This window comes from Arcicella sp. LKC2W (assembly GCF_034931005.1).
Classification (GTDB): Bacteria; Bacteroidota; Bacteroidia; order Cytophagales; family Spirosomataceae; genus Arcicella.
The window spans coordinates 403,699-495,746 of record NZ_JAYGIN010000001.1 but is presented as its reverse complement, the minus strand read 5'-3'; the positions used below and the strand labels follow the sequence as shown (position 1 = coordinate 495,746).

56 protein-coding genes and 1 other RNA gene (1 of these 57 running past the window's edge) are annotated in these 92,048 nt (G+C 35.5%); 33 read left to right on the top strand and 24 right to left on the bottom strand.

Annotated features, from left to right (window positions below):
- Positions 1-425 precede the first annotated feature (425 nt).
- The 3 genes from fabG to VB796_RS01740 all read left to right on the top strand — a co-directional run bounded on the left by fabG (position 426) and on the right by VB796_RS01740 (position 3,806).
- Positions 426-1,172 (top strand): 3-oxoacyl-[acyl-carrier-protein] reductase, encoded by a 747-nt coding sequence (gene fabG / locus VB796_RS01750; protein WP_323344785.1) that lies wholly within the window; start codon positions 426-428, stop codon positions 1,170-1,172.
- A 104-nt stretch (positions 1,173-1,276) separates the two neighbouring features.
- A complete protein-coding gene (locus VB796_RS01745; protein WP_323344784.1) occupies positions 1,277-3,358 on the top strand; it encodes a VWA domain-containing protein in 2,082 nt (693 codons plus the stop codon).
- 22 nt (positions 3,359-3,380) lie between these two features.
- Positions 3,381-3,806 (top strand): SMI1/KNR4 family protein, encoded by a 426-nt coding sequence (locus VB796_RS01740; protein ID WP_323344783.1) that lies wholly within the window; start codon positions 3,381-3,383, stop codon positions 3,804-3,806.
- A 118-nt stretch (positions 3,807-3,924) separates the two neighbouring features.
- On the opposite strand, the gene VB796_RS01735 is transcribed toward VB796_RS01740, so the two are convergent.
- Positions 3,925-4,818 (bottom strand): Rpn family recombination-promoting nuclease/putative transposase, encoded by an 894-nt coding sequence (locus VB796_RS01735; protein WP_323344782.1) that lies wholly within the window; start codon positions 4,816-4,818, stop codon positions 3,925-3,927.
- 79 nt (positions 4,819-4,897) lie between these two features.
- Between VB796_RS01735 and VB796_RS01730 the strand changes: the two genes are divergently transcribed.
- The 12 genes from VB796_RS01730 to VB796_RS01675 all read left to right on the top strand — a co-directional run bounded on the left by VB796_RS01730 (position 4,898) and on the right by VB796_RS01675 (position 43,711).
- Positions 4,898-5,881, top strand: a complete 984-nt coding sequence (locus tag VB796_RS01730) for a DUF2027 domain-containing protein (RefSeq protein WP_323344781.1) — start codon at positions 4,898-4,900, stop codon at positions 5,879-5,881.
- A 137-nt stretch (positions 5,882-6,018) separates the two neighbouring features.
- A complete protein-coding gene (locus VB796_RS01725; protein ID WP_323344780.1) occupies positions 6,019-7,458 on the top strand; it encodes a DUF4403 family protein in 1,440 nt (479 codons plus the stop codon).
- An 89-nt stretch (positions 7,459-7,547) separates the two neighbouring features.
- Positions 7,548-7,927, top strand: an RNA gene (gene rnpB, locus VB796_RS01720) — RNase P RNA component class A.
- Positions 7,928-8,188: 261 nt separating this feature from the next.
- A complete protein-coding gene (locus VB796_RS01715) occupies positions 8,189-8,728 on the top strand; it encodes a 30S ribosomal protein S16 (RefSeq protein ID WP_323344779.1) in 540 nt (179 codons plus the stop codon).
- A gap of 140 nt (positions 8,729-8,868) precedes the next feature.
- The gene (gene rimM / locus VB796_RS01710; RefSeq protein ID WP_323344778.1) at positions 8,869-9,396 is read left to right on the top strand and encodes a ribosome maturation factor RimM; all 528 of its coding nucleotides are present in this window, start codon (positions 8,869-8,871) and stop codon (positions 9,394-9,396) included.
- Between the two features lie 112 nt (positions 9,397-9,508).
- A complete protein-coding gene (gene trmD, locus VB796_RS01705; protein ID WP_323344777.1) occupies positions 9,509-10,198 on the top strand; it encodes a tRNA (guanosine(37)-N1)-methyltransferase TrmD in 690 nt (229 codons plus the stop codon).
- A 716-nt stretch (positions 10,199-10,914) separates the two neighbouring features.
- Complete coding sequence (locus tag VB796_RS01700) at positions 10,915-13,833, top strand: hypothetical protein (RefSeq protein WP_323344776.1); 2,919 nt, start codon at positions 10,915-10,917, stop codon at positions 13,831-13,833.
- Between the two features lie 199 nt (positions 13,834-14,032).
- Complete coding sequence (locus VB796_RS01695; RefSeq protein WP_323344775.1) at positions 14,033-15,367, top strand: proprotein convertase P-domain-containing protein; 1,335 nt, start codon at positions 14,033-14,035, stop codon at positions 15,365-15,367.
- 332 nt (positions 15,368-15,699) lie between these two features.
- Positions 15,700-18,819: a choice-of-anchor E domain-containing protein gene (locus VB796_RS01690; RefSeq protein WP_323344774.1), complete on the top strand. Its 3,120-nt coding sequence runs from the start codon at positions 15,700-15,702 to the stop codon at positions 18,817-18,819.
- Between the two features lie 593 nt (positions 18,820-19,412).
- Entirely contained in the window at positions 19,413-34,943 is a 15,531-nt protein-coding gene (locus tag VB796_RS01685) for an SdrD B-like domain-containing protein (protein WP_323344773.1), read from the top strand.
- A 391-nt stretch (positions 34,944-35,334) separates the two neighbouring features.
- Positions 35,335-42,354 carry an SdrD B-like domain-containing protein gene (locus tag VB796_RS01680; RefSeq protein WP_323344772.1) on the top strand — a complete coding sequence of 2,340 codons (7,020 nt, stop codon included), beginning with the start codon at positions 35,335-35,337 and terminating at the stop codon, positions 42,352-42,354.
- 361 nt (positions 42,355-42,715) lie between these two features.
- A complete protein-coding gene (locus tag VB796_RS01675; protein WP_323344771.1) occupies positions 42,716-43,711 on the top strand; it encodes a glycosyltransferase family 2 protein in 996 nt (331 codons plus the stop codon).
- 229 nt (positions 43,712-43,940) lie between these two features.
- Here VB796_RS01675 and madM read toward each other — a convergent pair whose 3' ends face one another.
- The 4 genes from madM to VB796_RS01655 form a co-directional block, all read right to left on the bottom strand.
- On the bottom strand, positions 43,941-44,702 hold the full coding sequence (gene madM, locus VB796_RS01670) for a malonate transporter subunit MadM (protein ID WP_323344770.1): 762 nt from the start codon (positions 44,700-44,702) through the stop codon (positions 43,941-43,943).
- Positions 44,702-45,067, bottom strand: coding sequence for a malonate transporter subunit MadL (madL, locus tag VB796_RS01665; protein ID WP_323344769.1), 366 nt, complete (start codon positions 45,065-45,067; stop codon positions 44,702-44,704). Before madL ends, madM begins: the two co-directional genes overlap by 1 nt.
- Before the next feature lie 25 nt (positions 45,068-45,092).
- Positions 45,093-46,577, bottom strand: coding sequence for an acyl-CoA synthetase (locus VB796_RS01660; protein ID WP_323344768.1), 1,485 nt, complete (start codon positions 46,575-46,577; stop codon positions 45,093-45,095).
- 155 nt (positions 46,578-46,732) lie between these two features.
- The gene (locus tag VB796_RS01655) at positions 46,733-47,647 is read right to left on the bottom strand and encodes an alpha/beta hydrolase (RefSeq protein WP_323344767.1); all 915 of its coding nucleotides are present in this window, start codon (positions 47,645-47,647) and stop codon (positions 46,733-46,735) included.
- Positions 47,648-47,801: 154 nt separating this feature from the next.
- Between VB796_RS01655 and hslV the strand changes: the two genes are divergently transcribed.
- The 3 genes from hslV to VB796_RS01640 all read left to right on the top strand — a co-directional run bounded on the left by hslV (position 47,802) and on the right by VB796_RS01640 (position 50,230).
- On the top strand, positions 47,802-48,341 hold the full coding sequence (hslV, locus tag VB796_RS01650; protein ID WP_323344766.1) for an ATP-dependent protease subunit HslV: 540 nt from the start codon (positions 47,802-47,804) through the stop codon (positions 48,339-48,341).
- Positions 48,342-48,724: 383 nt separating this feature from the next.
- On the top strand, positions 48,725-49,360 hold the full coding sequence (locus VB796_RS01645; protein ID WP_323344765.1) for a peroxiredoxin: 636 nt from the start codon (positions 48,725-48,727) through the stop codon (positions 49,358-49,360).
- Between the two features lie 81 nt (positions 49,361-49,441).
- A complete protein-coding gene (locus tag VB796_RS01640) occupies positions 49,442-50,230 on the top strand; it encodes a glycoside hydrolase family 25 protein (RefSeq protein ID WP_323344764.1) in 789 nt (262 codons plus the stop codon).
- Positions 50,231-50,277: 47 nt separating this feature from the next.
- On the opposite strand, the gene VB796_RS01635 is transcribed toward VB796_RS01640, so the two are convergent.
- The 6 genes from VB796_RS01635 to VB796_RS01610 form a co-directional block, all read right to left on the bottom strand.
- Positions 50,278-51,456: a glycosyltransferase gene (locus VB796_RS01635; protein ID WP_323344763.1), complete on the bottom strand. Its 1,179-nt coding sequence runs from the start codon at positions 51,454-51,456 to the stop codon at positions 50,278-50,280.
- Positions 51,457-51,461: 5 nt separating this feature from the next.
- Positions 51,462-52,034, bottom strand: coding sequence for a pentapeptide repeat-containing protein (locus VB796_RS01630; protein WP_323344762.1), 573 nt, complete (start codon positions 52,032-52,034; stop codon positions 51,462-51,464).
- 25 nt (positions 52,035-52,059) lie between these two features.
- Positions 52,060-53,160 carry a glycosyltransferase family 1 protein gene (locus tag VB796_RS01625; protein WP_323344761.1) on the bottom strand — a complete coding sequence of 367 codons (1,101 nt, stop codon included), beginning with the start codon at positions 53,158-53,160 and terminating at the stop codon, positions 52,060-52,062.
- 87 nt (positions 53,161-53,247) lie between these two features.
- Entirely contained in the window at positions 53,248-54,537 is a 1,290-nt protein-coding gene (locus VB796_RS01620) for an aminopeptidase P family protein (protein ID WP_323344760.1), read from the bottom strand.
- A gap of 202 nt (positions 54,538-54,739) precedes the next feature.
- Positions 54,740-55,507: a class I SAM-dependent methyltransferase gene (locus VB796_RS01615; RefSeq protein ID WP_323344792.1), complete on the bottom strand. Its 768-nt coding sequence runs from the start codon at positions 55,505-55,507 to the stop codon at positions 54,740-54,742.
- A gap of 214 nt (positions 55,508-55,721) precedes the next feature.
- Positions 55,722-56,480 (bottom strand): DUF1080 domain-containing protein, encoded by a 759-nt coding sequence (locus VB796_RS01610; RefSeq protein ID WP_323344759.1) that lies wholly within the window; start codon positions 56,478-56,480, stop codon positions 55,722-55,724.
- A gap of 43 nt (positions 56,481-56,523) precedes the next feature.
- Here VB796_RS01610 and VB796_RS01605 point away from each other — a divergent pair, with 43 nt between their 5' ends.
- Both VB796_RS01605 and VB796_RS01600 read left to right on the top strand, forming a co-directional pair.
- Complete coding sequence (locus tag VB796_RS01605) at positions 56,524-57,057, top strand: hypothetical protein (protein WP_323344758.1); 534 nt, start codon at positions 56,524-56,526, stop codon at positions 57,055-57,057.
- Between the two features lie 50 nt (positions 57,058-57,107).
- Positions 57,108-57,485 (top strand): hypothetical protein, encoded by a 378-nt coding sequence (locus tag VB796_RS01600; RefSeq protein WP_323344757.1) that lies wholly within the window; start codon positions 57,108-57,110, stop codon positions 57,483-57,485.
- 109 nt (positions 57,486-57,594) lie between these two features.
- On the opposite strand, the gene VB796_RS01595 is transcribed toward VB796_RS01600, so the two are convergent.
- Positions 57,595-57,750 (bottom strand): hypothetical protein, encoded by a 156-nt coding sequence (locus tag VB796_RS01595; protein WP_323344756.1) that lies wholly within the window; start codon positions 57,748-57,750, stop codon positions 57,595-57,597.
- A 318-nt stretch (positions 57,751-58,068) separates the two neighbouring features.
- Here VB796_RS01595 and hisS point away from each other — a divergent pair, with 318 nt between their 5' ends.
- The 3 genes from hisS to VB796_RS01580 all read left to right on the top strand — a co-directional run bounded on the left by hisS (position 58,069) and on the right by VB796_RS01580 (position 62,647).
- Positions 58,069-59,427: a histidine--tRNA ligase gene (gene hisS / locus VB796_RS01590; protein ID WP_323344755.1), complete on the top strand. Its 1,359-nt coding sequence runs from the start codon at positions 58,069-58,071 to the stop codon at positions 59,425-59,427.
- Between the two features lie 246 nt (positions 59,428-59,673).
- On the top strand, positions 59,674-61,074 hold the full coding sequence (locus tag VB796_RS01585) for a TonB family protein (protein WP_323344754.1): 1,401 nt from the start codon (positions 59,674-59,676) through the stop codon (positions 61,072-61,074).
- Between the two features lie 124 nt (positions 61,075-61,198).
- Positions 61,199-62,647, top strand: a complete 1,449-nt coding sequence (locus tag VB796_RS01580; protein ID WP_323344753.1) for an energy transducer TonB — start codon at positions 61,199-61,201, stop codon at positions 62,645-62,647.
- 186 nt (positions 62,648-62,833) lie between these two features.
- Here the strand turns inward: VB796_RS01580 and pgi are convergent, their stop codons facing one another.
- Both pgi and VB796_RS01570 read right to left on the bottom strand, forming a co-directional pair.
- Positions 62,834-64,480 (bottom strand): glucose-6-phosphate isomerase, encoded by a 1,647-nt coding sequence (gene pgi / locus VB796_RS01575; protein ID WP_323344752.1) that lies wholly within the window; start codon positions 64,478-64,480, stop codon positions 62,834-62,836.
- 91 nt (positions 64,481-64,571) lie between these two features.
- Positions 64,572-64,976 (bottom strand): hypothetical protein, encoded by a 405-nt coding sequence (locus tag VB796_RS01570; RefSeq protein ID WP_323344751.1) that lies wholly within the window; start codon positions 64,974-64,976, stop codon positions 64,572-64,574.
- Between the two features lie 612 nt (positions 64,977-65,588).
- Between VB796_RS01570 and VB796_RS01565 the strand changes: the two genes are divergently transcribed.
- Both VB796_RS01565 and VB796_RS01560 read left to right on the top strand, forming a co-directional pair.
- Positions 65,589-65,801, top strand: coding sequence for a helix-turn-helix transcriptional regulator (locus VB796_RS01565; RefSeq protein WP_323344750.1), 213 nt, complete (start codon positions 65,589-65,591; stop codon positions 65,799-65,801).
- 207 nt (positions 65,802-66,008) lie between these two features.
- Positions 66,009-66,224: a helix-turn-helix transcriptional regulator gene (locus tag VB796_RS01560; protein ID WP_323344749.1), complete on the top strand. Its 216-nt coding sequence runs from the start codon at positions 66,009-66,011 to the stop codon at positions 66,222-66,224.
- Positions 66,225-66,314: 90 nt separating this feature from the next.
- On the opposite strand, the gene rfaD is transcribed toward VB796_RS01560, so the two are convergent.
- A complete protein-coding gene (gene rfaD, locus VB796_RS01555) occupies positions 66,315-67,280 on the bottom strand; it encodes an ADP-glyceromanno-heptose 6-epimerase (RefSeq protein WP_323344791.1) in 966 nt (321 codons plus the stop codon).
- Between the two features lie 398 nt (positions 67,281-67,678).
- Here rfaD and VB796_RS01550 point away from each other — a divergent pair, with 398 nt between their 5' ends.
- Positions 67,679-68,101: a 6-carboxytetrahydropterin synthase gene (locus VB796_RS01550; protein WP_323344748.1), complete on the top strand. Its 423-nt coding sequence runs from the start codon at positions 67,679-67,681 to the stop codon at positions 68,099-68,101.
- A gap of 105 nt (positions 68,102-68,206) precedes the next feature.
- Positions 68,207-69,319: a lipid-A-disaccharide synthase gene (gene lpxB / locus VB796_RS01545; RefSeq protein WP_323344747.1), complete on the top strand. Its 1,113-nt coding sequence runs from the start codon at positions 68,207-68,209 to the stop codon at positions 69,317-69,319.
- Between the two features lie 312 nt (positions 69,320-69,631).
- On the opposite strand, the gene VB796_RS01540 is transcribed toward lpxB, so the two are convergent.
- From VB796_RS01540 to VB796_RS01530, 3 genes are all read right to left on the bottom strand, one after another.
- A complete protein-coding gene (locus VB796_RS01540) occupies positions 69,632-70,198 on the bottom strand; it encodes a 1-acyl-sn-glycerol-3-phosphate acyltransferase (RefSeq protein ID WP_323344746.1) in 567 nt (188 codons plus the stop codon).
- 56 nt (positions 70,199-70,254) lie between these two features.
- Complete coding sequence (locus tag VB796_RS01535) at positions 70,255-71,442, bottom strand: site-2 protease family protein (RefSeq protein ID WP_323344745.1); 1,188 nt, start codon at positions 71,440-71,442, stop codon at positions 70,255-70,257.
- Positions 71,443-71,549: 107 nt separating this feature from the next.
- Positions 71,550-72,500, bottom strand: a complete 951-nt coding sequence (locus tag VB796_RS01530) for an acetyl-CoA carboxylase carboxyltransferase subunit alpha (protein WP_323344744.1) — start codon at positions 72,498-72,500, stop codon at positions 71,550-71,552.
- A 397-nt stretch (positions 72,501-72,897) separates the two neighbouring features.
- Here VB796_RS01530 and VB796_RS01525 point away from each other — a divergent pair, with 397 nt between their 5' ends.
- Together VB796_RS01525 and VB796_RS01520 are read left to right on the top strand one after the other, a co-directional pair.
- Positions 72,898-75,675, top strand: a complete 2,778-nt coding sequence (locus tag VB796_RS01525; RefSeq protein ID WP_323344743.1) for an ATP-binding protein — start codon at positions 72,898-72,900, stop codon at positions 75,673-75,675.
- 40 nt (positions 75,676-75,715) lie between these two features.
- The gene (locus VB796_RS01520) at positions 75,716-76,858 is read left to right on the top strand and encodes a glycerate kinase (RefSeq protein ID WP_323344742.1); all 1,143 of its coding nucleotides are present in this window, start codon (positions 75,716-75,718) and stop codon (positions 76,856-76,858) included.
- 37 nt (positions 76,859-76,895) lie between these two features.
- Here the strand turns inward: VB796_RS01520 and VB796_RS01515 are convergent, their stop codons facing one another.
- Complete coding sequence (locus VB796_RS01515) at positions 76,896-77,393, bottom strand: DUF2059 domain-containing protein (protein WP_323344741.1); 498 nt, start codon at positions 77,391-77,393, stop codon at positions 76,896-76,898.
- Positions 77,394-77,569: 176 nt separating this feature from the next.
- Between VB796_RS01515 and VB796_RS01510 the strand changes: the two genes are divergently transcribed.
- On the top strand, positions 77,570-80,833 hold the full coding sequence (locus VB796_RS01510; protein ID WP_323344740.1) for a UvrD-helicase domain-containing protein: 3,264 nt from the start codon (positions 77,570-77,572) through the stop codon (positions 80,831-80,833).
- 183 nt (positions 80,834-81,016) lie between these two features.
- Here the strand turns inward: VB796_RS01510 and yidC are convergent, their stop codons facing one another.
- Positions 81,017-82,876 carry a membrane protein insertase YidC gene (gene yidC / locus VB796_RS01505; protein ID WP_323344738.1) on the bottom strand — a complete coding sequence of 620 codons (1,860 nt, stop codon included), beginning with the start codon at positions 82,874-82,876 and terminating at the stop codon, positions 81,017-81,019.
- A 332-nt stretch (positions 82,877-83,208) separates the two neighbouring features.
- Here yidC and VB796_RS01500 point away from each other — a divergent pair, with 332 nt between their 5' ends.
- Positions 83,209-85,347 (top strand): GEVED domain-containing protein, encoded by a 2,139-nt coding sequence (locus tag VB796_RS01500; protein WP_323344737.1) that lies wholly within the window; start codon positions 83,209-83,211, stop codon positions 85,345-85,347.
- Positions 85,348-85,406: 59 nt separating this feature from the next.
- Positions 85,407-85,748, top strand: a complete 342-nt coding sequence (locus tag VB796_RS01495; RefSeq protein ID WP_323344736.1) for a cupin domain-containing protein — start codon at positions 85,407-85,409, stop codon at positions 85,746-85,748.
- 429 nt (positions 85,749-86,177) lie between these two features.
- Here VB796_RS01495 and VB796_RS01490 read toward each other — a convergent pair whose 3' ends face one another.
- From VB796_RS01490 to VB796_RS01475, 4 genes are all read right to left on the bottom strand, one after another.
- A complete protein-coding gene (locus tag VB796_RS01490) occupies positions 86,178-87,827 on the bottom strand; it encodes a CTP synthase (protein ID WP_323344735.1) in 1,650 nt (549 codons plus the stop codon).
- A gap of 655 nt (positions 87,828-88,482) precedes the next feature.
- Positions 88,483-89,496, bottom strand: a complete 1,014-nt coding sequence (locus VB796_RS01485; RefSeq protein WP_323344734.1) for a glycosyltransferase — start codon at positions 89,494-89,496, stop codon at positions 88,483-88,485.
- A 318-nt stretch (positions 89,497-89,814) separates the two neighbouring features.
- Positions 89,815-90,465 carry a lysoplasmalogenase gene (locus tag VB796_RS01480; protein ID WP_323344733.1) on the bottom strand — a complete coding sequence of 217 codons (651 nt, stop codon included), beginning with the start codon at positions 90,463-90,465 and terminating at the stop codon, positions 89,815-89,817.
- A gap of 100 nt (positions 90,466-90,565) precedes the next feature.
- Positions 90,566-91,435, bottom strand: coding sequence for an inositol oxygenase family protein (locus VB796_RS01475; protein WP_323344732.1), 870 nt, complete (start codon positions 91,433-91,435; stop codon positions 90,566-90,568).
- A gap of 327 nt (positions 91,436-91,762) precedes the next feature.
- Between VB796_RS01475 and VB796_RS01470 the strand changes: the two genes are divergently transcribed.
- On the top strand, positions 91,763-92,048 hold the 5' portion of the coding sequence (locus tag VB796_RS01470; RefSeq protein ID WP_323344731.1) for a hypothetical protein. Its footprint extends 680 nt past the window's final position; the window shows 286 of its 966 coding nt (coding positions 1-286); its start codon is at positions 91,763-91,765; its stop codon lies beyond the right edge, outside the window.

Sequence of the window (92,048 nt, the reverse complement as noted above, 5' to 3'; positions counted from 1 at the left end):
GGTGAAAAACCGCCGTCAGGGTTACGGAAGAAGACCCTGACGGCGGTTTTTCACCCCGTCAGCGGTTAATTTGGGTCAAATTTGCATTTGCATTTTTAAGTACATAATTCCGAAAAAATTTTCTAACAGATGAGTTGTCATTTCTGGAAGAAATCGAAATGTATGATGAGTATAATAAAGTGTGAAAATGATTTTGGATTTTAGGTTGAATAAACGAGTCGTAATTTTATCCAAAAATTACTTTTTACTGGAAAATGGGTATTTATAATTGCAAGTTATTGATTTGTAGGTGATTATAGGAATAGTTCGTTCACTTGTCTAAACGCTAACCTCTAAACTGCATCCTCTAATTTTGCCGTCTTACACGGTTCTGCTAAATTTGAGTTCTGAAAGAAATTTTAACCAACGAAATAATAAACAAATCTATGGCATTATTACAGAATAAGGTCGTTTTAGTAACTGGGGCTTCAAGAGGAATAGGAAGGTCAATTGCTTTCAAAATGGCTCAACAAGGTGCAAATGTAGCCTTCACGTACCTTTCTTCGGTTGAAAAAGGACAGGCTCTTGAATCAGAATTGGCAGCTTTGGGCGTTAAAGCAAAGGGCTATCGTTCTGATGCGTCAGATTATAAGCAAGCCGAAGAATTGATGAATTCGGTGATTGCTGATTTTGGCACAATAGATGTATTGATAAATAATGCAGGAATCACGAAAGATGGTTTGTTGATGCGTATGTCCGAAGAACAATGGGATACCGTTATTCAAGTAAATCTAAAATCAGTATTTAACCTGACAAAAGCGGCTACAAAGCCAATGATGAAAGCCAAATCTGGTTCAATTATCAATTTAACTTCCGTTGTTGGTATTCGTGGTAATGCTGGGCAAGCTAATTATGCGGCTTCAAAAGCAGGTATTATTGGTTTTACCAAATCTGTCGCTTTAGAATTAGGCTCAAGAAATATTCGTTCAAATGCCATTGCACCAGGTTTTATTGAAACCGAAATGACTGGCGAACTTAATCACGCTGCTACGGAAGAATGGACAAAATCTATTCCTTTGAAGCGTGGAGGACAACCAGAAGAAGTAGCAGACGCTTGCGTTTTCTTAGCTTCTGATATGTCTCGTTACATCACTGGGCAAGTGCTTCAAGTTGATGGCGGAATGCTTACTTAGCAGTTGTCAGTTATCAGTAAACAGTTGTCAGATTCTCTAACGACTGTTTATTGACTACTTTTGTTTTACTGATAACTGATAATTGTTTACTGATAACTGTAACTATGAAATTCGATTTTCTTTTTCAATCTTCTCCTTGGTTTATTCCTCTTTGTTTATTGGCGGGTGGCTTGTATGCTTTTGCACTTTATCAAAAAAACACAAATTGGTCAAAGACACAAAACTATCTGATGAGTGCCTTTCGGTTCGTATCGGTAAGTTTGCTTTGTCTTTTACTATTGAACTTTTTGATTCGTCAAATCACGCAGACTGTTCAGAAGAAAACAGTCGTGATTGCTTTAGATAATTCGCAATCTATGTTGGTTTCGGGGCAAAAAAATCTTACTGATTTAGTGGCTAATTTGAATAAATTGAAAGAAGATTTAAAATCAGAAGAATATAATATTGCATTTGCTTCTTTAGATGACGAAACGAATCAAAGTCTTGAAAATCTGAAATTTAATAAAAAGACAACAGACCTTTCTGGGTTACTGTCGGGCGTAAAAAATGCCTTTGAAGGAGAAAACTTAACGGACGTTCTGTTAATTTCCGATGGTATTGCCAATCAAGGTGTTTCACCTGCTTCAAATAGTTTCAATTTTGCCGTTCATACTGTTGGTTTAGGTGATACCATTCCTAAAAAAGATATTGCAGTTAAATCCGTTTATGCCAATAAAGTGGCTTACTTAGGGAATAAATTTCCTGTACAAGCTGATGTTTCGGCTTTTGGCTTTTCTGGTAAAAGTACAAATGTGTATTTGAAACAGGGTGGTAAGGTTTTGGATAAACAAACGCTTGTTTTCAAGCAGAATGACGATTTAAAAACGGTTACTTTTAACACAACTGCTAATCAAATTGGCGTACAACATTTGGTTGTCGAAACCGATGTTTTAGGAGGTGAATTTTCGAGCAGAAACAATCGTCAAGACCTCTACGTGGAGGTTATTGATGGAAAAGAGAAAATTCTTTTGCTTGCTCTCGCTCCGCACCCTGACATAAAAGCATTGAAAAGTATCATTGAAAAAAATGAGAATTACGAATTAGATATTAAAGTTTTGACGGAAAATCCAAATCCCGACGTTGCGTCAAAACCGTATGATTTGTTGATTCTTCATCAACTCCCTGATTATTTCAACTCTTATTCAAATATTTTCAAGCCAATTATCGACAAAGGAACGCCAACAATGTTTGTTTTGGGCAATCAGTCGGGTACAAGTTATTTGAATCAACTGAACCAAGTAATGCAAATAAGTTCACAGGCTGGACAAAGCGATAAAGTTACAGGAGCTTATAATCAGGCTTTTAAATCTTTGAATTTTGAAACAGAAAAAATGCAGTTAATCAATAAATTACCGCAGATTTCTGTCCCATTTGGAGAGTTTAAACTTTTGCCAAATTCCGAAGTAATTCTTTATCAAAAAGTAGGTTCAGTACAAACGCAAAAGCCACTTTTTGTAGTAAATACAGGAGCGAAGAAATCGGCAATATTTACGGGTGAAGGACTTTGGGCTTGGCGTTTAGAAGAATATCAATTGACTGATAAACAGGAAGTTGTCGATGACGTAGTATTGAAGGTTTTACAATTTATTTCTGCCAAAGACGATAAACGAAAATTACGAGTTTATCCAATCAATACCGAGTTTTTATTAGGAGAAAAAGTAGTTTTTGAAACAGAAATTTACAATGCCATTTACGAGAAATTGTATAATTTACCTATCAAATTAGAAATCAAAGACGAAAAAGGTGTCGCTCGTAATTTTAGTTATTCGACTTCTCCTGATAATACCAAATTTGAAATTAGTTCACTTCCTGCGGGCGTATATCGCTACCGTGCGAGTACGACTGTTTTGGGTAAAGCAGAACTTTCGGCAGGTGAATTTGTTATTAAAGATGTTCAATTAGAAAACTTAAATCTAACGGCAGATTTTGATGGTTTACGTCAACTTTCTACCAAAACAGGAGGGAAGTTTTTCAAGAATAATCAATTTGAAGAAATCAAAAAGACCATTTTAAATCATAAAGTTCCTGAGAAAATAGATGCCACCGAAGACTTGAAAGAAATGATAAACTTACGTTGGATTTTCTTTGTAATTCTGGCACTTTTAACGGCAGAATGGGTGATGCGGAAGTATTTGGGAGGGTATTGATTTTTTGAAACTGTTATTGAATATGAAAAAAATACAAGACTTCTTTGAAAGGTATAATACTATCAAAAGGACTAATATTCCCCGAAATGCAATTTTACAAATAGAAAATATCATAGGGTTTCAAATTCCGAATGACTATAAATTTTTCATTGAAAATTATACGGTATTTGAAAACTCAGTAGGACAAGAATGTCTCCAACTATGGGGGTTGGAAGAAGTAGTTGACAATAACTTACAGTATGAAATTTTTGAATACCTACCGAAAATATTAGGTATTGGTACAAATTTGGGAGGTGAATTTATTGCTATCGAAAAATTAAATGAGGATACATTTAGAATTGTACTTTCCCCGTTAATTGATTTAGATAAACAGTATCATATAAAAATTGGAGACTCATTTACTGATTTCATCGAAAGAGTAGAGGATGGAAAGGAATGGTTTGTATAGTTAATGATAAAAGACTCAAACATTATTTGTTTGAGTCTTTTTATGCTCTTTTGAATTTCATTTACAGTACAATTTTTAGATTTTGTAATATATTTCGTCTGCAATCATGATGACAATATCAATTAGAAGTTGATTTGATTCGTTTTATATAATCCTCAATTTTTTGAACAGGCAACTTAAAGGCATCAGCAATGAAATTTGCATCTAAACCTTTTTCAATTAATCCTTTTACGTGATTAAAAGTATTATCTTCCCTAATCTGATCTGCAATCGTCATGGCAATTTTGTTTACGTTTGTTGAAACTTCTGTAAATATAGGAGTTAAATTGGCTTGTGTCAAGTTCAAAGCCGTTTCGATATAGTAGAAAACGGTTTTGATAAATTCTAATTGTTTGTCGGCATCCAAACGATTGAGTTTTTCTGCCCAAAAGGACGATAATCTCAAAAACTCATCTTCTTTATCATGACTATGTTTGAGTAGCATGGTTGTCATACTTAGCAATAAATTCTGGAAATTAGCAATTTGACTATCTTCAATTTTGTCGAGTGTAAACAGTAAATAATCAAAATCTGGAATGAATTTCTCCAAAGAAGGATGCAAACCTTTGAAGTAACTTTTCATAGATTTATATTTCCAAGTACCTTCTCCATGATGAATAATGATGGGAATAACTACCGATAACTTCTTTTTCTGCTTTCGTTCTTCTTTCCAAATATTGAGAATATACTGCAATAATTGCAGATGTGGATATTTGTGAACGTAAGATTTATGTTCAAATAAGAGTGTTACCAAGGTCTTTTGTCCTGCAAAATCTGTTTGATAAACGATGTCAGCTAAATGTTCTTCTAATTCATTATCTGTAAAGGAATCGTTGACTCTTTTAAGAGCGGAAATGTTTAGTCTTTCTCGTAGTTCAAGCGGAAAAACTTCTTCTATAAAACTTTGGGCGACTTCTAAACGAGAGAAGGTTTCTCTGAAAAACTTATCGTGGGGATTATTAATTTGATTCATAGGATGTATATTATTCCGAGAATTAATAAAAAATCTACAAACTGTCTTAATTTCGCTGTCCAATTACACATATAACATTATGAATATAGGAGATAGAGTACGTCTCATGCGAGGTCGTGAGGAAGGAATTGTTACAAAAATATTAGCCAATGGGCTTTTAGAAATAGAAATTGAAGATGGTTTTACGATTCCCGTAAAGACTTCTGACGTGGTGATTATCAGTGAAATGGAGCAGAAGGTTTTTAATCCTACTCCTGTTGCCAGATTTGAACCACAACAAAATATTGACCGTCGTTTACCGACCAATGAAATTTTGGCAAATCGTGGGGTTTATATGGCTTTTGTGCCTGTAAACGACCGTGAATTGTCGCAACATCTTATCAATAATACAGACTGGGATATTCCATTTATGCTTTCGGTTGGTTCAGACCCACATCATAAAGGTTTGGCGGCTGGCGTTTTGAAACCTAAAACTTTCATTAAAGTACAAAATGTTTTGGTGAAGGATTTTGAAGACTGGGGAACGTTTGTTTTTCAAGCCTTTTATTTCCGTTTGGCATTCATGAAATTGCCCGACCCGATTATTAAACGATTGAAATTTAGAGTCAATACTTTTTTCAAGAACAAATCTAAAGCTCCCTTGTTGAATCAAGATGCTCATCTTTTTCAATTAGATGCAGAGGATTCTGTAAATCCAGTAAGTTTTAAAATTGACCCTGATAAAATCATTGAACAGATGTTTGAAAAAGAAGCACCTGAACCGATGAAATTACCTTCAAAGCCTTCATTGTCGATTGATTTACACATTGAAGTTTTGACGAAGGACTCATGGGCGATGACCAATGCAGAAATGCTTACTTTGCAAATGGGTACTTTTGAACGTCAGTTTGAAGCGGCAATAGCCAATGGAATGGACGAAATTACATTCATTCATGGGGTCGGGAATGGCGTTTTGCGTGATGCTATTCATAAAAGACTTTCAGGCAATAAAAATGTTCAATATTTTGAAGATGCCCAAAAAGACAAATTTGGATATGGAGCAACGAAAGTAAAAATAAAGTAATTTGACCATTAAACATCCCGAAAATTTCAAATTTTTGGGATGTTTTTTTATAGACCATTCCGTATTTATCATTCATATTTATACCTAATTTTACGGTTAATCGTTACTTAAAAGAAAGATTATTTATTATCACAACAATGAAACATACCCTAATTGCTCTAATCTCGGTCATAATTTTACAAGGCTGTGCCAGTTCTTCAAGCCCAAGTACAACTTCTTCCAGTGGAGGTGCAACAAACGGCACTAATGCCAATCCAGAAGCCCCAAAAGAATCATATATTTATAAAGGAAAACAAGTGGAAAAAAATGTTTCAACCATCGGAATCCCCTTTGAAATTACGATGGCAGACGTTGAACGTCAAATCAATGTTAATGTGAAAGATTTAGTTTTTGAAGATAACAGCATGGAGGATAATAATTATGACAACTTCATGTGCAAAGTATTTAAGAAAGAAGCTATTTCGGTAACTGCTCAAAATGAAACATTTACTTTTACCGTTCCATTAAAAGTTTGGGCAAAAGTGGGATATAAAGTAATGGGAATATCAATTCCTCCGCAGGAATTAAACTTTGATTTTAAAGTAAAATTTGGAACAAAATTCGCAATTGCTCCCAACTGGGAAGCCTCAGTACAGAGTTTTCCAATCGGTTATGAATGGGTCAAAAAACCAACGGTTCGTTTAGCAGGCGTAGAAATTCCTGTGACAGGTTTAGTTGAAAAGGCTCTAAATTCAAAGCAAGATGCTATTTTGAAAGCTTTGGATGATGCCGTTCGTAAAAATGTAGAAATAAAAAAGTACATCGTTCAAGCTTGGAATACCGCCATGCAACCGTATTTACTTTCTGAAAAATACAAGACATGGTTGAAAGTTACACCAACAGAATTACAAATGACCCCGCTGACGACGGTTAATAATAAGATAAAAGCAACCATTGGTATTAAAGCGTTTACCGAAACAATAACAGGGGTAAAACCGACTTATTTACCCGTAACAACTGTTCCTGATTTGAAATTAGTTTCGCAGATTCCTGATGATTTTCAAGTGGGAATTATTGCTGAGATTCCTCTTTCAGAAGCAGCAAAGCTCACAGGAGATACTTTGGTAGGACAAAATTTTTCCTTTAAAGATGGAAAATATAATGTTAAAGTAACTGACATTGATATTTATGGAGACGGTGATAAAATGGTTATTAAATCTGGACTCTCGGGAAGTATTAATGGGAAAATCTACTTCAAAGGAACGCCCGCTTACGACCCTGCCACTAAATCCGTTTTCTTAGACAATTTTGATTATGACTTGAAAACTAAAAACGTTTTAGTGAGTACCGCAAACTGGTTTTTTCAAGGAAAATTCGCCAAAAATATGAAAGAATCCATGACTTTTAATATCGGAGGACAAATTGACGAAATGAAAAAACAAGTACAAGCAAACTTGAATAAACCCGTTTCAAAAGGAGTTACACTTAATGGAAGTGTTGTTGATTTAACGCCAGATAAAGTCTATTTAACACCTAATTCTATTATTGCCGTAATTAATGCGAAGGGTAAATTAGACATTAAAATTGATGGATTGTGAGTTAGAGATTGTGAGATTGATGCTTCAAATTATCGAATTTTTGAAAATAATGACGCTTTACTCATAACTCATGACTACTTTTGCAGTAGAAAATAAATCATCTTATCGCCTTTGAGCAATCAAGGGAGGAAAGTCTGGACAACGTAGAGCAGCGTGCTTCCTAACGGGAAGGTATTAATTTGGAGACGAATTGATAACAGCAAGTGCAACAGAAAATTACCGCCAAACTTCGGTTTGGTAAGGGTGAAAAGGTAGAGTAAGAGACTACCGCTTGTTTGGTGACAAACAGGGCGTATGTAAACCTCACGTGTTGAAAGACCAAATAGGCTGACAGTTGTAGGGCTGCTCGCCTGATGTCAGTGGGTAGGTCGATAGAGCGTATCGGTGACGGTGCGTCGAGATAAATGATAAGACTTTTTAGTGAAATATCTAAAAATGACAGAATCCGGCTTATAGATTTGTTTTCTAAATATTCAGACTTGGAGTTGTGTAAAAGTCCAAAGTATGAAGTCTTCAGTCCTAAGTACGATGCTAAGTTATAGCGTAAAATTTGGAGGCTTTTCATAAGACTTAATACTTAATACTTTTTACGCAATCTCAAGTCTTTTGTTTTTTAATTAAATAATTATTGGAACGTCTTGCCAACTCCTTATTTTTCACTATCTTTGCACTCCAATTTACAATTACCATAACCGAAGGACGGGTTCCTTCACTAAAACGTAAATAACAGATGGCTGTTAAAATTAGATTAGCACGTCGTGGACGTAAAAAATTAGCGATGTATGACATCGTAGTAGCTGACGCAAGAGCTCCACGTGACGGTAAATTCATCGAAAAAATCGGTACTTATAATCCAAACACAAACCCAGCTTCAATCAATTTGAATGAAGAAACTGCTTTGAGATGGATTATGAATGGTGCGCAACCTACTGATACTACTCGTGCAATTTTGTCATATAAAGGTGTTTTATTGAAAAAACACTTACAAGTTGGTGTTAACAAAGGTGCAATCTCTCAAGAAATTGCTGACACTAAATTTGCTGACTGGAAAGTAACTAAAGACGCTAAGATTACAGGTAAAACTGATTCATTGGATGCAGCTAAAGGTGCTGAAAAAGCAGCTCGTATGGCAAGAGAAACAGAAATTAACGCTGCTCGTGCTGCCGCAATTGCTAAGAAAAACACTGTAGAAGAGCCAGTTGCAGAGGTTGAGGCTGAAGTTGAAGCACCAGTTGCAGATGCAGAAGCTCCAGCAGAATCGGCTGAATAGTTTTTCTAAAAAATAAGATTTTAAGAAATGATACAAGACTCTTTTAAAGTGGTTTTGTATCATTTTTTTTTGAATATTAATGTAGAACAGGTTTTTTGCCTGTCAATGCCCAACAGGTTGGAAACCTGTGCTACTATAAAATGACGAAAGAAAATTGTTTTGAATTAGGGAAAATTACAAAAACTCACGGAGTAAGAGGTGAGCTTGTGTTATGGCTTGACGTAGATTTTCCAGAAGATTACGAAGATTTAGAAAGTATATTTTTGGAAGTAAGAGGTGAATTAGTGCCATTTTTTATGGAATCATTTCGTCTTTCTGGAAATAGAGCTATTGTTCAATTTGAAGATATTGATACCTTTGAAAAAGCAGAAGGAATGATAAATCTTCAAGCTTTTTTACCTTTAGAAGAATTGCCAGAATTGGACAAAGACCAATTTTATTATCATGAAATTATTGATTTTAAGGTAATTGACAAGAATTTGGGTGAATTAGGTACAGTACAAACTGTCCATTCTATGCAAGCTCAAGATTTATTAGTAATGGATTATAAAGGAAAAGAAGTGTTTGTTCCTGTAATTCCTGAAATTGTCTTGAATGCAGAAAAAGATAAAAAAATATTAAATGTTAATTTACCAGAAGGTTTATTAGAAGTTTATTTAGAAGATTAATGAATGATAAAAGAACGAGGGAATTATAGAATTGAGAATTAAATCATTAAATAGAGAAATTTAAACGCTTCATTTAATCACTCATTCACGCATTCACTCATTCACTCTTTTCATGAGAATAGATATTATTTCAGTAGTGCCAAAATTGATGGAAAGTTTTTTTGGACATTCTATCCTAAAACGTGGACAAGAAGCAGGTCATGCAGAAGTTGTTTTACATGATTTGCGTGATTATACTACCACAAAAAGCCGCCAAGTTGATGATTATGCTTTTGGTGGTGGGGCAGGAATGGTGATGCTTGCAGAGCCAATTGCCAAGTGTATCCGTCAGTTGCAAAGTGAGCGTGAGTATGATGAAGTTATTTATATGACTCCTGATGGAGAAACTTTCAATCAACAAACAGCCAATAGTTTGTCTTTAGGCGGAAATTTGATTTTTCTTTGTGGACATTATAAAGGAGTTGACCAACGGGTGAGAGATATGTTTATTACTAAAGAAATTTCTATTGGTGATTATGTGCTTTCTGGAGGAGAGTTGGCGGCTGCTGTTTGTGCTGATGCCATTATTCGCTTGATTCCTGGTGTTTTGAATGATGAAACCTCTGCTTTGACAGACTCTTTTCAAGATAATCTTTTAGCTCCACCTGTTTATACTCGTCCTGCTGAATTTGAAGGAAATAAAATTCCAGAGGTACTTTTGTCGGGGCATGAAGCTAAAATTAACGAATGGCGTTTTGAACAATCCATAGAACGTACCAAAATTAGAAGACCTGATTTATTAGGAAAAACGGGTTTGTTTTAAAAATGAAATATGATACTTTTTGATGAAATTCTCAATAAATTGATAAAATCTATATTAATTAAACAAGAAATTTATTAATCTGATATTTTTTTTTCAAACAAATATATTATATTGCACTCCCAATTGATTATGTAATATATTCAAGAAGGGCACCCAAATAAATAATGATTTAGTGTTGTTGATGACGTGTTGAGAATGTGTAAACACAAATCATTTTGAATGACGAAAAAACAAAGTAAGGATTATAATTCGGAAAGCTCGACGTTGATAACGTTGGGCTTTTTTGTTTTACCATACTTCAATGGAAGAATATTGATATTTACTATTGTTGGAACTTGTGCTTTATTTTGTCTTATTATTTAAAACAAGATATTCGAACATACTGATTTTTTAATGGTTGTTTAATAAAATTATAATCACATTATTCGCTTTATTGTAAGGTAAAAAGGCTTTTTGGCATATTAATTGAGGTTTTATTAGTTTAATTTTTTTATTTAGACACTTCATTTTACCAATCATAATTCTTTCAAACCGCCATGAAGAAAGAGGAGAAACGGGATATTGCTTTTTGCAATTTTATAATATTTTGCAAACCCCTTCATTTTAAGAAATTAAAGAATTGTGTCTTTAATTTGAGACTAATTTATGTATTCTTCATAAAACCAATTCGCTGGTTAATTCTTTTTAGACAGAAATTTGACTCAATATTTTTAAGGTTGACATTCTACCTTCCCAAGCGTTATCTCTCCGTATTATTTAGTTTATTATTTGTATTGATTACCAATTCTTCATTTGGACAAGGGGGAACTTTCGCTTGGTTTAATGGAACTTCTGGAAATACATGGGCAGCAACCGATGTTAGTAAAACTTATACAATTAGTTGTGGAACAGGTTGTAGCGTAAATGTTACCATGACAATTATTGACCCTAATAATAGAAATTGCGATCCTGATACTTATACCACCAATCCATTTGATACAGGAAATGGCTGTTTGCCTTATCCGAATGGAGCAAATGTGGAAGTTGATAATGTAACTGGCAATGGAAATATTTTAGACCCTTGGGATTCTGACTGTAATCCGTTTTTTACCCAGACAAATGGTGCGTATGGCGTGAATTATTTGACTTTTGCCATGAATTCCTTTACCCATTTAGAGGATGTTACCATTAGATTTACTTTTTCTAAGCCAGTATTCTTAGATAATTTTACAATTGGAGATATTGACGGAAGGACACTTCAACAAGATAGAACTCAAACTTTGACTGGTTCTCCTCAACCATTATCTCAGTATGAATCACCTGGTAATTCATATCAAGATGAAGTTACGGTGACCGCCATTGGAATGACTGGTAATGTAGCCGTCAATTATTCGGCTTTAGGTTCTTTAACAACTCAGGTAGGACAAACGGTACGGTCTGTTTATAATAATAATTCGGTCAATCTTACACCAGATGATGTTAAGGGAACTATCACCGTTAATACCGCTGATGCTATTACTCAATTAGATATTACTTATTCTAACGGTCCAGATGATGGAGCTGCTGAACAAGCAAATCCAAGTTTTTACAGTTGGTGGGCTAATGGAGGAACATATATGCTCTCGGATGGAAGAACAATAACACAACCTGCAAAGGGGGCAACTAACGGAACAAGTGATAATCATGCTATCCGTATTTCTGGTTTTAATTTTACCGCTTGTCCCGATTTTGCTTTTACCAGAACAAATGCAATAGTTTGTGCAGGCAAAACGGCTAACATCGGTATCACACCTGCCAATGGAACTGCTCCTTATTCTTATACTTGGACTGGTCCAAATGGGTTTACTTCAACAAGCCAAAATCCTGTGATTCCTGCTATTACGGCATCGCAAGCAGGTGTTTATAGTGTAACGGCAGTTGATGCTAATGGTTGTATAGGTACTTCTACGGCTTCGGTTATGGTTAATCCTTTACCAACGCCAACAATTATGGCTAATGCGACAACTTGTGTTGGTTTGAATCTAATTTTAACTTCTGGTGGCGGAGGCACATACGTATGGAATGGCCCTAATTCATTTACATCAAATGTTCAAAATCCAACAATCACTAATCTTTCTACCAATGCAACAGGAACTTATACGGTAACGATAACTGGAGCGAATGGATGTACTGCTTCTGCTACTACTCTCATTACGGTCAATCCCAATCCTGTTCCAACGGTGAATAGTCCCGAAATATGTGCTGGAGCAAGTACGACTTTAACGGTAGGTAATTGTTCAGGTACAGTTACTTGGGATAATGGTTTATCCGCAGGAGCGAGTGTAACGGTTAGTCCGAGTGCCACCAAAATTTACACGGCAACTTGTACGGTAGGCAGTTGTACAGGCACTGTGGCTTCAACAGTTACGGTCAATCCCAATCCTGTTCCAACGGTGAATAGTCCCGAAATATGTGTTGGAGCAAGTACCACTTTGACGGTAAGTAATTGTTCAGGTACAGTTACTTGGGATAATGGTTTATCCGCAGGAGCGAGTGTAACAGTTAGTCCGAGTGCCACCAAAATTTACACGGCAACTTGTACGGTAGGCAGTTGTACAGGCACTGTGGCTTCAACGGTTACGGTCAATCCCAATCCTGTTCCAACGGTGAATAGTCCCGAAATATGTGTTGGAGCAAGTACCACTTTGACGGTAAGTAATTGCTCAGGTACAGTTACTTGGGATAATGGTTTATCCGCAGGAGCGAGTGTAACAGTTAGTCCGAGTGCCACCAAAATTTACACGGCAACTTGTACGGTAGGCAGTTGTACAGGCACTGTGGCTTCAACAGTTACGGTAAAACTAAAGCCAACGCTAAGTATTTCAAGCGTAGTATGTTCGGCAGATTTAACTACATATACCATAACTTTTAGTAGTGACGGTATCGTTTCGTCAAGCTCAGGTAGTGTTGATAATACCGCCAAAACAGTTTCAAATATAGCCGTAGGTACCAATGTGGTATTAACAGCTACTTTAAATGGTTGTATTCTTGATGTTCCTGTTACGAGTCCAAGCTGTCCTTGTCCAAATGTACCCGCACCTGTTAGTGGAGGTAATAAAGTAGTTTGTTCAAATACAAGCATACCACCTTTGACCGTTACCGTTGGAAACAATGAAAGTGCCAATTGGTATAATAGTAATGGAGTATTGGTTGCCAGTAATACATTGTCATACACGCCCACAACAGCAGGAATTTATACTGTTGAATCTTATAATTTGACAAATAATTGCAAATCATCAACCAGCGTAAATATTTCACTTGTAATATCGCCAGCACCTACAATAACCCCAAAAGTTAAGCAGGCTACTTGTTTTATTAATACTGCAAATAATGATGCTTCAATTAGTTTTACTACATCGGTAGGTGACAAATATGGTATCGTACAAGGGGCATCTTATAGTGGTGCTTCGTATGGAACTGCGGCTGCATTAGTCGTAAATGCAGGTAGTTTGACGGGTATTTCCAATCCATCTGTAGCTACACAATATACCATTAGAGTATTTAATGGAAGTAATACTTGTTTTACTGACGCAACAGTGGTGCTTAACACAACCATTTGTTCAATTGTTTGTGAGCCATTAAAATGTTTACCTTTAAAAATAGAGATTAAAAAATAAGAAAATTATCTGTTTGCAAATACAAAATATCGGGAAAGGAAAGGGGGATTGATTCTAAAAAATAATTCCTGTATCACTAAAACCTAAAACGCTCAAATGTTAATTTGAGCTTTTTAGGTTTTAGTGATAGGCATTTTAATAGATTTGTCAATATCTTCGTAACTGTTTTGGCAACCCTGTAAATCTAAAATTGGTAGTAATGATAAAAATTTGTAGAATTTGTTTATGGATTAGCATCTTGTTTTGTACCCAAATAAATGCTCAACAATTTATTGGAAATGGGGGAAGTATAAGAGATTTCAAAAATTTTGTTAGACCTGATACCTTTAATATTAAGATAAATGGGCTTCCCAAATTGATAAATTCAGCTTTTGGACTTTCAAAAGTTTGTTTTAATATCACTCATTCCAGAGCTTCTGATTTGAAAATTGAGTTAATATCTCCAAGCGGAATAAGCATTTGGTTGACCAATAGAAATGGGCGTGACAATGGACGTGATTATATGAATACGTGCTTTCGTTCTAATGGTTTTTCGGGATATATACACCAAGCCAATGCTCCTTTTGAGGGCGAATTTATACCAGATGGAAGGTTTAGTTTTTTGAATAACGGACAAAATCCAAATGGTACTTGGAAGTTATTAATCAGCGATTTGAGAGAAGAGGAGGTTGGTACGTTAAATTATATTTCCTTAGAATTTACCGAAAATCCAATGCCCAATCAAGAAGCAAGTCCTTGTTCATTTGAGAATCCAGAAGGATGTAAATGTGATACCAAAAGTAAAGATTGTGAGTTATTGCCTGATTTGATAATTCTGAAAAAGTTTACCGAACAACAAATAAAAGAATATCCCAAAGATGACCCTTATTATGGTGGACAGCTTCATTTTGCAGCCTCAATTTGTAATATTGGCGACGGACCGATGGAAACAAATGGTATGAGTGAGTGGTTGTGTGGAGATGAAAAAGTAGATTCATTGACCAAATGTGCTGATGGAAAGTATGCAAGACAAAAAGTATATCAACGTATTTACTCAAAAAAGGGAAATAAACTAACTTTTAAAGACCGACTGGCTGGCACTAATTATTTTGATGATAAACCTGGACATAATCATTTCCATGTGGATGATTGGGTAGAATTTAGGTTGGTTAAAGAAACAATCACTAAGAGAAAGAAAACGAAAACGTTGGTCGCCAAAGGTAGAAAAGTTAGTTATTGTTTGTTCGATTCTGGAGTTTGTAGCAATCGAGATAATTTGTGCGAGGAGAAAGGGAAAGTTTACGGGGAAAAGAATTTAAGCAATTATGGTTTAGGAAATTATACAGAATGCAAATCTAAAAAACAGGGCATAAGCGTTGGAGGATATGATACTTATGGAATGCTTTACGAAGGACAATTTATTCAACTTCCCAAAGGCTTAAAATCAGGTGAATATATACTCGAAATTGAAATAGACCCTAATCACATTTATAAAGAAAAAGATAGCACTAATAACACTTTTAAAATGAAAGTGCAGATTTCAAAGCAAGAATAACTACTTTAAAAGTCCTCCCTAAACTCCACTTTATGATTAGAGTTTAGGGGTTTTCTTTTGTCAACGAATTGAAACTTATAAAACAGTCTGTCAAACCATATTCATTAAATTTTCTTTGGCACTTTTTTTGAAAAAAGCATTTCCTTTTCAGTGAAACCATTTTTTAGTTATTGGTTTAAATATTTGATATTACATTAATTGCCTGTTGGTCAGTGTGTTAGGTGCGTATAGTTGGCTGGTACGATATTTTGGTATGCTATTTGTATAAGTAGTCTATGGGTTATAGTTTTTAATGATCTGTCATATTTAAAATACAATTCTTTCCAACCGCCATGAAGAAAGATTATACAAATCAATCCCTAACCAAAGGGTCATTTGCAGCTTACTGCTTATTACTTATTTTTAAAATCCTATCTATTCAGACTAAGGATTCCTTCCTCTTTGATTTTTATGTAAGAAAAACGAAATGGATTCACCATTCTGTATTCGTGATGGTTGTCATGTTACTGAGCAATGGAGTAGTTTTTCAATCCTATGCTCAATGTACAAGTTGTACTTATACAGCACCTTCAGGAGGGACAAATTTTAACTTTAACGGGAATGAAACACTTTGTATTACTGCCAATACGTCTAATTTGGGCTGGAATATGAATGGAAGTGGTAATAAAATTTGCCTTGCAACTGGTGTTGTTTGGGACCAACCATTTGGAGGAAACCTTCAAGCAGGTACAGTAATAGAACTTTATGGAACACTAAATTTGGGGAACGGATTTAACGTGAATGGAACACCGCCCAATGCTATCATTAATATACATCCAGGAGCAGTGCTTAATCATACAGGTGGTTTTGGCAATGGGATTACCATTAATAATGAAGGCACTATAAATTTTACAAGTACCTCTAATATTGGTGTCAACGGAAGTTTCATTTTGAATAATACATCAACAGGTATTGTAAACGCTCTTGCTACAACCAATTTTATGTTGGGAAGCAACGCTACCATCAATAATGACGGTTCAATTCACTTTGCCAATTTTGAAAATGAAGAAGGGTATTTGAATAATAATGCAACAGGTGTTTTTATTGTGGATAGAAGTATGAACAATCACGGAGCATTTATTAACAATGGTGATTTTCAACTTCCATGTAACACTTTAGCAGGTGCGGCAGGAGCAACCACTTGTAGCTTTAGAGTTGGTGATAAAGGAGTTGGTAAAGAGTTTATAACGAACACTTGTATTAAAGTGTTGAATGGTAATGTAACTTTTGATGGGCCTGGAACTTTGAATAGTGGTTTTGAAATTGGTGATGGCTATAATTTAATACTCAATAAAACAGTCTCAGGAACGGATGGCTCTTTCTTGGTAAAAGGTGGAACAAGTACCATTAATTTATCGGGAAGTTACATTGGTACTAATATGAAGTTCTATGATGTAAATACAGCAGGAAATAGTTTTGATTCAAATTTTGGAAATAATGCTTCAAGTTTTACGGTAAGTTCTTCGGCGGGTTGTAGTACAACACCTCCGCCTCCAGTCTGTTCAATATCAGGAGCTGTAAGTGATATATCTTGTCATGATAATGCAACATTAAGTTTAGCGACAGACGATTATATGACATTTTTTTTAACACCATCAGGTGGAAGTATTGGGACAAAATTTATTTTAACTGCAACTCAGGCTGGAAATCCGATAAATGTTACACTTCAAAATGGAAATCCCACGGATAGTTTGAGTTACGCCTATCCAACTCCACTTAGAACGCCTAATGGCTCTGCTGGTAATGGAAATATAATATTGACATTAACGGATAAAAATAATTCAACTTGTACTACCACTGTTACTATTACTGATTCTGGTTCTTGTGCCGTTGCAACTTGTTCAGGTACACCTCAAACAGTAAGTTATTCATTCCAAACACCATTTCAATTAACAGATTTAAATGCAGAACCTCTTATAATTCCACAATTTGATACTGGAGGTGGTACTCGTACTTTAACAAAAGTTGAATTGAAATATGGAATGCTTCAAGCAACCAATAGCCTCACAGAGAATACTGCGGCAACAGCTGCAAGTTTTAGACTTAGCCTAAATACGAATTCTATTATAGATTTTGGTTCAAGTATAATATTAGATGAAATCAATAATTATTCAACAGGAACAACTTCTATTACTTTGCCTGCTGGAATTACTGTTGGAGCGTCAGGTTCTTATGGTGGAGATATGACAGAACCTCCATCTTTAGTATTATCCACTTTAGCAGGTATGCAAAGTTGGTTAAGCCCATACATGGCAGATATTTATGGTGTATCTCCAATAACTGATGCTCGCTGGGTAACGCTTGCCACAGGAGTTGCCACAAATGATGATGACATATTTTACATCCCAACAAAGACGTTCTTTAATAAAGATAGCGTTACTTATACAACTCCAACTGATTTGGCTCAATTTATAGGAACAGGAAATTTACCATTATCTGCAACTACTATGAATGGAATAACAACAACTGGTGGAGGAGGTAATTTACGTACAAAACAGAATACCAAAGCTTATGCTTATGCAAGTGTTGAATATACTTATACTTGTAGTGCAACTTGTACTCCCCCAACTGCCGTTACTGCCAGCAGTAATTCACCCGTTATCGAAGGAGGTTCAATTACTTTAACATCCAGTTCAACAGGTGGTACAAGTTATGCTTGGACAGGTCCAAATAGTTTTAGCTCAACTTTACAAAACCCTACGATAAATTCATCAACGAGTTTAATGACAGGTATTTATACAGTAACTGTTACAAGTACAGGGACTTGTATGGCAACCGCTACGACTTCAGTTTCAGTGACAGCAAGTACACCAACTTGTACTCCTCCAACTGCCGTTACCGCCAGCAGTAATTCACCCGTTATCGAAGGAGGTTCAATTACTTTAACATCCAGTTCAACAGGTGGTACAAGTTATGCTTGGACAGGCCCAAATAGTTTTAGTTCAACTTTACAAAATCCTACGATAAATTCATCAACGAGTTTAATGACAGGTGTTTATACAGTAACTGTTACAAGTACAGGGACTTGTATGGCAACCGCTACCGTTAATGTAGTGGTAGAATGTGTAAAACCTACAATTACCGCAACCGTAACACAAGCAACTTGTAATGGAACAACAGCTAATAACAATGGCAAGATAAATTTTAGTGTAGTTAATGGTGATAAGTATGAAATAGTAGAAGGCTCAACTTTTTCTGGCACAGGAACATACTCATCTGCTATGTCAGTAAGTGGAGGAGGAGGTAGCCTATTAAATCTGGCAAATCCAACTGCTGCTAAACAATACACCATCAGAGTTTATAACGGAAATAATTCTTGTTTCACTGATAGGATGGTTACATTAAATCCAAAGAGTTGTGTTTTTGAATGTGAACCATTCAAGTGTTTAGATTTAAAAGTGAAAATTAATTAAGCTATCATTTGAAATTTAAAAAGACTTAACGCTAATGGTTGAGTCTTTTTTGATTTTAAAATTGTATTGAAGGAGGAGGATAATTTTATCAACTCCAAACAGATTTAGTTCATATTTATCCAGAAGCAACAAGTCGGAAAATTGTTTCTTAGGTTTCCTCCAAAAGTGAAAATCTGATTTGGCACTTTTTTTGAAAAGCCCAATATCTTATTTTTTGCACGTTATATGATTTTTATAAAGTTTTGATACGATTTATTTTGATTGTAAATGCTTTAAAATAAAGTATTTGCAGATTTTTTGATTTCATCGAGTAGTATATGGAAAATTTTGGTATGCTATTTGTCTATTAACAAAAGAGTCACAATTTTAACTGACTTATCATTTTTTAAATACAATTCTTTCCAACCGCCATGAAGAAAGATTATACGAATCAAACCCTAACCAAAGGGTCGTTTGCAGTTTCCTGCTTATTACTCATCTTTAAAATCCTATCTAATCAGATTAAGGATTTATTCCACTTTTATTTTTACAATAGAAAAAATAAATTAATTCACTATGTGAGTTCAATTTTGATTCTCGTATTGCTCAATTTGATGAGTAATACCGTACACGCACAAGTAGCAGGAAAGGTCTTTAAAGACTTTAATGCCAATGCGACTCAAGAAACATCTGCCGCTTTTACTGAACCAGGAATTGCAGGGGTTATTGTTACGGCTTATAATGCAGCAGGTGCATCAGTCGGAACGGCCACTACTGCTGCTGATGGTTCATATACTATCGCAGGGGCAAGCGGAAGTTTAAGAGTTGAATTTACTAATTTTCCTGTGGGTATCTATGAAGGGCCAGCTGGAACAAATAGTAAAACTTCAGTACAGTTTGTGACAGCACCAACTACTACTGCATCCTTAGGAATAAATTGTCCTGAAGATTATTGTAATACAGCCAATCCAAAATTGGTAACTGTTTGTTATGATAATGGTTCAGGTGCTGGAAATACAAATCCAGTTGTTGTTGGTATAAACTATACAGCTACTGGCTCTGGAACAAATACTTACCCAACCAGTAGCACTGCCGATAATATGGGGTCTATTTGGGGGGTAGCTTATGACAAAAAAACAAAGCTAAGTTACTTCAGTGCATTTCTAAAAAGACAAGCAGGTTTAGGAGATAGAGGCTTGGATGGTATATATGTTGTTAATTATTCAACTGCAACTCCTTCATTAGTTGGAGGTTTTGATTTAGAAGGTGTTGTTCCATCTAATGGTGGTTCAGCAATTTCATTTGGAAGTGTTACCAGAAACCTAATCGCTTCTGGTAGTGGAACGGGTGTTAATGATTTGTCAGCAGATAGAACGCAGGCTTCAAGAGATGCCGATGCTTATGCTAAAGTGGGTAAAGTTGGTTATGGTGATATTGATATTGACCAACTGAGAAATACCCTTTGGGCGGTAAACTTAAATGAGCGTTCTCTAATATCTATTGATATTTCTTCAAATGTTCATACCGCAACGATTCCAACAACTTTAGCTTCTGCTAAAATTAAAAGATTTTTTATCAATGGCACAACCGCTCCATTTATATCTGGAATCGGTACTTGTCCAAATGGAACAATGCGTCCTTTTGGATTGAAAATTTATAAAGACAAAGGTTATTTAGGAACTGTTTGTGATGGTGCAGGTTTGTCAACTGTTGATATGAGTGTAAATCAGAAGGCTTACGTTTATTCTTTTGACCTTGCCAATCCTACTACTTTTACTGAAGTAACAAGTGTTCCTTTAAATTATAATAGAGAACAGTCATGGGTGCCTTTTACACCTGCTCCTACCTTTGATGCCCTCGAATCAGATAACTGGCAAAGATGGATTGACACTTACACAGACCCAACAACTTTTGGCGATGCAGTAAACTCTACTAATGTAGATTTCAAAACAGGTATAAATGGTCTCTTCACTGGAGCTCCTCAGCCTATATTATCCGACATAGAGTTTTTACCAAATGGCGATATGGTATTAGGTTTTATAGATAGATTTGCTCATCAACAAGGCTGGTCAAATTATATTCCTACTTCATCAACCGTTTTGCGTAGTGCAGTAAGTCATGGAGATATTTTGTTGGCTTCAAAAACACCAACAGGTTTTGTTTTTGAAGGACCAAACGAAAATGACAATTTTACAACTCCAGCAGTTTCTGCGGCAGCACAATCAGGACAAGAATTAAATGATGGCCCTGCTGGTGGAGGTGAGTTTTTTTATAAAGATTATTATATCGGTTCAGATGCAACTCACCCAGAAACAGCTTTAGGTGGTTTAGCGGTTTTACCAGGTAGTAATGAAATTACTGCAATCTCTTTTGACCCTAATGCTTTCAACTCAATGGGAGTCAGATGGTTGAACTATAACACAGGTAATGAAACTCGTAATTATACAATTGTTGCTAATACGGGTGTTTCTAACTTTGGGAAAGGTTCGGCTTTAGGAGACGTTGAATTATTATGTAATCTTGCTCCAATCGAAATTGGAAATAGAGTTTGGAAAGATACTGATAAAGATGGTATTCAAGACCCAGGCGAATCTGCTTTGGTGGGTGTAACTTTGGTATTATACAATAGTTCAGGTGTTGCAGTTGATACAACGGTAACAGATGCGAACGGAAATTATATTTTCTCTTCTACCACAGACCCAGACGTTTTACCAAATACTTCATATCGAATTAGATTGGTAAACTTAGGTACAAATGCTTCGGTTAGTGGGTTATCATTAACAGATATTACGGTTGCACCAGGTGAAACATCAGGAACAAATACGGGTTCGAGTTTAGCCAATAATGATGCTTTTTTGTCAAGTAATATTCCTACAATCAACATTGTTACAGGTACTTGGGGAGAAAATAATCATACTTATGACTTTGGACTTGTTGCTTGTACAAAACCAAGTTTAACGTTCAGTTTTACTAAAGCAACTTGTACAAACGGAGTGATTAATAATAATGCTTCACTTACTGTATCGCCAGTAGGAGCAGATAAAATAGGCTTGTCATTTGGTGGTACGTCTTATGGAGGACCTTCTTATGCTTATGCCGCTACTAATTTTACATTGCCATTACCTAATAAAAATACAGATTCTACCAAAGTTTGGATTCGTGTTTTTGCAGGATTAGATAGAAGTGGTTGCTTTAAAGATACTTCTTTTGTATTGCCTCCAACAATTTGTCCAATTCCAAAACCATGTAATGCAGCAGCTGGAGAAATAGGTGGTAATGTATTTAGAGATTTTAATAATACAGGTACGAAAGATACCCTTGAGGTTGGTTTAGCAGGTATTCCTGTAAAAGTGTTTGATTGTAATGGTGTATTGTTAGGAACAACTGTTACTGATGCCTTCGGTAATTATTCTTTTGCAGGAATGCCATCAGGTAAAGTAAGAGTTGAATTTGGAGCTATTCCAGCACCTTACAAACCTTCACAAAGTGGTACTGATAATGCAACAACTACTCAGTTTGTGACTGCACCTGATTGTAGTGTGGATTTAGGAGTTAATAACCCTAATGAATACTGTCAGCAAAATCCAAATTTAGCCACAGTTTGTTATGTTGTCGGAAATCCATTAGCAGTAGGTTTTCCAACAAATGGAGGAGCTAATGATGCTTTGGTTACTACAAAATACGATTTTGTATCTGGTGTTAATCACGATGTAAAATATAGTGATATGGGTTCTACTTGGGGTATCTCATACAACAAATTGACTCAAAAACTATTTACTTCTGCTTGGGTTAAACGCCATACAGGACTTGGTACATTGGGTGCAGGAGGAATTTATGTTATTGATTACTCAGGTGGTGATCCATCAGTAACGCCACCAACTAAAAGCGATTTCCTTGATTTAGCAGCTTTAGGTGTAAATGTCGGAACGGTTGCCTCAAATACTACTCGTGGATTGACAGGTGCATCTAATATAGCAACGATGGACTCAATCGGTTGGTATGCCACTGGAAAGGTTGGTTTAGGTGATATTGATATTTCAGATGATTATAATTCATTGTTTACAGTAAGTTTGGCAACTAAGAAAATCGTTAAAATTGATTTAACAGCTTATAATACAACTGGAGTAAAACCAACGGCAGGCAATATTGTAACTCTTCCAGACTTTCCAAATACTGGCTGTACAGGTGGAGAAAGTCGTCCATTCGGATTGAAATATCATGAAGGGAAACTATTTGTAGGCGTGGTTTGCGATGGTTCGGTAAGTGGTTTATTATCAGATGTTAAGGCAACTGTTTATGCTTATGATTTTACAAGTTCGAGTTGGTCAACAGCCGTAAATACTTTCCCTTTAGATTATCGTAGAGGTGCAGTCCATAATTCTGGGTGTCAGTTTTGGATTCCTTGGAGTGATGACCCAGCCAAAGTAGCAGTCACACAAGGACCTTCATTCAATGGTCGTTGTTTTCCACAACCTTTACTTTCAGATATTGAATTCGATGTAGATGGTTCAATGGTTTTAGGCTTTGCTGATAGAGGGGCTCACATGATGGGTGGGAAACAACCAATTATAGATAATCCTTCAGTATTAGTTACGGGAGTAAATGGTGGAGATGTTTTAAGAGTATATAATAATAATGGAACATTTGTACTTGAAAATCAAGGCTCAACACTTGATGGAGGTGGTGCAGGTTATAATTTTCAAGGTCCAGGAAATGGAGAATATTATGCGGATAACTTCCCAAGTCACCAAAATACTTCTTTAGGAGGTTTAGCTATCTTGGCAGGTTCAAATGAAGTAGTTTATACGAGTATTGACCCATCAAGATTTGAGTCGGCAGGTTATAGACGTGCCAGCAACACAACTGGTCAAACGCTAAAAGCTTTTGAACTTTATTACACACCTGCAACAGGAAGTGAAGGTACATTTAATAAAGGAGCTGGTTTAGGTGATGTTGAGTTATTATGTAATATTCAGCCTATTGAAATTGGAAATAGATTATGGCTTGATTTAGATAATGATGGCGTTCAAGACCCATGTGAAAATCCATTGGCGAATGTTTCGGTAAGTTTATATGATAAATTAGGAAATTTGGTTGCTCAGACAACTACTGATGCTAATGGAACCTATTATTTCAATGCAGCAAATGTAGTTGATACCTTAGGTACAACGAAACCAAATATTTTAGGGCCACAAGCCAATACAGATTATTTTGTAGTGGTTGGAAAAGAGGATAGTAGTTTTGATAAAACAAAATCTATGCTTTCTTCTGGTTCGGCTAAGTTAAATTTAACAGTAGCCAATAGCACACAAAGTAATGGAAACGACCAAAATGATAGCGATGGACAAACTTCTGGAGTTGTAGGTATTCCTTCTGCTCTGAATGGTTATCCAGTAATTGCAGTGACAACTCCTTTAAGTGGTTCAAATCATACTTATGACTTTGGATTCACTTGTAAACCTGTCATCACTGCCACGCCTAAAAAACAAACAGTTTGTGGTACAGGTACAGCAAGTGCATTTACCAGAAAAACGGTGATAGGATATGTTTCATCTCAACAATGGTATGGACCACTAACGGATACAACTTCTGCTTTCACAACAAAAATTGCAGGTGCGGTTGATTCAACCTATACGCCATCAACTTTACCAGCAGCAGGTCAAACAAGATACTACGCAGTGATTGCTCGTAATGGAGATTCACTATGTGCTGATACTGCTTTTGTTGCTCTGACAGTTTCGTCAAAAATCGTATTGCAAGCAACTCCAACAAATGCTTTATGTAGCAATGGCGGAGGCTCTATTTCAACAGCAGTATCTGGTGGTACTTCTCCTTATACTTATTTGTGGAGTAATGGAGCAACAACCTCTTCCATTTCAAATGTTGCAGCAGGTTCTTATCAAATTACGGTAACTGATGCAGGCGGATGTACAGCAGATACAACATTAGTATTAACGCAACCAGATTCATTGAATTTGTCATTATCAACCATGAATGTTACCTGTAATGCAGGAACTGACGGTGGTTTAAGCAGTATGTTGTCGGGCGGGAAAGCACCTTATACCTATGAATGGTATAATGGCTCAAGCACTTCAGGATTGTTCTTTTCAAATAATCCATCTGTAACAGGTTTAACCGCAGGTACATATACCTTAAAAGTGATTGATGCAAATGGATGTTTTAAAGCACAAACAATTAGTGTAACGCAACCGATAAAAATAAATGTAGCTCAATCTCAAAAAGACAACATTTGTTTCGACCAAAGTAAAGGCGAAGTTTATGTTAAAATTGGTGGAGGAACTCCTCCAATAAACATCAAATGGAATGTTGATGGAGTTCATAATCCAGCTTATGATGGACTTGATACTTTGAGAAACTTAAGAGCAGGTATTTATGAATTGGTTTTAACTGATGCAAACGGATGTGTTACAACGGTAAAAGATACACTTGTTCAACCAGATTCATTACACATTGCCTTTACTAAAACGGATGGTTTATGTTCAAATGGTAATAAAGGAAGCATCAATACAAACGTAACAGGTGGTGTTGCTCCATATTCATATAGTTGGTCAAACTCAGAAGCAACCGCCAATGTAACTAATTTAGTAACTGGCAATTACAAATTAGTAGTGACAGATGCTAAAGGTTGTAAAGATTCAATTACCGTATTTATTGATGAAGAAGATTGTAGAGTTGACGTTGCCTTGAAAAAGACGGTCGTTGGTGTTTGTGAACGAAAAGTTGGCGATAGCATAACCTTTAATGTAGTTGTTTCTCGGAAAGATACAACATCACAAACCACCACAGTAATTGTAAAAGACCAAATTTCGTCATCGTTTTTAATTACGGCATCAACTTCAACAAAAGGTAGTTTTGATGTTTCAACTGGACTTTGGTCGGGTATTGCCTTAGCCAAAGGTGATTCTGCAACTTTAACGGTAACAGCCACAATTAAGGCAGGAGCAACAGGTTTATTATGTAATCAGGCATACGTAGATTACATGGACAAATTAGATATTGATTCTCAAGCAGGAAATTTACACCCCGCAGAAGATGACATTTCGTATGCCTGTGTAACTGTACCAATTGATTTATGTAAAGCTGACGGTCATTCAGTTACCTTAACAACGCCAGATTCTTTATCAAGTATTAAATGGTTTAAAGATGGTGTTGAATTAACAGCTGAGGCTGGTAATGCTTCAATAACTGTTTCAGATGCAGGTTCTTATACTTATACAGGAACAACAAATGGTACCAATTGTCAAGTAGGAAATTGTTGTCCAGTAATTATTAAAGATGCTTGTTATGGTTCAATCGGTGATTATGTTTGGAACGATAATAATATCAACGGAAAACAAGATGGTGGGGAAACGCCAGTAGCAGGAGTTAAAGTTTATTTATTAGACGGAACAACAGGAGCAAAATTAGATTCAGCAATTACTGATATTAATGGTAAATATTTGTTCGACAGTTTATTAACAGGTACTTATAAAGTTCAATTTGTTGAGCCAATAGGGAAGGACTTTACCCCGCCAAATACAGGTGGAGATGCCACAATAGATAGCGATGCAGGAACAAATGGAACGAGTGGTTTAGTTACGATTGATACGACTAAGCCTTCAACAGATTTGCTAAGAAATAATTTAACGATTGATGCAGGTATTATTCCACAATACGGTTCAATCGGTGATTATGTTTGGACAGACCAAAACAATGACGGACAACAATCGGCAGGAGAATTACCAATTGCAGGTGTAACAGTTTATTTATATGATGGTACTGGTAGTACAAAATTGGATAGTGCAGTGACAGATACCAACGGTAAATATTTATTTGATAGTCTATTAGATGGAAGTTACCTTGTTCAATTTGTAGCACCAACAGGAACAATAGCCTCGAAACAAAATACAGGAGCAGACGTAACAGATTCAGATGCGAATAAATTAGGATTTAGTCAGGTTGTCAATATTGATACGACAAAACCAACGACTGATACACTACGTAACAATCCACAAATAGATGCAGGATTTGTACCAGTAGGAAGTTTAGGAGATTATGTATTTGCAGATAAGAATGGCAATGGTACACAAGAAGCAACCGACACGCCAATAGCAGGAATTAAAGTTTACTTGACTGATAATGCAGGCGTAAAATTAGACTCAACGATAACGGATGCGACAGGTAAATACTTATTTGATAGCTTATTAGCAGGAACATACAAAGTACAATTTGTAATTCCATCGGGCAGTGAAGCAACGGCTAAAACCGCAGGAGCAGATACCGCAAAAGATAGCAATATCAACCCTGATGGCACAACGGATGCCGTAACAATCGACACGACTTTACCATTAGGCAACGTTGGAAGAGATAATACGACAGTTGATGCAGGTATCGTTCCAGCTTATGGCTCAATCGGTGATTATGTTTGGACAGACCAAAACAATGACGGACAACAATCGGCAGGAGAGTTACCAATTGCAGGTGTAAAAGTTTACTTATACGATGCAACGGGAACAACGAAGTTAGACAGTACGGTAACTGATGCAACAGGAAAGTATTCATTCGATAGTTTATTGACAGGTGGATACAAAGTACAATTTGTAGCACCAACAGGAACAATTCCATCGAAACAAAATACAGGAGCAGACGTAACAGATTCAGATGCGAATAAATTAGGATTCAGTCAAGTAGTGAATATCAACACAGCTTTATTAGCGACTGATACTTTAAGAAATAATCCACAAATAGATGCAGGTTTCGTACCAGTAGGAAGTTTAGGCGATTATGTATTTGCAGATAAAAATGGAAACGGTACACAAGAAGCAACCGATACGCCAATAGCAGGAATTAAAGTTTACTTGACCGACAATGCAGGAGTTAAATTAGATTCAACATTAACGGATGCAACAGGTAAATACTTATTTGATAGCTTATTAGCAGGAACATACAAAGTACAATTTGTAATTCCATCGGGCAGTGAAGCAACGACCAAAACCGCAGGAGGTGATATTACAAAAGATAGCAATATCAATCCTGACGGAACGACGGATGCGGTAGTAATTGATACAACTTTACCATTAGGCAACGTTGGCAGAGATAACCCAACAGTTGATGCAGGTATCGTTCCTGCTTACGGTTCAATCGGTGATTATGTTTGGACAGACCAAAACAATGACGGACAACAATCGGCAGGAGAATTGCCAATTGCAGGCGTAAAAGTTTACTTATACGATGCCACAGGCACCACGAAGTTAGACAGTACGGTAACAGATGCGACAGGAAAGTATTTATTCGATAGTTTATTGACAGGTGGATACAAAGTACAATTTGTAGCACCAACAGGAACAATTCCATCGAAACAAAATACAGGAGCAGATGTAACAGATTCAGATGCAAATAAATTAGGATTCAGTCAAGTTATCAACATTGATACAACAAAACCAACGACTGATACTTTAAGAAACAATCCGCAAATAGATGCAGGTTTCGTACCAGTAGGAAGTTTAGGCGATTATGTATTTGCAGATAAAAATGGAAACGGTACACAAGAAGCGACCGATACGCCAATAGCAGGAATTAAAGTTTACTTGACCGACAATGCAGGAGTTAAATTAGATTCAACATTAACGGATGCGACAGGTAAATACTTATTTGATAGCTTATTAGCAGGAACATACAAAGTACAATTTGTGATTCCATCGGGCAGTGAAGCGACGACCAAAACCGCAGGAGGTGATACCACAAAAGATAGCAATATCAACCCTGATGGCACAACGGATGCCGTAACAATCGACACTACCTTACCATTAGGCAATGTAGGTAGAGATAATCCAACGATAGATGCAGGTATCGTTCCAGCTTACGGTTCAATCGGTGATTATGTTTGGACAGACCAAAACAATGACGGACAACAATCAGCAGGAGAATTACCAATTGCAGGTGTAAAAGTTTACTTATACGATGCCACAGGCACCACGAAGTTAGACAGTACGGTAACAGATGCAACAGGTAAATATTTATTCGATAGTTTATTGACAGGTGGATACAAAGTACAATTTGTAGCTCCAACAGGAACAATTCCATCGAAACAAAATACAGGAGCAGACGTAACAGATTCAGATGCCAACAAGTTAGGATTCAGTCAAAATATTATCATTGATACGACAAAACCAACGACTGATACACTACGTAACAATCCACAAATAGATGCAGGATTTGTACCAGTAGGAAGTTTAGGCGATTATGTATTTGCAGATAAAAATGGAAACGGTACACAAGAAGTAACCGATACGCCAATAGCAGGAATTAAAGTTTACTTGACCGACAATGCAGGAGTTAAATTAGATTCAACATTAACGGATGCGATAGGTAAATACTTATTTGATAGCTTATTAGCAGGCACTTACAAAGTACAATTTGTGATTCCAGCGGGTAGCGAAGCAACGGCTAAAACAGCAGGAGCAGATACCGCAAAAGATAGCAATATCAACCCTGATGGCACAACGGATGCCGTAACAATCGACACGACTTTACCATTAGGCAATGTAGGTAGAGATAATCCAACGATAGATGCAGGTATCGTTCCAGCTTACGGTTCAATTGGTGATTATGTTTGGACAGACCAAAACAATGACGGACAACAATCAGCAGGAGAATTACCAATAGCAGGTGTAAAAGTTTACTTATACGATGCCACGGGAACAACGAAGTTAGACAGTACAGTAACAGATGCAACAGGAAAGTATTTATTCGATAGTTTATTGACAGGTGGATACAAAGTACAATTTGTAGCCCCAACAGGTACAATTCCATCGAAACAAAATACAGGAGCAGACGTAACAGATTCAGATGCGAATAAATTAGGATTCAGTCAAGTTATCAACATTGATACAACAAAACCAACGACTGATACACTACGTAACAATCCACAAATAGATGCAGGTTTCGTACCAGTAGGAAGTTTAGGAGATTATGTATTTGCAGATAAAAATGGCAATGGCACGCAAGAAGCAACCGATACGCCAATAGCAGGAATTAAAGTTTACTTGACCGACAATGCAGGAGTTAAATTAGACTCAACATTAACGGATGCGACAGGTAAATACTTATTTGATAGCTTATTAGCAGGCACTTACAAAGTACAATTTGTAATTCCATCGGGCAGTGAAGCAACGGCTAAAACAGCAGGAGCAGATACCGCAAAAGATAGCAATATCAACCCTGATGGCACAACGGATGCCGTAACAATCGACACGACTTTACCATTAGGCAACGTTGGCAGAGATAACCCAACAGTTGATGCGGGTATTGTACCAGCTTACGGTTCAATCGGTGATTATGTTTGGACAGACCAAAACAATGACGGACAACAAACCGCAGGAGAAAACCCAATTGCAGGTGTAAAAGTTTACTTATACGATGCCACAGGCACCACGAAATTAGACAGTACAGTAACAGATGCGACAGGTAAATATTTATTCGATAGTTTATTGACAGGTGGATATAAAGTACAATTTGTAGCTCCAACAGGAACAATTCCATCGAAACAAAATACAGGAGCAGACGTAACAGATTCAGATGCCAACAAGTTAGGATTCAGTCAAAATATTATCATTGATACGACAAAACCAACGACTGATACTTTAAGAAACAATCCACAAATAGATGCAGGTTTCGTACCAGTAGGAAGTTTAGGAGATTATGTATTTGCAGATAAAAATGGAAACGGTACACAAGAAGCAACCGATACGCCAATAGCAGGAATTAAAGTTTACTTGACCGATAATGCAGGAGTTAAATTAGATTCAACATTAACGGATGCGACAGGTAAATATCTATTTGATAGCTTATTAGCAGGCACTTACAAAGTACAATTTGTAATTCCATCGGGTAGCGAAGCAACGACCAAAACCGCAGGCGGTGATATTACAAAAGATAGCAATATCAACCCTGATGGCACAACGGATGCCGTAACAATCGACACAACTTTACCATTAGGCAACGTTGGCAGAGATAATACGACAGTTGATGCAGGTATCGTTCCTGCTTACGGTTCAATCGGTGATTATGTTTGGACAGACCAAAATAATGACGGACAACAATCGGCAGGAGAATTACCGATAGCAGGTGTAAAAGTTTACTTATACGATGCAACAGGCACCACGAAATTAGACAGTACGGTAACTGATGCAACAGGAAAGTATTTATTCGATAGTTTATTGACAGGTGGATACAAAGTACAATTTGTAGCTCCAACAGGAACAATTCCTGCTAAACAAAATACAGGAGCAGATGTAACAGATTCAGATGCGAATAAATTAGGATTCAGTCAAGTGGTGAATATCAACACAGCTTTATTAGCGACTGATACATTACGTAACAATCCACAAATAGATGCAGGATTTGTACCAGTAGGTTCAATTGGAGATTATGTATTCAATGATAAAGACAACTCAAATACTCAGACCGCAGGAGATACTCCAGTAGCAGGTGTTAAAGTTTACTTATTGAACGGAGCAGGAGTTAAAATTGATTCAACAGTAACTGATGCAAGTGGTAAATATTTGTTTGACAGTTTAGTAGCAGGAACTTATAGTGTTCAATTTGTGAAACCAACAGGTATGAATTTCGTAACACCAACACAAGGCGGTGACCCAACGAAAGACAGTGATGTGAATGCAACAACAGGCACATCATCGCCAGTAGTAATTGACACGACACAACCATTAGGTAATGTAGGCAGAGATAACACAACGGTAGATGCAGGCTTGAAAGGAATTCCACAATACGGTTCAATTGGTGATTATGTTTGGACAGACCAAAACAATGACGGACAACAAACCGCAGGAGAATTACCAATAGCAGGTGTAAAAGTTTACTTATACGATGCAACGGGAACTACGAAATTAGACAGTACGGTAACTGATGCAACAGGAAAGTATTTATTCGATAGTTTGTTAACAGGTGGATACAAAGTACAATTTGTAGCACCAACAGGAACAATAGCCTCGAAACAAAATACAGGAGCAGATGTAACAGATTCAGATGCTAATAAATTAGGATTTAGTCAGGTTGTCAATATTGATACGACAAAACCAACGACTGATACACTACGTAACAATCCACAAATAGATGCAGGTTTCGTACCAGTAGGAAGTTTAGGCGATTATGTATTTGCAGATAAGAATGGCAATGGTACACAAGAAGCAACCGATACGCCAATAGCAGGAATTAAAGTTTACTTGACTGACAATGCAGGAGTTAAATTAGATTCAACATTAACGGATGCGACAGGTAAATATCTATTTGATAGCTTATTAGCAGGCACTTATAAAGTCCAATTTGTAATTCCATCGGGTAGCGAAGCGACGACTAAAACAGCAGGAGCAGATACCGCAAAAGATAGCAATATCAACCCTGATGGCACAACGGATGCCGTAACAATCGACACGACTTTACCATTAGGCAACGTTGGCAGAGATAACCCAACAGTTGATGCAGGTATCGTCCCAGCTTACGGTTCAATCGGTGATTATGTTTGGACAGACCAAAACAATGACGGACAACAATCGGCAGGAGAATTGCCAATAGCAGGTGTAAAAGTTTACTTATACGATGCCACGGGAACAACGAAATTAGACAGTACGGTAACTGATGCAACAGGTAAATATTTATTCGATAGTTTATTGACAGGTGGATACAAAGTACAATTTGTAGCACCAACAGGAACAATTCCATCGAAACAAAATACAGGAGCAGATGTAACAGATTCAGATGCGAATAAATTAGGATTCAGTCAAGTTATCAACATTGATACAACAAAACCAACGACTGATACACTACGTAACAATCCACAAATAGATGCAGGTTTCGTACCAGTAGGAAGTTTAGGAGATTATGTATTTGCAGATAAGAATGGAAACGGCACACAAGAAGCAACCGACACGCCAATAGCAGGAATTAAAGTTTACTTGACCGACAATGCAGGCGTAAAATTAGATTCAACATTAACGGATGCGACAGGTAAATACTTATTTGATAGCTTATTAGCAGGCACTTACAAAGTACAATTTGTAATTCCATCGGGCAGTGAAGCAACGGCTAAAACAGCAGGTGCAGATACCGTAAAAGATAGCAATATCAACCCTGATGGCACAACGGATGCCGTAACAATCGACACGACTTTACCATTAGGCAACGTTGGCAGAGATAATACGACAGTTGATGCAGGTATTGTTCCAGCTTACGGTTCAATCGGTGATTATGTTTGGACAGACCAAAATAATGACGGACAACAAACCGCAGGAGAATTGCCAATTGCAGGTGTAAAAGTTTACTTATACGATGCCACAGGCACCACGAAGTTAGACAGTACGGTAACGGATGCGACAGGTAAATATTTGTTCGATAGCTTATTGACAGGCGGATACAAAGTACAATTTGTAGCTCCAACAGGAACAATTCCATCGAAACAAAATACAGGAGCAGACGTAACAGATTCAGATGCCAACAAGTTAGGATTTAGTCAAGTGGTGAATATCAACACGGCTTTATTAGCAACTGATACTTTGAGAAACAATCCACAAATAGATGCAGGTTTTGTACCAGTAGGTTCAATTGGAGATTATGTATTCAACGATAAAGACAACTCAAATACTCAGACCGCAGGAGACACTCCAGTAGCAGGTGTTAAAGTTTACTTATTGAATGGAGCAGGAGTTAAAATTGATTCAACAGTAACGGATGCAAGTGGTAAATATTTGTTTGACAGTTTAGTCGCAGGAACTTATAGTGTTCAATTTGTGAAGCCAGCGGGTGTTGATTTTGTAACACAAAATGTAGGTGTTGAATCGACGGACAGTGATGTAAATACAACAACTGGAAAATCTGACCCTGTTGTGATTGATACAACCAAACCAATTGGTGACCCTGCAAGAAATAACAGAGATGTTGATGCAGGAGTTAAACCACAGTACGGTTCAATTGGAGATTTTGTTTGGACTGATGTAAATAATGACGGTATCCAAGTACCAAGTGAGTTGCCAATTCCAGGTGTGAAAGTTTATCTATACAACGGAGCAGGAACGGTTAAACTTGATTCAGCAATAACGGATGCCAACGGTAAGTATTTATTCGATAGTTTATTAACGGGTTCTTATAAAGTGAAATTTGTTGCTCCAGTAGGAACAATTCCAGCGAAACAGAATATCGGAAATGACTTGATGGATAGCGATGCAAATAAATTAGGATGGAGTCAGGTTGTGAATATCAATACAGCATTATTGCCAAGTGATACGTTACGCAACAATCCAAATGTTGATGCAGGTTTCGTACCAGTAGGTTCGCTCGGAGATTATGTATGGTTTGATGTGAACAAAGATGGTTTACAAACAACTGGCGAGCCAGCCGTGAAAGGGGTAAAAGTTTATTTGATAAATGGAACAACAGGAGCTAAATTAGATTCGACTGTAACTGATGCAAATGGTAAATACTTATTTGATAGTTTATTATCAGGTTCGTATAAAGTTCAATTTGTAGCACCAAAAGATACCAACTTCACAGTGAAAGGAGCAACGCCAACCTCAGGGTTGGATAGCAATCCTAATGCAACTACTGGTTTGACTGATGCAGTTACAATTGATACGTCATTCCCATTAGGAAATGCAGCGAGAGATAATCGTTCGGTAGATGCAGGTTTGACTATCAATTTAGGCTCAATTGCAGGTAAAACATTTGATGATAACGATAAGAGTGGAACTCAAAATACAGGTGATGTTGACCGTTCAGGCGTGAAGGTTTACTTGTACAAAGAGACAACCCCAGGTGTTTATGTGAAAGCTGATTCAGTAGTGACGGATTCTCAAGGAAATTATAAGTTCAATAACTTGACATCTGCTAACTACCAAGTTCAGTTTAATAAACCAACTGGAACAACTTATACAACACCAAATGTAGGTGACGATACGAAAGACAGCGATGCAAATCCAGCGGACGGTAGAACAGGTATTATCAATATTAATACGAATTTACCAGAAACAGATTTAGGACGTAATAGCAAATACAATGATGCAGGATTTACACCAATTCCTGATAATTGTAAAGATGAGATTTGTGTTCCTTTTGAAATTAAAAAGGTTAGAAAATAGAAAACTTGATTGTTAATAAAATAACCTCAGCTCGAAAGGGCTGAGGTTTATTTTTTTATGCCCCAAACAACGAACTACTCCTTACTTATTTTCACTAAACATCAATTTTGGCATACCTTTTGTGAATATATACTTATCAAATAGTTTCGATAGCGTGCCAAAAATAAAGAACCGCAAAAATTCTTTTATCGAAACAAAAAATCTCATCTTTTTCCCGCCAGAAGTAAGGTGTTTTCATAGAACTATTGTGCCTTTAGAGTACAATCTCTGTGAAAATATGAATAAGTATTTCCTTACATAATCATTGAATTGTCAAAGTATTCAAAAAATACTACTGAAAGGTAGATTTTGATTACCTCAATAATTCAGCTCATAAAAACCCATAAAATCAATGAAAAAATCCTTACGTCTTCGGATAGTAAAGGCTTTAATTCCTTGCTTTTCCCTACTGTTAATTGCTTCGGTATTTACAGAAATTGACGCTCAAAACGTTACAGGTAAAGTTTTCCGTGATTTCGACGCTAATGGTCAGCAAACAACAACGAACCCAATTGAACCTGGTGTTGGTGGTGTTACTGTGAAAGCGTTTAAAGCTGATGGAACACAAGCTGGCTCTACATCGGTGACTGCCGCTGACGGTAGTTATTCGGTTACTGTTGGAACAAATTCTCAGGTTAGAATTGAATTTTCAAACTTTCCATCGGCATTTTTTGTAGGACCTAAAGGTACTGGCAGTGGTACTTCTATTCAATTTGTGAATGGAGGAAATACGGCAAGTCTTGGTATAAATTATCCTTCTGACTTTTGTGGAACTACCAATCCAAATTTAGTAACACCTTGTTACGAAAACGGAACACCTTTGAATGGTGGTACTTCTGGAAATGACCCTTTTGTAGTCTCTGTACCTTACGCTCCAACGGGTGATGGAACAACAACTTCTGAGAACACTTATTTATCGAAAGGTTCAGAGGTTGGGGCAATTTGGGGTATGGCATATCAGAGAAAAACAAAATTCCTTTTTGCAAGTGCATTATTGAAAAGACACTCAGGTTTTGGTAATGGAGGGCCTGGTGCTATTTATAAAATTGATAATTCGGGAGCTACTTCAGTAACTACACTTTTTGTGGACTTGAATGCTGATTTAGGAATTCCTGTTGGAACAGACTCACGAAATCAAGCTATTCCAGCAGAAAGATTAAGTACCGATAAAACACTCCCAAATCACGATTCAACGGCATTCGGTTGGGTGGGTAAAATGTCTTTAGGTGATATTGACATTGCAGATGATGAGAAATCTTTATGGGTAGTCAATACATTTGATAGAAAATTGTATGAATTGCCAATTGGTTCTCCTGCGGTAAAACCAACGACTAAAATTGCTCATACACTTCCAAATCCAGGTTGTACAAACGGTGTTTTTAGACCTTGGGCTGTAAAATTTTGGAGAGGTAAAGTTTACGTAGGAGGTGTTTGTACGGCTGAAAATGGAGGTACCGCCGCAGATTTGAAAGCATATATTTATTCATTTACTCCGGGAGATGCAAACCCAGATAATTTTACGGAAGTTTATAATTTTCCTTTAAATTATGCTCGTGGTTTTACAAGTATTTCAAGTGCAACAGATAAAACTTCAGCCGCTTGGAAACCTTGGATAGCACAATGGAGTCAAATAACTAATCCTTTACCTGGAGCAGGAACTTACGGTCAGACTATCTGTCCACAGCCAATGTTATCTGATATTGAATTTGATGTTGATGGTTCAATTATCGTGGGTTTTATGGATAGAGCTGGACATCAATTGGGGAATAGTAATTTTAGTCCAACCGTAACAGACCTAAATACGTATGAAGGTACATCGGCGGGCGATATTTTAAGAATTGGTTTAAATGCAGATGGAACTTACGCCTTAGAAAGCAATGGTACTGTCAATGGTGTTGTTTCGGGTGGGACAAATCAAACGCCTGCTCAGGGACCAAATGGTGGTGAATTTTATTGGCAAGATATGTACACCAAAAATGCTAATAAAAACTTTCCTGATGGTGTAGCTGGTGGTGGACACCAAGAGATTTCTTTGGGTGGTTTAGCTCTATTAGCAGGTAAAAATGAAGTAGCAGAAACAGTTTTTGATCCAGTTGCAGCGTTTAGAGCAGGTGGTGTTCGTTGGTTTGATAATACAACAGGACAAGCTCCACGTGGTTATCAAGTTTTTGGAACTGATGCAGGTGGTGGCTCAACAACTTTTGGTAAAGCAAATGGTTTAGGAGATTTAGAATTACTCTGTGCCAATCAGCCCATTGAAGTTGGTAACAGACTTTGGAATGATATTAATAAAGATGGTATTCAAGATGCTGGTGAACCTTCACTAACTGATGTAACTGTTGAATTATGGAAAGCAGGTATTAAAGTGGGAACAACTACCACTGATGCAACCACAGGAGAATATTATTTTACAGGTTTAGATGCTAATACGGCTTACGAAATTCGTATTCCAAATACAAATGGAGGCTCTAAACAAACAAAATTATTAGGACTTGAACCAACACAAACTGATGTAAGTACAAACGCAAAAGATGTCATCGACTCAGATGCAAGTGTTTCTGGTTCAAATACTTATGCTTCAATCGCTTTTACAACAGGAAATGCAGGTGAAAATAATCACACGTTAGATGCAGGTTTTAAATGTATTGCACCAGTGGCAAAACCGAATGGAACAAACGTAACTATTTGTGAACCAACGGCAACATTTGATTTACCAGATGCCAAAACAGGCACAGAGCCAGAAACTTGGTCAGTATTTACATCTCCTGCTAACCCTGCTGCAATTATCAATGTAACGTCGGGTGTAGTAACAGGAATGACTACCAACGGGAAATATGTTTTCTTATTGACTTCTACTAAAACAGGTTGTGTTGATACCGTTTCAATTACTCGTAGTTCATTACCAGTGGCAGGTGCAGACCAAACGCTATGTTCGCCATTAACTACGGCAACAGTTAATGTAGCATCTGCGGGGCAAATTTGGACGATAATTTCAAAACCTTCTGGAGCAACGCCTTTAGTTGCAGCAGATGGAAAAGTAACAGGTTTAACCGTTGACGGAGTTTATACTTTAAGATTAACACAAGGAGATTGCTTTGAAGAAATGCAGATTTTGCGAAAAGCAAAACCAAATGCAGGAATTGACCAAACGATATGTGCGCCTGCCACAACGGCTTCTTTAGGTTTTCCGTCAGGAAATGATGTTTGGGGAGTTGTTACAAACCCTGCCAATCCATCGCCAGCCAATGTTTTAGCCGATTTTGGTGACATCTCAGGTATGACTAATTCAGGCGTTTATCAATTTACTTTAACTTCAAATGGTTGTACTGATACGGTGAAAGTAACAAAAAACGCAGGAGTAACCGTAACAACTGCTGATGTAAGCACGTGTATAGGAGGAAATATTAACCTTTCAGCAACGTCGTCAAATACAGGTGTGACTTATTTATGGGCTGGGCCTTCAAACTTTACATCGAATCAACAAAATCCATCAATTGCCAATGTTACTGATGCTAATAAAGGTAAATATGTAGTAACCGTAACGGATGGAATTTGTAGTGCAAGTGCGACATCAACGGTAACGTTCAATACAATTTCAACGTCATTAATTGCCGGAAAATTGAATTATTGTGTTGGTGAAACAATCGTTTTGAGAACATTCTCGCCAGAAGTTGGATATACTTATGACTGGACAGGACCAAATGGTTTTTCATCAATGAATACTTTGAATATCAGCATTCCAACAACGCCTGATAAAGTACAGCAAGGTATTTATACCATGAAGATTAATGACCCTAACGGATGTTCGGCAATAACAACTTTAAATATTACAGTAACTGAATGTTTGAGTATTGGTAATTTAGTTTGGAATGATGCCAATAACGATGGCTTAAGTAATAATGGAGAAACTGGCGTAGCGAGTGTTCCTGTAAAATTATACAAAGCACAATTGGCAGGTAGTGTACCAACAGATTTACCAGACGGAACTGCTATTCAAACTACAACTACTGATGCCAACGGAAAATATTTATTCTCAGGATTAATTCCAGGATATTATATCGTAGAAATAGAAGCACCAACAGGCTTTAAGTCAAGTACAGGGACAATTGGCTCGGCTACGGGTGCTTATGAACCAATCGTTGGAACGCCAAATAATGACATCAATAATGATGATGATGGAACAACTGTTTCAGGGCAAACGATTAGAACTAAAGCAATTGAACTTGGAAATTATACCGAACCAACTGATGATGGAGATGTAACCGTAAATACAGATGCTGATAAAAATTCCAACTTAACGATTGACTTTGGGGTCTTTAAACCTGCTCAATTAGGAGATTTTGTTTGGTCGGATACCAATAGAAATGGTGTTCAAGATACAGGGGAATTAGGCGTTGCGAATATCCAAGTAAAATTATATTCAGGAACAAATACAACACCAGTTGCAACAACCACAACCGATGCTAACGGAAAATATTTATTCGATAATTTACCAGCAGGAACTTACACAGTTGAATTTGTAAAATCATCAATTGGTGCAGGAAATAATTTTTCTCCATTGGCAGGAACAACAGATGTTACAAAAGACAGTAACGCTGACCCAGCAACAGGAAAATCAAGTCCTGTAACTTTAGTAGCTGGAGATTCAAATTTGACCATTGATGCAGGTATTAGCGGAGATTGTCCAGGTTCAACCGTTGGAACGATTACTGTACCAAGTTTATGTGTTGGTCAAACTTTAACAATGAAGGCAATAAGTTCTGACCCGAATGCCACTTATGCTTGGAGTTCAACTAATAGCTTTACGGCAACAACGCAAGAGGTTATTTTGCCAAATTTAGCAACGACAAACTCAGGAACTTATACCGTTTTAATTACCAATTCTAACGCTTGTACATCGGCTTTAACGGCAAATGTTGTAGTAAATCCTAAACCAACGATAAGCGTTTCGAGTATTGAAATTTGTGAAGGAACAACAGGAAAGTTAACAGCAACAGGAGCAACAAATTATACTTGGTCGGGACCAAATTCATTTACAGGAACAACTTCTGAGGTTTCAGTAACAAATGCAGGAATTTATACCGTAACAGGTAATTCAAATGGTTGTACGGCAAATGCTACGGCAAGCGTAACGGTGAGTCCAATTCCAGTACCAACGGCAACGGGTGCAGCGATTTGTTTGGGTGGCAGTGGTACAATATCGGTACTTCCTGAGGGAATGACTTACGCTTGGGCAGGTGCAAGTGGCTTTACAAGTACACAACAAACGGTTTCGATAAGCAATGCAACTGTCAGTAATCAAGGAGTTTATACGGTTACTTTAACAAATGCAAAAGGCTGTACGGCTGCAACAACGGTAAATGTAACGGTTGGAAGTGCCTTAACGGTAACACCAACGAGTAACAGTCCAGTTTGTGCGGGTTCACGATTAGAATTATCAATTACAGGAGGAACAGGAGCGAAATATTTATGGACGAGTCCATCAGGATTTACGACAACGATGCAAAATCCATTTACTCAAAATTCTACTTCGGCAGAAAATGGAATTTGGACTGTCGCAGTTGAAAATGCCGATGGTTGCCGAGGAACTGGCTCGGTAAATGTAACGATAAACCCTGCTCTAACTGGTGTAATGGCTACGGCTTCTGCTCCAACTTGTGCAGGTGGAAATATCAGCTTGACTTCAACGCCAAGCGGTGCTAAATCTTACGAATGGTCTGGTTCGCCAACGTTTACCTCAACGGTTCAAAATCCAACGATTACTTCACCAACAGCAGGAGATTATACTTATACTGTAAAGGTGACAGACGCAAATGGATGTACCGCTCAGGCGACGGCTTCGACGACTATTTTTGCAACCCCAACGGCAACGGCAAGTTCAAATTCGCCAGTTTGTTTTGGACAAGATATTCAATTAGGAGTTACAACAAATGGAACAAAATTTGCTTGGTCTGGACCAAACGGATTTGCTTCAACATCGCAATCGCCAATTATTACAGTAGCCAATACCGTAAAAGCAGGCGTTTATACAGTAGTGGTAATGAATGAAAATTCATGTTCAGTAACGGCAACAACTTCGGTAAGTGTGAATGCTCAATTGAATGGTGGAAACGATTTATCAATCTGCTCACCAATTTCAACGGCACAGTTGACCCTAATTTCGGGAGCAACTTGGACAGCTGATGCCACTAACCCTGCAACTGTTACCATCAATAATACAAGTGGTATTGCATCAGGATTAATCAATGTTGGTACGTATGTATTCTATATAACAAATACAGGTGGTTGTAAAGACACCGTAAATGTTTACATCAACGAAAAATTAGATGCAGGAAACGATAAAGTGATTTGTTCTCCAAAATCGACTGCTAAATTATTAGCCTTGAATACTGGACAAACTTGGAAATACTTTGCCAATGGTTCAGCCTTGCCAACGCCAACGATTGATAATCAAGGAAACGTATCGGGAATGACCCAAGACGGAACTTATTTATTCATTTTGGAACAAGAAGGCGATAATTATTGTGGAGATACCGTAGCCGTAATCCGTAAGCCATCACCAAATGCAGGAAGTGATTTATTAGGTAATAACGGAGGTATTTGTGAACCAAAAACGACGGCTAAATTGTCAGCAACAGGAACAAATCAAACTTGGTCAGTGGCGGCAAATAGTTTAGGTGCAGGAATTGTAACCATTGATGCAACAGGTGCAATTGCCAACATGAACACAAATGGTATTTATCAATTCGTATTGACACAAGGCGAATGTACAGATACGGTAAAAGTAGAACGTTCTGCTAAGCCAAATGCGGGAATTGACCAAGTATTCTGTGGCGATTCAACAAACTATAAATTACCGAATGCACTACAAGGTACAGCATGGTCAAGTATTGCGACCAACCCTGGTAGCGTACAAATCACCCCAATTACTGGTGAAATTATCGGAATGACGGTTGCAGGAGATTATACATTCGTTTTAATGAATACGGCAGGATGTTCAGATACAATTAAAATAACTCGCAAAGCAATTCCTGCTTTTGATGTACAAACGCAACAAGCAACTTGTACGGTGGGAACGCCAAATAGTGATGCTAAATTGATTGTATCGGGTTTTGACTCTGCTAATAAATATGATTATTCGGAAGGGACAACTTATTCAGGAACAAAAACATTTGCTACCGCTACCGTGATTCCAAACGATGGAATTTTAGCTAATAATTTAGTAAATCCAACAACTGATAAGAGTTATACCGTGAGAATTTTTAATAGTAATGGCTGTTTTACTGATAAAACAGTTGTATTAAAAACAAGAGTATGTGAATGTAAACCAGACGTTTGTATTCCATACACGATGAAAAAAGTATCAAAATAATAGACTGATTCAGTCCAAAAATATTAATAAAACAAAGTAAGGAATAGAGTGCGGAAAGCATAGGCTCATTGGGTCTATGCTTTTTTTTGTTCATGTTTTGATTGTTTTTGTATATGTTCGAATATCATTTCAATGTTATCAATTTAGATTTTTAATTGTCCCAAAATTTAGATAATTCCAGTTTTAACGCTGACAGGGTTTAAAACCCTGTCAGCGTTAAGTGGGCAAATCTCTTAAATTGACAGCTTTGTAATAGTATCCTACCATCCAGATATGTTATTCAGTAGATATTATTCGATTAGAATTCAGTAATTTTACTTTCCCTAACATCAAATATCCAACAACAAACATCGAATTTTTAATGAACGTTTCCATTATCATTGTCAATTATAAATCAGCCGAATTAGCGGTTAATTGTATTTCTTCAATCAAACAATTTACTCACGGGATTGATTATGAAGTTATTGTAGTTGATAATAATTCAGAAGATAATTCGGAGCAGATTTTAAAAGGAAATCATCCAGATATTGTGTGGGTTCAAACGGGTTATAATGCAGGGTTTAGTCGTGGAAATAATGCAGGTTTCAGAGTAGCTAAAGGTGATTATTTATTGTTGCTCAATGCCGATACGTTACTTTTTGAAAACACCATTGCCTTGACTTTTAACCGACTCCAAGAAAGAAAAGACATAGCAGTCATTGCAGGTTTACAAGTAAATCCCGATTTGAGTTTGATGCCGTATTTCAGAAATCGGAATGAGTTTAGGAAATTTTTGTATGTTGTTCCGAATCGTTTTAATAAATATTTAGATAAATTCTTTTCTGAACCTCATTTTTCCGACCCAAATCAGGCAGAATTACCCTGCGGAGCTTTTATGATGATGAGCCGTGAAACGATTGAGAAAGTAGGGGCAATGGACGAAGATTTCTTCATGTATGCCGAAGATTTTGAATGGGCAGGCAGACTTCGTAAAGCAGGAAAACTTTGTTATTTTGATGATATTCGTTTTATTCACTTAGAAAAACCATCGCCATTCCGAAGAACAAATATTACGCCTATCAATAAATTTGGCACACAAATGCAAGTTTCCAATCTCCTTTGGATTCGGAAAGAATATGGTATTTCGCCATATTTATTCTTGATTTTTCATTACGTAACCTTAGCCATTGCCTTTTACGCTTGGAAAATTACCGTGAACATAATCAACTTCCGAAATCCTTTTTTTCAATTAAGAAGTCAAAAGATTTTTGGGCTAAAAGTATTGGTATTTCTAAAATTCTTCTGGAAAACCCTCTTCAAAATAAAAGGCTTCTACAAAATTGCAGAAGCCGATAATATTGATGTTCGGTTTAAGTAAAGATAAAACGTCGGCAAGGTTCAAACCTTACCGACGTTATTTTTGTTTTTAAATTCTCGTTTGCACTGATTTACAATCAGTGCATTCATGGTTTTGCGACTGAGTCGTTTACTCGCTCGCTTGCCCTGATTTACACTCAGGGCATCAATGGTTTTGCGACTGAGTCGCTTACTCTTATTTGCGTTAGAAACGCAAGACCATTCAACGCCCGATTGCAAATCGGGGTTAGCTACGCAAAAAACAAATTTATCAAAACATACAAAACCGAAGGACACAATAAACAGCCCAAACCTGTATAAAATGTGGCAGTCATTGCTCCGTAAGGTACAAGTTTTGGGTCGGTAGCGGCTAAACCTGCCGCCACACCACTCGTTGTTCCCATTAAACCTCCATAAATCATAGCCGTTGAAGGATTGTTTAAACCGATAGAACGAGCAATTAAAGGAGTTCCAATAGTTACTAAGATTGACTTAACCAATCCTGTGGCGATACTGATGGCAATTACGTCTGATGACGCTCCAACGGCTGCTCCCGTAACAGGTCCAACCACAAATGTACAAGCACCTGCCCCAATCGTAGTGATACTTTTTGCATCGGTATATCCCAAACTTACTGCAATAATTGACCCGCACAAAAATGTCAATACAACTCCAATAAAAAGTGAGACAATTCCTGCCAAGCCCGTTTTTTTGACAACACTAAAACTCACGCCCATTGCGGTTGAAACAATGGTAAAATCCCGAAACATAGCTCCTCCCATGACTTCAAAGCCAGAAAATTCTTTGATGTCAGCAATGCCCTTATTTCCTCCAGTAACTATTCCACCAAAATAGGCGATAACTAAGCCTAAAAAAATGGCAATTGCTGAACCTGGAATTTTGTTATTTGTTAGTTTTTTTGATAAAAAATCGGCAATAAAAATGATGATTCCTGTGATGAGAAAGGCGAATATTAATCCGTTTTTTGAGAGTAAAGTGGTTATGTATTCCATTATTGAGGGTTGTTTTTGGCTAATTTTGAAACAAGAGGTAATAAGGAAATACAAATAACTACGGGAATAATACCAGCCAAAAGAGCAATTGCCCCACTTGATAAAGCCACTCGCACATTTTGCACTGCCGACATTTCCACGATGACAGGAATGTACATTTTGCTCCAAAACATAATGCCACTTTCCATTTCAGCATTGAATTTCCCTTGTTTTTCTAACCAGTTTTGAGAAAAAATTAAAAGAATCATCGCAAAACCAACCCCACCAACATTTGCATCAACATGAAGTAACTTTCCTAAAGTTTCTCCTAATAATTGACCTAAAATATAACAGCCCGCCAAGAGGGCAACTCCTTTAATTAACATAGTTTATAGTGGTTTTAGATTGATGTTAAAATAACTTCTTCAAATCGTTTTTGGTAACTTTTCCCATCGCATTTCGTGGAAGTTCGTCAACAATTTTATATTTTCTTGGCACTTTGTAAGACGGCATTTTTTCTCGAATCCATTTGTTTAACTCATCTGTATTCAAGTTTTTATCGTCAGAAATAATGGCAGCGACCACCAACTCTCCCCATTCTTCATCGTCAATTCCAACTACACTACAATCGTTAATATTCGGGTGAGCTCTCAACACTTCTTCAATTTCAAGGGCTGAGATTTTATATCCTCCAGATTTAATAATGTCAATGGAACTCCTCCCTAAAATTTTATAATAACCTTCATTCAAAACGGCAACATCACCCGTTTTAAACCAACCATCTTTTGTAAATGTGTTTTCGGTAGCTTCTGATTTTAGCCAATATTCTTGAAAAACATTATCACCTTTTACCTGAATTTCTCCTGCTTCTCCAATGGCAACTTCTTGATTTTGTTCGTCCACCAATCTAATATTTACGTTTGGTAAAGCCTGACCGATGTGTCCAGCACGTCTTTCTCCATGATAAGGATTACTAATTGCCATGCCTATTTCAGTCATTCCGTAGCGTTCCAAAAGGCGATGTCCGCTGATAATTTCCCATTTTTCCATAACAGAAACAGGTAAGGCTGCCGAGCCAGAAACCATCAAGCGAAATGTTTTCATATTTTCCGTCAAGGCTTTTTGCGTTGATTCTTCAAGTGTTTCAAAGTGAGCAATCAATTTAAAATAAATGGTTGGCACAGCCATGAAAACGCCATTTATACCTGATTCTGCCATTCTTTTCATCCAATTAAAAACTCCATCGGCTGAAAAATTGGGTAGAAATTCTACCGTGCCACCCGCCCAAAGGGTACATGAAATCACGTTGATAATACCATGCACATGATGCAAAGGTAAAATGCACAGAATATGGTCGTTTTCAGAATACTCCCAAGCATCTACGAGCGTACTGACTTGAGCCTCGATATTGGCATGAGTTGTTACGACACCTTTGGGTAAATTAGTCGTACCGCTTGTGTAAAGAATCATGGCTTTTCTATCTGCCAATAATTGAGGTAATTCCTTACTAATTTCCTCATATTTTTGCCCTAAAACGATGAATTTGATATTTTTCTGAGAAGCTAAATCTTTTAAAATAGACTCAAATTCAGGAGAAACGATAATGACTTCAGCTTGCGTATCTTCAATAACATATTGCAATGACGATAATGGGTGAGTTGTACAAAGAGGAACGGCTATACCACCCGCTTGCCAAATAGCCCATTGCGTTTTTACATAATCAAAACCTGCTGTAACCATAAATGCCACCCGAGATTCGGCTAAGTCTGTATCATCGTCTAATAAAAAACTGGCAAATTCTTTGGAAGCTATTTGTAAATCATCATACGAATATGAATTCCCATTTGAAATAATGGCGGTTTTATGCTGATTGCTTTTGTTAATAATTTGAAGCATTTAATTTTTATTTATAATGGATAAATGGATTTGGTTATACTACGAAAATTGAGAGAGATTTAGAAAAGATAAAAATAGAAATCAAAAATATAATTTGAAAAATTGAGAAGGAACTCCCCCAAAAGATTTTTCTTAAATCACTAAATCAAAAATCACTAAATTTTTAGCCAACCCATTGAATCCATCCAGCTTTTTACGCTATTCATCCATTTATCTTTCGTTGTTTTATTATTTAAGCCAAAACCATGTCCACCTTTTGGATAAATTAGTATTCCAGCTGGTACTCCGTTTTTCTGACAAGCCTCATAATATGAAAGCGAATTTTTCACAGGAACGGCATTATCATCTCCCGCATGAACCAAAAATACTGGAGGTGTATCTTTCGTAATTTGTAGTTCGTTTGAGTATAATTCTATTAAATCTTGCGAAGGTGTTTTTCCTATTAATTGCTCCATTGAACCACGATGCCCAAATTCTTTCATGGTAATTACTGGATAAACTAAAATTGAAAAATCTGGACGTACATTGGTTACATCGGCATTATCGCCAACGGGTTTTGCAAAATGGGTTGAAGTTGTTGCCGCTAAATGTCCACCTGCCGAAAAACCCATAATTCCGATTTTATTAGGGTTTATACCGTATTTGATAGCATCCGTTCTGACCATTCTAATGGCTTGTTGAGCGTCTTGTAAAGGTGCAATTGTTCTGTCAATTTGGGCATTTTCATTGGGTAATCTGTATTTTACCACAAAAGCAGTTACGCCCATTTTATTAAATTCTTTGGCTACGTCTGAGCCTTCGTGTGAAGCAGCCAAGATTCTATAACCGCCTCCTGGACAAATAATTACGGCTGTTCCGTTAGATGTACCTTTTGCAGGAGAATAAACCGTAATGGTTGGGACTGTAACTTCTGAAATACGCAAAACACCATTTTTATCAGTTTCAGATTTTTGAGTGTTTGGAACAGGTTTTGAATTAGGAACTTCTTTAGGATATAAAGGCATTTCTTGTTGAGCTTGTGCGTAAGTCATTGTTAATAAGAGACTTAAAGTAAAGAGTGATTTTTTCATGGAGATTATTTGAAAATTTTGATAAAAATGAGTTTAAATAACGTTTATAAAATATTAAGAATGAGGGTATTAACGATTCAATCTAATAACTGATTTCAGAAAGGAAGTCAAATGTAATATTTACCTAATATCTTTGCAAAAATTCAAGAATCTTATGGAAAAAATAAAATCAACAACCGTTTTGGCGGTAGTACATAATGGCGAAGTAGCTATCGGAGCAGACGGACAAGCAACTATGGGGGCAACCGTTGCCAAAAACCACGTGAAGAAAATTCGTAAAATGTTGGATGGCAAAATCGTAACGGGTTTTGCAGGTTCTACGGCTGATGCTTTTACACTTTTAGAACGTTTTGAAGAGAAATTGAACGCTTATGGGGGTAATATGAAACGTGCCAGTATTGAGTTAGCGAAAGATTGGAGAACTGACCGTTATCTTAGAAAATTAGAGGCAATGATGATTGTTGCCAATAAAGAAGAAACATTAATCATTTCAGGAACGGGTGATGTACTTGAACCAGAAAATGGTATCGCAGCAATCGGTTCGGGAAGTAATTATGCTCTCTCGGCAGCTTTGGCAATGAAAAAACACGCACCTCATCTTTCAGCAGAGGAAATTGTCAGAGAAGGTTTAACCATTGCAGCAGATATTTGTATTTACACAAATCACAATTTTATCATTGAAAAACCTGTGTAAAAAGTAGCACAGGTTTTAACCTGTTTATAAAGTAGCACAGGTTTTCAACCTGTTTGTAAAGTAGCACAGGTTTTCAACCTGTTTGTAAAGTAGCACAGGTTTTCAACCTGTTTGTAAAGTAGCACAGTATTTAACCTGTTTGTAAAGTAGCACAGTATTTAACCTGTTTGTAAAGTAGCACAGGTTTTCAACCTGTTTGTAAAGTAGCACAGGTTTTCAACCTGTTTATAAAGTAGCACAGGTTTTCAACCTGTTGTTCATGAAGTTTTACAGGTTGAAAACCTGTGCTACAAACAGAAAAAACGATAGATATTGAACTAATTATTGTTTAATCTTGTAACTTAGTAGAGTATTAATTCCAATAACAATAAATCAGTAAAACTATGTCATTAAGATTAGGAGATATTGCCCCCGACTTTACTGCGGAGACAACACAAGGAACAATAAATTTTCATGAGTGGATTGGCGACTCTTGGGCGATGCTTTTCAGTCACCCTGCTGACTTTACACCAGTTTGTACTACTGAATTAGGAAAAACAGCTCTTTTGAAAGGTGAGTTTGAAGCAAAAGGCGTAAAGGTTATCGCAGTTTCTGTTGATGATTTAGATTCACACAACAAATGGGTTCCAGACATTGAGGAGGTTAATAATGTAAAAATGAACTTCCCAATTATTGCAGATTCTGACCGTAACGTGGCAACACTTTATGACATGATTCACCCAAATGCTTCTGAAAAAGCAACGGTTCGTTCGGTATTTATTATTGGGCCAGACAAAAAAGTTAAATTGACATTAACGTATCCTGCTTCAACGGGACGTAATTTTCAAGAACTTTTGCGTGTAATTGATTCATTACAATTAACGGCAGTTTATCAAGTAGCAACGCCTGCTGACTGGAAAGATGGTGAAGATGTTATCATCACACCAGCCGTAAAAACAGAAGATGCCGCTGCTAAATTCCCGAAAGGATTTACCGTTGTGAAACCATATTTACGTACAACGCCTCAACCAAATAAATAGGCTTTATACGTTTAAAATTAAAGGATTAGGAAATTGTTTGTAAATTTGTACAGACTATTTTCCTAATCCTTTTCTGCTTTTATGAATTATCTAAAATTATTACAAGTAAAATTCTTATTATTACCCTCAAGAGTTAGGCTTGTTTTAGTAGCTTCTGTTATCTTTTTGATTGCTCTTTTTGCTTATTATAGTCTCCGTCCAAATCCAAATGGATGGGAGAAAATTTCTAAAATTGGCATAACCCTTCCGCTTCGTTATAAGTTACATGGCATTGATGTATCGCACCATAATGGTAAAATAGAATGGAGAAAAGTGAAAAAAATGCAGTTTTCAGATGAAGATTTACATCTTGAATTTTGCTTTTTGAAAGCGACTGAGGGCATGACGCATTCCGACCGAGAATTTGAAAGAAATTGGGAACAGTTAGGTAAATTAGGCATTAAAAGAGGTGCTTATCATTTTTTTATTCCTTGGCGTGAACCCATTGGACAAGCTAAAAATTTTATTAATTCTGTTAAACTAAAGAAAGGTGATTTTGCCCCCGTTTTAGATATTGAACAAAACTCATTAAAGGCTGATAGTCAGATAATTGCAGAGATTGAAACATGGCTAAATATCGTTGAAAAACATTATGGAGTAAAGCCAATTATCTATACAAATCCCAATTTTTATCGAAAATTTATCAAAGGAAATTTTGATGGTTATCCACTTTGGATTGCCGATTATTCAAAGGAGACTTTGAAAGGTTACGGCTCAAATTTATGGTTTTGGCAACATAACCAAAAAGGCTGGTGCGAAGGTGTAAAAGGAACTGTTGATTACAATGTTTTTTTGGGTAGTGAGAGCGATTTAGAAGACTTATGCTTGTAAACGATGCTTCCGCATCGGACTGTTATATTCGATGCGGAAGCATCGAGCTACAAATTATCCAAAATCACTTTTGCGTAATTTTCTGCTCGATTCAATTCGGCATATTGTTTCATTTTATGCTTATTTCCTACGTTGATATTTTGGGTTAACAACATTTCAAGCTTTTCAGTTAAATCATTATTTACGATTAATCCTAATTCGTTTTCAGTCACTATTTTTCCCATCAATCCGAAATTATAAGTCAACAGTGGCTTTTGAGCTGCCGCAGCTCTGACCGTAATGGCACTCATTCCGATATGTTTATCGTACAAAGCCAAAATGTAATCCGAAACCTCAAAATATGGCTGAATATCATGGTCGGCAATGAAGGTGTTTTTTGTAATGATTTGAAAATCAGAAGTTCCCTTTATTTCCTTTAACTTTTTGTCAAACTTGATTTTTTCTGATTCTTCCCAAGGTCCAACAATTAAAAGCGTTCCTTTCTGAGATTTTTCCTTTGAGATTTTCCCAACCGCTTCCATTACTTCCGAAATTCCTTTGCGAGAATCCAAAAAGCCAAAAATCAAAAATACTTTTCTATTCTCTTCAATGCCCAATTCCTTTTTTATTTCCTCAACTGATTTTGTAGAAGAATAAACTTGCACAGGGTCAGGCAAGAAAATGACTTTATTTGTTTCCCAATTTTGTTTGATATAGTCCGTTGCAAATGGGTCGAGATTGAAAAGGGAGTCTAATTTTTTACTTTTTACAAATAATTTTAAGGTCAAATTTTTACGGAAAGTATTCAGTCGCTCTTTCAGTGAATGAGCAGGATAATTGACTAAAGTCGGACGAAATAAAATACCCGAAACTGGACACGGAAGGGCTTTTTGCGTCAATAATGCAATTTGCAAATAATCAATGTACATCGAAAATGCGTAAGAAGCATTGGTTTCAGTGATGTATTTTCGCAATAAATCCCATTCAAAAAATGCACGTTTAGTTACATTTTGAGATTTCGTAATTTTCCATGCTGAAAATTCTGAATCTGAAAAGGCAATCCATTTTACTTTCGGAGAAGTTGTTTCTTCAATGATTTGTGGGTGTTGTTCAAAGAAATCAGGGGCAACTAAAACCGTTAAGTTATAGGGGTAATTTGCCGATAAGAAGTTGATAATCAGGTGATACAAATAACCAGAGTGGTGTCCACTTGCGTCGGGTTCAAATATTAAAATATTTTTGGTCATGTAAATTATTCAATCACAATATTGTATTGCTCCAGTAACCCAACGATTCCCGTTAATGAAAACTTAGCTTTCTTTATTCGATTTTTTTCTGGATTGATGGTATAATGTTCGGCAGTTCTGAAATCAGTTTTTTCTAAATTTGTTCCATCAAATTTAGCTCCTAAAAGATTACAATTGCTTAAATCTAAGGCAGTTAAGTCTGCTTCTGTGAAATCTACTTCTTGCAAGCTACAGTTTTTGATTTTAGAAGTTTTGAAACTCATTTTGTAAAATGATGATAAATTTAAGAGGCATTCTTGAAAAATCACTGAAAACCCAAATTTATTACAATCTTCAAAATGCACGCCTAAAATTTTACAACCAATAAATTTAATATCTCTAAAAGCGGTATTGGATACTTTTGCCAGGCTGAAATCACACTCTTTAAATTCACAATCCATAAAGTTGACACCCGAAAGACTAACGTTTGAGAAAATACAATTGGTGAATTTACAGTTTTCATAATCTCCCAAAACCAGTATTTCTTCTACAAAAGAAATTCCCTGAAAGTGTTGGTCTTCGATAAGTTGTTTACTCATTTTGATGTCTTCTGATGTAGAAGTGTTAAATAATACTTTTATAAACGGCTAAAGTTTGCTTGGCTTTTTTTTCTGTTGAAAAATCGTTTTGTCTCAGAAATCCTTTGTCAATCAGCGAGTTACGTAAACTTGAATCATTGATAATCGTTAATAATTTGTCAGTCAAGTCATCCTCACTATTTGGTTCAAAATACAAAGCTGCTTCTTGAGCAACTTCTGGAAAACATGAACTATTACTCAAAACTACTGGACAACCGCAAGCAAATGCTTCTAATATCGGAATTCCAAAGCCCTCATAAACAGAAGGATACACAAAGGCAATGGCTCTGGTATACAATTCAAAAAGGGTATTGTCGCTATGAAAATTGAGATGAATTACATTATCTTTCAAACCTAACTGATTAATTAATTGCAATTCACTTTCGTTGAAATTTCCGCCTCCCGCACACAAAAGTTGTACTTCTGTGTGCTTTTTAACAACTGATTTGAAGGATTTTAATAAACCATCAAAATTCTTATAGTCATTTCTTGCTCCAACGTAAAGTAGAAATTTTTCGGGCGTTTTGAGGTAATAATTATGTGGTTGTTTATGATTAATGAAAGAAGTTGAATGATGAACCACATCAATTTTATCCGCTTTTATGTCATAAAATTCCAGCAAATCTGCTTTGGTATTTTCTGAAACTGCAATTATTTTTGATGCTCTACTGAGAATTTCTTGCTTTTGTTCTCTCGTAGAATTATCAATATGTTGAAGGTTGAAACGCTCTTTTATACAGTCATGATACGTAAATACAAATGGCTTATTATCAAGATGTTTAAGGAAATAATTGTGAAAAAAAGTAGGGTGGAAAATATCAAAATTACCTCTTTGAAGTTGAAAAACACTGTTCATTCTGTTGGTTCGAGAAACCAACATATTGGTTGGCATAAAACCGAAAATATTTTTGAACTGTTTTGGTTTTCTAACTGAACTACTTTTTAAATATTCATTATTTGAAAACTGAATAGACAACGCAATATCAACACCCATTTTGGATAGCGATTCTATCAAATCATGATAATAACGAGCCACACCGCCGTAACGTTGTCCCGTAAATGCTTGATGGTCGTAAAGGATTTTCATGGGTTGTTTTAAAATATTTATCGGAATGAACTATCCTTAAAATTTAACCGCTGACGGAGTTTTAAGTGCCGTCAGGGTTATTATATCTTATTTATTCATCAAAGTTTCAATCTCATCGGCATCCATAGGAATGCTTTCCATGAGGTCAATACTGCCTGTTTCGGTAATTAGAATATTATTTTCTAAACGTATTCCAATACCTTCTTCTCGAATATAAATGCCAGGTTCAATCGTGAAAACCATGCCAGCTTCCACTTTACGGTATTTATTCCAAACATCGTGTACGTCAAGTCCTAAATGATGAGATGTACCGTGCATGAAATATTTTTTCAATAAAGGTGAATCTGGATTTTGCTTTTCGATGTCTGCACGACTGAATAATCCTAAATCTACTAATTCGCTTTCAATAAATGTCTCGACTTCTTTTTGGTAATCTTCCCACAAAACACCCACCTTTAAAATTGATTTGGCAAATTTAAAAGCACGATGAACGGCATCATAAACAGCTCTTTGACGTTTTGTAAATCGACCATTTACAGGAATAGTACGGGTTAAATCAGAATTGTAGTTGGCATATTCAGCCGCAACGTCCAATAAAATCAAATCTCCGTCCTTGCATGGGCGACTGTTCTCAATATAATGCAATACACAGGCACTCGCCCCCGAAGCAATAATAGGTGTATAAGCAAAGCCTTTTGAACGATTACGGACGAACTCATGGATTAATTCCGCTTCAATTTCGTATTCCGTTACGTCTGGTTTGACGAAATTTAAAAGCCGTCTAAAACCTAATTCTGTAATGCGACAAGCTTCTGAAATTTGAGCAATTTCATAATCACTTTTAATAACTCGTAATTGGTGCATCAAAGGGGCAATACGCTCAAATTTATGCAAAGGAAAATGTTCTTTTGCCCAAATAATGAATTTAGCATCACGAGTTTGAACCGTAGAATGATTACGAATATGCTCGTTTGAATTCAAGTAAATATGTTCCGCTTCAAAAACTAAAGTGGTTAAAACAGCTTCAAATTGGCTTGTCCAATATATTTTTTCAATACCAGAAACTTCTTTTGCGTGTTCTTTTGTGTATTTGTAGCCTTCCCAAATGGCAATTAAATCTGAAGTTTCTTTCAAAAATAAAACCTCACGATGCTTTGGGTCGGGGCAATTAGGGAAAATCAAAAGGATTGATTCCTCTTGGTCGATGCCTGATAGATAAAATAAATCAGAATTTTGTTGAAAACCCATTGTACCGTCTGCATTGGTTGGCATTGGGTCGTTTGAGTTAAATATAGCAAGCGATTTTGGTTTCAATAATGAAGCTAATCTTTTGCGGTTTTCTATAAATAATGCGTTGTTGATGGGTAAGTATTTCATATAATTTTAAAGGTTTTGTTTTCGGAAATAGTAATTAATTTTCTTTATCGGAATTGTATTCTTAATTACTAAATAACCGCTGACGGGGTAAAAACCGCCGTCAGGGTCTGAATTAAAAACCCTGACGGCGGTTTTTACCCCGTCAGCGGTTATTTAATGTCAATTTTAAAATTTTGCATTTTCAAGTATATGGCTCCGTTCTTTATTTCTTCTTACACAAATAAATAATTTCCTCTTTCGGAAGGGCAAATCTTTTTACTCTTTCAGCGGGCATTTCCATGACAAACTTGTCTTCCGTAACGTGCCAACCGCCTTGTTCGAGACGTTTATTATAATCTTTCCCGAAAATTCTAAAGTGGTCATCTTGCTTGAAAAGACGTTCTCTTTCTTTCGGGTCAGTAATGGTTTTGTCTTCAAAAGTGGTTGCTAAAGCCCAATCTTGTGGTGACTGCATAATGGCAAATCCGCTTGGCTTCAACACTCTACGCATTTCTTCCATGCAACGAATATCGTCTTCTACGTGTTCTAAAACGTGATTACAGAATACTACGTCAAAAGTATTTTCTTCAAACGGAATATGGTGTAAATCCATTTTTACTTTTGCCAATGGCGACTCAATATCAGCCGTGATATAGTCCAGATTTTTCATTTTCTCAAAACGGTCGATGAAACAATATTCTGGAGCAACGTGCAGAACTTTGAGGTTATCTTTAAAGAAATTGGTTTTTTCCTGTAAATACAGATACATCAAACGGTGACGTTCCAGAGCAAGACAACTTGGGCAAAGAGCGTTTTCTCTTGGTTCTAAACGTCCATAAGGCAAGAATTTACTGAAAGTTGAGTGGCAAACTGGGCATTCAACGTTATTTCCAGAGAGGAGAATTCCGTAGGTTTTAGTAGCAAAATGACCTACCAATTGAATGTATTTTCGTGGAATGTTTCTGAGTGTCCAGCTAATTATATTCTTAATCATCTATTTTTTGATAAATTTTTCTTCCGCAAAGATAAAAAAATATTCCCGCACTCTCGCACGGGAATAAAATTTCAAATATTGATATGCTGAAAATATTTAGGGCGGTTTGTCGCTGGTATCACCCAAAATATAGTTTTTACTTTTGGGAAGTCAATATTCTGTGGTATTCGCTTTTCGCCAATCGCCTTTCGCTTAAATTATTCACAGATTTCTACATTTCTCTAATCCAAACATTTCTAAAACTAACGGCATTTCCGTGGTCTTGTAAGTGAATTGGAGCTTTTCCATGAACGGGATTAGTAGGTTGCCCAATATAATTGGTCACACCTTGAATTTTTGTATGGTTTTGAACCACAATACCATTATGAATCACAGTCACGTAAGCAGGCGTTTCAATACCACCATTTATTGTGAATTTAGGAGCAGTATAAATAATGTCATAAACGTTCCAATCTCCTTGTTTTGATGTTGCATTTACCAACGGAGGCGTTTGTTTGTAAATTGAACCTGCCTGACCATTACGATAAGTGCGGTTTTGGTAAGAATTTAAAACTTGCACTTCATAAATTCCTTGTAAGAAAACACCACTATTTCCTCTTCCTTGCCCTTTTTTGTCATCTGCTTCATTTGGTGAACGCCATTCGATGTGTAATTGACAATCGCCAAAAAGTTTTTTGGTTGAGATTCCACCAGCACCGCCAACAACAGTCATAACACCATCTTCAACTTTCCATTTTGCAGCACTACCGTCTTTTGTAGATTCCCATTGTTCAAGATTTTTGCCATCAAATAATACAATAGCATCAGAAGGAACTGTACTTGGAGTAACTATTCTAACTTCTGGATCCATGAATTCTGTTGCTTCTGGTTTATCAGGGTTTTTCTGTGTAAAACGAGTATCTTGAGCCTGTAAACCCAATGATGAAACAGTTACTAAAGCCGTAAAAATTACTTTTTTATTGATTTTCATGGAATGTTTTTGTTAGTTTATAGTAATATTGAAATATAAAATTATGTTTAAGTCAATAATTTCTCAAATAAACACCATAAAATTATTTTTATTGTGCTTCTTTACCATTAGTTCTGTCTCTCTAAATGCTCAAACGGGCGATTTTAGATATTTAGATATGAATACAATCTTGAAGGATTCCAAAATTCAATTGGCTAAAAATCAGTTGCTTAAAGGTTGGACGATGCGAGCTAATGGAAGTAATTTTTATATCGAAAGAACGGAAAATGTTTTTTTGTCACAATCAGCATTAAAAAGTTTGGAATCCAATACTAACATTGTTTCTAAGACTGTTGGTGGAAAAAAAATATTAATGATGAAAACGAAGGCATATTTTTTGATGACTATTGAGAAAAGGCTTCCGAACGATAAAGTACAGTTATTAAGAACAACAGCAAAAGCTATCTATCAAACTGATTTTTATACTATTTTCTTGTGGCAAGAACACGGCTTTACCTATTCTAATAAATCCATTCCTACTACATTAAATAATGAATTTAGGACGATTGAAAAACTGCTCGGAAGTCTTTGGCAATGAAGTAAAATTTAAACAAATATTAAACTAACTGTAATTACTATAAAACCAATATGAAACCTGATATTCCTAAAAAAGCTCCTGGACAAAGATTAGTAAAACAAATGCCACTAAGAACGAAATGGATTCTTTGTGCTATTGCTGGACTTTTATTGTTTGGCTTTGGTATTATAGGAATCGGCAATGCAACAGCTCTAAAAACTGACCCAACTATAAATTTTGCAAGATGGTTTATTTGGGGAGTCTATGGTTTTATTCTGACTATTTTAGGCTTAGTTTTCTTTGGTCAAGCAATACGGTTTAGAGTGCTAATGGATATTAATAAGAAACTGAATAAGCAAGAAAAAGAGCTTCAACGTCATATTAAAAAAGTCAATCATTTAGGTGAAGTCCTGAGAACAAAAGAAGATAAGAAAGGAAAAGAAAAGTAGGTTGATTTACGATTTAGAGCTTAAAACTTCTATTTTCTAAAAGTTGAAAAAAAGAAAAACCCATCCGTTTGAGATGGGTTTTTTGTTTCTTAGAAGAAATTGTACAAAATTACTTCGCAGCCTTCGCAGCAAATTCAGCTTTTATTGCTTCTACGTCCACCAATTTAATTTCAGGTGTTGTAGTCAAAAACTTAATTGCATTGACTTTGTTAGTGGCTATAGCCTTGTTTCTTCTGTCTTTTCTTTTTAGTCTTGTAACAGCCATTGCGAACAGAGTTTTAAATTGAGGTGCAAAATTAGGGATTATTTCTTTTTCTACCAAACTTAAAGGGCTTTATCATTGGAAGAATTATAAGTTATGAGCTGTAAATTATGAGTTGTTAATGGATGTTTTATTGTAAGTAGTTGGTTTTTAGTATTTTGTGTTGATTTTTGTAAGGTGTTTTGAATATTCCCAATTAAACTCTTTTTATAAAAAATGGATAATTATTTACTAAATGCCATAAAACCTTTGAGGTTTTGTAATTTTGTAAGAATAAGGCATTTAGTAACGTTGAAATAATAAAAATAAGATAACAAATCAATGAGTAAACCAAGCGTAGTAAGAGGTACAAGGGATTTTGGACCAGAGAAAATGGTTCGACGAAATTATATATTTGGAACAATTAAGTCTGTTTTTGAAAAATTTGGTTTTCAGCCCATCGAAACCCCAGCAATGGAAAACCTTTCAACATTGATGGGTAAATACGGAGAAGAAGGCGACCAATTATTATTCAAAATCTTGAATTCGGGTAATTTTTCGGAGAAAATTGGACAACCTGATTTAGAGGAAGGATATAAAAAATTGACCACAAAAATTTCTGAAAAGGGGCTAAAATATGATTTAACCGTTCCTTTTGCTCGCTACGTAGTGATGAATCGTGGCGAGTTGGCAATGCCTTTCAAGCGTTATCAAATTCAACCCGTTTGGCGTGGCGACCGTCCCCAAAAAGGACGTTACAGAGAATTTTACCAGTGCGATGCCGACGTTGTAGGAACAGATTCATTGATTTGTGAGGCTGAAATTGTGTTGATGATTCATGAAGTGATGCAGAAATTGGGTATCAATTTCATGCTAAAAATCAATAATCGTAAAATTTTAACTGGACTATCAGAAGCGATTGGAGCGGTAGGAGAGGAGGGAACTTTGGCAGTTGCGATTGATAAATTAGATAAAATTGGGAAAGAAAAAGTATTGGAAGAATTAGCTCAAAAGGGTTTTTCAACGGATTCTTTATCGAAACTTGACCCAATTTTTGAAATCTCAGGAACGAATCAAGAGAAGTTTTTGAAGTTAGAAGAATTATTCCAAAATTCGGAAATCGGTCAAAAAGGAATTGCCGAATTAAAACAAGTTTGGACGTATCTTTCAGCTTTTGGCGTTTCTGAAAATAATATCGAATTAGACATTACGCTTGCTCGTGGCCTATCATATTACACAGGTGCGATTTTTGAGGTAAAAGCTCTTGATGTTCAAATTGGTTCAATTACAGGTGGAGGTCGTTACGATAATTTGACAGGTACTTTTGGTGTGCCAGGCTTATCGGGCGTAGGTATTTCTTTTGGTGTCGATAGAATTTATGATGTAATGGAGGAATTGAATTTGTTTCCTGAAAATCAATCAGTTACGACAAAGTTGTTATTCTGTCATTTTGGAGAAAATGAACTGAATTATGCACTTCCATTATTGCAAAAAGCCCGTCTGGCTGGAGTAAATACAGAAATTTATCCAGATGTTTGCAAAATTAAAAAACAGTTGGATTATGCTGATAAAAAGAAGATTCAGTTCGTGTGTATTATCGGTTCAGATGAAATGAATACAGGAATTTTAACGCTCAAAAATATGATTTCTGGTGAACAAGAAAAATTGAGCTTTGATGACATTTTGAGTAAATTAGCTTAAAGAAGCTGTTTTTAGAAAAGGAACCTGTTTAATAAGTTATTTAAACTTCCCGAAAGTTCTAAAACTTTCGGGAAGTTCTCCAATCAAACATTTTAGGGTGAAAATTATTCAGAAAACTTATTAAACAGCGTATTCAAGAAAAGGCTTGATAAGTTTCAAATTTATCAAGCCTTTTTTATTTGTCCCTACATTGTTTCTTCTTATTTTTGGCAAATGTTCAACCAATCATAAATACGAAACTCTCACATGAAAAAGCTAATTCTATTTGTTTACCTACTAAGCTTTATTTCCCCCATTTTCTCCCAAAACACAACTTCTCCTGAAGACTATTATTCAATTCAAAGGTTTGTGGAAGCAACGGTACAAATACCATTTATGGCTCGTGTTGCTGACGTGCAAGGTACTGTTACTGTTAAAATAACGCTTGGAAATGGCGATTCAAAACAGTACGAAATTGTAAAAAATCTTAGACCTGATTGTGATAAAGAAGCTTTAAGAGTTGTCAAATTATTAAGTAATAAATTGTTAGAAGATAATTTGAATGGAAAAAAGAAAATGTTGCTCGAAGTGCCATTTTTTAACGTAAAACCTATCTTTTATAAAGATGGATTGCTGATAGATTATTACGATAAAAAACATAAACCAACTACTAATCAAGAAGAAATTAAATATGCCAGTAGATATTTTGTTGATTCATTGACAGGAAGAGTAATGAGTGATGTTGATTATTTTGAAATTAATAAAACCAAACTAAAACCAATTGGAAAGGCGTTTTTAAGAATAGATAGTTTGGATAGATATGAACCCACATTTTTCGAAAATGCGGCTGATTCTTTGAAAATGTTTTATTTTAGAGCTTCCACAAATAGTGAATTCAAAGACGTTATGGGTGGATATTATTCAAATGGTCAGATGCTTATATCGCATAGTGGAGATAAACATTATAGTTATTTCCCAAATGGAAGAATTAAGCAGGAAAGTGAAGTAGTGGATGATGGGAAAAAGACGGTAATAACAGATTATAATTGGTTTGCTAATGGGCAAATGGCTTATGTAAAGGTAACCGAAAGAATTAAAGCAGAAACAATTGAGAAAATTATAGCTGTTTGGGATACACTTGGAACGCAGATTGTGAAAGATGGACAAGGTTGGGATGAATATTATGAAGGCAGAGGTGGAAAAATGATAATTCATGCTGGATTAATCAAAGACGGTTTTTTTGAAGGCAAATGGATTGGAAAAAGCCCCAACGGAGAACTTAAATACCGTGAAATTTATAAAAATGGAAAGTGTATAAATGGAGTTGCCTATTGGAAGAAAGACTCAACTACCTACGAAAACCCTTCTGTTCAGGCAGAGTTTAAAGGTGGAATGCAAGGTTTTGCCAATTTTTTACAAGGAAATTTAAAATATCCTTCAGCGGCACAGAGAGCAAATGTAAGCGGGAAAGTTTATGTGCAATTTGTGGTTTGTACCGACGGAACACTGTGTGATTATAAAGTTTTGAAAGGCGTGGGTTTTGGTTGCGACGAAGAATCAATTCGTGTTTTACAAGCATCAAGTGGTAAATGGCAGCCTGGAAAACAACGTGGAAGAACGGTCAGAAGTAGATTTACTATTCCAATAAATTATCAATTATCACGCTAAAATACTGCATTTAGACTTGATAATTGTACGAAATTATCAAGTCTATACCCATCTATTTGTAAGTGATGTAATTATTTTTATTTTTGAGAATTGTTCAACCAATTTAAACTCGAAAATTTACATCATGAAAAAGACACCATTATTGTTTTTTCTCCTATTTTCTATTACTTCCTCTTTCGCTCAAGATTTTATAACTGAGCCAAATTTAATCCTAAGATTTATCGAATCAACCGTTCAAATTCCATTTATGGCAGAAGTTGAGGGTATTAAAGATACGGTGTCCATTCGTGTTACAACTAACGATTTAGGTTCTCCCATTAAATACGAAATAGTGAAAGGTCGTCGAGAAGATTGTAATAAGGAGGCTTTGAGGGTTGTTAAATTATTGAATAACAGACTATTAAAGTCAAAAATGAACGGCGAAAAAGAAATAATACTTGATGTCCCTTTTCGTAGTTTTGGTAAAATTAATTATACCAAAGGTTCTGTTAATCAGTATTACGATGCTAATAAAAAGAAAACTTTCAAGAAAGAAGATTACAGATATGTGTCTAAATATTTGGTAGATACTCTAACAGGAATTATTAGAAGTAATATTGTTTTTCTTGATTTGAAAGGACAAAATCCTGAGCAAGAAATGAAATTAGGGCTTTTGCAAATTGATAGCTCAGAATATCATCATCGTGAAATATTTGAAGATGAAAACATCAATTACAAGCAATATATTTTTAGAACAAAGCAAGTAGAGACTTTTCCAATAATTGAACATAAACGTTATTCAAATGGGCAGATGGTTGATGTCTCAAAGCAATATACCGTCTCTATATCACCATCTTCAATGTTAAGTACATTTGGGAGATGTTCGTATTTTCCCAATGGACGGATAAAAAAAGAATGGATTATTACAAAAACACAAAAAGTTTGTTATGATTGGTTGGCTAACGGACAAATTAAATCTATTGAGACAGAAGAGTTGATTAAAAGAGATAGTAGTTACGAAGTAGGTGTAAGTAGAAGAAAAATAATTTCGCTTTGGGATTCGCTCGGAACTCAAATTGTAAAAGATGGGAATGGGGATGCTGTATTTTATGAAGGATATGGCAATAATATTGAAGTTGTTTCTGGCAAAATTATCGATGGAATGAAAGAGGGAGAGTGGGTTGCAAAAAGTAAAACAGGAAAAATAGTTTATAGAGAAAATATCGAACATAATAAGCTTATCAGTGGTGTATCCTATGCCAATGATATCGAAACTCCATACACAAGAATTGAAGAATATGCTGAATATTTAGGAGGTATGGGGAAGTTTGCAGGACATCTAATGAATAATTTGAAATATCCTACTGTAGCACAAAAAGCTCATGTGAGTGGTAAAGTTTATGTTCAATTTACCGTTTGTACGGATGGAACTCTGTGTGATTTTAATGTGCTGAAAAGTGTAGGTTTTGGTTGTGACGAAGAAGCTATTCGAGTATTACAGGCTTCGAGTGGAAATTGGAAAGCTGGAACGGAGAGAGGAAAACCTTATAGAAGTAAATTGACTATTCCAATAAATTTTCAACTAAGCAATTAATTACAATCATCTAAGTAATGGGACAAAATAAAACACTATTTTAAAATCCCACAAACCATTGATAATTCGTAATTCATCATTGTACTTAATTTGTGGGTTTCAACATCCCGAAATCATTCCGTTAAGGGTTTGAACTTTCGGGATGTTGCTTGTTAAATGTAGTATGATATTTTTACATTATAAAAATTATCTCCAATTCTTGTAAGCATTTATCAAACCATTTGTTGAAGAATCATGGCTTGCAACAGCTTCACTTCCAGACAATTCTGGTAAAATTTGATTAGCTAATTGCTTGCCTAACTCAACGCCCCATTGGTCGAAACTGAAAATATTCCAAATAACGCCTTGTACAAAAATCTTGTGTTCGTACATCGCTACTAAACTTCCTAAAGTTCTCGGAGTCAATTGTTTAAACAAAATAGAGTTTGTCGGACGATTTCCCTTGAATACTTTGAAAGAAGCTAATTCTTCAATTTCTGCTTGTGTTTTTCCTGCTTTTACAAATTCAGCCTCTACTTCTTCCAACGTTTTGCCATTCATCAATGCTTCTGTTTGAGCAAAGAAATTTGACAATAATAGCGTATGATGATTGCCAATTTGGTTGTGAGAAACCGCAGGAGCAAGGAAATCGGCAGGAATTAATTTTGTTCCTTGATGAATCAATTGATAAAATGCGTGTTGCCCGTTTGTACCAGGTTCGCCCCAAATAACAGGGCCTGTTTGATAGTCAACCGCTTTTCCATCACGTCCTACATACTTCCCATTCGACTCCATATCTCCTTGTTGGAAATACGCTGCAAAACGGTGCATATATTGGTCGTAAGGTAAAATAGCTTGTGTTTCAGCACCGTGAAAATTATTGTACCAAATGCCCAAGAGAGCTAAAATGACAGGGATATTTTCGTTGAAATCAGCTGTGCGGAAGTGTTTATCCATCGCATGAGCTCCTTCCAAAAGTTCAATAAAATTCTCAAAACCAACCGAAAGAATAATTGACAAACCAATAGCCGACCAAAGTGAATAACGACCACCAACCCAGTCCCAGAAACCAAACATATTATTGGCATCAATACCGAAAGCTGTCACTAATTTTTCGTTGGTAGAAACTGCCACAAAGTGTTTTGCCACAGATTCTGCCGACCCACCATTTGCCAAGAACCAATCACGTGCCGAATGAGCATTAGCCATTGTTTCCTGCGTTGTGAAAGTCTTAGAAGCAATTAAAAATAAAGTTGTTTCTGGATTTATTTTCTTGAAAACTTCCGCAATATGCGTTCCGTCAACATTAGAAACGAAGTGAAGATTTAATTGATTTTTATAAGGTTTTAATGCTTCAGTGACCATTACAGGGCCTAAATCTGAACCTCCAATACCAATATTTACAACATCTGTAATTGCTTTATCTGAATATCCTTTCCACTCACCCGAAATCACTTTTTCAGAAAAACCTTTCATTTTTTCTAAAACTGCATTTACCTCAGGCATCACATCTTTTCCATCCACGGCAATTGGCGAATTAGAACGATTTCTCAAAGCCACATGAAGTACAGAACGATTTTCTGTTTTGTTAATGGTATCTCCCGTAAACATACGCTCGATAGCATCGTCCAACTCACATTCATTTGCCAAAGCAATTAAAGTTGCTTTTGTTTTGTCGGTAAGTAAGTTTTTAGAATAATCAACCAAAATATCTTCAAAATTGATAGAGAATTTATTGAAACGTTCTGAATCATTCTTGAAAAGCTCCTTTATAGAGGTTTCGGCTAACTCGGCTTTGTGTTTTGTTAAAAGCGAGAAAGCGTGCGTTTGGTCGAAGGGGATAGATTTTAACATGATTAGCTTTTTGTATATAAATGAGTTTCAAATTTACAAAAAGAGAATCGTATTTGCCATTTTGGTAGAACATTTAGCTATTAATTTCTCTTTAATCCAATGGAATCAATAAAATATCTTTAACCCTATATATTATGCCTTCTTCGCCCTGTTCTGTCATATACTTTTTACTGACTATATATGAAATTTCAGCTTTGATTAAACAATTGCCTCTTTTTACAATTCTTTGACTAAATGCACCTTCATTCATAAAATAAGCAGTATTCATGTTTAACTCTTTGTCAAACTCTACAATTGCAGTTTGAGAAGTCGTTTGTCCAACTGTATAGAAACAGTCATTGTTTGCCTGGAAATTTATCCGTGCTGATATTTTCGGAGAAATAGTATCAGGATTGATTGCATACATTGACCAATCATTATCTATTTTAAAAGCAAAGACTAAGTTTATCTCTTTATTCTGAATTTCCTTAGTAACTTGCCATTTTACAGATGGCATATTTTGCGAATAAATAGGACAACAATATAAAAAAAGCATAATACATAAACATACAAAGCAGTTTGGGGAAGTAAGGTTCGATTTCATAATAATTAATAGAATATAAATGGTTTAAAATATACAAAGCCTATAAACTATATAGTATTAATTCTATTGCCTAAAAGCATAAGAATTTACCAGAAAACTTCTTTGAATGGTAAGACTTTTGAATGGTTAGATATTTATAGAAATTTGAATGACGCTATGGGTAATTTGTCAGATTTTCTAAGAATATAATAGCAATATTGAGTGGTAATTTATGGAGAAATGGCTTAGGAGTAAATATAATTTTGTTTAATTTTTTAGTCGCATGATTAAACAAATCAAGGTGTTTGTTTAATTTAAGAAACTTGACAAAAAATAAAGTTTTACTTTTTATTAAGTTTCTTAAACAAATATTATTGTTTTTGGTTGCTATTCCAATCTAATTTCGGGTAAAACCTATCTATAAATAGATAATTTGTGATTTTAGTAATTTTTCATTGAGTTTTGCATTGGAACTATAACTGTTTTGTGCTTAAATTCACATATTCTATAGTACAATTCAACTCTTAAAAATCAAATTTCTTATTTATGAAAACAATCGGGACCGCCATCCGAAACCTACGATTGAAAAATCGGCTATCTCAAACAGAGCTGGCACATTTGATTAACATTCCCTCCCAAAGTAAAATATCTGCCTGGGAATGTGGAAATAGTATTCCAGATGTACTTGAAGCTTTAAAATTAGCTCAAGTATTTAAATTAAGTCTTGGAGAGCTGATAGATATTAGTGTTGATGATTAGCATTAAACACAGTAGCTAAATGATATGAGAAAAGATGATTCATTAAATCGTCTTTTCTTAAAAGGTAAAGTACATAAATGGTTTTTGTAATTGAAAGAGTGATTTTTTATAGAATAAGGCTGATGTAAATTTCATCTTTGATGAAAAAAACTAAAGCTACGCCAATACTCAATCCTTAGTTATTTTAAATTTTACAACCCTAACTGTATGCAATCTCTTGGAACTATAATCCGAAATCTACGTTTAAAAAACAAGCTATCCCAAACAGAGTTAGCTCACTTAATAAATATTCCATCTCAGAGTAAAATATCTGCATGGGAGAGTGACAATTCTATTCCAGATGTCTTAGAAGCTCAAAAATTATCAGAGGTCTTTGGTTTAACACTTGAAGAACTTGTTGGGGGAATCTATGATAGAGAGTAAGGGTGCTTTAAATGTATATTTAGAAAATTATTGTTTGAAAAAATAGCAAGAAACATTTTGTTCCTTGCTATTTCAAATCCTTATTGTATATTAAAAATATGTCTCTGTAATCAAGTGATTCTTGACATAATCAGCAACGCCTTCTTCTAACGTATGAAAAGGGCGTTCATAACCTATTGATTTTAGTTTAGACATATTTGCTTCAGTAAAATATTGGTATTTATCTCTTATGTCTTCGGGCGTATCGATAAAGTCAATGTTCTCTTCCGTTCCTAATGCTTTGAAGGTATTTTTTACTAAATCCAAGAAAGTACGAGCTTTCCCAGACCCTAAATTATAAATACCAGAGTTGCGACGGTGGTGCATTAAAAACATACAAACTTCCACTACATCTTTTACATAGACAAAATCTCGCATTTGTTCGCCGTCCTTAAATTCTGGATTGTGCGAACGAAATAATTTCATACCACCTGTTTTTTTGATTTGATTAAAAGTATGCCAAATCACAGAAGCCATACGTCCTTTATGAAATTCATTTGGGCCATAAACATTAAAGAATTTTAAGCCTGCCCAAAAGAAAGGTTGTTCTTCTTGTTTTAATGCCCAAATATCGAAATCATTTTTAGAATCTCCGTAAGGATTTAATGGTTTCAATTGAGGAATTAATGATTCGTTATCATCATAACCAAATTCACCCATACCATAAGTAGCTGCTGAAGAAGCATATACCATCGGGATTTGGTAATCATGACATTTTTTCCAAATCTTCTTTGAATAATTAAGATTTAATTTGTTGAAAATATCAACATTAAACTCCGTTGTATCGGTTCTTGCTCCGATATGAAAACAGAATTCTACTTCTTGATAGTTATTATCTAACCATTCAAAGAAATGCTCTCTGTCAACTCGTTCTTGAATTTTCTTGCCATCAAGATTTTTATTTTTCTGTTCGTCAGAAAAATCATCAACTGCAATTATGTAGTTAAAATTATCTTGATTCAATCTTTGAATTAGACAACTTCCGATAAACCCTGCGGCACCCGTAACAATAATCATAAAGTAGTGGGGATAAATTGTATTTATGCGTGTTAGGTAATTATAAACAACTTTCAAAATTATCATTAAGTTTCGATTTAAACTATACACGATATTTTGAAAAAATATAAATTTTCTAAGAATCTATGAGTTTTTCTACTCAATAAATAATACTATTCTCTTTTTTGTTCAAAAAAACGTTGAAAGTGATTGTTGCGACTATTTTCAATTCTATGATATTATAATAATGTTGAATATATTATTTTTTTGAGAATCGAATTCATTGTAATTTTGTAGCGTTATTTAACAAGAAATTTAAACACTGTTTAGAACTTCTTGTTAGCTCTTTAAGGAATATTCAGGTATTTGATTGCTAATGTTTTCCCAATCATGCCTTCACATTTTAAACACTGAAAACAATGGTTTACGTTACTCGTAAAGAACATTTCAATGCCGCTCATAGGCTTTATAATCCAAATTGGACAGAAGAGAAGAATCAAGAGGTTTTTGGACCTTGTGCAAACATCAATTGGCACGGACACAATTTTGAACTTATCGTTACTGTAAAAGGAAACCCAGACCCAGATACTGGCTTTGTGATTGACTTAAAGTTATTAGGAGATATTATCAAAAAAGAAATTATTGAGAAAGTTGACCACAAAAACATCAATCTTGACGTGGATTTCATGCAAGGGAAAATGGCAAGTTGTGAGATTTTTGTCATCGAAATTTGGAAAATTCTCGCTCCACAAGTAGAATCAGCTTCAAAAACAGCGAAGTTACATTGTTTGAAATTGGTAGAAACGCAGAAGAATTTTGTAGAATACTTTGGGGGACTGTAAACAGGGAACAGTTAGCAGTTATCAGTAAACAGTAGAAAATATACTACCGACTGTTTACTGCTAACTGTTTACTGCTAACTGTTTACTGCTAATTGTTAACTGAAAATGAAATATTACATTATTGCAGGAGAACGTTCGGGTGACTTACACGGCTCAAATCTGATTAAAGGTATTCGCAAACATGACCCTGATGCTCAAATTCGTGCTTGGGGTGGTGATATGATGCAGTCGGCAGGAGCTGAAATGGTAAAGCATTACCGTGACCTTGCGTTTATGGGTTTTTTTGAAGTTGTCAAAAATCTTCCTACTATTTTAGGTTTTCTTTCTTTTTGTAAGAAAGACATTAAAAGTTTTCAACCCGATGTGGTCATTCTGATTGATTATGCAGGTTTTAATATGCGAGTTGCCAAATTCGCAAAGCTTAACGGTTTCAAAACCTTCTATTATATTTCCCCAAAAGTTTGGGCTTGGAATCAATCAAGAGCCTTAAATATCAAGAAATTTGTCGATAATTTATTTGTAATTTTTCCGTTTGAAAAGGATTTTTTCAAGCAGTATGATTATGAAGTTGAATACGTTGGAAATCCACTTTTTGATGCCATTGCTGATTTTACGCCTGTTGAAAATTTCAGAAAAGAAGCTCGTTTAGGACAGAAACCGATTATTGCTTTATTACCAGGAAGTAGAAAACAGGAAGTAGAAACGATGTTACCCTTAATGATGTCTCAGGTGTACGACTTTCCTGATTATCAATTTGTTATCGGAGCGGTTTCTAATCTTCCTAAAGAATTGTATGCTCGTTGGCAATCTATTTTTCCTGTTAAAATTGTATTGGACGATGCCTATAATTTACTTTCGGTAGCTGATGCAGCATTAGTAACATCGGGTACAGCAACACTTGAAACGGCTCTTTTTAATATTCCGCAAGTTGTCTGTTATCGTGGAGGTTGGGCAGCATATCAGGTTTACAAACGAGTAATTCGTGTTCCGTTTGTGTCGTTGGTAAACTTAATTGCTGGGCGTGAAGTGGTGAAAGAATTATTACAATATGATTTGACAAAAGAAAATCTAACAACTGAATTGTCTAAAATTACTATCAATCAAACTACTCGTCAGCAACAGTTGGAGGGATATGCTGAAGTTAAAAATATATTAGGTGAAAAAGGAGCTTCTGAACGGGCGGGAATGTTGATGGTAAAGGAAGTTATGGGAGTGTAGAGTCTATGAGTTATGGGTTTATGAGTAAATGGTTTATGAGTTAAGGAGTTTATGAGTAAATGGTTTATGAGTTTAGAGTTTAGAGTTTAGAGTTTAGAGTTTAGAGTTTAGAGTTTATGAGTTTAGAGTTTATGAGTTTAGAGTTTAGAGTTTATGAGTTTAGAGTTTATGAGTTTAGAGTTTAGAGTTTATGAGTTTAGAGTTTATGAGTTTAGAGTTTATGAGTTTAGAGTTTATGATGTAGAATTTACTCATAAACCCTTAACTCATAAACTTTTAACTCTGCCCTTAACTCATAAACTACTAACTCTACTACACGAGGCTTTCTTCTAAATAATTTCGTATCCATTCTTTTTTTACTCCGCTTACTTGATTGAAAAACTGAGCGATAGTTTTCAAATCTTCATTAATATTATCACTTGTAAAAAATGGCTCTCTGATAACCACTTCTTTTTTGGGATAGTCAAAAGCAATCATAATAATGGGAACATCGGCATTTTTTGCCATATAGTAAAAACCTGTTCTGAGCTTTGCTACTTCTTTTCTTGTACCTTCGGGAGCTAATACGATGTTTAGTTTTTCATTGTTGTGAAATAAATTTGCTACCGCATCGACAACATTATGATTATTGAAACGGTCAACAGGTTTACCTCCAAGCCAGTGAAAAACCCACCCAAATGGACCTCTAAATAATTCTTCTTTGCCAAGAAAACTCATTTTTACACCGATGGCGGCTCTTGCACCAAGTCCAACGGGAAAATCAACCCAATCTGCATGAGGAGCTACAATAGCGATGGTTTTAGGAATGTATGATGGGAAAGTGCCAACGAGTTTCCAGCCTCTAAGTTTGAAAAGTGATTTGAATATAAAATTAAGCATAATTTTGTGGTCGGGATATTTTCATAAATATAATTATTTCCCGATTAAATAGCCACTTATTTAGCTGAAAAATCTATTTCCATGAAGGGATAAGGAGTGAAACACAAAATAAATATAATAAGTGTAAGCCAGCCGAGTAGTTTTCGCTTAAAATCTAAAGGTTCATCAATTTCTACTTCTGGGTGATAAATACCTACAAATTTCCCCAAAAATAAAGCAAAAGGTAAAAAACCAATAAAACCATGTGATGTGGCAATTTCGGGGATATAACTCAATAAAAATTGGGTAAACACCACACCTAAACTTAAAGCCCATGAAGTCATTTGGTTTTCAGAAATCCTTGAAAAACAGATTCTTAGAAAGAATATATAGCCTAAAAGCCAAGTAAAAAACTCTGATTCGTCTTTATATTGCCCTCCCGTTCCTATATTTTTAATGTCATTTATCGTCAATAAACCATATCCTGCAAAGAGGACGAAACCAATAAAAATAATTGGAGAAACGATATTAAAATTTTTCTTCCCAATTAAACCATACAAAATATGTCCACCGTCTAATTGACCAATTGGAATAAGATTTAGAGCTGTGAAAAACAAAGATAAATAACCAGCCCAAATAACTGGATAGTGCATTATTTCAAAATTTGGAGGTAATAATTTTGGGTCAGCCACATATTTTTTGAAGAATTTAAACAATAAATTATCTCCCAAAACAAGCTGTCCATCCATAAATTTAGTAAACTGCAAAACATCGGTTTTATAGTGTTCCCCGAATTTTATATATTCTGGATGAATTTTGAAAATATAATCAAGAGGTGGAAGGTGCGAAAAACCGTAGTACAAAACAAAAAGGGCAACGACAAATCCAGCCAGAGGTCCAGCAATACCAATATCAAAATATTCTTTTCGTGAGCGAGTTTGCCCAATCATTCTGATTACTGCTCCCATTGTGCCAATACTCATTGAAATAGCACTCAGCCACATAGGAATATAATAAGGAAGGGAAACTTTTATCTTGTAGTATCGAGCCATGAAATAATGCCCAAATTCATGGCAAGTTAGTATGGCAAGAAAAGGAATTGAGAATTGAAAACCCTGCCAGAAATCTTCTGGAAAATGAAGGATTGTTTCTGGGGATAAAAAGAAGAAAAAACGTCCTGTCATTGACTCTGCTCCAGCTAAAGTGGTTGTAATCAGAGTAGTAATAAAAAGAACGGCTTGGATAATCTGGGTTTTGTATTTCATGAAGTGCGATAAGCATTAAGCAATAAGCTTTAGGCATTTAACAAAAGTTATGAAAGTTAAATATCAATGATTTTGTTAAAAGCCTATTGCTTAAAACCTAAAGCGACTTAATTATAAACTCCCATTCCGCTAAATTTCTCAACACGTTGATTGATTCTTTGGGTTGGAGATATTTGTTGAAGTTCATTGATAGTTTCTAAAATTACTTTTTTAACAATATCAGTTGCTAAAGTTGGGTTCAAATGAGCTCCTCCTAATGGTTCTGGAATGATTCCATCCACTAAGCCGTTACCTTTCATATCAAGGGCTGTCAATTTTAATGCTTCGGCAGCTTGTTCTTTAAAATCCCAAGTTCTCCAAAGGATAGTAGAGCAGTTTTCTGGTGAAATTACAGAATACCATGAATTTTCTAACATCAAAACACGGTCACCAATGGCAATTCCTAAAGCTCCTCCTGATGCACCCTCACCGATGATAATACAAATTACAGGTACTTTTAACATGAACATATCACGGATATTACGAGCAATTGCCTCACCTTGACCACGTTCTTCTGCTTCTAAGCCTGGAAAAGCACCTGGAGTATCAATCAAAGTCACGATTGGTTTGCCAAATTTTTCCGCCATTTTCATTAAGCGAAGTGCCTTACGATAGCCTTCTGGATTGGGCATACCGAAATTTCTTAACTGACGTTGTTTGGTATTTCGTCCTTTTTGTTGACCAATAAACATAACGGTTTGGTCGCCTATTTTTCCGAAACCTCCCACCATTGCTTTGTCATCACCTACGGTTCTATCGCCATAAATTTCGATAAATTCATCGCACATTTGTTCGATATAATCAAGGGTATAAGGGCGTTCTGGGTGACGAGAAAGCTGAACTCTTTGCCAGCGAGTGAGGTTTGTGAACGTTTCTTTTTTGAGTTCTTCGATGCTGTTTTCCAATTGCGAAGCGGCAGCTGAAACATCAACGTTGTTGTCGATAGCCAATTTTTTCATCTCTGCCAATTTGGTTTCGAGTTCGGCAATCGGTTTTTCAAAATCTAACAAAGTACGCATGGGCAGTAAATTAACGGAACGAATCCGCAGGTTAGTGTGGTTACAAAATTAGTCAATAATGTGAAGTGTGGAGAATTATTTTTGATATTTTGATAAATGCTTAAAAAAAAAGCTCAGATTTAGGCTTGAAAATTGCATATATAGCTTTGAGTTACAGGTAGTTACTTAAAAATATAAGAATTGCAGTTTTGAAAAAGCTATTTAAAACTTTTTTTGATGGTTATAGGTAAATAAGTTTCATTTTTGTCTTAAAAAGCATAAAAAACAAAAGCAAATATGTATTTTGCTCCGTATTCTAAAGGATTGCCTTCATGTTAATACATTTTTTGATTGAAAATTCAATTTTAAAAAATGAAAATATTACCCCTAATTTTATCTAAGTAACACATTAATACCCATGAAAACTTTAACACATCATTCCATTTTTCTGTTAATTCTTATTTTGTTTAATGGAGGAAATGGATTTACACAGGGAATAAATCTCTCCAAAACCAAACAATTTCCTGCCAATATTACGTCTTCCATCGAAATTTTTAGAGACTCAACCAAAACCCTCACCTTAGAGCAAATAAAAACTCAACACTTTAAAAAACACACTAAAAAATATTTTGTTTTTCCTTATTCCAACGATGATTATTGGGTGAGATTCACCTTAAATAATACAGAAACTAAGTTTGAAAATTGGATTTTGATGTGGACTAATCCATTAGCTGAACAGCTTGATTTTTACGTTCCTGATAGTTTAAATAAAGGTTTTTTACATAAACAACAAAAAATTATTACTTCAGAACGAGAAAAAAAATTTATTCAGGAAGACCCTATATTTCCTTTCAAACTTTTACCCAAACAAGCCAAGACTATTTACATAAAACTATCGAGCCAAAGAGGGCATTATGGAACAATTCGTCTTTATACGCCAGAAGCCTACCACAAATCACGATTGGACGATTTTGCAGGAGAAGGGTTCTTAAATGGTTTGATATTTTTTCGACTTTTCTTGGTTTTGGTGTTGAGTTTCTTTGTCATTAAAGACTTGTCATTCAGACTTTATTCTCTTTATACCATCATCCGAACTTTTAATTATTGGGGATTTCTCAATATCGCAGGTCCACTTTTTACTGACGACCCTGATATGGCAAAAAAACTTGATTTTTTGTTTTATAATTCAGCTACTTTGGGGGCAGGTCTTTTTATATTGGTTGCCTTTAAGGTTCATAAATTCCACAGATTATACCTGTACAGTATCGTCATGATTTTGGTCGTAAACATTTTTCTGAATGCTATCATCTTTTTTGATTATCAATGGTATTGGTTAAAAGGAGGAGCATATCTCATCATTGCATCTTCTATTTATTACATCATTTTGAATGTTTATTTTACCATTAAGAAAACTTCTTTTGCCAAATATTATAGTATTCTTTTCATTTTTGGGCTTTGCAGTACGTGTTTGCTTTATGTAAGATTATTGGGTTGGATAGAATTTCAGCCAATTTATATGTTGTCGTATTATTTCTTTCTCGCAGAGTTTTTCTTCTTTATCTTTTTCTTGGGACAGATTTTTAAGAATACCGAAAGAAATAAACTTATTGCAGAACAAAAACTTAACTTCAATTTGGAGCAGAATGCTCGTCTGAAAGAGCTTGACAACATAAAAACTCAATTCTTTACCAATATTTCGCATGAGTTTAGAACTCCGTTAACTTTATTGGTAGGCCCGATTGATGACCTTCAAAAGAAATACCCACAAGAAGGAATTATTGCCGTAATGAAACGTAATCTTCAAAGATTGCAAAGTCTTATAAATCAGTTACTTGATTTGTCTAAATTAGAAGCTGGTGAAATGACAATTTCCGTTGAAGAAGTAGATTTAGTGCCGTTTTTTAGACAAATTTTTGCCTCATTTGAATCTTTAGCTCAAGGGAAACAAATCATATTTAATCATTCGCAAAGTCATTTACAGCAATTTGGGAAATTTGACCTTGATAAATTAGAGAAAATTTTAACTAATTTATTGTCAAATGCTTTCAAATTTACTTCTGAAAATGGACGAATCATTGTGAGAGTTGATTTTAAGGTTGTTGATGAAAAAGGACTTATCAATATTAGTGTTCAAGATTTTGGAATTGGGATTTCTTCCGAACGTTTACCTCATATTTTTGACAGATTTTATCAAATTGATGACACTAATCAACGCCAGCACGAAGGAACAGGCATAGGGTTGTCGTTGGTAAAAGAGTTAATTAATTTCTTGGAAGGGAAAATTCAAGTGAATAGCCAACTTGGAGAAGGCACTACTTTCCATCTGACTTTACCATTTGTTGCACTGAATAACCCAACCGAAAATCTAAGGCATCTCTTTGTACAAGAAAATTTAATTAGCCAAGAATTACAAGAGGAGAATATTGTTACCGAAACAGAAGGACAAAATGTAATGTTAATTGTGGAAGACAACGCAGACTTACGAAATTATATCGGTAGTATTTTTGGCAATGATTTTCAATTAATGATGGCGGTAGATGGAGAAGAAGGACTGAAAAAATCACTCGAATATATTCCTGATATTGTAATTTGTGATTTAATGATGCCCAATTTAGACGGTTTAGGCTTCTGTGAAAAGCTGAAAAATGACGAAAGAATTAATCATATTCCAGTCATCATGCTGACTGCCAAAGCCACATTGTCGGATAAATTGATTGGTCTTGGCAAAGGTGCTGATGACTATGTATCGAAGCCATTCAATCGTGAAGAATTGATATTAAGAGTACATAATTTGGTTGCTCAACGGCAATTAATGCGTGAAAAATATGCTCCAATAATTTCAGATAAAACGCAAATTGTAGAGGTTGTAAAAGAATTAACAATTGACGAAATATTCATCCAAAAAGCCAAATCAATTATCGACAAATATCTTGATAAAAGTGAATTTGACGTAGATACCTTTGCCAATGAAATGAATTTGTCAAGTGTACAATTACGGAGAAAGTTAAAGGCAATTACCAATCAAACTGTAACGGAATTTGTTAGGAATTATCGTTTAGCAATTGCCGCAGATAGCCTTAAAAGAGGAATTGGGTCAGTTTCTGAAATTGCGTATCAAGTTGGTTTTGATAGTTTACCGTACTTTTCAAAAGTATTTTTGGAAAGATATGGAAAAACTCCTTCTGATTGGAAGTAAAATATAAAAATAATAGCCAATCCAATTGAGCGATTTTTCTATGAAAATTTTAATTGCCCCTGATAAATTTAAGGATGCGTTAAGTGCTGGAGATATTTGTACTTTTCTTGAAAAAGGAATTTTGACAACTTTTCCAGAAGCAAAATGTACATTATTACCGCTTGCAGATGGTGGTGAAGGCACTTTGGAAAGTCTCAATAAAAACCTAAAAGGAGAATTTATCAACGTTGAGACAACCGACCCACTCCAAAGAAAGATATCCGCTACCTATCTTTTTGTAGAAAAAAACAAAACTGCAATTATAGAAATGGCTCGTGCTTCTGGTATTGAATTGTTGTTGCCCAAAGAACGTAATTGCCTGAAAAACAGTAGCTACGGTACAGGGATTCTTATTAAAGATGCCATTCAAAAAGGGGCAAATAAAATTGTTTTTACCGTTGGAGGAACTGCTACAAATGATGCAGGAATGGGGATTGCTTCAGCTTTAGGTTTTGAGTTTTTAGATGAAAATGAACAAATTTTAACTCCAATCGGTGAAAATTTGATAAAGGTCAAAAAAGTTGAAACTGCCAATGTTTTGAAAGAATTATCAACCGTAAAATTCACCATCGCAACCGACGTTACGAATCCTTTTTATGGAGAAAATGGGGCGGCTTATGTATTTGCAAGGCAAAAAGGAGCTGATGATGAAGGCATTGAATTTTTAGACAAAGGATTACAAAACTTTGCGGAGGTTTTAGAAAAACAATTCGGACAAAATCCACAAAACTTAGTTGGAAGTGGGGCAGGAGGTGGTGTTTCTGGAGGATTAGCCGTTTTATTAAATGCCAAAATTATTTCGGCGGCTTCGTGGATTTTAGAAATAAATAATACAGAAGAACTCCTCAAAAACTCCGATATTTTAATCACAGGGGAAGGAAAAGTAGATAGCCAAACATGGGATGGGAAATTGATTTCTCAACTTTTAGCAAAAGCAAATCAGGTCAATGTCCCCGTAATTATCATTTGTGGAACATTGCAAGATATTCCAACGGTTGCCAAACAAAAAGGTATTCTTTACGCTACATCAATTTTAAATGCTCCGATTTCGTTAGAAGAAGCGTTAAAAGAAACGCCTCAATTAGTTGAAAATCAGGGTGTTTTATTGGGAAATCTTTTGAAAAAAATACCCCGAGAGTTCTAACACTTTCGGGGTATTTTTGAAATAATGGCTACTTTAACTAATCTTTTTTCTCAATTTTAGCGTCAGAAATTATTTCATCCGTTATCGCCTTCATCTTATCTCTGAAGGCAGGCATATATTTCGTCATCATAATTTGCATTGTTTCTCGCTGAATAGTAGGCTGACTTTCAATCATTTTCTGTCCAGTTGGCGTTTTGTAAAATGCCAATAAATCCTTTACTTCATTTTCCGTAAAATTTCTTTCATAAATACCTGTCATTTCATTTTCCATGAAGGATTTGGTCATTTCTTTACTTGCATCCATTACTTTCCGCATCGTCGCATCCATATTTTTTGTTCGTAGAGAATCCTGCATCACAGGATTTGATTTCATTTGAGCTTTCATCATCGGAATTATTGCATCATAAGCTCCACTCATCATTTTTTCGATTTGCATCGACTTTAATAATTCTTTAATATTATCCTGTTTGCTCTGTGTAAAACCTACCAATGAATTGCTTAAAAGTATGGCGATTACTAAAAAAGTTTTTTTCATAACGATTTAAAAATTTGAATTGATTTGTGAAATGTGACTAAATTACGCTCGTAATGACAGGGTTTTCCTCTCAAAACTCTTTGTACGAATATATATTAATTCAATAACTTTACAAAACCAATTCCATTTAGGTTTATTAAACGGTAATTTCACCTTAGAAATAAAAAAAACACATAATGCTATCCCCAAAATTCAAAATATATTCGTCTTCCGCAGGTTCGGGAAAAACCTACACCCTTGCGAAGGAATACATCAAATTAGCTTTAAAAACGACTTCTCCTTGGTATTTTAACCATATTTTGGCAGTGACTTTTACCAAAAAAGCATCACAAGAAATGAAGGAACGGATTTTGAAATACCTCAAACAATTTGCCAGCACAGACCCACAAGAAATTGAAGAATCGGAAGGAATTTTTCAGCAAATTTTAGCGGAATTAAAAGAAGAAGGAATCAATATTGATGAATGGACTTTGCGAGATAGAGCCAATAAAACTTTCAAACATATTATCCACGAATACGCCAATTTTTCGGTTTCAACAATTGACTCTTTTGTGCAAAGAATTGTGGCGGCTTTTACCGAAGAATTGGGTTTTCCGTTCAATTTTGAAGTAAATCTTGATTCTGATGTTTTGTTGGAAGGTGCGGTTGAACAATTATTTCAGAAAGTAAATACCGAAAATTTCGAGCAAATTACGGAAGCAATTCAAAGTTTTGCGATGGAAAAAGCCAATGACGGAAAATCGTGGAATGGCTTACCAAGTGAGTTGGCTTCTTTTGGCAGAAGTCTCTTATCTGACCAATTTCAGGCTTCGGTTGAATCTATTGCCGAACTGCAACCTGCTGATTTTCTATTGGTTGAAAAGAATTTGAAAGAATATTCTGAATATATTGAAACCAAAATAAAAACGATTGCGAATATTGCTTCCAATACCATTTATGAAGCTAATTTGGATATTGAAGATTTTAGCCAAAAAAAGAATGGCGTTGGTGCGTACTTCCAGCGATTAGAATTTCAAGATGTTTTTTACAAGGCAAATTCTTATGTAGAAAAGGCTCTGAGCGAAAATTTGTGGTATTCAAAAACGCAAAAGAAAGATATTGCGGCTCGTATTGATGGAATTTCGGATGAATTACGCCTCTATTTAGAAGAAATTGCCAAGATTCATGAAAATGAAAAACCCAAATATGTGCTTTTTCAGGAAGTGACAAAACAACTTAAAAAATTGGCATTATTGAGTCAATTAAAAAGAGAAATTGCTGAAATTCAGAATGATACAGGACAAATTCATATTTCGGAATTTAACCGTAAAATCTTGGAAATTGTCATGACTGAGCCGATTCCGTTTGTGTATGAGCGTTTGGGCGAAAAGTATAATCATATTTTGATTGATGAATTTCAAGATACTTCTACTTTGCAATGGCATAATTTCTTGCCTTTGGTTGAAAATTCTTTGGCAAACGGACACTTTAATTTAGCCGTTGGTGATGCCAAACAGTCAATTTATCGGTTTAGAGGTGGCGAAATGGAGCTGATTGTTCACTTGCACAAAGAGGATTTGGAAAAATTGGTAGAAGGAAATGAAGACAATGATTTTTTGACTGAACGTTACGCCAGTATTCGTCCGTATTTGAAACCCGAAAACCTTACAACCAATTATCGAAGCTCAAAAGAGATTATTAAATTCAATAACGATATTTTTCAATTCATCAAGGAATCACCTGATAATGAAGCGATTGCTCCGATTTTACCAAAGGTTTACGATGAACATTTTGCTCAAAAAATTCCCAATAATCCAAAATCGGGTGGACACGTAGAGATTGATTTTTTGACAGGAGATGGGGAAGACGAATTAATGTTTGATAGAATTCTGGAATTGATTGATGAAAGTTTAGCCGCAGGATATGCTTACGAAGATATTGCTGTGCTTTGTCGCAAAAATCAGCACGCCCGAATTGTTGCCAATTCTTTGAAAGATGCAAATATTCAAGTCATTTCTTCGGATTCTTTGAATTTGAACTTTTCTGAGGCGGTCAATCTCACGATGGCTTTGATGAAAGTAATTCAAAATCCAGAAAATACTTTAGCAAAATACGAAGCTATTTATCTATTTTATCGAGTGGTTTTGCAGAAAATTCCGAATACAGACGATAATCAAATAATTAAGCAATCTATTGAAAATAAGGATGTTAATCAGTTTTATGCCCTGATTGAAAAACAAGGATATTTATTAAGTTCTTTTCGGTTACAACAAATGGCTTTGTATGAAGTAGCAGAGAAAATTATCAATACTTTTCATCTTTTTGAACATCACAAAGAATTAGATTTTTTATTCAGATTTTTAGATGTTGTACTTGATTTTCAGACGAAGAAAAGTACGCACCTTACCGATTTTTTACAATTTTGGGAACAGAAGAAAAACGTGCTTTCTATCTCCACGCCCGACGGACAGAATGCGGTAACTGTTACCAGTATTCATAAATCGAAAGGTTTGGAATACCCTGTGGTTATTATTCCATATTGCCATTGGACGATGGATACAGGTTTGTTTTCTGAAATTTGGGCAAATTTACCCAATGAACTTGAATTGAAACCCAATCAGGATTCGATATTAAAAACAGCTCCGCTGAGAGTTTCTAACAAATTAGCAGAAACAGTTATCGCTCCACAGTTTCATGCAGAAAAAGAGAAGACTTTTTTAGAAAGTTTGAATATGCTTTATGTGGCTTTGACTCGCCCAACTGACCGTTTGTATTTGATAATCAAACAAGATACCTTTAAATTCGATAAAACGGTTGGCAATCAATTGTATCGTTTTGTGGGTTGTCCGCCTATTGAAAAAGGCGAAAGGCATATCGAAATTATTAGTCAAGGAGAAAATAAACGCATCAGTAATAAACCTAAAAAAGTTGAGCAAGTCATTGAAATAGATGCGGTTATGAGTTCTGAAAGAAGTAATACGATTAAATTACGTCATTCGGCAGAACGCCTTTTTGATATTGAAACTTTTGAGAAAAGCCGTGATTATGGTAATAAAATTCACAATACTTTTGCTAAAATCAGAACGCTAACTGACATTGATTTTGCTTTGCAAGAATCGCTCAGAGAAGGTTTAATTGTAGATACTGAATTGGAAGAAATTAAGGCAAGTATCCTGAAAATCATCAACTTAGAGAAAATCAAGCCTCTGTTTGAAGTACATGAAGATTTAGTGAAAAATGAACGTGAGATTTTGATGCCTAAAGGAAATCCACTTCGTCCCGACCGTGTGGTGAGATTAAAAGACCGAATTGTAATTTTAGATTATAAAACGGGTTCAAAATCAGAATCTCATAAAACGCAAGTTCGGCAGTACATGAATATTTATCGAGATATGGGGCATAAGAATGTAGAAGGAATTTTGGTGTATTTGGAAGGCGATGACATTGTTGCTGTTGTGTAGATTGGATTGGTAGTGGCGAATAGCATTCGCCATTTTACAATAATGGCGAATGCTATTCGCCACTACATTATCTTACAATCAAAAAGGCGATAGATTTTGAATCTATCGCCTTTTGTTTTGTGAAACAATCACCAATTAGCTTATTGGAAAACCAATTTCTAATAACTAATTTCCATTCACCACTTATTTCTTCTTTTTCTTTCCTGTTTCTTCTTGTTGCGTTTTTTGTGCTTCTTCAACCGCTTTCATTTGCTTTGAAATATATTCAGAGAAACGAGATTTTTTAACGCCACCTGCTGCAATTTTCTTACGATTTTCGTCCAAAATTGCCTTGATTTTATCTTCATCAACAAACTTACGAATACCAATTTGTTGTAAAATGGTTACAATGTTTGAAATGAAATAGTAGAAACTCATACCTGCTGGTAAAGAGTTCATCACAAACATAAAAATGACAGGCGTGATGTATGCCATTTTCTTCATGTCAATGGGTTGTCCTGTTTGGTCAGGCGTATTTTGGTTGTTATAATAACCGTAAGCAATACTTGAAACGGTCATCAACAATGTAAACAAACTGATATGATTTCCGTACAATGGAATACTGAACGGTAAAGTAGCAATCGAGTCGAAAGTTGAAAGGTCATTTGCCCATAAAAACGACTCCTGACGCAAGTTAATCAAGTTCGGGAAGAGCATAAATACCGCCATCAAAACAGGCATGGTTGCCAAAACAGGAATACAACCACTCAATGGACTTACACCAACTTCTCCGTACAATTTCATTTGAGCTTGTTGTTGTTTGGCTGCATCGTCACCAATTTTCTCTTTTAAAGCATTTAATTCAGGCTGTAAAATTCTCATTTTAGCCATGCTCACATACGACTTGTAAGTCAATGGTAAAAGAGCAAATTTGATAATCAAAACTAATGCAATAATCAACAAACCATAGTTTGAGAAAACCGTTTCTAAAACATTAAATAACGGAACAAAAATATAGCGAGTGATTGGCAAGAAAATGTCATAACTCAATTTTACGTTTTTGCCAAAACCTGGGGCAACGTTTTTGATGATGTTATAATCATTTGGTCCAAAATACCATTGAAAATTACCTTTTCCTGCTTTAATACCTGCTAAATCCAAATCCATATTGGCACGAAGCGTTTTGATATTTACCGAATCTTGTTCGTTGGCAGTTCCGAAAACTTGTGCTTTTTGGATTGGCTCATTTTTCGTAATAAAACTTGACAAGAAGTATTTTTTCTTGAAAGAAACCCACTTTAAAGGTTGGTCTAAAGTAGCATCATTTGCTCCCGTTGGTGTTTCAGAAAGTTGGTCGAAATTTTCACCATCATTTAATAAATAATTTACGGTTGCTTTACGGTTTTCTGTTAAATCTTTTTCAGTCGGACGAACGTTTTCTAACCAATTCAGTTTAACGGATTCATTTTTCAAGATTCCGTTTAAACCAGTCAGTTTTAAATCATTATCCAATAAAAAACCAGCACCAGCCAATGAATAAGACTGTTCAACTGATTGTCCATTAGCTAATTGTAAAGTAAAGACAACTTTCTCTGTTTTTCCTTCAGCAACCATTCCACCGACAGATGAAGTATTGAAATACAATTTATTCAAATCAATATTTCCTTTGGTTGTTGGTAATTCGAGGGAAATTTTATCAAAAGCTTCGTCAAAAATTACTAAAGGGTCATTTTTTTGTTCTTCAAAAGTGGTGTAAGTTTTATAGTTTTTCAATAAAACTTGTTTCACTCGTCCACCTTGTGTAGAAAAAGTAACTTTAATATCTTTATTTTCTAACACAACATCTTTTGGCGTTCCAACGGCTGCCGATGCAAAATCACCTGCGGCTGATTTTAAAGCATTTGAGTCTGGAGTGGCTACTTTTTGAGGAGTGGCAGAAGCTTGAGTTGTTTTGGCTTTGTCTTGTGGTTTCTCTGGTTCAATCTTTGGGGCAAAGAAAAATTGATAACCCAGCAACATTGCCATTATCAATACTAACCCCGTGACTTGATTTCTATCCATCATTGTTTTAAAAGTATTAAGTTTTGATGATTGAGTTTATTGACTCAATCATTCAAAAAAGAATTTTATCGGTTAATTAGTTCAAAAATTATGAAAACCGTTAAAGCGTTTGGCTTTGATTCTACAAAATTACTAAGACTTATTCGTTATTTGGCAATGCTTTTGGTTTAATTGTGATTAGTGGTTGATACTAAGTAGTTGAAAGGTAGTTTTTCTTAGATTTTGAGGAGGTCATTTTTTTTCAATAAAAATCTTTTTACCTTAGCAATTACTTTAATAGATTCCCAATAGTCTAAGTAGCTTTTGTTATTATTTACTCAAAATGCTATTTCAAAATGAAAACAATTCTCAACTGCTTCATTCTTTTAATTTTTATTCTTTTTTCTTCAACCAAAATTCAAGCTCAGGATGTTCCGTACAAATGCGTGTATGAACCTGATGCTCAAACGCAGGAAATTTCCAGACAAGTTTTAGCGAAAATGAATTCTTTGAAAGGTCAAAATCAGGGCAACCAAACTTCGTTATTGACAGGTGTTGTTAAAATTCCGCTTGTTGTTCATGTAATTGAGCCGAGTACTTCATCAAGTATTATTACTGATACAGAAGTAAATACAATGGTGGCTAATTTGAATGCTGCATATCGTGCTACGGGAGCATTTGCTGGTAGCCAAGATATTGAAATTGAGTTTGAATTGGCAAAACAAGACCCAACTTGCAATACCACAACGGGTATTACAAGATACGATGCTTCTGGAAATGCAACTTATGTATCAAAGGGCGTTTTTAATACTGGCGTTTCATGGGCAACTATACAAAGTTGGAAGGTTTGGCCTAAAAACCTTTATGCAAATATCTGGATTGTTCATAAATTGGACAATGGTGCTGCAGGAGTGGGTGGACCAAGTGAAGGCTTTATTGTTTTGGCAAATTCTGTGAAAACACCTAATGAACAAGTTTCTCCACATGAAATTGCTCATTATTTTGGATTGGCTCACCCATTTCCAACAGATGCTACTCCAGGGACTACCACAAACTGTAATTGTGGCGATGGCGATGGTTTGACAGATACACCTAATTTAACGGCTTATTCAATTGGTTCAATTTGTTCACATGAATGGTCGTGTTCTACAACTGCGATGAACAGTATAAATCCTTGTACCAATGCTGCTTATGGGAATATTCAGAAAAATATTATGAATTATTTGAATACTAATTGTGGAACTCAATTTACGGTGAATCAAAAAACGTTTATGCGAAATTTTATTGAATCTTATCATTCAGTGTTATTGACTTCGCCAGTTTTGCAAACAACTCCGAGTATTCCAGTGGCAACAATATCTGCAACACCAACTTTTTGTACATCCACAGCTTTTCCTAATTTTTCAGCCATGTGTTTGTGTAGTTCTATTCAAACTATGACAATTAATGGAAATGTTGTAACAAGTTATGGCTTAAAACCCGTATTAAGTGCTGGTCAGCAATCTACTTGGACGTATGGACTCACTTGTGCCAATGGTTTAACTGATACTAAAACGGTACTTTTCTATAATCCCGGAGTTACTAATATTGTTACAGCTTGCGGAACAGGTGGTTTTTATAGTTTAACTTTTAATAATCCGAACAATTTTATCGTTACAAGTTCATTAGGAATGGTTATCGGAAATAGTGTCATTAATGTCCCTAATGGTACAAACGTTGTTTTAACAGTAAGTGATGCAAATGGTTGTGGTAATAATCAGCAGACAGTTATTAGTCCATGTTGCTCATTAGGGGACAATTCCCCAGTCGCCTGTACGCCAACGGCAAGCAATGGATTGAGTGTTTATTTTGGAATTGCTAGTTTCGCCTTTAATGGAACACCTGCCATAAATACAACATCGTCGAGTTCACAATCAGATGGGAAAAATTATGTGGATAATTCTTGTCTTAATCAAACAAATGTCGTTGCTGGAAATACTTATACTTTAACAGTGGGCGGATATTTTACCAATGCTCATAAAGTCAAGGTTTATATTGATTATAATAATAACGGACAGTTTATAGAGGCGGACGAAACGGTTTTATCTGGCACAACCAGTGGTTTAACGGGTGGAAACGTTTATTCTGGAACAATTACAATTCCTAATACCGCAGTAGCAAATACATTATTGAGAGTGAGAGTTTTAGCAGACCCATCTTCGTCTTCCAATTCTTGTACAATTGTTGGACAAACGGGCTTTGGCTCTGGTCAAATAGAAGATTATGCTCTAACCGTAACCAATAATTGTTCAATGTATTCTGTCAAATCGGGAAATTGGGATGATTCAACCGTTTGGTCATGTGCCAGAATTCCAACTAATTTGGATATTGTTACTATCACTTCTGGACATACGGTTACCGTTCCATCTTCTATAACTGCTCACGCAAAAGATTTAAGAGCATACGGCGTTTTGACACTCCAACAAACTGGATTATTGAAGTTAGTTACACCATAAAATTAAGTTATCAGTAAATTTTATACTTTTCCTTCTTCTAAATAAAAACGAATTTTGATATGAATATTTTTGGAAAAACTTTAGTAGAAGATAATGAAATAGCTTGGGAAGAATTGGGAGGAGGGCTTCGTCGTAAAATTATGTCTTACGATAATGATGTGATGTTAATGAAAGTAGCTTTTGAAAAAGGCGGAATCGGAGCATTGCATTATCATCCGCACAAGCAAATTAGTTATATCGCAAAAGGAAAATTTGAAGTGACAATAGGAGAGGATAAAAAGATTTTATCGGAAGGTGATGTCTATTTTGCTCCTTCCAATATCACTCATGGAGTTATTTGTTTAGAAGAAGGTCTTTTGATAGACGTTTTTAACCCAATGCGGGAAGACTTGGTTTCTTAGGTATTAGTTAAGAGTTATGAGGTATTAGTTATGTGTTTTATACCTCATAAAATAAAAAGGCTTTTTAGGGAACTTAATCCACTAAAAAGCCTTTTTCTCTAAACTCTAAACTCTAAACTCTAAACTCTAAACTCTAAACTCTAAACTCTAAACTCTAAACTCTAAACTCTAAACTCTAAACTCTAAACTCTAAACTCTAAACTCTAAACTCTAAATGAATTGGTTAGTTAAATTGTACTCATATTAGTGTTAACTATTGCAACAAAATGCTTTGCTAAAACGAAACGTTTAAGATTCTATGTTTTCTATCCTACCTCAATGGTAATAAAATAAACCATGTAGAGAAAATAGAACACATAGATTTACAGGGATTGTGAAATCATTAATTGGGTACAATATAACTAACCAGTTCATCTAAACTCTAAATTCCTATTTCGCTCCCTTCATCAATGGAATCGCATTTTTCAATACTGCTTTCACAAAATGAACAAAAAGCGGAGCTGGATTTGCTACATTAGATTTATATTCTGGGTGAAACTGAACACCAATAAAGAAAGGATGGTCTTTAATTTCAACAACTTCTACCAAACCTGACTCTGGGTTAATTCCCGTTGGAATCATGCCTGCGGTTTTAAATTGCTCTAAATAGGCATTGTTAAACTCAAAGCGGTGACGGTGGCGTTCTTGGATATTTAATTTTCCATAAATAGAATGTGCCAAAGAGCCTTTTTCTAATTTACAAGCATAAGCTCCTAATCGCATCGTTCCGCCTTTGTTTGTCACTGATTTTTGTTCTTCCATCAAATCAATCACAGGGTTTGTCGTTTCTGGATTCATTTCAAATGAATGAGCATCTTCTAATTTTAAGACGTTACGAGCGTATTCAATAACCGCACATTGCATTCCCAAACAAATTCCAAAGAATGGAATTTTGTTTTCACGAGCAAATCTGACAGCGTTAATTTTCCCTTCAATTCCTCTTTCTCCGAAACCTGGAGCAACTAATATTCCGTCAAGTTCTTCTAATCTTTTTTCGTAACCTGCATCTACCAAATTTTCAGATGAAATCCATTTTACGTTTACTTTCGTTTCGTTAACAGCTCCTGCATGAATCAAACCTTCAGCAATTGATTTGTATGAATCTTTCAATTCAACGTATTTTCCTACTAAACCAACTGTAATTTGCTCCGTAGGATTTTTTAGTTTACCCAAGAAGTTTTTCCAAGATTCAAGGTCAGCGTCTTTATCGTTATAAATGTCCAATTTATACAAAGCACGTTGGTCAAGCTTCTCTTTTCTCATCAATAAAGGCACATCGTAAATAGTCTCTGCATCAATTGATTCAATAACATCGTTTGGAGAAACGTTACAGAAAAGTGCAATTTTACGACGCATTTCAATCGGAATTGGATGTTCCGTTCTACAAACAATAATATCTGGTTGAACGCCCAATTCAGACAAAGCACGCACTGAATGTTGCGTTGGTTTTGTCTTCAATTCACCCGCTGATGCCAAATAAGGAACAAGCGTAAGGTGAATAAAAAGCGTATTTTTTTCGCCTAAATCCCACTTCAATTGACGAGCTGCTTCGATGAATGGCAAAGATTCAATATCTCCTACGCAACCTCCAATTTCGGTAATGACAATATCATAAAGACCAGTTTCACCCAAAAGCAAAATATTACGTTTGATTTCGTCGGTAATATGTGGAATAACTTGAACCGTTTTTCCCAAATAATCTCCACGACGTTCTTTCGTGATAACATTATTATAAACTCGACCCGTCGTAATGTTGTTAGCTTGTGAAGTTGGAACTCCCAAAAAACGCTCGTAATGACCAAGGTCAAGGTCGGTTTCTGCACCGTCGTTAGTTACATAACATTCCCCGTGTTCATAAGGATTTAATGTTCCTGGGTCGATGTTGATGTAAGGGTCAAATTTTTGAATTGTTACAGATAAGCCTCTGGCTTGTAGTAATTTAGCGAGAGAAGAAGCTACAATTCCTTTGCCCAATGATGATGTTACACCGCCCGTAACGAAAATGTATTTTGCGGTTTTAGGTTGCCCTTTGCCTGACATGGTTGATAAATTTTATTTTAGTCGTAAGTCTTGAAGTCGGTAGTCGTAGATATGCACAATAGCCTAACAAATTACCTTGTTGAGATAATTTTGGCAATAATTCATACATTACGAATGGGGACTTCTATGAAAAGAAACTTAGGAGGAGGAATATTCCGCAACCTGTTGTTACGGGATACAAAGTTAGGACATTTTTGTTGAAGTAGGTAGTAAATACAAAGGTTTTGAAAATAGAATTCTTGAAAATGGGATAAAATTAAAATTAAATTATTATTAATCAGATGGTTATGAATGGAATCATAAGATTAAAAGTTTTTAATTATTTGTTAAATCAATCTGAAAAAGCGGGTAAAAGTGATTTGTTTTATAAAAGATAAAATCCTGAAAATAAATATTTGATTTTCAGGATTTTATCTTTTACGGACGAATATAGTTTCGGAATTATCTACAATTTGTCGGAAGACAAAATTAGACCACGGATAGAACAGATAAAACAGATTTACACTGATTTTTCTTTAAATTTATCCGTTGAATCAGTACAATCTGTGGGCTAATTTTATTCTGCGACAAATTGTAGATAGTTCCGTATAGTTTTCAAAAGTTATTTGAAAATTTTAAAAAATAACAAATGAGGAATACGAGATTTCCCATTTATTTAAGACGGATATTCTATTTGTTCGCCTGTTTGTTTATAGCCTTTCTCTTCAAATAGTTTTTTCCAAGCTTCGGTCATGAAACCAATTCCATAAGCTAATAATTGTACAAAAACCGCTACGATACTCAATAAGCCAACTTTTATACTTTTATTTTTTAAAGTAGAATCTATGAAGTTCAATAAAACGTAAAGTGAAAGAAGGCAAATTCCGAGATAAAAGAGTGGTTTGTAAATAAAATATAGAAATGGAATTGAGAAACATCCTAAGGTGAAAACCATCGGGAAGGTATGCACCAATTTTAATTCTTTCGGGAAAAAACGACTGATATTTATGCGTGCTTTACCAAAGAATCTCAATTGCTTATAAAATTGTGAAAAACTGGTTCTGCGTTTGTGATAAATAAATGCTTCGGGAATTAATCCTGATTTAAAACCTAAAGAAATTGCTCGAATCGAAAACTCAATATCTTCGCCCATGCGAGTAATGATGAAGCCTTTTGTTTTTTCATAAACTGCTCTCGAAAGTCCCATATTGAAACTTCTTGGATGAAAAGTCCCGCCTAAATTCTTTTTACTACCTCTAATGCCACCCGTTGTGAAAACAGAAGTCATAGAATAACTGATGGCTTTTTGGATAGGAGAGAAGTTGGGATGGTCACGGTCGGGACCTCCATATAAATCTAAATAATGGGTATTGAGTTGATTTTCAACGATTTCAAGATAGTTTGGTTCGATAAGAGCGTCAGAGTCCAAAATGATAAAATAATCACCTTGAGCGTATCTGAAACCTGTGTTGCGGGCAAAACCTTGTCCAGTATTTTCTTGAAAATAATAATGAATTTCTAATTTATGCTCAAACTTATCGATAACAGTATCACATTTTGTGGCTGAACCATCTTCAATAATTACGATTTCAAAGTTTTTATAAGTTTGTTTTACAAGGCATTCCAATAATTCTTCAACTTCATCGGGGCGGTTATAAACGGGAATAATTATCGAATATTTTCTGGTCATTGTGGTAACACAGACTTCAGTCTGTTCTTTAGTAGCACAGGCTTCAGCCTGTTGTTTAGTAACACAGACTTCAGTCTGTTTTTTAGTAGTACAGGTTTCAGCCTGTTGTTTAGTAACACAGACTTCAGTCTGTTGTTTAGTAACACAGACTTCAGTCTGTTCTTTAGTAGTACAGGTTTCAGCCTGTTGTTTAGTAACACAGACTTCAGCCTGTTGTTTAGTAACACAGACTTCAGTCTGTTCTTTAGTAGTACACGCTTCAGCCTGTTGTTTAATTTACGTACAGACTAAAGTCTGTGTTACGTTTAAAGGCTCAATTTACGCTTTTAAAGATTGTTTTAAAAATCCCGTAGCGATGAAATATTGGGCTAAAATGTAAGTTGACATTATTAAAATAGTTGAAGCAGGTATTTTATAGGCAAATTTTTCGATGGCAAGAAATGAGTCAGAAATGACAAATAATATGGCTCCCACAAATACAAATCTAAAACTTTCCGTATTCGTTTTCCTTTCCGAAGCGGTAATTGCCATCGTACTAATTGCCAACATATACACCAAAACGGGAATCAGTAAACCTTTTTCAACATGATTGTAAATAAGTAAAAATATTGAAATAGAAAGAATTGGAATACAAATCCGAGCTAAATGGTTGGCTTTTGTTTTATTTCTACTAAAAACAAAAATGTAAAATAGATGTGTCATCATGAAAGACCCTAAACCTAACATGAAAAATAATTCTCCCGAAAACATTAAAAAAATATCTCCCAACCATGAGAAGGTAAAAGCAATCAGCATTAAAATATCTTGTTTTTCGAAAGATTTTTGAGATTGTAAATAGTAGAAAACGATAATAGAAAGCATTATCAAAGGTTTTGTCAAAAATACGCCTTCCCGATAATCAATCATTCCCGAAATAATTTCAAGAATAGAAATAGTGGCAAAAATGTAGGTAAACGTTTTAGTTTTCATCGTGGTTAGGATATTGATTGCGGAAGAGTAGCCACAATTTACTCAGAATTTTATCAATAAAAAAAAGCCTTCATCCATTGCTGAATAAAGGCTTCTAAAATTAAAACTTCAATGTTGCTGGAAGATATTTTTTTAACAAATCTTCGTAATATGGTTTCAATGCTTGCGTATCTGGAGGCGTTGGCAATTTTGAGTACAAATCGTAAGGGTTAAATTTCTTCACCCACTCAAACATAGCGTGGTCGTGTTCGTCCATCAAGTGTTCGTAAGCATTTTCACGATGTTGTGAATAAAATGAGTGGTAACGAATCATGTACAATGCTTCTTCTGGTAAATGGTCTTTAACCATTTGGTACAGATATTCATCATGTCCCCACGACATATCTACGTTTTTCAAACCACAATTTGGTTCATAAACGCCATATTTTGTGTTATATTTTGAATCGTGGGCATCTGGATTTGCCGCAAAATATTCAGCATAAACAATTTTATCCGAATGCTGACAACCCACAGGGAAAGTATCTCCAACTACTGCCCATTGAGCTTCACCGAAAAGGCATAGAACTTTACCCATATCGTGTAAAAGACCTGTCAATACAAACCAATCTGGATGACCGTCAGCACGGATTGCCTCAGAAGTTTGTAACAAATGTTGCCATTGGTCGAGAGAAGTATCAGGGTCAGAATCATCCACTAAGGTATTCAAGAAATCGAATGCTTCCCAAATTGGCATTTCAGTTTTATTGAATTTCAAAAACTCTGCTTGCTTCTCTTTAACAAAATCGTAGGTTTGAAACTTGTGGTTTAATCTGTAAAATTCACGTACAGTATCTCTTTCGGGATTATCGTAATTGCGATATTCTTCTTTCGCTTTTTTAGGAGCATCTTCTTCTGGATAACGCAATAAAACATCATCTTCCCAAACGTCAAGGCTTGATAACGGAGCAATTTCTTTTTCTGAAAATTCCATGAGGATAAAACCGAAAACGGTTAATTGTTAAAATGTAAATATTCTTATATTCAAAGTTATAAATTATATCAAATAAATTCAATCGGTGTGATTTAAAATAACCTTAAAATGAGGTGATTTTTATATGCAAACGTTTGTAATTGTTGCATAATAATATCGACTTGATTAGCAAGATGTTACCTCATTAGCTCTGACGGTTGAAAAGAGGGAATTCTAACTTTCAATAATCCTAAAAGAATGTTTTTGATAAAAATACTCACTCATCTTAAAATTTAACATAGCATACTTTTAAAATACCTTCTACGTTTATTTAAAAACTTCAAATTTATGCTCTCAAAAAAACTTTTTTGCTTTTCAATCATGATTTCTGTTGGTTTTGGTGCTTTTTGCCAGACTCCTTCATTAAGCCAATTATTTTATCCTAATATCACTTTAAAAACTGAAATTATGCCCGATGCCTCGATGAGTAACGGTCATCAATTTGGTTTAAATAGAAGTTCTGCTTTGGGAATAATTCCTTTGAGTACCGAAATTTCAGCAGGAATTGGCTTTGGAAAAAAAGCGGACATTCAAGCAAAACATACGTTGTTGATTGCCAATCTTGCCCAAATCA

Coding starts and splice junctions, on each gene's coding strand:
- VB796_RS01565 (WP_323344750.1), top strand. CDS start 65,589: ATGAAAACAATCGGGACCGCCATCCGAAACCTACGATTGAAAAATCGG.
- pgi (WP_323344752.1), bottom strand. CDS start 64,480: ATGTTAAAATCTATCCCCTTCGACCAAACGCACGCTTTCTCGCTTTTA.
- VB796_RS01530 (WP_323344744.1), bottom strand. CDS start 72,500: ATGCGTACTTTGTTAGATTTTGAAAAACCGATTGCCGAACTCGAAACC.
- VB796_RS01515 (WP_323344741.1), bottom strand. CDS start 77,393: ATGAAAAAAACTTTTTTAGTAATCGCCATACTTTTAAGCAATTCATTG.
- VB796_RS01620 (WP_323344760.1), bottom strand. CDS start 54,537: ATGAAATACTTACCCATCAACAACGCATTATTTATAGAAAACCGCAAA.
- VB796_RS01725 (WP_323344780.1), top strand. CDS start 6,019: ATGAAACATACCCTAATTGCTCTAATCTCGGTCATAATTTTACAAGGC.
- VB796_RS01740 (WP_323344783.1), top strand. CDS start 3,381: ATGAAAAAAATACAAGACTTCTTTGAAAGGTATAATACTATCAAAAGG.
- VB796_RS01570 (WP_323344751.1), bottom strand. CDS start 64,976: ATGCCATCTGTAAAATGGCAAGTTACTAAGGAAATTCAGAATAAAGAG.
- VB796_RS01560 (WP_323344749.1), top strand. CDS start 66,009: ATGCAATCTCTTGGAACTATAATCCGAAATCTACGTTTAAAAAACAAG.
- madL (WP_323344769.1), bottom strand. CDS start 45,067: ATGTTAATTAAAGGAGTTGCCCTCTTGGCGGGCTGTTATATTTTAGGT.
- VB796_RS01480 (WP_323344733.1), bottom strand. CDS start 90,465: ATGAAAACTAAAACGTTTACCTACATTTTTGCCACTATTTCTATTCTT.
- VB796_RS01595 (WP_323344756.1), bottom strand. CDS start 57,750: ATGGCTGTTACAAGACTAAAAAGAAAAGACAGAAGAAACAAGGCTATA.
- VB796_RS01610 (WP_323344759.1), bottom strand. CDS start 56,480: ATGAAAATCAATAAAAAAGTAATTTTTACGGCTTTAGTAACTGTTTCA.
- VB796_RS01680 (WP_323344772.1), top strand. CDS start 35,335: ATGAAAAAATCCTTACGTCTTCGGATAGTAAAGGCTTTAATTCCTTGC.
- VB796_RS01500 (WP_323344737.1), top strand. CDS start 83,209: ATGAAAACAATTCTCAACTGCTTCATTCTTTTAATTTTTATTCTTTTT.
- VB796_RS01730 (WP_323344781.1), top strand. CDS start 4,898: ATGAATATAGGAGATAGAGTACGTCTCATGCGAGGTCGTGAGGAAGGA.
- VB796_RS01695 (WP_323344775.1), top strand. CDS start 14,033: ATGATAAAAATTTGTAGAATTTGTTTATGGATTAGCATCTTGTTTTGT.
- hisS (WP_323344755.1), top strand. CDS start 58,069: ATGAGTAAACCAAGCGTAGTAAGAGGTACAAGGGATTTTGGACCAGAG.
- VB796_RS01640 (WP_323344764.1), top strand. CDS start 49,442: ATGAATTATCTAAAATTATTACAAGTAAAATTCTTATTATTACCCTCA.
- VB796_RS01645 (WP_323344765.1), top strand. CDS start 48,725: ATGTCATTAAGATTAGGAGATATTGCCCCCGACTTTACTGCGGAGACA.
- VB796_RS01535 (WP_323344745.1), bottom strand. CDS start 71,442: ATGAAATACAAAACCCAGATTATCCAAGCCGTTCTTTTTATTACTACT.
- VB796_RS01585 (WP_323344754.1), top strand. CDS start 59,674: ATGAAAAAGCTAATTCTATTTGTTTACCTACTAAGCTTTATTTCCCCC.
- fabG (WP_323344785.1), top strand. CDS start 426: ATGGCATTATTACAGAATAAGGTCGTTTTAGTAACTGGGGCTTCAAGA.
- VB796_RS01580 (WP_323344753.1), top strand. CDS start 61,199: ATGAAAAAGACACCATTATTGTTTTTTCTCCTATTTTCTATTACTTCC.
- rimM (WP_323344778.1), top strand. CDS start 8,869: ATGACGAAAGAAAATTGTTTTGAATTAGGGAAAATTACAAAAACTCAC.
- VB796_RS01685 (WP_323344773.1), top strand. CDS start 19,413: ATGAGTAATACCGTACACGCACAAGTAGCAGGAAAGGTCTTTAAAGAC.
- VB796_RS01675 (WP_323344771.1), top strand. CDS start 42,716: ATGAACGTTTCCATTATCATTGTCAATTATAAATCAGCCGAATTAGCG.
- trmD (WP_323344777.1), top strand. CDS start 9,509: ATGAGAATAGATATTATTTCAGTAGTGCCAAAATTGATGGAAAGTTTT.
- VB796_RS01660 (WP_323344768.1), bottom strand. CDS start 46,577: ATGCTTCAAATTATTAACAAAAGCAATCAGCATAAAACCGCCATTATT.
- VB796_RS01715 (WP_323344779.1), top strand. CDS start 8,189: ATGGCTGTTAAAATTAGATTAGCACGTCGTGGACGTAAAAAATTAGCG.
- VB796_RS01690 (WP_323344774.1), top strand. CDS start 15,700: ATGAAGAAAGATTATACAAATCAATCCCTAACCAAAGGGTCATTTGCA.
- VB796_RS01745 (WP_323344784.1), top strand. CDS start 1,277: ATGAAATTCGATTTTCTTTTTCAATCTTCTCCTTGGTTTATTCCTCTT.
- VB796_RS01475 (WP_323344732.1), bottom strand. CDS start 91,435: ATGGAATTTTCAGAAAAAGAAATTGCTCCGTTATCAAGCCTTGACGTT.
- VB796_RS01490 (WP_323344735.1), bottom strand. CDS start 87,827: ATGTCAGGCAAAGGGCAACCTAAAACCGCAAAATACATTTTCGTTACG.
- VB796_RS01510 (WP_323344740.1), top strand. CDS start 77,570: ATGCTATCCCCAAAATTCAAAATATATTCGTCTTCCGCAGGTTCGGGA.
- rfaD (WP_323344791.1), bottom strand. CDS start 67,280: ATGATTATTGTTACGGGTGCCGCAGGGTTTATCGGAAGTTGTCTAATT.
- madM (WP_323344770.1), bottom strand. CDS start 44,702: ATGGAATACATAACCACTTTACTCTCAAAAAACGGATTAATATTCGCC.
- VB796_RS01525 (WP_323344743.1), top strand. CDS start 72,898: ATGAAAACTTTAACACATCATTCCATTTTTCTGTTAATTCTTATTTTG.
- VB796_RS01625 (WP_323344761.1), bottom strand. CDS start 53,160: ATGAAAATCCTTTACGACCATCAAGCATTTACGGGACAACGTTACGGC.
- VB796_RS01655 (WP_323344767.1), bottom strand. CDS start 47,647: ATGAAAAAATCACTCTTTACTTTAAGTCTCTTATTAACAATGACTTAC.
- VB796_RS01520 (WP_323344742.1), top strand. CDS start 75,716: ATGAAAATTTTAATTGCCCCTGATAAATTTAAGGATGCGTTAAGTGCT.
- VB796_RS01735 (WP_323344782.1), bottom strand. CDS start 4,818: ATGAATCAAATTAATAATCCCCACGATAAGTTTTTCAGAGAAACCTTC.
- VB796_RS01540 (WP_323344746.1), bottom strand. CDS start 70,198: ATGCTTAATTTTATATTCAAATCACTTTTCAAACTTAGAGGCTGGAAA.
- lpxB (WP_323344747.1), top strand. CDS start 68,207: ATGAAATATTACATTATTGCAGGAGAACGTTCGGGTGACTTACACGGC.
- VB796_RS01495 (WP_323344736.1), top strand. CDS start 85,407: ATGAATATTTTTGGAAAAACTTTAGTAGAAGATAATGAAATAGCTTGG.
- VB796_RS01550 (WP_323344748.1), top strand. CDS start 67,679: ATGGTTTACGTTACTCGTAAAGAACATTTCAATGCCGCTCATAGGCTT.
- hslV (WP_323344766.1), top strand. CDS start 47,802: ATGGAAAAAATAAAATCAACAACCGTTTTGGCGGTAGTACATAATGGC.
- VB796_RS01605 (WP_323344758.1), top strand. CDS start 56,524: ATGTTTAAGTCAATAATTTCTCAAATAAACACCATAAAATTATTTTTA.
- VB796_RS01600 (WP_323344757.1), top strand. CDS start 57,108: ATGAAACCTGATATTCCTAAAAAAGCTCCTGGACAAAGATTAGTAAAA.
- yidC (WP_323344738.1), bottom strand. CDS start 82,876: ATGATGGATAGAAATCAAGTCACGGGGTTAGTATTGATAATGGCAATG.
- VB796_RS01630 (WP_323344762.1), bottom strand. CDS start 52,034: ATGAGTAAACAACTTATCGAAGACCAACACTTTCAGGGAATTTCTTTT.
- VB796_RS01635 (WP_323344763.1), bottom strand. CDS start 51,456: ATGACCAAAAATATTTTAATATTTGAACCCGACGCAAGTGGACACCAC.
- VB796_RS01485 (WP_323344734.1), bottom strand. CDS start 89,496: ATGACCAGAAAATATTCGATAATTATTCCCGTTTATAACCGCCCCGAT.